The organism is Achromobacter ruhlandii, assembly GCF_902859695.1.
Classification (GTDB): Bacteria; Pseudomonadota; Gammaproteobacteria; order Burkholderiales; family Burkholderiaceae_B; genus Achromobacter; species Achromobacter ruhlandii.
In genome coordinates, this window is record NZ_CADIJL010000001.1 from 283,692 (window position 1) to 398,057 (window position 114,366).

Sequence of the window (114,366 nt, forward strand, 5' to 3'; positions counted from 1 at the left end):
CACGCGCAGTGCATCCCGAAAGCCGCCTTTCTTTTGTCTGTTTGAGGAGTCATCCGTGAAGCGACGAGTCGTCATCACTGGCCTTGGTATCGTGTCGCCTGTCGGCAACGACCTGACCACCGCTTGGGACAATATCGTCAACGGACGTTCTGGCATCAGCCGCATCACCCGTTTCGATCCCTCGGCCATCACCACGCACATCGCCGGCGAAGTCAAGGACTTCGACATCAGCGCCTATATCTCGGCCAAGGAAGCCCGCCAGATGGATACCTTCATCCATTACGGCCTGGCTGCCGGGATGCAGGCCTGGCGCGACAGCGGCCTGGAAGTCACCGAAGCCAACGCCGAACGCATCGGCGTGATCGTCGGCTCGGGCATCGGCGGCCTGCCGCGCATCGAGGAAACCCAGGTCGAATACATGGCCAAGGGTCCGCGACGCATCTCGCCGTTCTTCGTGCCGGGTTCGCTGATCAACCTGATCTCCGGTCACCTGTCCATCGCCTACGGCATGAAGGGTCCCAGCTACGCCGTCGTGTCGGCCTGCACCACGGGCCTGCACTGCATCGGCGACGCGGCCCGCCTGATCGAGTACGGCGATGCCGACGTCATGGTGGCCGGTGGCGCCGAATCGACCGTGTCGCCGCTGGGCATCGGCGGCTTCGCCGCGATGCGCGCGCTGTCGACCCGCAACGATGATCCTCAAACGGCTTCGCGTCCCTGGGACCGCGACCGCGACGGTTTCGTGCTGGGCGAGGGCGCCGGCGTGCTGGTGCTGGAAGAATACGAACACGCCAAGAAGCGCGGCGCGCGCATCTATGGCGAGTTCGCCGGCTACGGCATGAGCTCCGATGCGCATCACATCACCGCGCCGGACAAGGACGGCCCGCGTCGCGGCGTCCTGAACGCGCTGCGCAACGGCGGGCTGAACCTGGAAGACGTCCAGTACGTCAACGCGCACGGCACCTCGACGCCGCTGGGCGACAAGAACGAGACCGACGCGCTCAAGCTGGCTTTCGGCGACCACGCCAAGAAGCTGGTGGTGAACTCGACCAAGTCCATGACCGGCCACCTGCTGGGCGCCGCCGGCGGCATCGAGGCCGTGTTCACGACCCTGGCGGTCTACAACCAGGTCTCGCCTCCGACCATCAACATCTTCAACCAGGATCCGGAATGCGACCTGGACTACTGCGCCAACGAGGCGCGGCAGATGAAGATCGATGTCGGCCTGTCCAACTCGTTCGGTTTCGGCGGCACCAACGGCTCGATGGCCGTTCGCCGGATCTGATTTGGAAGGCCCGGGCAAGGGGCGCTGGACGTTTCGCGTGCCTGTCCTGCGGCCGCGCGGCGTCGCGGCGCTGTCCGCCCTTGGACTGGCCGCGGCCGCGGCCAGTGCCGTGATCGTGGCCGCCTGGCTCGGCTCGGCCTGGGCCGCGCTGGCCGCGGCGGTTGCGCTCCCCGTGGCTGCGGGGCTGTTACACTTGAGCCGCCACAGCCTGTCCCCGGTATCGGCATTGCGCACGGCGGCGGGCGCCGGCCACTGGCAGGTGCGCCTGCCGGGCGGCTGGCGGGACGCGGCGCTGCTTGACCAGCGACGCGGCCCGGCGTGGCTCACGCTTACCCTGCAGCCCTTGTCCTCCGGGAGTACGGCCTTTAACGACCACCATGTAACTTTCACCGTCTGGCAACGGACGTTGCGACCCGACTGCTGGCGGCGCCTGTGCCTGCTGGCTGGCGCGGCGCGGCGCGTGTCCAAGGCGGTCGGCCCGCGGGAGGCCACATGAGCGAGCGCGAAGTCGACGCCGAGCTTGTCGCGCGCGTCCAGCGGGGCGACAAGAAGGCGTTCGATCTGCTGGTGCTCAAGTATCAGCGCAAGATCCTGCGTCTGCTGGCGCGCATGATCCGCGACCCCGCCGAGATCGAGGACGTGGCCCAGGAAGCGTTCATCAAGGCCTACCGGGCCTTGCCCCAGTTCCGGGGAGAGAGCGCGTTCTATACCTGGTTGTATCGTATCGCCATCAATACGGCCCGAAATTGGCTCGCCTCCCAGGGCAGGCGGCCGAGCGCGCCCAATGCGATAGAAACGGAAGACGGTGAAACTTTTAACGAAACCGACAACCTAACCGATATAAGCACGCCGGAATCCATGGTCGCCAGCCGCGAAATCGCCGAGACGGTGAACGCGGCCATCGAGGAATTGCCCGAGGAATTGCGCACCGCAATCGTCCTGCGTGAAATCGAAGGTATGAGTTACGAAGACATCGCCCAGAGCATGGACTGCCCCATTGGTACGGTGCGCTCCCGCATTTTCCGTGCGCGGGAAGCCATTGCGACCAAGTTGCGCCCATTGCTTGGCACCGATGCCGAGCGTCGCTGGTAAGGAGTGGCAGTCATGCAGACTACAGCAGCCAAGTCCGTCGTTGCTTCCGAAGCCGCCTGGGAGGAATCCGTTTCCGCCTGGATGGACGGGGAAGAAACCGACGATATTCTCCCTGGCCTGTTGACCCGCGAAGGGCGACAGACCTGGGATACCTATCATCTGATCGGCGATGCCCTGCGCAACTCCGATCTGGCGCTGACGCCCAGCGCCAACTTCCATGCCCGCCTGTCGCGCGCGCTGGATGCCGAACTGCCGATCGTGGCCGCGCCCCGGCGTCGCTCCCCGCTGCGCCTGGGCCTGTCGGGCCTGGCGGTGGCGGCCGCGGTCGCCACGGTGGCCTGGGTGGCCCAGCCGTACCTGGCGGGCGGCTCGCCCGGCACCGAGACCCGCGTGCTGGCCGACGCCAGCGTCAGCGGCGGCGCCGACACGTCGGGCCTGAGCGACTACCTGGAGGCCCATCGCCAGATGGCGGGTCCCAGCGCGGTGCGTCAGGTGTCCTTCGACGTCGGGGCGGGGCGCTGATGGCCCTGGTGCTTCCGACCCGTTGGCCGGTACTGGGACGGGCTGCCGCATGGCAGGCCCACCGCGCCGGCTGGTTCGCCGCTACGCTCCTGACCGCATTCCTGGCCGCGCACGATCCCGCGCGCGCCGCAGATACCGCGCCCGCCCAGCAGGGCGATGACGTGGTCCAGTTGCTCTCGCGCATCCAACAAGCGGCGCGCAAGCAGGACTACGCCGGCGTCTTCATGTACCAGCAGGGCGAGATGATCCAGTCGTCGCGCCTGGTGCACGTCCTGGATGGCACCGGCGAGCGCGAGCGCCTCGAGATCCTCGACGGCCAGCCGCGCGAATACCTGCGCCACAATGAAGACGTGCAGTGCCTGATCCCCGAGCGCAAGACCGTGCTGCTCGAACGCCGGCGCGGCGATCGCTTCCCCGGTCTGTTGCTGGGCGATCCGGCCAACCTGACCGAACACTACAAGATTCGCACCGAGTCGGCCCTGCACCGCGTCGCCGGGCGCGAGTGCCGGCTGATCACTATCGAACCGCTGGACAAGTTGCGTTATGGCTATCGGCTCTGTGCTGATGTCGAGACCAATCTGCTGCTGAAGGCCCAGACCCTCAACGCCGCCCGCGGGGTGGTCGAACAGGTGTCGTTCACGTCGTTGCGCCTGGGGGCCGAGGTCGATCCGCAGTCGCTGACGTCGCGCTGGAACACGCGCGACTGGAAGGTGCTCGAACCCTCCATGAAGCCGGTCGACCTGGGGGCGCTCGGTTGGCGCATTCCGGCGCCCAAGGGCTTTTCCGTGGTGATGCAGGTGGCGCGCTCGATGGGGCGCGGCGCGACGGTCAACCAGATGGTGCTGTCCGACGGCCTGGCGGCCATCTCGGTCTTCATCGAGCCGTACGACAGCCAGCGCGGTCATCATCCGCCCCCTGGCGCGGCACAGCGCGGATCGATTACTGTCTATGGCACGCGCATCGCCGATTTCTGGCTGACTGCCGTGGGCGAAGTGCCCGTGGCGACGCTGGAACAATTGGCGCAATCGACTGAATACGTACCCGTGGCGAACGCTCCGGCGGCCGGCGCCAAGTGACGAGCGGCCTCTGCGGCAAGAAGTGATTTCGGAGCAATCTATGAAAGCAATGATGGTGTCGAACCCCAGCCTGCGCCGCTTCCTGGCGGCCGCGACGGCGGGGCTCATGATGTCGGCCGCGTTCGCGCCCGTCTCGCAGGCGCAGACCCCCGCGGCCGCTACGCCGACCCCGACGGTGGCGTTGCCTGACTTCACCAGCATCATCGAAAAGGCCGACCCGGCGGTCGTCAACATCCGCACCACCGCCACCGTGCCGATCCGCGGCGTGGGCCCGGGTGGCAACGATCCGGCGGAACTGTTCCGCTGGTTCTTCGGTCCGGACTTCCAGCCGCCGGGCCAGCAGTCGCCCAATCCGCGCCAGCGTCCGCAGCCGCAGCAGCCCGAGGAGCGCACCGTGCCGCGCGGCGTGGGCTCGGGCTTCTTCATTTCCGATGACGGCTACATCATGACCAACAACCATGTGGTCAGCGATGCAACCGACATCTACGTCACCCTGACCGACGGCCGCGAATTCAAGGCCAAGGTCATCGGCACCGACGAGCGCACGGACGTGGCGCTGATCAAGATCGAGGCCAAGGACATGACGCCGCTGGTGATCGGCGATCCCAAGAAGCTGAAGAAAGGCCAGTGGGTGCTGGCGATCGGTTCGCCGTTCGGCCTGGATTCCACCGTGACCTCGGGCATCGTCAGCGCCATCGGCCGCGATACCGGCGAATACCTGCCTTTCATCCAGACGGACGTGGCGGTCAACCCGGGCAACTCGGGCGGCCCGCTGATCAACCTGGCGGGCGAGGTGGTGGGCATCAACTCCCAGATCATCTCGCGCAGCGGCGGCTTCATGGGCATCTCGCTGGCCATCCCGATCGACGAAGCGATGCGGGTGGTTGACCAGCTGCGCGCCACCGGCAAGGTCACGCGCGGACGCGTCGGCGTGCAGATCGGCGAAGTCGGCAAGGACGTGGCCGAGGCCATCGGCCTGCCCAAGGCCGAGGGCGCGCTGGTCAGCAGCGTCGAGGCCGACGGTCCCGCCGAGCAGGCAGGCGTGCAGCCGGGCGACGTGATCCTGACCTTCAACAAGGAACCGATCAAGCGCTGGTCCGACCTGCCGCGCATCGTCGGCGAGACCAAGCCGGGCACGCGCGCCGACATGGAAGTGTGGCGCAAGGGCAAGAAGATGACCCTGTCGGTCAAGGTCGGCGAGATTCCGGTCGACAAGGCCGCTCCGGGCAAGAAGGGCGCGCCGCCGGCGCCGGAAGTCACCAACGCGCTGGGCCTGGGCGTGATCGACGTGCCCGCCGACGTGCAGAAGAAGCTGCGCATCAAGGGCGGCGTGCAGGTCAAGGTCGCCGAAGGCGCCGCGGCCAAGGCCGGCCTGCAGGAAGGCGACATTGTGTTGGCCCTGAACGACACCGACGTCACCGGCGCCAAGCAGTTCGCCGAGCTGGTCGGCAAGCTGGACAAGGGCCGCGCGGTCGGCCTGCTGGTGCGCCGCGGCGAGCAGACCCAGTGGGTGGCGGTGCCGGCAAGCAAATAAGGCGCAAGACCGGCTAAAATGGCTGGTTGCCGCAAGAGGGGGCGCCTGGCGCCCCCTCGTTTTTGCCCGGCCCTTCCGCCAGATACCGTCCGCAGCCCGCCGCAAGCGTGGCTCGGCGGCGGGCGTGCCGGCCGAGTGGCCCCAACCCGTCAGCCGTGCCTACCCTGGTGGCGGCGTCTTCCGGCAGTTTGCCGAATGTTCCGTCCCTTTTAAATTCAAGCATGCAGCATATTCGCAACTTCTCCATCATTGCCCACATCGATCACGGCAAATCGACCCTGGCCGATCGCCTGATCCAGCGCTGCGGCGGATTGGCGGATCGCGAAATGTCGGCGCAGGTGCTCGACTCCATGGAGATCGAGCGCGAGCGCGGCATTACCATCAAGGCCCAGACGGCGGCCCTGCACTACAAGGCGCAGGACGGCAAGATCTACAACCTGAACCTGATCGACACCCCGGGGCACGTCGACTTCTCGTATGAAGTCAGCCGCTCGCTGTCGGCCTGCGAAGGCGCGCTGCTGGTGGTCGACGCCTCGCAGGGCGTCGAAGCGCAGACCGTGGCCAACTGCTACACCGCCATCGAGCTGGGCGTGGAAGTGCTGCCGGTGCTGAACAAGATGGACCTGCCGCAGGCCGATCCGGACAGCGCGCGCCAGGAAGTCGAGGACGTGATCGGCATCGACGCCTCGCAGGCGGTGCTGGCCAGCGCCAAGACCGGCATGGGCATCGACGAGATCCTCGAATCCATCGTCGCGCGGGTGCCGCAGCCCAAGGGCGATCCCGATGCGCCGCTGCAGGCGCTGATCATCGACTCGTGGTTCGACAACTACGTTGGCGTGGTGATGCTGGTTCGCATCGTCAACGGCATGCTCAAGCCCAAGGACAAGATCCTGCTGATGGCTTCCGGCGCCACCCACCTGTGCGAGCAGACCGGCGTGTTCACGCCCAAGTCGCAGCAGCGTCCGCACCTGTCGGCGGGCGAGGTGGGCTTCATCATCGCCGGCATCAAGCAGCTCGAGGACGCCAAGGTCGGCGACACGGTCACGCTGGCGAGCAAGCCGGCCGCCGAGCCGCTGCCCGGCTTCAAGGAAGTCAAGCCGCAGGTGTTCGCCGGCCTGTACCCGGTCGAAAGCTCCGAGTACGACCAGTTGCGCGATTCGCTCGAGAAGCTCAAGCTGAACGACGCGGCGCTGATGTTCGAACCCGAAGTGTCGCAGGCGCTGGGCTTTGGCTTTCGCTGCGGCTTCCTCGGCCTGCTGCACATGGAAATCGTGCAGGAGCGCCTGGAGCGCGAGTTCGACATGGACATCATCACCACCGCGCCGTCGGTGGTGTACGAAGTCGAGCAGCGCGATGGCTCGGTGATCACCGTCGAAAGCCCGTCGCGCATGCCCGAGATCGGCAAGATCGCCGACATCCGCGAGCCGATCGTGAAGGTCACGCTGTTCATGCCGCAGGACTACGTCGGTCCGGTGATGACGCTGTGCAACAACAAGCGCGGCGTGCAGATCAACATGAGCTATCACGGCCGCCAGGTGCACCTGGTGTACGAGATCCCGCTGGCCGAGATCGTGCTGGACTTCTTCGACAAGCTCAAGTCGGTGTCGCGCGGCTACGCCTCGATGGACTACGAGTTCCTCGAATACCGCTCGGCCGACGTGGTGCGCGTGGACCTGCTGATCAACAACGATCGCGTCGACGCGCTGGCCGTGATCGTCCACCGCAGCAACGCCCGCCATCGCGCCCGCGACGTGGTGACGCGCATGCGCGGCCTGATTCCGCGCCAGATGTTCGACGTGGTGATCCAGGCGGCCATCGGCGCCGAAATCATCGCCCGCGAGAACGTCAAGGCGCTGCGCAAGAACGTGCTGGCCAAGTGCTATGGCGGCGACATCTCGCGCAAGAAGAAGCTGCTGGAAAAGCAGAAGGCCGGCAAGAAGCGCATGAAGCAGGTCGGCACGGTGGAAATTCCGCAAGAGGCCTTCCTGGCCATCCTGCAAGTGGAAGACAAATAGAACCCGAGAAGGCGGTTAGCTGATGAGTTGGAACTTTGCCCTGATCCTGTTTGTTCTGCTGGTGCTGACCGGCATTATCTGGGCGCTCGATCTGGCCGTATTGCGGCGCGGCCGCGAGCGCCGGGCGCAAGAGGCGATGGCGCAGTACGACGCGGCGCTGATCGGCGATTCGCAAGAGGCCGAGCGTTTGCGGCGCGAGGCCGGCGACAAGGCCCGCCGCGTGCCGTGGTGGATCGAATACGCGGTCAGTTTTTTTCCCGTGATCCTGTTCGTGTTCGTGCTGCGTTCGTTCGTGGTGGAGCCGTTCCGCATTCCCTCGGGTTCGATGCTGCCGACGCTGCAATCGGGCGACCTGATCCTGGTGAACAAGTTCAGCTACGGCCTGCGGCTGCCCGTGATCGACAAGAAGGTCATCGACATCGGCAAGCCGCAGCGCGGCGACGTGTTCGTGTTCCGCTACCCGGTCGATCCGGACGTCGATTACATCAAGCGGGTGGTCGGCCTGCCCGGCGACGAAATCGCCTACCTCGACAAAAAACTGTATGTGAACGGCCAATTGGTGCCGCATACGCGCGACGGTGACTATTTTGAGCCTGATCGTGTCTCCTATATCGCACAATATAAGGAGAAATTGGGCGAAGTTAGCCACAATATCCTGTTGGATGAAAGCAGGCCGCAGGAATATCGCCCGCAGTACCAATTTCCCAACCTCGGGAACTGCCAATATTCGCGCGATGGGGTACGCTGCAAAGTACCCGAGGGGCAATACTTCGCCATGGGCGATAATCGGGATAACAGCGCCGACAGCCGATACTGGGGTTTCGTGCCGGAATCCAATATCGTCGGGAAGGCGTTCTTCATCTGGATGAATTTCAGCGATCTCAGCCGCATCGGCCGGTTCAACTGATTATGTCGCTAGCCACGCTAGAAAACCGGCTGGATCATCACTTCGGTGATCCAGCACTGCTTGAACAGGCGCTGACCCACCGCAGCCATGGTGCGCGCCACAACGAGCGCCTGGAGTTCCTCGGGGATTCCGTGCTCAACTTCGTCGTCGCGGCGATGCTGTTCGAGCGTTACGCGAAAATCGACGAGGGCGATCTGTCACGCCTGCGCGCCAACCTGGTCAAGCAGGCTTCGCTGGCGGACATCGCCCAGCGCCTGGAGCTGTCCCAATACCTGCGCCTGGGCGAAGGCGAACTGAAGAGCGGCGGTTTCCGCCGGCCGTCGATCCTGGCCGATACGGTCGAAGCCCTGTTCGGCGCGGTGTTCCTGGACGCTGGTTTCGACGCTGCCCGCCGCGTGATCGTGCGCCAGTACCAGCCGGTGCTGGCCTCGGTCGACCCCAAGACCCTGGGCAAGGACGCCAAGACCTTGCTGCAGGAATTCCTGCAAGGCCGCAAGCTGGCCTTGCCCGTGTACACCGTGGTGGCCACGCACGGCGCCGCCCACAGCCAGCAGTTCGAGGTCGAATGCGCCATTCCGGCGCTCGAGATCAAGGTGAACGCGCCCGGCGCCAGCCGCCGCGCGGCCGAGCAGTCGGCCGCCAAGCTGGCGCTGGAGGCGGCGCAGGCCATCAGCCCGGCGTCCAAGGCCGCCCGCAAGTCGGGCAAGGCGCGCAAGACCGCGCAGTTGTCGCTGCCCGTGGCAGTGTCCCAAGAGACTAAATGAGCGATACCCCTTTCCGTACCGGTTTCGTGGCCATCGTCGGCCGCCCCAATGTGGGCAAGTCCACGCTGACGAACGCGCTGATCGGTTCCAAGATCTCCATCGTGTCGCGCAAGGCGCAGACCACGCGCCACCGCATCCACGGGGTGCTGACGCGCGACCACGAACAGTTTGTGTTCGTCGATACGCCGGGCTTCCAGACGCGCCACGGCGGCGCCATGAACCGCATGATGAACCGCGTCGTGACGCAGGCGCTGGCCGACGTCGACGTGGTGGTGCACGTGGTCGAGGCCGGCAAGTGGTCGGAAGGCGACGCCAAGCTGCTGCCGCTGCTGCCGGCGCCGGAACGCACCATCCTGGTCGTCAGCAAGATCGACGCGCTGAAGAACCGCGACGAGTTGTTCGCGTTCGTCTCAAAGATCATGGCGCTGCATCCGTTCGGCGCCGTGGTGCCGGTCAGCGCCACCAAGAACCAGCAGCTCGACCAGCTGCTGCAGGAAATCGCGGCGCGGCTGCCGGAAGGCGAGCCGATGTTCGAGGAAGACACCCTGACCGACCGGCCGATGCGCTTCATCGCCGCGGAACTGGTGCGCGAGAAGATCTTCCGCCTGGTCGGCGACGAACTGCCCTACGGCTGTACGGTCGTGATCGAGCAGTGGGAAGAGACCGACAAGGGCGCGCGCATCGCCGCCTGCGTCGTGGTGGAGCGCGACAGCCACAAGCCGATCCTGCTGGGCACCGGCGGCATGCACATGAAGCGCATCGCCTCCGAGGCGCGGCAGGACATCGCCAAGCTGCTGGACAAGCCGGTGCACCTGGAGATCTACATCAAGGTGCGCAAGGGCTGGTCCGACCGCGAGAGTGCGCTGCGCGACCTGGGCTATGAGTAGACGGGCGCCTCGCGTCCAGGATCGCCCGGGATACATGCTCCACGCCACCGCGTGGCGCGAGACGTCCCTCATCGTTCAGACTTTCTCGCGCGACCACGGCTGTGTGGCCATGGTCGCCAAGGGCGCCAAGCGCCCGTATTCCGTGCTGCGTCCGGTGTTGTCGGCGTTCCAGCCGCTGCTGCTGTCGTGGACCGGCAACGGCGAGGTCAAGACCCTGACCCGCGCCGAGATCATGGGCGTGCGCGCCCTGAGCGGCACCGCGCTGATGTCGGCGTGGTACATGAATGAACTGCTGCTGCGGCTGCTGCCGCGCGAGGATGCCCATCCGCTGCTGTTCGACGCCTACGACATGGCGCTGCAGCAGCTGTCGGGCGGCACGCGCGCGGCGGGCGCCTTGCGCCGCTTCGAATGGACGCTGCTGCGCGAGACCGGCTACGGCGTCGATGAGGCCGAACCCGATTTCGACGACCCTGTCATCGAGCCGGCGCTACGCCGCGACCTGCGCGAACGCCTGGCCGAGAACCTGGCCGGCCGGCCCCTGGCCACGCGCCGGGTGCTGATGGACCTGCAGCGTATCTGAACCCGCGGGGCGCCGGCCATGACCTTCACGCTCAAGCAGGTCGAGACGTTCCGCACCGTCTATGAAACGGAAAGCGTGACCGCCGCGGCCCGGCGGCTCGATGTGTCGCCGGCCACGGTCAGCGCCACGCTGGCCGCGCTCGAGGCCAGCATCGAATTGCGGCTGTTCGAGCGCGTGCGCCAGCGCATGCAGCGCACGCCCGAGGCCACGCTGCTGTACGAGGAAATCCGCCGTTTGAACGTCGGCCTGGAAAGCCTGGGCCGCAAGATCCGCGCGATCCGCGGCGCGGCCCAGCCGCGCCTGCGCATCGGCTGCATCCATGCCTACAGCGGGGCGATCGTCAACGCTACCATCGCGCGCTTTCGCGAGCGTTATCCGGACACGCCCCTGTATCTGCAGATCCGCGATTCGAACACGCTGCGCGACATGGTGGTGTCGGGCGAACTCGATCTGGCTGCCGTGGCCGATGAGTCGGAACTGGAGGGCCTGCGCGGCCACCGCCTGGCCAGCCTGCGGGCCGTGACGGTGTTCCCGGGCGGTCATCCGCTGGCGCGCCTGGAGCAGGTCAGCCTGGCGCAACTGGCCGAGGTGGACGTGATCGCCCTGAATGCCGAGGATGCCTCGCGCCAGCGGCTGGACGCGCTGGTGCTGCAGGCCGGCCTCGGCCTGCGCGTCGCGATCGAGACGCCGTACTCGAGCACGGTGTGCCAGCTGGCGCTGGCCGGCCATGGCGTCGGCATCGCCAACCCCGCCACCGCGGTGGGGCTGGAAGCCGCGGGCTTGTGCCACCGGCCGCTGGCGGCGCCGGTGCATTTCGAATGCCACATGATCCTGCATGGCAGCCGGCCGCTGTCGGAGGCTGGCAAGTACTGGGCGACCTGCCTGCGCGCGGCGTTGGCGCCGTTGGTGGAACGCTACGGCGTCAAGCGCGGCTGACGGGCGCGCGGCCCGCGCAGCCGTTGCCGCCGCCTAGCCGCGGCGGCCGTCCGCCGTCAGGATCAGCACCACCGACGATTCCGCATCCAGCTGGCCGGCGCGGCGCAACCGCGTGACCGCCGCCAGCGCGGCGGCCGACGACAGCTCCGTAGCCAGTCCAAGGCGCTCCAGCCGCTGCTGCGCCTGGGCGGCGGCGGCATCGGAGACCTCGACCGGCGAGCCGCCTGAGCGCGTCAGCGCCTCCAGCGATTGCAGCGTGACCGTGCCGCCGGCGATCGAGTACTGGTCGGTGGCCCCTTCCCACAGGCCGCGCGCATCGCCCGCGGCGCGCGCCCGCGACAGGCGGGCGTACGGCTCGACCGCATGCAGCCGTGGCAGCCGGGGGATGCGGCCGGCGCGCAGCAATTGCTGCCAGCCCAGCAGAATGCCCCACAGCAGGTCGCCGCGCGCGGTCGGCACGACGATGTCGGTGGGCAGGCCGCAGCGGTCGAACAATTCCTGTGCGATTGGCTTGTAGCCTTCGACGCCGTAGGGGTGTGTACCGACCGGCGGGTTGAGATAGTTGGTGCCAGCGAAAGCGCCCTGGTTGCGGCACAGGTCGGCGACATGGGGCCAGCGGCCCAGGCTGTCGTCGAACGCGGTCAGACGGGCGCCGAAGCGCTGCATGGCCTCGCGCTGCAGCGGCGGGCAGTTGCGGGTGATGGCGATGTCGGCCTGCAAACCGGCGGCGGCGCAATAGGCCGCCAGCGAGACGCCGGCGTTGCCGCTGGAAGCCGCGGCCACACGCGTGGCGCCGGCCAGCCGGGCGCGCGACACCAGTTGCGCGGCCATGCGGTCCTTGTGGCTGCCGGTGGGGTTGGCGCTCTCGCATTTGAGCCAGAGCCGGCCCACGCCCTCGGCCTGCGCCAGCGCGGGCGCGTCCAGGCAGGGCGTGGCGCCTTCACCCAGCGTGACGGGGTCCAGCACCGGCAGGTCGATTGCGTCGCCAGAGCCTGCGGCGTACTGGCATTCCAGCGACGCGGGATGGCCGGCCTCCAGGCAATGCGGGCAGCCTTCCGGGTAGTCGGCGGGCGGCAGGTGGCTGTCGCAGCGGATGCAGCGCAGGCCGGACAAGCGGGGGTTCATCAGCATGGGTCAGTACAACGAGGCAAGGGAGTCCAGGGGAAGGGCGGGTGCGACCTGCAGCAGGCAGTCGCCGTCGTCGCTGCGGGCGATGGCGCGCAGGCAGACGACGGTGCCGGCCTGCGGGCTGGCCAGGGCGCGCGCGGGCAGATCGGGGCGGGCGGGTTCTATGAGCTGGCCGATGGTCTGGCCGGCGGTCACGGTCTGGCCCAGATCGACGGCGGGGATGAACACGCCCGGTTCGCGGCTGAGCAGGGTGGCGGCCGGCGCGTCCAGGTCGTGCAGCAACGGGGCCGGCTGGCGTGGCGTGGCGGCGGCCAGCAGGCCCAGTTCGGCCAGGCAGCCGAGCAGGCCGTCGCGGCAGCGTTCCACCAGCGCGCGGGTGGTTTCGCCGCCGCCGCCGATTTCCGCGCTCAGGCGCAGCACGCCCAGGCGGCTGGCGGCGGCCGGCATCGAACCGGATTCGCCGCCGCGAAAGAAGACGCAATGCGGCATGCCGAAGGCGCGGGCCAGGGCCGGCAGGCGTTCATCATAGGGATCATCACCATAGCGCGTGACAACCGAAGACGGCAGATAGCGCAGCGACGCGCCGCCGCTGTGGACGTCCACCAGCGCCTGGATGCGCGGCAGCAGCCGCGCCTCCAGGGCGGCGGCCACGCTCTCGGTATAGCCGCGCGCCGGCGCGCCGAGGAAGGCGCGGTTCAGGTTGCCGCCGTCGGAGGGCGACAGGCGCGTGCCCGCCAGCGAGGCCTCGGCATTGGCGGCGGGCAGCAGGTAGACCGTGCCACGCTGCAGGACGCCCGGCAGCAGTTGCCAGAGCTGCAGGATGGCCGCCTGGCCTTCCCATTCGTCGCCATGCACGCCGGCCATCAGCGCCACGGCCGGCCCGGGGCCGGCCTCGATCTTCAGCACCGGGATGGTCACGCGCCGGTAGGCCGAGGCGTTGGTGGCGGCGGCGCAGCTGAAGTCTTCGCGGCTTACCTTGATCATGGCGTGGCTTCCGGTCGCGGGCGAGGGTGAATCAATCCAGCGTGGTGCCGGCGGCCTTGATGAGATTTTCCCATTTGGGCAGTTCCTTCTGGATCTGGGTCTGGACGTCGGCGGGCGCGCCGCCGAGCGGCTCCTGCGAGCGGCTGCGCAGTTCACGCGCGACGGGTTCCGCCCGCAACGCGGCGTTCATCGCCGCGTTCAGCCGCGCGATGACGGCGGGCGGCGTGCCGGCCGGCGCCACCAGCGCGCTCCAGGCCGATTGCTCGTAGTCGGGATAGCCTTGCTCGGCCACTGTCGGCACATCCGGGTTGGATGTCGCGCGGGCCTTGGTGGTGACTGCCAGCGCGCGCAGGCGGCCATCCTTCAGGTTGCCGATCAGGGGCGGCAGGTTCTCCATCATCGAATCGACGTGGCCGCCCAGCAGGTCGGCCAGTTGCGCGGCCGTGGCCTTGTAGGGAATCTGCCGCACCGCCGCGCCGGTCTGGGCGATGAACAGCTTGACGCCGACTTCGCTGGTGGTGCCGGGATCGGCCGACGTCATGGTCAGGCGGTCGGGCTGGGCGCGGCTGGCGTCGATGAAGCTCTTGAGATCGCGGTAGGGCGAGGCGGCGTTGACGACGATGACGTTGGGGGTTTCGGCCACCAGCCCGATCGGCGTGATGTCGCGGTCCAGGTCATAGAGCTGCTGCTTGAAGAGATAGCGATGCAGCACCAGCGTGCCGACGTGGGCGTAGCCGATGGTATAGCCGTCGGCCGCGGCGCGCACCAGCGCCTGGGTGCCGATGCGGCCGCCCGCGCCCACGCGGTTCTCGATGACTACCGGCTGGCCCAGCACGCGGCTCATTTCCTGGCCGACCAGGCGGGCGGTGATGTCGGCGTTGCCGCCGGCGGCGGCCGGCACGATCATCGTGATGGGCCGTTCCGGGTATTCGGCCAGCGCGGGCTGCGCGGTCAGGCAAAGCAACAGGGCGGCAAGGCTGGCGGAGCGTTTCATGACGGTTCCCGGGACGTTGAGGGCTGCGCTATTGTGCGGCGGCCGCGTCGGGATTCCGTTTGGTTTTATCAGATGGGTGTTTGGAAGAATCTAAGGTTGCGGCGGCTGGCGGTCGGCCTTGCGCCCCAGTCCGTAGCCGAGCGCCGCCGCAGCCAGCGCGCACAGCGCGCCCAGGAGGGCGATCAGCGCCACGCCGTGGCCCAGCGCGTCGACCCCGGCCTTGACCCAGCCGCTGGCCGCGTCGCCAGCGCGGTAGACCACGGTGTCGATGACGTTCTTGGTCTTGTATTTGTCCTCGGGCGAGACCGCGGTGAAAAGCATCTCGCGTCCCGGCTTGACCAGGGCGTATTCGCCGGCGCGTCGCAGGATCATGGCCACGGCCAGCACCGCGAACACCGGGTAGGCCGCCAGCGCCAGGAACGCCAGCGCCATGGCCAGCGGCACCGCCGCCATCAGGAATCGCACGCCCAGCCAGGCGGCGACGCGGCCGGTGAGGAATAGCTGCGACAGCAGCGCCAGGGCCTGCACGATGAAGTCCAGCGTGGCGAAGACGCGGATACGCTGCGCTCTGTCCGGGAAGGTCTCGGCCACCAGCCGCGCCTGCTCCATGTACAGGAAGGTGCTGAGCGTGGCCAGCAGCAGCACCAGCACGGCGATGCCCAGCAGGTAGGGCGACTGGAACACCCGCGACAGTCCGGCCAGCATGGCGCCCGGGATCGGGCGCGCCAGTTCGGCGGTCTCGGCCTCGGGGCGGGTCGCGGCGCGCCAGCGCAGCAGCCAGCGCTTGAGCGGCAGCGTCGCCGTCAGCAGCAGCGCCGACAACAGCAGCAGGCCCGCCGCGCCGAGCGTGCCCGCCAGCAGGCCGCCCAACAGGGGGCCACACAGTCCCCCGGCGCTGGCGCCGGCGGCGATGAAGGCGAACAGGCGCTTGGCCGACGCCATGCGGAAGACGTCGGCCATCAGGCTCCAGCCGAGCGAGACCACGAACAGGTTGAAGACCGACAACCACACGTAGAAGCTGCGCGCGGCCCAGACGCCATCGGGTTGCCAGTGGAACAGCGCCGCGTAGCCGGCCATGGTGGCGGCGAACACCGCGTAGGCCCAGGTCACCAGCGTGGCGCGCGGCACCCGGCCCGACAGCCAGCCGAACAGCGGCACCACCGCCAGCATGGCCAGGAAGGTGGCCGTGAACAGCCATTGCAACTGGTCGACGCCGGCCTGGATGCCCAGCGTCTCGCGGATCGGCCGCAGCATGAAATAGCCGCAGAACAGGAAAAAGAAGAAGGCGAAGCCGCAGGCGCCCGCCGCCACCTCGCCGGGTTGGATCCCCAGCGCTTGCGCCGCCCGCTGGCGCCAGGAGCCGGGGGCGCGCATGGCTTCAGCCCAGCAGGGCGGCGATGCGTTCGCGCAGCGCCGCGTCCGGTTGCGGACCGAAGCCGGCCCGCGCGTTGTCCACCATGTTGGCCGGCTTGGAGGTGGCGGGGATGACGGCGGTCACGGCGGGATGGCCGATGATGAATTTCAGGAACAACTGCGCCCATGAGGTGCACTCGATTTCACCGGCCAGGGCCGGCAGCGGCCTGTCCCGGACCTGGCGGAACAGCGCGCCGTCCTGGAATGGGCGGTTGATCAGCACCGCGACGCCGTTGGCCTGGCAGGCCGGCAGCAGGCGCTTTTCGGCATTGCGCGCGCCCACCGACAGATTGATCTGCAGGAAGTCGGGCTTTTCCTTCTCGACCAGCTCGGTCAGTTCGTCATGGGCGGCGTTGGTGTAGTGCGTGATGCCGAGGTAGCGCGTCACGCCCTGCTGCTTGAGGTCGCGCAGCAGCGCCAGCTGGTTGCGGGTGTCGATCAGGTTGTGGACCTGGATCAGATCGAGCTTCTGCGTGCGCAGCGCGCGCAGCGAGTTCTCGATCTGGCGCCGGGCCGCCTCGTGGCCCTGGGTGCTGATCTTGGTGGCCAGGAACACCAGCGCACGCCGGTCCGGCTCGCGCGCCAGCAGCGCGCCGGTGACGGCCTCGGCCTGTCCGTAGCTGGGGGCGGTGTCGATGAGCGAACCGCGCGCCTCCAGCAAGGCGTCCACGACCTGCGCCAGCGGCGCCATGGCGGCCGCGTCCGAGGGCGACACATTGAAGGTGTCGGCGGTGCCCAGGCCGATCACCGGCAGCATGTCGCCGGCGGCCCCGATCGGGCGGGTCAGCATCGGCCGCTGGAGGCTCAGGGCGCTTGCCGTCCAGGACTGGGCCAGCAGCGGCGCGCAGGCGGCGGCCTGCAGGAATCGACGGCGATCAGGCATGGCTCGCTCCAATGAAAAAGGGCCTGCATGGTTCATGCAGGCCCTTGCGACTGTGACAGCGGCGCGCTTACTCGCGGTTGCCGCCGAAGATGCCCAGCAGCATCAGCAGGTTCGAGAAGACGTTGTAGACGTCCAGGTAGATGGCCAGCGTGGCGGACACGTAGTTGGTTTCGCCGCCGTTCACGACGCGCTGCAGGTCGACCAGCATGAACGCCGAGAAGATCACGATGGCCAGCACCGAGATGGTCAGCATCAGCGCGGGCAGTTGCAGGAAGATGTTGGCCAGGGCCGCCACCAGGATCACGACGGCGCCGATGAACAGGAATTTCTGCAGGCCGGACAGGTCGCGCTTGATGGTGGTGGCCAGCGTGGCCATCGTGCCGAACACGATCGCCGTGCCGCCGAAGGCCGTCATCACCAGCTGCGAGCCGTTGCTGAAGCCCATCACGAAGCCGAGCAGGCGCGACAGCATTACGCCCATGAAGAACGTGAAGGCGAGCAGCAACACCACGCCCAGCGAGTTGTTCTTGTTCTTCTCGATGGCGAACATCATGCCGAAGGCGCCCACCAGGAACACGATGGCGGACAGGCCCGGGCTGGCGCCCATGACACGATTGATGCCGGTGTACAGGCCGACGGCCGCGCCCAATACGGTCGGGATCAGCGAGAGCGCCAGGAGCCAATAGGTGTTGCGCAGCACTTTGTTGCGCACGACCTCGCCCGGCGCGCCGGCGAGGGTGCCGGAACGGTTAAAGGGGGACGGACGGTATTCGTTCATGGAGGACTCCTGTGTACGGCAGAAATTGATTTGCCTAGAAGGCTTAGATGCCAAGGATACCTTACAGTTCCCTGAAGAATCCAGTTTTCGGAAGCATTAGCGCGCAGGGCGGGCAGGCATGACCCTGTTATGGGGATGGTCAAGCCGGTTTCAACCGGGCCTGACGTCCTGCATCACCCGCGCCACGATACGCGGCAGTTCCTCGTCCATGCGTGCCTGGATCTGTTCAATGGCGTCGGCCAGGGCCTGGCGCATGACCTGTTCGACTTCCGCCTGCAGGCGGGCGGCCAGCACCGAGGCCTGCGGCGATGCGGCGGCCGGGGCGGCTGGCGCGACCACCGCGGCGGGCGACGGCAGGGCGGGCGTATCGGTCGCTTCAGCCGGACGCGGCGCGTCGGCGCCGTGCCGGGCGACATCGGTCAGCAGCGGGAAGGCATCGTCATCCCGGGCGGCGTCGGTCAGCAACGGGAAGGCGTCGTCATCCCGGGCGGCGTCGGTCAGCAACGGGAAGGCATCGTCATCCCGGGCGACGTCGGTCAGCTGCGGGAAGGCGTCGTCATCCCGGGCGACGTCGGTCAGCAGCGGGAAGGCGTCGTCATCCCGGGCGACGTCCGTCAGCAACGGAAAGGCGTCGTCACGTCGAGCTATGTCGGTCAGCAGGGGGAAGGCGTCGCTGTCATGGGCGGATTCGCGCCCGCGCGCCACATCGGTCAGCGGCGCGATGTCCGGCGGCGTGGACGGCGACAGCGTCGGCTCGGCCCGCTGGGTCAAGGTGGGGATACCGGGGTCGGAAGGGCGGTGGGGCATGGGGGCTCCCGAGGGTCGAGATGGCGCCGCCGGGGGCGGCGCGGGAGGCGGAGAGGGCGGTCAGGCGCCCGGCTGCCGTTGGCTCAGGTCGTGGCTTTGCGGCGTGTGGCCGGCGCCCTGATAGACGCGCCAGCGCTGGCGCGCGGCCTGCTTGTCATCGGGATCGTCCGAGACGATCTCGAGCAGCCGCTCGAAGGTCTCGAAGCCCGGCGGGCAGTTGTCGTCGAGATTGAGCAGCCAGGGCGAAGGGCCGTCGCCGGCGGCCTGCGCCGCCTGCTGCGGATCGCCGGCGGTCAGGACGACGGGCGTCTCGGCCGCCAGCGGGTCATTGGCCAGCACATGCGGCACGAACGAGGTGTCGTCGAAGGCCCACAACATGCGATCGAAGGCCGCCAGGCGCGAGCCTTCTTTACAGTACACCACCAAGCGTTGCCCCGCCAGGTAGCGCTTGCGCACCACCTGGCAGGCCATGCGCAGGCGGTCGGGCGCGCCGAAGGCGAAGTCGATGCGCGTCATGCCGGTTTCCGTGCGTGCGGGGTCAAGCCTGGTCCAGCAGGAACTGCATCAGCAGCGGCACGGGACGGCCGGTGGCGCCCTTGTCCTTGCCGCTCTTCCAGGCGGTGCCGGCGATGTCCAGGTGGGCCCAGCGGTAGGCCTTGGTGAAACGCGACAGGAAGCAGGCGGCCGTGACGGCGCCGGCCGGGGGGCCGCCGATGTTGGCCAGGTCGGCGAAGTTGGACTTGAGCTGGTCCTGGTAGGCGTCATCCATCGGCATGCGCCAGGCGGTGTCCAGCGCCTGGCGACCGGCGGCCGACAGGGCCTCGGCCAGCGCGTCGTCCTTGGTGAACAGGCCTGTGTTGACGTGGCCCAGGGCCACCACGCAGGCGCCGGTCAGGGTGGCGATGTCGATCACGGTGGACGGCTTGAAGCGCTCGGCGTAGGTCAGCGCGTCGCACAGCACCAGGCGGCCTTCGGCGTCGGTGTTGAGGATCTCGATGGTCAGGCCGGCCATGCTGGTGACCACGTCGCCCGGCTTGTTGGCCTTGCCGCTCGGCAGGTTTTCGCAGGCCGGGATCAGGCCGATCACGTCCAGCGGCAGTTCCAGCTCGGCCAGGGCGCGGAACGAACCGAGCACGCTGGCGGCGCCGCACATGTCGTACTTCATTTCGTCCATGGTGGCGGCGGGCTTGAGCGAGATGCCGCCAGCGTCGAAGGTGATGCCCTTGCCGACCAGCACGATCGGGCCCTCGGATGCCTTGGCGCCCTTCTTGGCGGGCTTGCCGGCATGGCGCAGGACGATGAAGCGCAGCGCTTCCTCGGAGCCGCGCGCCACCGACAGGAACGAGCCCATGCCGAGCGCCTCGACCTGCTTGCGGTCCATGACCTCGACCTTGAGCGACTTGTATTCGCGCGCCAGGCGCTTGGCGGTGTCACCCAGGTAGGTGGGGGTGCAGATGTTGCCAGGCAGGTTGCCCAGTGTGCGGGTCAGTTCCATGCCGTTGGCGATGGCGGCGCCTTCGCGCAGGCCCTTCAGGACCTGGGCGGCGTCCGCGCGCTCGACGATCTGCACGATTTTCTTGAGCTTGGGACGGGCGTCGCGGTCGGGCTTGCCGAAGCTGGCGTCGTAGTGATAGGTGGCGCTGCCGGCGGCGATGGCGGCGCTGCGGGCGCGGGCAACCAGGGGCACGTCGGCGATCGGGTTGGCGACCAGCGTGGACACCCCTTCGGTCAGTTGGGCCGCGACGCAGGCGGCGGCGAAGGCCTGTTCGGCCGAGGCGTGGGCGCGGGCAGCGTATTCATCCTGCTTGCCCAGGCCCACCAGGACCACGCGCTGGGCCGCCACGCCCGGCAGGGAACGCAGCACCAGGGTGGAACCAGCGCGGCCGCGGAACTCGTTCTTGGCGACGGCGCGCACGGCGCCGTTGGAGGCGCGGTCGATCAGGTCGGCCGCGGGGCTCAACACGCCGTCGGCGTAGACCCCGACCGCCAGCGCGGCGGTTTTGATCTGGTGCAGGGAAGCGGTGGTCTGTGTGCTAAATTCCATGAGGGTTTCCCGTGTGCGTCTGTATGATGCGGTCGATTATCCCGCATATTCTCCCATGTCTCTATTCAAACGCTCTGTCGTCAGCGAGATCACCAGTCACGCTGGCGTTGTCTTTTCCACGTTGCTCATCGTATGGCTCAGCGTGCTGCTGGTGCGCCTGCTCGGTGAGGCGGCGGGCGGCAACATCGGGGCGGACGTCGTGCTCGTGCTGGCCGCGCTGTCCACCATCACGGCCCTGCCGACCATCCTGGCGGTGTCGGTCTTCATTGCGGTGCTGACCACGGTCACGCGCAATTACCGGGAATCCGAGATGGTGGTGTGGTTCGCCAGCGGCCTGTCGCTGGCGGACTGGCTCAAGCCGGTGCTGCGCGTCGCCATTCCCGTGGCCATCGCGGTGGCCGGGCTGACGCTGGTGGCCGCGCCCTGGGCCTATCGGCAGATCGGCGAATACCACGAACGCTTTGAACAGCGCTCCGATCTGTCCAAGGTCACGGCGGGCCAGTTCGCGGAATCGGCGGGCGGCAACCGCGTGTTCTTCGCCGAGGATCCGGCCAAGCCGACCGACGAACTGGGCAACGTGTTCGCGCGCGAGACCGGGCCGGAATGGCTCAGCGTCCTGACCGCCAGCAGCGCCCACAGCGAAACCCTGCCCAACGGCGACCGCTTCCTGGTGCTGGGCGAGGGCCATCGCTACGACCTGAAGCCAGGTACGCCCGAGATCCGCCTGGTGCACTTCGATAAATACGGGCTGCGTCTGGAAAGCAAGGGCGGCGACGACCCGGTCGCGTCCGCGCGCGCCGCCGCCGAACGCTCGGCCAAGGCGCGCACCACCCCGCAGCTGATGGCCGACAACACCACCAGCAGCTGGTCGCAGGTGATGTGGCGCATCTCGCTGCCGCTGGCTGCGCTGAACCTGGCGCTGCTGGCGATTCCGCTGGGCGCCGTCAACCCGCGCCTGGGACGTTCGGGCGACTTGCTGATCGCCGGTCTGGTGGGCCTGCTGTACATGAACCTGATCAACCTGTCGCGCGCCTGGATTTCCAACGGCAAGCTCAGTTTCGGCGTCGGCACCGTGGCGATCCACCTGGTGGTGGCCGCCTTCACGGCCTTCCTGTTGATGCGCCGCCTGCGCGTCAAGGCGCCCAAGAACAGCTAGCGGCTCGACCCGCGGCCCGCCCCAGGGACGCGGGGACATGCCGGACGGGCCGCCAGCCTCGGCGTCCCGCTGCCGGGCCTGGCCGTCGGCACGGCCTGACCCGCGCCGCCGCTGCCGGCTTCAGGGCAGGTATTTCATCGTGCCGCGCTTGCCGGCCAGCAGGTCGGCGTTCTTCAGCACCGACTTGCGGATGAACTCCCACAGCACCGTCACGCGCTTGAGCTTGCGCAGGTCTTCGTGGCAGTACATCCAGAACGAGCGGGTGATCTCCACTTCCTTTTCCAGCACCGGCTTGAGCCTGGGGTCCTGCGCCGCGATGAAGCAGGGCAGGATGGCCAGCGACTGGCCCTGCAGCGCCGCATGGTATTGCGCCACCACGCTGGTGCTGCGCAACACCACCCGGCTGGCCGGCAACAGGTCTTCCAGGTAGCGCAGGCGTTCGCTGAACAGCAATTCGTCGACATAGCCGATGAAGCTGTGGCCGGCCAGGTCGGCGCGGCCGCGGATCGGCGGATGGCGCGCCAGGTACTCGGGCGTGCCGTACAGGCGCAGCGTGTAGTCGCACAGCTTGCTGCACACGTAGGGCCCGCGCTGGGGCCGTTCGATTGTGATGGCCAGGTCGGCCTCGCGCTTGGACAGGCTGACGAAGCGCGGCACCGGCAGGATGTCCAGCGTGATGTGCGGATAGCGCCGCTGGAAATCGGCCGCCAGCGGCGTCAGCACGTAGCTGCCGAAACCTTCGGTGGCGCCGATGCGCAGGTGGCCGGACAGCGCCTGGCCGATCCCGGACAGCGTCTCGCGGGCGCTGTGCACCGTGCTCTCCATCTGCTCCGCGTGTACGAACAGGCGCTGGCCGTCCTCGGTCAGCACGAAGCCGGCGCTGCGCGATTTCTCGAACAGCAGCGTGTCCAGTTCGGCTTCCAGGGCGCGGATACGGCGCGAGACCGTGGTGTGTTCGACGCCCAGCTTGCGCGCCGCGGCGCTGACGCGCTGGGTTCGCGCGACCTCCAGGAAATACCGCAGGCTGTCCCAATCCAGCATGTTTTTCGTCCCCGCATTGATTGTGCATTGATGCACAAGGAATGTGCATTTCTGGTGTTGCTTGTTGATTTTCACACATCTACACTGGGTCGGCAGCCCTGGGGGTAATGCTCCGGGAGCCGCGGGTCGCGAAGACGGCCCCATAACGCATAAAACTCAGGAGACAAATCCATGGAATTGCACGCACGCGGGCTGGCCGCAGGCTTGTGTCTGGGCGCAGCGCTGTTGGGCCAGGCGTACGCGGCGGATAAACCGCCGGTGAAGATCGGCATCCTGACCGACATGTCGGGCACCTACGCCGGCATGGGCGGGCCCGGTTCGGTGGCGGCGGCGCAATTGGCTATCGACGATTGCCTGGCGGCCGAGTGCAAGGGCATGAAGATCGAGCTGGTATCGGCCGACAACCAGAACAAGGCCGATGTGGGCGCGGCCAAGGCGCGTGAATGGTTCGATCGCGACGGCGTCACCGCCATCGCCGACCTGACCAATTCGGCCGTGGCGCTGGCGGTGCAGGGCATCGCGCGCGAAAAGAACAAGGTCGTGATGTTCTCCGGCCCGGCCACCACGGCGCTGACCAACAAGGAATGCTCGCCGGTCGGATTCCACTGGATGTTCGACACCTATTCGCAGTCCGCCGGCGGCGCCAAGGCCACGGTCAGGGCGGGCGGCAAGTCCTGGTACTTCATCACCGTCGACTACGCCTTCGGCCATTCGCTCGAGGCCGACACGGCCAAGGCGGTCAAGGCGCTGGGCGGCACCGTCGCCGGCAGCGTGCGGCATCCGTTGAACGCGCCGGACTTCGCCTCCTATCTGCTGCAGGCGCAAAGCTCCAAGGCGCAGGTCGTGGCCTTGGCCAACGGCGGCCAGGATACCGTCAACGCGGTCAAGCAGGCGCGCGAGTTCGGCATCGTGGCCGGCGGCCAGCGCCTGGTGTCGCTGCTGATCTTCCTGTCGGACCTGCGCGCGCTGGGGCTGGAGAGCGCCCAGGGCCTGTCGTACGTGGACGGCTTCTACTGGGATTACGACGACGCCACGCGCCAGTGGTCGACCCGCTTCGAGAAGGCCTTCCGCGGCCTGAAGCCGACCATGACGCAGGCCGGCGTGTACTCCAGCGTGCTGCACTACCTGCGTTCGGTGGCGGCCTCGGGCAGCACCGACGGCAAGGTGGTGGCCGACAAGATGCGCGAACTGCCGATCAAGGACCCGATCATGCGCAACGCTTCGATCCGCCCCGACGGCCGCGTGATCCACGACATGTATCTGTACGAAGTGAAAAAGCCGTCCGAGTCCAAGGGCGGCTGGGACTATTCCAAGCTGGTGGCCACCATTCCGGCGGCCGAGGCCTTCCAGCCGCTGGCCGATTCGGCCTGCCCGCTGGTGCAGAAGTAAGGCGCGGCGCGCCGCCAGGGCTCGCCCGGCGGCGCGCGCGCGAGATCCAAGAACGCGGAATCCATCCGCATCGACTATGCAGTGTGAGGAGCATCAAATGAGTGAAGTCCCCCGCGTTCCGCTATTGATCGGCGGCAAGCTCGTGCAGTCCAAGACCACCGAATGGCGCGACGTGATCAACCCCGCCACCCAGGAAGTCGTGGCCAAGGTGCCGTTCGCCACGCGCGCGGAACTGGACGAGGCCATCGCCAATTCCAAGGAAGCCTTCAAGACCTGGCGCAACAGCGGCCAGGGCGCGCGCATGCGCGTCATGCTGAAGTTCCAGGAACTGCTGCGCGCCAACACCGCCAAGCTGGCCGAGATGATCACCCGCGAGCATGGCAAGACCCTGCCCGACGCCGAAGGCGAAGTCGGCCGCGGCCTGGAAGTGGTCGAGCACGCCTGCTCGATCGCCAATCTGCAACTGGGCGAGTACGCCGAGAACGCCGCTTCGGGCATCGACGTCTACACGCTGATCCAGCCGCTGGGCGTGTGCGCGGGCATCACCGCGTTCAACTTCCCGGTGATGCTGCCGTGCTTCATGTTCCCGATCGCGGTGGCCTGCGGCAATACCTTCGTGCTCAAGCCGTCCGAGCAGGACCCGAGCTCGTCGCTGTTCCTGGCGCAGCTGGCGCTGGAAGCCGGCCTGCCGCCGGGCGTGCTGAACGTGGTGCATGGTGGTCCGGAAACGGCCAACGGGCTGTGCGAGCATCCCGACATCAAGGCCGTGTCGTTCATTGGTTCGACCCGCGTCGGCACCGAGATCTACAACCGTGCTTCGGCGGCCGGCAAGCGTTGCCAGTCGATGATGGGCGCCAAGAACCACTGCGTGATCCTGCCGGACGCCGATCCGGAAGTGGCGCTGAACCAGTTGCTGGGCGCGGCATTCGGCGCGGCCGGCCAGCGCTGCATGGCCTCGTCGGTGGCCGTGCTGGTGGGCGAAGCCCGCAACTGGCTGCCCGATTTCGTTGAGCGCGCCAAGAAACTCAAGGTCAATTCGGGCATGGACCGCGCCGCCGACCTGGGCCCGCTGGTCTCGCCGAACGCCAAGAAGCGCGTCGAAAGCCTGATCCAGAAGGGCGTGGACGAAGGCGCCAAGCTGCTGCTGGACGGCCGCAACCTGAAGGTCTCCGGCTTCGAGCAGGGCAACTTCGTCGGCCCGACCGTGTTCGATGGCGTGACCGAGAACATGACCATCTACACCGAGGAAATCTTCGGTCCGGTGCTGTGCGTGGTCGGCGCGGAAACGCTGGAAGAGGCGGTGGAATTCATCAACCGCAACCCCAACGGCAACGGCGTTGCCCTGTTCACGCAGGACGGCGGCGCGGCGCGTTACTTCCAGAACAACATCGACGTCGGCCAGGTCGGCATCAACGTGCCGATCCCCGTGCCGGTGGCGTGGTTCAGTTTCACCGGTTCGCGCGGCTCCAAGCTGGGCGACCTGGGCCCCAACGGCAAGCAGGCGGTGCAGTTCTGGACCCAGACCAAGACCGTCACGGCGCGCTGGTCGGCCCATGCCAAGACCGTGAACACCACGATCTCGATGCGCTGAAAGAGGGACGCCTTGTCCTAAGCTTATATTAATAAGTTATATAACAAGGCGTCTTTATTACTTATAATTGGCCCGTCTATCAGGGGCCAATTCATGAACCTGCAGCAATTTCGTTTTGTGCGCGAAACCATCCGGCGCGACTTCAACCTGACCGAAGCCGCCCGGATGCTCTATACCTCACAGCCGGGCGTATCCAAGGCCATCATCGAATTCGAGGATGAGCTCGGGATCAAGATCTTCGAACGCCACGGCAAGCGCATCAAAGGGCTGACCAAGCCCGGCCTGGCCGTGTCGCAGGTGATCGACCGCATCATGCGCGAGGTCGACAATCTGAAGAAGGTCAGCGACGAATTCGCCCGCCGCGATGAAGGCGGCCTGGTGATCGCCTGCACCCACACCCAGGCGCGCTACCTGCTGCCGCGCGTGATCCCGGCGTTCCGCAAGCAGTTCCCCAAGGTACACCTGTCGCTGGCCGAAGGCAGCCCGGCGCAGTTGGCCGAGATGGTGCTGCACGAGCAGGCCGACCTGGCGCTGGCGACCGAGTCGCTGGCATTGACGCCCGGCCTGGCGACCCTGCCGGTCTATGCCTGGGAGCACACCGTGGTGGTGCGGCCGGACCATCCGTTGGCCGAATTGACTTCCAGCGCCGCCAAGCGCCTGTCGCTGGCGCAGCTGGCGGAATACCCCATCGTGACCTATGACCGCGCCTTTACCGGCCGCAGCACGATCGACGAGGTCTTCGCCAATCAGGGCATCCACCCGGACATCGTCCTCGAAGCCATCGACGCCGACGTGATCAAGACCTACGTGGACGTGGGCCTGGGCATCGGCATCATCGCCGGGGTGGCCTACGATCCGCGACGGGATTCGAGCCTGGTCGGGCTGCCCGTGGGGCATCTGTTCGGCACCCACACCACGCGCGTCGGCGTCAAGGCCGGCGTGTTCCTGCGCGACTACGTGTACACCTTCCTGGAAATGCTGGCCCCGTCCCTGACCCGCGCGGTCGTGACCGAGGCGGTGCAGGGCGTGCCGAAATAAGCGCGGCGGCGTGTCGAGCCAAGGCGGTTCTTCGTTCGGGAGACCGCCTTTTTTCTTGCCCGTTGTCCGCCCAGGGCGCGGGGAAGCGCGGAGAAAGGGGCCGCTCGCTATCCCTTTCCATGAGCTCATAAAAATAATTAAATAAGAACTGATCTCATTTGAGTTGACTAAAAAATAGGAATCATTATCATTACATCCAGTCTCAACGACCCAGTGAGGTTCAACATGACGGCAGGATTGAGTGCAGTGGTAGTGGGGGCCGACAGGCTCGGCAACATCCCGGATCTGCTCAAAGGACACAACATTTCGATCACGCACCACATCAGTGGCCGTGATCCCTCGCATCAGAAGAAGACGTTGCAGCTGCCCTCGGGCACCCAGCTGGTCATCCTGTTGACCGACTTCCTGGGGCATAACGTCATGAAGACCTTCCGCAACGCGGCGCAGCGCGGCGGTATCCGGGTCGTGGCTTGTCGCCGTTCGGTGTGCAGCATGCAGCAGGCCCTGCAGCAATGCGGCCTGTGCGCGGGCGCCGCCGGAGCCGCGGTCCACTGACATCGTGCCGAGCCGCCACCAACACTGAAAACTGGGGAGGCCGAACAGGCCTGCGGCCCCGCGCCGCGAAGAGGAATGAAAAACGCCGCCGGACTGGCAAGTCCGGCGGCGTTTTGCTGTCTGGATCAGGCCGCGCGGCGGCGTGCGCGGGTCGTGCCGTTCGGACGATGGCGCCGGCCAGGCCGGCCGGTCAGAATGGCAGGAATCAGTTGGCCGCGCGGGCCGTGGCCACCAGGCTGGTGTCGATGCGGCGGGCACCGTTGTAGCGCTTGGACCAGTACGCCATGGTCATGTTTTCGACGCGCACCACGCCGCCAGAGCTGGGAGAGTGCACGAAGCGGTCGTCGCCCAGATAGATGCCGACATGCGAATAGCGGCGGCCCATGGTGTTGAAGAAGACCAGATCGCCGGCCTTGAGCTCGTTCTTGTCGATGGACACGCCCTGTTGTGCGATTTCGGCGGCGTTGCGGGGCAGTTTCAGGCCCAGCGAGCGTTCGGCGGTGTAGGCCACCAGGCCGCTGCAATCGAAACCGGTATCGGGGGAGTTGCCGCCGAAGCGGTAGCGGATGCCCAGGTAGTTCAGGGCTTCGCTGACCATGGCGTTGTCGCTGTTGACACCGCTGTGGCTGCGCTGGCGTTCACGCTTGAATTTCTGCACCACCAGCATGCCGATGGGGTCATCGGCGGTGGCGACCCATTCCGTCTCGTACGGATCGATCTCGGACGTATAGGCGGTGGACTTTTGATTGGTGCTTGCACAACCCGCCAGACCCGCGACGCACGCCGCCAGCGCCAGCAAACGCAGACCGCGGTTTGCCTGGCCAGAGGATGAATTCAGTCGCGCGCTTTTGGAGTGTCGATGCATTCGCCTGGGGAAGGTTGCCGCCTGTTTCGCATTTTCCGGGTAATAAAGCGTCAAAAACGCTAAAAAACACCTGAATAGCGGGAATCAAGCAGCGAACCAACTGATATGTTGTCTACAACTTGCGGGGGATTCTACCAAACTTTTAAGACTGGTTCGTTACTGTAACCAGCCCGGCGCCCGTGCGGCGTAGACGCGTGGCAGAATTTTTTGACTTGCGGCAAGCCTGGTGCAAGGTTTGCCTACCAAAATGACCGAAGGATTCAAAAAGAAAGCAATCAGCCTTAAGGCGTATGCACAATAACAGGAGACAAAAATGCAAAAAACCCGGGATTTCCATTACCGCTCGGTACACGACCGGGAGGCCTTCTGGCGCGAGCAGGCCGACCGCGTGCATTGGGAGACGCCGTTCGAGTCGGTCCTGGATTTTTCCCGGCCGCCGTTCGCCAAGTGGTTCGTGGGCGGCAGGACCAACCTCTGTTACAACGCCGTCGACCGCTGGCTGCCGACCCAGGCGGACAAGCCGGCCCTGATCTGGGTCTCGACCGAGGTCGAGCGCGAACGTGTCTATACCCGCCAGGACGTCTATGAAGAGGTGAATGCGGCCGCGGCCATGCTGCAGGACCTGGGCGTGGGGCGCGGCGACCGCGTGCTGCTGTACATGCCGATGGTGCCCGAGGCGGTCTTCACCATGCTGGCCTGCGCGCGCATCGGCGCGGTGCACTCGGTGGTGTTCGGCGGCTTTGCCTCGGTCAACCTGGCGCAGCGCATCGATGATGCCGCGCCCAAGGTGGTGGTATGCACCGACGGCGGCTCGCGCGCGGGCAAGGTGGTGCCGTACAAACCCTTGTTGGACCGGGCGCTGGGGTTGTGCAAGACGCCGCCGGCTTCCGTGGTGGTGTTCGACCGCGGCCTGGCGCCGTTCGAGCCGGTGCCCGGGCGCGACCTGGACTACGCCACGCTGCGCGCCGCCCAGCGCGGCGCCCGCGTGCCGGTGGCCTGGCTGGAGTCGTCCGAACCCAGCTACATCCTGTACACGTCCGGCACCACCGGCAAACCCAAGGGCGTGCAGCGCGACACCGGCGGTTACGCGGTGGCGCTGGCTTCGTCGATGGAGTACCTGTTCGACGGCAAGGCCGGCGATACGTTCTTCTGCACCAGCGACATCGGCTGGGTGGTGGGGCACTCCTATATTGTGTATGGCCCGCTGATCGGCGGCCAGGCGACCGTGCTGTACGAAGGCACGCCGGTGCGGCCGGACGGGGCCATCCTGTGGAAGCTGGTGGAACAGTTCGGCGTCAACACATTGTTTTCGGCGCCGACGGCGGTGCGGGTGCTCAAGCGCCAGGATCCGGCCATGCTGCGCAAGCATGATCTGTCTTCGCTGCGGGCGGTGTACCTGGCCGGCGAACCGCTGGATGAACCCACCGCGCAGTGGATTTCCGAAGGGCTGGGCAAGCCCATCATCGACAACTATTGGCAGACCGAGTCCGGCTGGCCGATCCTGTCGGCACAGCCGGGCGTGGAAAAGGTGCCGACCCGTTTCGGCAGTCCGTCGTTCCCGGTCTATGGCTTCGATGCGCGCATCGTCAGCGAGTCCAGCGGCGAGGACCTGGGCCCCGACCAGAAGGGCGTGGTAGCCATCGTGCCGCCGCTGCCGCCGGGCGCCATGTCGACCATATGGGGCGACGACGCGCGCTTCGTGCAGACCTACTTCACGTCGATCCCGGGCCGCCAGGTGTATTCCACCTTCGATTGGGGCCTGGTCGACGCGGATGGGTACTGGTTCATCCTGGGCCGCACCGACGACGTGATCAACGTGGCCGGCCACCGCCTGGGCACGCGCGAGATCGAGGAGTCGGTCAACAGCCACAGCGGCATCGCCGAGTGCGCGGTGGTGGGCGTGGCCGATGCACTCAAGGGGCAGGTGGCGATGGCCTTCGCCGTGCTGAAGAATCCGGCCACGGCGGAGACGCCGGAGGGCGCAAAGCAGCTGGAAGCGGATATCATGCGGCTGGTGGAAGATCAGCTGGGCGCGGTGGCGCGACCGGCCCGGATCCGGTTCGTGGGCGCCTTGCCCAAGACCCGCTCGGGCAAGGTGTTGCGCCGCGCCATTGTCGCGGTATGCGAAGGCCGTGATCCCGGCGACCTGACCACCATCGAAGACCCCACCGCCCTGGAACAGATCAAGGAGTCGCTGCAATGAATACCAAACCCGTGCTGAGCGCCGAAGACGTCAAGAAAATCCTGGCCGCGGCCGAAGCACACGCCCTGCAGAACAAGTGGGCCGTCACCATCGCCGTGTCGGACGATGGCGGCCACCTGCTGGGCATGCTGCGGCTGGACGACGCCGCGCCCATTTCCTCGCACATCGCGCCGGCCAAGGCCAAGACCGCGGCCCTGGGGCGCCGCGAATCGCGCGTCTACGAAGAGATCATCAACAATGGCCGCTATTCCTTCCTGTCGGCGCCGCTGATCGAAGGCATGCTGGAAGGCGGCGTGCCGATCGTGGCCAACGGCCAGGTGGTGGGCGCGGTCGGCGTGTCGGGCGTGAAGTCCACCGAAGACGCCCAGATCGCCCAGGCTGGCATCGCCGCGCTGGGCCTGTGAGCCAGGAAACGCCGCGGCAGGCGCCCGATGGCGCCGCCGTCTCCGCCGGCGGGGCGGCGGACAGGAGTCCGCTGAACCCCGGCGTGGCCAAGCGCGAAGTCTGGGCCTGGGCCATGTACGACTTCGCCAATTCCGGCTACACCACCGTGATCCTCACGGCGGTGTTCAGCACCTATTTCGTCGGCGTGGTCGGCGGCCGCGCGCCGTGGGCCACGCTGGCCTGGACCGCGGCGCTGTCGCTGTCCTATCTGCTTATCATGCTGACGATGCCCACGCTGGGGGCGCGAGCCGACGCCCGCGCCGGCAAGCGGCGCCTGCTGTACAGCAGCACCATCGGCTGCGTGGCCGCCACGCTGGTGTTGACCCAGGCGGGGCCGGGCGACGTATGGCTGGCGCTGGCCGCCATCGTCATCTCTAATTACTGTTATTGCGTCGGCGAGTCCGTGGTGGCGGCGTTCCTGCCCGAGTTGGCCAAGCCCTCCGCGCTGGGCCGGGTATCGGGTTGGGGCTGGAGCTTCGGTTACTGCGGCGGCATGCTCACGCTGGGCCTGTCGCTGGTGGTGGTGAAGCTGGCCGAGGCCGACGGGCTCGACGCCGAGCATTTCGTGCCGCGTGTCATCCTGGTGACCTGTGCGGTGTTCGCGCTGGCGGCGCTGCCGTCGTTCTTCATATTGCGCGAGCGCGCGCGGCCTTCCGGCGAGCCGCAAGCGGCGCTGGCGATGCTCAAGCGCCTGGCCTATGCCTGGCGCGAGACCGGCCAGCATTTTCCCGAGTTCCGCCGCCTGCTGATGTGCATCGCCTGCTATCAGGCCGGCATTTCGGTGGTGATCACGCTTGCGGCGGTGTATGCCTCGGAGGTCATGGGTTTCACCACGCCGCAGATCATGCTGTTGGTGTTCACCGTCAACATCGGCGCCGCGGCCGGCGCGTTCTCGTTCGGCTATGTGCAGGACCGCATCGGCCACAAGCCGGCGCTGGCGATCACGCTGTGCGGCTGGATCCTGATGGTGCTGGTGGCCTACGCCGCGGTGACGGCGCCGGTGTTCTGGGTGGCCGCGACGCTGGCCGGCCTGTGCATGGGCACGACGCAGAGCGCGGGCCGCGCCATGACCGGCGCGCTGGCGCCGGCCGGACGCCTGGCCGAATTCTTTTCGCTGTGGACATTCGCGGTGCAACTGGCCGCGGTCATTGGCCCGCTGACCTACGGCCTGGTGACCTGGGCCACGCATGGCAACCACCGCCTGGCCATCCTGGTCACCGGGCTGTTCTTTGTCGGCGGCCTGATCCTGCTGTCGCGCGTGGACATGGCGCGCGGCCTGGCGCGCCGCGCCGCCTGACGGCGCGGGTGTTCGCCGCAACTGATATTCTTATGAAGTCCCGGACATCGCTGCGCTTGATGGCGGCGCGATGTCCGGCGGGTTGCGTATTGCGCTGTCAGTTGTCGATGCCGTTGCCGCCATGTTTGGCGCGCGTTCCCGCGGGATACGGGCTTATGGCCCGTATTTTGCGTAAGGTGCCCGTAAGAGCGCGGCGATACGGTTGCGAGTGGGCAGTCAGATAAAAGCGGCATCAACAACAGAATCACAGATTGGAGACAAGATCATGTCGAATGCTATTGAGTCCGTACTGGTGGAAACCCGCGTGTTCCCGCCGCCCGAGCGCGCGGCGCAGGGCGCCGCGATTCCCAGCATGGACGCGTACAACGCGCTGTGCGCGCAGGTCGAAAAGGATTTCGACGGCTTCTGGGCCGGCCAGGCCCGCGACAACCTGCAGTGGACCAAGCCGTTCACCGAGGTGCTGGACGAATCCAACGCGCCGTTCTATCGCTGGTTCGGCGACGGCGAACTGAACGTTTCGGCCAACTGCCTGGACGTGCACCTGACCAACGGCAACGCCGACAAGACCGCCATCATCTTCGAGACCGACGACGGCAAGGTCACCAAGGTCACCTACCGCGAACTGCTGGCGCGCGTGTGCCGCTTCGCCAACGGCATCGCCAAGCTGGGCTACAAGAAGGGCGACCGCGCCATCATCTACATGCCCATGTCGATCGAGGCCGTGGTGGCGATGCAGGCCTGCGCCCGCCTGGGTGTGACGCACTCGGTGGTGTTCGGCGGCTTCTCGGCCAAGAGCCTGCAGGAGCGCATCGTCGACGTGGGCGCCTCGCTGGTCATCACCGCCGACGAGCAGGTGCGCGGCGGCAAGACCATTCCGCTCAAGCCGGCGGTGGAAGACGCCATCGCCATGGGCGGCTGCGAAGCCGTCAAGCGCGTCATCGTCTATCGCCGCACCGGCGGCAAGGTGGCCTGGAACGAAGGCCGCGATCTCTGGATGCACGACGTCGAGGCCGGCCAGGCCGACACCTGCGAGCCGGTGCCGGTCAACGCCGAGCATCCGCTGTTCATCCTGTACACCTCCGGTTCGACCGGCAAGCCCAAGGGCGTGCAGCACTCGTCCGCCGGCTACCTGCTGTGGGCATTGCTGACCGTCAAGTGGACCTTCGACGCGCGCAAGGACGACGTCTACTGGTGCACGGCCGACGTGGGCTGGGTCACCGGCCATACCTATATCACCTACGGGCCGCTGGCCGCCGGCCTGACGCAGGTGGTGTTCGAGGGCGTGCCGACGTTCCCCAACGCCGGCCGCTTCTGGGACATGATCGCGCGCCACAAGGTCACGACCTTCTACACCGCGCCGACCGCGATCCGCTCGCTGATCAAGGCCGCCGAGGCCGCGCCCGAGACCCATCCGTCCAAATACGACCTGGACAGCCTGCGCATCATCGGCACGGTGGGCGAGCCCATCAACCCCGAAGCCTGGATGTGGTATCACAAGCACGTCGGCCGCGAGCGTTGCCCGATCGTGGACACCTGGTGGCAGACCGAGACCGGCGGCCACATGATCACGCCGCTGCCGGGCGCCACGCCGACCAAGCCGGGCTCGTGCACGCTGCCGCTGCCGGGCATCGCCGCCGCCATCGTCGATGAAACCGGCGGCGACGTCGACCAGGGCAACGGCGGCTTCCTGGTGATCAAGCGTCCGTGGCCGGCGATGATCCGCAACATCTGGGGCGACCCGGAGCGCTTCAAGAAGAGCTACTTCCCGTCGGAGCTGCGCGGTTATTACCTGGCCGGCGACGGCGCGCAGCGCGATGCGGACGGCTACTTCTGGATCATGGGCCGCATCGACGACGTGCTCAACGTGTCGGGCCACCGCCTGGGCACGATGGAAGTGGAATCGGCGCTGGTCGCGCACGAACTGGTGGCCGAGGCCGCCGTGGTCGGCCGTCCCGACGACACCACCGGCGAAGCCGTGGTGGCTTTCGTGGTGCTCAAGAGCGCCCGTCCCGAAGGCGCAGAGGCGCAGGCCATCGCCAAGACGCTGCGCGACTGGGTGGCCAAGGAAATCGGCCCGATCGCCAAGCCCAAGGACATCCGCTTCGGCGACAACCTGCCCAAGACCCGCTCCGGCAAGATCATGCGCCGCCTGTTGCGCGTGGTCGCCAAGGGCGAGGAAGTGACGCAGGACGTGTCCACGCTGGAAAACCCCGCCATCCTGGAACAACTGTCCAAGCCGCTGTGACGCGGCGCGCGCCGTCCGTCATGCGGACGGCGTGGACGGTTGCCCGCCCGACGGGAGCATAATGCGAGATGCCCATGCCGGTTTGCCGGCATGGGCATCGTCGTTTTTTCCTTCGCCACTTTCACTGGAGACGCCGCCGTGAGCCGCAGCAGTTTCGATCGCGCAGGGCTGGCCCTGATGTTCAGCACCATCCTCGTGTGGGCGGGCAGCTGGATCGCGATGAAGCTGATCGTGCCGTACATCGGTCCGTTCGATTTCGTGGCGCTGCGCTACGTGACCGGCGCGCTGGTGCTGTTCGCGCTGGCCGCCGCCACCCGGCGGCCGTTGGGCCTGCCGTCCTGGAAGCTGACCTTGCTGATCGGCCTGACCCAGACCGCCGGTTTCCAGGGCTTCGTGCAGACCGCGCTGGTATCCGGCGGCGTCGGCAAGGTGTCGTTGATGGCCTATACCATGCCGTTCTGGGTGGTGCTGTTCGCGTGGGGCCTGCTGGGCGAGCGGCCGACGGCCCGCCACGGCGTCGGCATCGGCCTGGCCGCGATCGGCCTGGTGCTGTTCATCGAACCCTGGCACGGCGTGGGCGAGATGCGGCCGGTGCTGCTGGGGTTGGGCAGCGGCCTGTGCTGGGGCGTGGGCACGGTGCTGTCCAAGCGCATGTTCGAGCGTCACGCGCCCGATGTGATGACCTTCACGGCCTGGCAGATGCTGTTCGGCGGACTGGTGATGACGCCGGTGGCGTGGCTGGTGCCGCAGATTCCGGCGCAGTGGGGCTGGCAGTTGTGGGCCGGCATGGTCTATATCGTCCTGATCGCCACGGCCGCCGGCTGGCTGTTGTGGCTGCAGGTGGTGCGGCGGGTGCCGGCTTCGATTGCCGGCCTGTCCAGCCTGGGCGTGCCGGTGGTGGCGATGCTGATGGCGTGGGCGGTGCTGTCCGAGCGTCCGTCGCCGGTCGAGCTGGGCGGCATGGCCTTGATTCTCGCCGGCATTTTTGTCGTGAGCCGCGCGGCGCCCGCCGCGCGCGCGGGCTGACCGGCCCGTGCATTAACGGATTCCATTTTCCTCCAAGGAAATTTCATGATCGATTTGCGCAGCGATACCGTCACCCGGCCGTCCCCGGCCATGTTGCAGGCCATGGTCAGCGCGCCGTTGGGCGATGATGTGATGGGGGATGACCCCACCGTCATCCAGCTGCAGCAAGCCGTCGCCGAACGTGCCGGCAAGGCCGCCGGGCTTTTCTTTCCGTCGGGCACACAGAGCAATCTGGCCGGCCTGATGGCGCACTGCGAGCGTGGCGATGAGTATCTTGTGGGCCAGCAGGCGCATACCTACAAGTACGAAGGCGGCGGCGCGGCGGTGCTGGGCAGCATCCAGCCTCAACCCATCGAACACGCCGAGGATGGCACGCTGCCGTTGGAAAAGCTGGCGGCGGCGCTGAAGCCCGAAGGGGATCCGCACTTCGCTCGCACCCGCCTGCTGGCGTTGGAAAACACGTTCCATGGCAAGCTGATCCCGGCCGACTACGTGCGCGCGGCGACCGACTGGGCCCGCGGCCATGGCCTGGCCACGCACCTGGATGGCGCGCGCGTGTTCAACGCCGCCGTGGCAAGTGGCAAGCCGCTGGCCGAACTGTGCGCGCCGTTCGATTCGGTGTCGATCTGCTTTTCCAAGGGCCTGGGCGCGCCGGTCGGTTCGGTGCTGGTGGGTAGCGAGGAACTGATCGCCCGCGCGCGCCGCTGGCGCAAGGTGCTGGGCGGCGGCCTGCGCCAATCCGGCGTGCTGGCGGCGGCCTGCCTGTATGCGCTGGAACATAACGTCGAGCGTCTGGCCGAAGACCACGCCAACGCGCGCCTGCTGGCCGACGGCCTGCGCGCCATCGCCGGCGTGCGGGTGTTGAGCCAGGACACCAACATGGTGTTCGCGGAGTTCGAGCCGGCACGGTGCGAGGCCCTGACCGCTGCGTTGGCGGCCGACGGCATCCTGATGCGCGCTGTCTATGGCGGCCCGACCCGCATGGTGACGCACCTGGACGTGTCGCGCGACGACGTGCGCCGGGTGGTCGAGGCCGTGGCGCGCCACCTGGCCTGATGGCGCGCGCGCGGCCGCGCCCGGGCGGCCACGATGTCCTGCGCGATCAGGCGCGCCAGGTCGACTTGCAGCGCAGTGGGGCGGGCGGGAGCGGCGGTGCTGCAATGGTAACGGGCAGACGCGGCGTCAGCCATGATGCGCGCGACTGTCGCCCGGCGCCTGGTCGCGGTCCCGCATGCCATAGTCGCGCAGCACTTGCGCGACGCGTAGGCGATAGTTGGCGAACACGCCGCCCCGTCCCGCCTCCTGGGCGCGGCGATGCGATTCCAGCGAGCGCCAGCGCCTGACCGCGTCCTCGTCGCGCCAGAACGACAGCGACAGCAGTTTGCCTGGGGTCGTCAGGCTCTGGAAACGTTCGACCGAAAGGAAGCCGTCAATGGTCTTCAGTTCATCGATCAGGCCCGCGGCGATCTGCAGATAGGGGGCCGGGTTGCCATCGGCGGGTTCGACTTCGAATATCACGGCGATCATGGCGTGGGCTCCTAGGTGAAATCAAATTGGGGAATGCGCGCGTTGGGCAGGGGGCGGTAGCGAAAGCGCGCCGCCAGTGCGGCGCCATCGATGCCGGCCTTCAGCAGGTGAACGAGCGCGCCCGCCGCATCGCGCCGTGCGGCGTCGCGGCCCGGGCAGGCATGGCCCTGTGCGCCGAAGGTCCAGTGCGCGTCGGGTTGCGCCATGGCGGCCGCGGCCAGCACCAGCAGCACGGTTTCGTCGGCCTCGATGCGCTGGCCGTCCAGTTCAATCGGGCCGGCCAGGAAGCGGCGGGTGTTGTGGATGGGCGGGTCGTGCCGCAGCGTCGCATCGACCATTTCCCAGGCCTGCGCCCGCGTCAGGTCCGCTCCGGCTCCCAGGCGCGCGGCGCGCAGCAGCGCATTGCCCAGCAGGCCGGCGCCGGCTTCGCAGGCCTGGAACAGCAGGCCCGCCAGGTTGGCGGCCAGCAGCACCGGATCCAGGCCGGCCTCTGTGCCCTGGATGCGCAATTCGCGCAAGGCCGGGCTGGCGGCGGGATCGTCCAAATGGGCGCGCAGGCGCGCCAGCAGGCGCTCGGCCGCCGCGTGTCCGGCCGCCGTCCGGTCCTCGGCGGCGGAGGGCGGCAGGGCTGCGAGGAACGCGCCGATATCGCGTGCGCATTCCGCGGCCACGGCGCCAGGCAGGCCGATGGCACAGGCTTGCGCAAAAACCGGGGCGGCGTGCAGGCAGCGGTCGATGCCCCTGGCCGAGCGTGCGTCCACGTCCAGCCTTTGCCAGTCGGGCGCGGGGGCCAGCGGCGCCTGTTGCGCCAGGAAGCCGCTGAACAATGTCTTGAGGCGGCGCTGCCGCGGACCATCGTTCATCCGCAGGAAGCGGCCGAACAGCAGGCCGGCGGGACCCGCGGCGATTCCCTTGGGCACTGGCTCGGCGAGGGGGCGCACACGGGCGGCGGGATGGCGCATGATGTCGCGGATCAGCCTTGGATCGCTGGCCACCCACAGGCCTAGCCGAGTGTCCCGGTAGAGGGGGCGGTCGCGGGCCAGCGCGGCGTAATAGGGGTAGGGATCGGCGTGCGTGACCGCCTGCAGCGGATCGGTAGGGAAGGGCGTGGACATGGGCGGCGCGGCTGGATCGGGGACAGCCAGTATCACCGCCTCGCGCCAGCGACGATTCGGCCCTGGTCGAACTATGCCTGCGCGGTGTCCGCCAGCAGCGCGGCATAGCCAGCGCGCGAGTCCGGCCATTGCAGCGCCAGGCCGCTGGCCCGCAGACGGGCGTTGCTGAGCTTCTTGCTGCCGACCCCCTTGGGCGCGGGGCCGTCGCCAGGCGCTGGCGCGCCGATCATCCGCGCCAGGTCGGCATAGAGTTCATGCAGCGGCAGGGGCGTGTCGTCGCAGCCGATGTAGACCGGCAACGCATCGGGCAGCAGCGCCACGTGCGCGATGGCGGCCGCGGCGTCGTCGATGTGGATGCGGTTGGCCCAGTGCGGCGGTTCAAGCGGCGCGCTGGCCTTGCCCGTCCGCAGCCGTTCGATCAGTTGCAAGCGGCCGGGGCCGTAGAGGCCGGCGAAGCGCAGGGTGGTGTGCGGGGTCGCGCGCGCGGCCAGCGCCGCTTCCGCCTCGAGCAGGATGCGGCCGTTGAAGCCTTGCGGCGCGGGCGGCGTGTCTTCATCGACCCAGTCGCCGCAATGTTCGCCATACACCGCGCTGGACGATACGAACACGATGCGCTCGACCTGGCGCGTGTCGAGCGCATCCAGCACGTGGTTCAGGCCGTCGACGAACACGGCGCGATAGGCGGCGGGATCGCGCGCGCCGGCGGTGGCGACGTGGATCACGCGGGTGATGCCAGCCGGCAGCGCCGGCAGGCTATCGGGTTGGCTGATGTCGCCCGCCAGCCAGCGGATGCCGCTGGCGTCGTCGGCCGGCGGGCGGCGGCGCAATGCGTAGACCGTGTCGCCGCGCGCCAGCAGGCGGCGCGCGGCGCGTTGGCCGAGATCGCCGCAGCCGATGAAAAGCACGCGTTCAGCCATGGCCGCCGATGCCTGCTACATGCCGCTGTAGACCGGGCCCTCGCCGCCTTGCGGCGCCACCCAGACGATGTTCTGGGTCGGGTCCTTGATGTCGCAGGTCTTGCAGTGCACGCAGTTCTGCGCGTTGATCTGCAGGCGGTCCTCGCCATGGTCGTCCTTGACGAACTCATAGACGCCGGCAGGGCAGTAGCGCGATTCCGGGCCGCCGTACTTGGCCAGGTTGACCTGCACCGGCACCGAGGGATCCTTCAGCGTCAGGTGGACGGGCTCGTTCTCGTCGTGGTTGGTGTTGGAGATGAACACCGAGCTGAGCTTGTCGAAGGTCAGCTTGCCGTCGGGCTTGGGGTAATCGATGCGGGCGCACTGCGAAGCGGGCTGCAGGCAGGCGTGGTCCGGCTTGCTGTGGCGCAGGGTCCAGGGCATCTTGCCCTTGAACACCAATTGCTCGATGCCGGTCATCAGCGTGGCCACGGTGCGGCCCTTCTTGAACCACTGCTTGAAGTTGCGGGCCTTGTTCAGCTCGGTGTGCAGCCACGAACTCTTGAAGGCCTCGGGATACGCGGCCAGTTCGTCGTGGCGGCGGTCGGCCACCAACGCGTCGAACGCGGCCTCGGCGGCCAGCTTGCCGGACTTGATGGCGGCATGGCTGCCCTTGATGCGCGAGGCGTTCAGGAAGCCGGCCTCACAGCCGACCAGCACGCCGCCGGGGAAGGTCAGCTTGGGCAGCGACAGCAGGCCGCCCGCCGTGATGGCGCGCGCGCCATAGGCGATGCGCTTGCCGCCTTCGAAGGTGCCGCGGATGGCCGGATGGGTTTTGTAGCGCTGGAATTCGTCGAACGGCGACAGCCAGGGGTTGGCGTAGTCCAGGCCGACGATCATGCCCACCGCCACCAGGTTGTTGTCCAGGTGGTAGAGGAACGAGCCGCCGTAGGTGTCGGAATCCAGCGGCCAGCCGGCGGTGTGGATGACCAGGCCGGGCTTGGACTGGGCCGGATCGACTTCCCACATTTCCTTGATGCCGATGCCGTAGGCCTGCGGGTCGCGGCCGTCGTCGAGCTTGTAGCGTTCGATCAACTGGCGGCCGAGCTGGCCGCGCGCGCCTTCGGCGAACACCGTGTAGCGCGCGTGCAGTTCCATGCCGGGCTGGTAGTGGGCGGTATGGCTGCCGTCGCGGGCCACGCCCATGTCGCCGGTGGCCACGCCGCGCACCGCGCCGTTCTCGTCGTACAGCACTTCGACCGCCGCGAAGCCGGGGAAAATCTCGACGCCCAGCGCCTCGGCCTGCTCGCCCAGCCACTTGACCACGTCGCCCAGGCGGACGATGTAGTTGCCTTCATTGTGGAAACAGGGCGGCAGCAGCCAATTGGGAGTGGCGCGCGCGCCGTTCTCGGACAGGAACAGGAATTTGTCCTGCGTCACGGGCACATTCAGCGGGGCGCCCTTGTCTTTCCAGTCGGGAATCAGTTCGGTCAGCGCCAGCGGATCCATCACCGCGCCGGAAAGGATGTGGGCGCCCAGTTCGGCGCCTTTTTCCAGGACGCAGACGCCGATTTCCTGATTCTTTTCAGCGGCCAGCTGCTTCAGACGGATAGCGGTGGCCAGGCCGGCGGGACCCCCGCCAACCACGACCACGTCATATTCCATCGACTCGCGTTCAGACATTGCAAAGCTCCCCGTATGTATTCCATATATGGCTGGAAGTATTATCGGCGATTGTATTGCAGGCGGAGACCTTGCACGTCTTCGCATTTCTTTCAGCCATCAGGAGTATTTGGTGAACCCGGACACACAGTCTGCGCGGATTCTGGCGGTGGGCGATACCCACCAGGTGGATTTGCCTTTGCGTTGGGGCGATTCCGACGCCTTGAACCATCTCAACAACACCCTGTATTTCCGCCTCATGGAAGAGGCGCGCATGCAGATCCTGTACGACGCGGGCTTTGAACTGCCGGCCGACGACGGCGCCATCCTGGCGCACGCATCCTGTGATTTCCTGCGCCCGTTGACCTATCCGGCGACGGTGCGGGTGACGCACAAGGTGACGCGCATTGGCCGTTCCAGCGCCGAATTCGAGCTGCTGCTCGAGAAAGTCGGCGATGACGGCGGCCCTTACGCCCGCGGGCGCAATGTGCTGGTGTGGATGGACTACGTGGCCAATACGTCCGCTCCGTGGCCGCCCGAAGTGCTGGCGAAAATGGCCACGCAGTTCAAGCCGGCCGCCTAGGCGCGGGGGTGGTGGCGGTCCGACTTCGATGCGGCGTTTGAAACGGCGCCCGCATTTGTCGGCCATGCCGTTAAAATCCCGCACAGAACACAATACGAATGACAGGGCGCGCCACCCTCGGCGCCGCGAACCAGCAGGCATCCGGCCAGGCCGCGATGCCGCCGGGCCGCGAGGCCGGCAGCCGCGTCCCAAGTACAAACAGGGTCCTCCCAGGATCGCCGGCCTCTCGCGAGGCATGCGCTCCGGCAGGCGGGCGGACTCTCTTCAGTTCGACCTTAACTAGGAGTTGGAGCGATGGACAAGGTTTTTGCAAGCGCCCAGGAGGCGCTGGCAGGCATCGTCAAGGACGGCCAGATGATCGCCGTGGGCGGTTTCGGCCTCTGCGGCATCCCGGAGGCCCTGATCGCCGCGCTGCGCGATTCGGGCGTCAAGGATCTCACGTGCATCAGCAATAACGCGGGTGTCGACGGCTTCGGCCTGGGCCAATTGCTGAACACCCGCCAGGTCCGCAAGATGATTGCCTCGTACGTGGGCGAGAACAAGGAATTCGAGCGCCAGTACCTGTCGGGCGAACTCGAGCTGGAGTTCACGCCCCAGGGCACGCTGGCCGAGAAGCTGCGCGCCGGCGGCGCGGGCATCCCGGCTTTCTTCACCCGCACCGGCGTGGGCACCATCGTCGCCGACGGCAAGGAAATCCGCGAATTCGACGGTCACCAATACGTGATGGAACGCTCGCTGGTGCCGGACGTGTCGCTGGTCAAGGCGCATATCGCCGACCGCAGCGGCAACCTGGTGTTCCGCAAGACCGCGCGCAACTTCAACCCGAACGTGGCCATGGCCGGCAAGTTCACGGTGGTCGAGGTCGAGCAGATCGTCGACACCGGCAGCCTGGACCCCGACCAGATCCACCTGCCCGGCATCTATGTGCACCGGATCGTGCTGAACGCCAATCCGGAAAAGCGCATCGAACAACGCACCACTCGCCCGGCCTAAGGAGAACACGACATGGCATGGTCCCGCGATGAAATGGCGGCGCGCGCCGCGCGCGAGCTGCAAGACGGTTTTTACGTGAACCTGGGTATCGGCCTGCCGACCCTGGTGGCCAACCACGTGCCCAAGGGCGTCGAAGTCTGGCTGCAATCCGAAAACGGCCTGCTGGGCATCGGCCCGTTCCCCACCGACGCCGAGGTCGACGCCGACCTGATCAACGCCGGCAAGCAGACCGTCACGACGCTGCCCGGCTCGTCGATCTTCTCGTCGGCCGACTCGTTCGCGATGATCCGCGGCGGCAAGATCAACCTGGCCATCCTGGGCGCGATGCAGGTCTCCGAGAAGGGCGACCTGGCCAACTGGATGATCCCGGGCAAGATGGTCAAGGGCATGGGCGGCGCGATGGACCTGGTGGCCGGTGTCGGCCGCGTGGTCGTGCTGATGGAACACGTGGCCAAGAAGAAGGACGGCACCGAGGACATCAAGCTGCTGCCCGAATGCAACCTGCCGCTGACCGGCGTGGGCGTGGTCGACCTGATCATCACCGACCTGGGCGTGATGGAAGTCACCGACAACGGCCTGAAGCTGCTGGAAACGGCCCCTGGCGTGACGGTGGACGAGATCCAGTCCAAGACGGCCGCCAAGATGGATGTGTCGGCGGTCAAGTAATCCGCCGCCAAGGCATCATGAATAACGCCCCGCAAGGGGCGTTTTTCATTGAGGGCCCGCCAGGCGTGGCGGGCAGGGCGCCCCGGGGCGCGGCGATCAGGCCGCTTCGCGCAGCAGCATGCCGACGTGCGGAATGCCGTCTTCGATGTATTCCTCGGTCACCGGCACGAAGCCGTGGCCGGCGTAATAGGCGCGTAGCCTGGCCTGCGCGCCCAGGTAGACCGGTTGGCCCGGCCACAGCCGCGCCACTTCGTCCTTGGCGCGGCGCATCAGCTCGTGCCCCAGGCCCGTGCCGCGCGCCGCCGGCGCCGTGATGACGCGGCCAATGACCGCCTGGCCGTCGTTCAGCGCGGGTTCGAGCAGGCGGCAATAGGCCAGCAGCGCGCCGTTTTCCCAGGCCATCAGGTGTTCCGTCTGTCCCTGCAGGTCCTTGCCGTCCATATCCAGGAAGACGCAGTCCTGTTCCACCACGAAGACTTCCGAGCGCAGGCGCAGGATGGCGTAGAGCTCGGCCAGGGTCAGCTCGGCGTGGGGCTTGCAGGTCCAGAGGGGCATGTGAAAAGTCCGAAATTCGAGGCAGAAAGGCGGGGATCAAGCGTACATCAAACCGGCCCCGTTTCTTTTGAAGCACTGTTACATAAATTCACGGGTATACCCTTAGTATGAAAATGAATTTTCTTATCTAAAATTTGTGTGTAAACAGATTTACACAAACCTCCGCTACGTTTTCCCCCCTGATTCTCGATGACCAAGGCCGCACTCACGATCGCTGATCGGATCGCCCGGGCCCAGCCCGCGCTGAGCCGCACGCAGCACAAGATGGCCGAGTACGTCCTGGCGCACCAGTTCCGCGTCGCCACGATGACCATCGACGAATTCGCGACGGCCGCGGGGGTGTCGGTCGCCACCGCCAACCGTTTCGCGCGCGCCCTGGACCTGCCGGGTTACCCGCAATTCCGCGCCGAACTGGCGCGCGGTTTCGAGGCGGCGCTGGAGCCGGTCGAAAAATTGCGCACCGAACTCGCGCATTCGGCCAGCGCGGTGCAGATATTCGCCGCGACGCTCGAAGAAGACATCCGCAACGCCCAGCGCAACCTGCAGAGCCTGGATGCCACCGCCTGTGAACAGGCGGTCGACGCCATCCTGGCCGCCGACCGCGTCTTCATCATCGGTTTCGGCGCCAGCGGTTTCCTGGCCGGCATGCTGCAGCGCGGCCTGTGCATGCACCTGCATTCGGTCGAATCGCTGGCGGGCCCCGGCGGCGTGTCGCACGCCGCCCGCCAGATGTCGCGCATGACCAGCAAGGATCTGGTCATCGCGATCGGCTTTCCGCGCTACCTGGCCGATACCGTCACCCTGGCCGGCGCCGCCAAGCAGGCCGGCGTGCCGGTGCTGGTGCTGACCGACAAGCCCACCTCGCCGCTGGCGCCGACCGCGTCGGTGGTGCTGTATGCCGTGTCCACGCGCCAGCTGATCCCCAATTCCGAAACCGCCGCGCTGGGCCTGATCGAAGCCCTTTCGGCGGCGGTGGCCTATCGGGCCAAGAATTCCGTCGCGGCCGCCGCTGGGGTGACCCAGTCCGTGATGCCGTGGCTCATCCATGGAGTAGGTAAACGATGATTCAACCCGTGATCGCGATTCACGGTGGCGCCGGCGCGATGTCCCGCGCGGCCATGTCGCCCGAGAAAGAGCAGGAATACCTGAGCGCCCTCGAGTCCATCCTGACCGCCGGGCAGGCCGTGCTGGCCCGTGGCGGTAGCGCGCTGGACGCCGTCACCGAAGCCGTGCGCCTCCTGGAAGATTGCCCGCTGTTCAACGCCGGCCATGGCGCCGTGTTCACCAGCGCCGGCACCCATGAACTGGACGCCGCCATCATGGACGGCGCCACGCTGCGTTCGGGCGCCATCGCCAATGTCAACTGCGTGCGCAACCCGGTGTTCGCCGCGCGCAAGGTCATGGAAACCAGCAAGCACGTGCTGTTCGTGGGCGAGGGCGCCGAAGCCTTCGCCAAGGAAGCCGGCCTGGAAATTGTCGACCCCTCGTATTTCTCCACCGAGGCGCGCCGCGAGCAATTGCTGCGCGTGCAGCGCGAAACGCCGGAAGCGGCGGTGCTGGACCACGACGGCCAGGCCATGGTCGCGCGCGGCCAGCCGGCGCCGGCCGATCCGCTGGATGCGGACAAGAAGTTCGGCACCGTGGGCGCCGTGGCCGTGGACGCGCAGGGCAACCTGGCCGCGGCCACCTCCACCGGCGGCATCACCAACAAGCAGGTCGGCCGCGTCGGCGACGCGCCGCTGATCGGCGCCGGCACCTATGCCAGCAACAAGACCTGCGCCGTGTCCACGACGGGCACGGGCGAGATGTTCATCCGCATGGTCGCCGCCTATGACGTGGCGGCCCAGATGGAATATTGCGGCGCCTCGCTGGAAACGGCGGCGGACCGCGTCGTGATGGAAAAACTGCCCACCATCGGCGGCAAGGGCGGCCTGGTGGCCGTTGACGCCCAGGGCAATGTGGCCTTGCCGTTCAACACGGAAGGCATGTACCGCGGTTACGCCCGCGTCGGCGAGAAGCCGGTCACCGCCATCTACCGCTGAGCGGCGGCGGGCTTCGTTTTTGTCAGTTTTGGGGATTACTAGAGATATGGTTGATCGCGCAAACAGCCTGGCGCTGCCGGATAACCGCGTGGTCCAGGTCGACGACCTGACGGTGCGCTTCGTGGGTTCGGAGCGCACGGTCGAAGCCGTGCGCAACCTGTCGTTCCATGTGGACCGGGGCGAGACCCTGGCCATCGTGGGCGAATCGGGGTCGGGCAAGTCGGTGACGTCGCTGGCGCTGATGCGCCTGGTGGAACATGGCGGCGGCCGCATCGCCCAGGGCAGCATGGCCCTGCGCCGGCGCAACGGTGCCGTGATCGACCTGGTCAACGCCAATCAACGCGCCATGCGCAATGTGCGCGGCGCCGACATGGCCATGATCTTCCAGGAGCCGATGACGTCCCTGAACCCGGTGTTCACGGCCGGCGACCAGATCGCCGAGTCGATCCGCGAGCACCAGGGCATGGACGCCGCGGCCGCGCGCGCCGAGGCCCTGCGCATGCTGGAACAGGTGCGCATTCCGGAAGCCAAGTCGGTGCTGGACCGCTACCCGCACCAGTTGTCGGGCGGCATGCGCCAGCGCGTCATGATCGCCATGGCGCTGGCCTGCAAGCCGGCGCTGCTGATCGCCGACGAGCCCACTACCGCGCTGGACGTCACGATCCAGGCGCAGATCCTGCAACTGATCCGCCAGTTGCAGGAAGAAATGCACATGGGCGTGGTGTTCATCACCCACGACATGGGCGTGGTGGCCGAAGTGGCCGACCGCGTGCTGGTCATGTATCGCGGCGACAAGGTCGAGGAAGGCCCGTCGGCGTCGGTATTCGCCACGCCCCAGCACGCCTACACCAAGGCGCTGCTGTCGGCCGTGCCGAAGCTGGGCGCGATGCAGGGCACCGACCTGCCGGCGCGTTTCCCGCTGCTGCAGGTGGACGGCAAGGCGCAGCCGGTGGCCGAACCCGGCGCGGCCAGCACCCAGGAAGTGCCGGCCGCGCGTCGCGAGCCGATCCTGAGCGTGCGCAACCTGGTGACGCGCTTCGACCTGCGCGGCGGCATCCTGAGCCGCGTGCAGCGCCGCGTGCACGCGGTCGAGAAGGTCAGCTTCGACCTGTATCCCGGCGAGACGCTGTCGCTGGTGGGCGAGTCCGGTTGCGGCAAGTCCACCACCGGCCGTTCGCTGCTGCGCCTGGTGGAAAGCCAGGGGGGCGAGATCCGCTTCGGCGGGCGCGACATCGTGCGCCTGAAGACGGGCGAACTGCAATCGCTGCGCCGCGACATCCAGTTCGTGTTCCAGGATCCCTTTGCTTCGCTCGATCCCCGCGTCACGGTCGGTTTCTCGATCATGGAGCCGCTGCTGGTGCACGGCGTGGCCAAGGGCAAAGAGGCCGAGCAGCGCGTGGCCGAACTGCTCGAGCGCGTCGGCCTGCCGCCCGAAATGGCGCAACGCTACCCGCACGAATTCTCCGGCGGCCAGCGCCAGCGCATCTGTATCGCGCGCGCCCTGGCCCTCAATCCCAAGGTCGTGATCGCGGACGAATCGGTGTCGGCGCTGGACGTGTCGATCCAGGCGCAGATCGTCAATCTGTTGATCGACCTGCAGCGCGACATGGGCATTTCTTTCCTGTTCATCTCGCACGACATGGCCGTGGTCGAGCGCGTCAGCCATCGCGTGGCCGTCATGTACCTGGGGCAGATTGTCGAGATCGGTCCGCGCCGGGCCATCTTCGAGAACCCGCAGCACCCCTATACCAAGAAGCTCATGGCCGCCGTGCCGATCGCCGATCCGGCGCGCCGTCACATGAAACGCACCTTGCTGTCCGATGAAATTCCCAGCCCGATCCGCAGGCTCGGCGACGAGCCGGTGGTGCAGCCGCTGGTGCAGGTAGGAACCGATCACTTCGTCGCCCGCCACGCGGTCGGCGGAGCGTATTGAGTCAGTTGTCGTACTTGTTTTTCTTCCACCAAACCCCCTAATTCCGCACAGGAACCAGGAGTTGCAATGATGAAAGTTCTGCGCCCCACCAAGCTGATGGCCGCCGCCGCGGTGGCCTTCGGCGTGCTCACCTCGCCGCTGGCGCATGCTGCCAAGGACGTGACGTTTGCCGTCTCCATCGCGCTGGAAACGCTCGACCCGTACAACACCAACAGCACGCTGAACCAGGCGGCCGGCAAGGCCTACTACGAAGGCCTGTTCGAGTTCGACAAGGACCTGAAGGTCCAGAAGGTCCTGGCCACCGACTACACCGTCAGCGAAGACGGCCTGGTGTATACCTTCAAGCTGCGCGATGGCGTCAAGTTCCATGACGGCACCCCGTTCAACGCCGAAGCCGTCAAGATCAACTTCGACCGTCCGGCCAACCCGGAAAACCGCCTGTCGCGCTACATCCAGTTCAGCGTCATCGACAAGACCGAAGTGGTCGATCCGCTGACCGTCAAGATCACCCTGAAGAAGCCGTTCTCGGCCTTCATCAACGCGCTGGCCCACCCGGCCGCCATGATGATCTCGCCCGCCGCCCTGGCCAAGTACGGCAAGGAAATCGGCTTCCACCCGGTCGGCACCGGCCCGTTCGAATTCGTCGAATGGAAGCCCGCTGAATACCTGAAGGTCAAGAAGTTCGACGGCTACTGGAAGAAGGGCTACCCGAAGGTCGACACCCTGACGTTCCGCACCGTCACCGACAACAACACCCGCGCCGCCGTGGTGCAGACGGGCGAAGCGCAGTTCGCTTTCCCGGTGCCGTTCGAGCAGGCCGCCGTGCTGGCCAAGAACGACAAGCTGGACGTGGTCGACCACAAGAACTCGATCATGGCCCGCTACCTGTCGATGAACACGCAGCAAAAGCCGTTCGACAACGTCAAGGTGCGTGAAGCCATCAACTACGCCATCAACAAGGACGCCCTGGCCAAGGTCGCTTTCTCGGGCTACGCCACCGTCGTCGACGGCGTCGTGCCGCAAGGCGTGGATTTTGCCCACAAGACCGGCCCGTGGCCGTACGACATCAAGAAGGCCAAGGCCCTGCTGGCCGAAGCCGGCTACCCCAACGGCTTCGAGAGCCAGCTCTGGTCCGCCTACAACGACGGCACCTCGGTGAAGGTGGTGCAGTTCCTGCAGCAGCAACTGGCGCAAGTCGGCATCAAGGTGTCGGTGGAAGTGCTGGAATCGGGCCAGCGCGTGCAGCGCGTGCAACAGGTGCAGAAGCCTGAAGACGCCAAGGTCCGCATGTACTACGCCGGCTGGTCGTCCTCGACCGGCGAAGCCGACTGGGGCCTGCGCCCGCTGCTGACCACCGCCGCGTTCCCGCCGGTGCTCAACAACGTGTCGTACTACTCGAACAAGTCGGTTGACGACGGCATCCAGCAAGCCCTGGCGACGACCGACCGCGCCAAGAAGACCGAGATCTACAAGACCGTTCAGGAAACCATCTGGAAGGACGCCCCGTGGGCCTTCCTGGTGACCCAGAACAACCTGTACGTCAAGTCGAAGAACCTGTCGGGCGTGTACGTGGAGCCGGACACCTCGTTCTGGTTCGGCGATATCGACCTGAAGCAGTAATCGCGCGGCGGTAACTCACGGGGCCGTTCGGCCCCTTGCAAGGCCACATACGGCGGGGACGCGGTGTCCCCGCCGATGTTGCAGGAATTTCAATGCTGACCTATATCGTCAAACGTCTTTTGGGCATGATCCCCACGCTGCTGCTGGTGGCCGTGGTCGTGTTCCTGTTTGTGCACATGCTTCCGGGCGACCCGGCGCGACTGGCCGCGGGCCAGGAGGCCGACCAGCAGACCGTCGAACTGGTGCGCAAGGAACTGGGCCTGGATCTGCCCCTGCCGCAGCAGTTCGTGCGCTACTTCAGCCACATGCTGCAAGGCGACCTGGGTACCTCGCTGCGTACCAAGCGTCCCGTCTCGACCGAAATCGCCGATCGCTTCATGCCCACCATGTGGCTGACGATCGCCAGTATGGCCTGGTCCGTCACCTTCGGCATGATCATCGGGATCGTGTCGGCCGTCTGGCGCAACCGCTGGCCCGATCGCCTGGGCATGACGCTGGCGGTGTCCGGTATCTCGTTCCCCGCGTTCGCGCTGGGCATGATGCTGATGCAGATCTTCTCCGTGAACCTGGGCTGGCTGCCGACCGTGGGCGCCTCCAGCTGGAAACACTACATACTTCCGTCCATCACGCTGGGCGCGGCGGTGGCCGCGGTGATGGCGCGCTTCACCCGCGCTTCCTTCGTCGAAGTGGTGCAGGAAGACTTCGTGCGCACCGCCCGCGCCAAGGGCCTGAGCGAGCGCCGCGTGGTCATCAAGCACGCGCTGCGCAACGCGCTGATTCCGGTCGTCACCATGATGGGCCTGCAGTTCGGCTTCCTCCTGGGCGGCTCGATCGTGGTCGAGACGGTGTTCAACTGGCCCGGCCTCGGCCGCCTGCTGGTCGATGCCGTGACCCAGCGCGACTACCCGGTGATCCAGGGCCTGGTGCTGCTGTTCTCGTTCGAATTCATCCTGATCAACCTGATTGTCGACGTGCTCTACGGCGTCATCAATCCCAGCATCCGTTACAAGTGAGGCGGCCATGAGCAATACGACACCCGCCGCAACCGTCGCCACCGCCGTGCCCAAGAACGACGTGCGCACGCCCGCCACCGAGTTCTGGCGCAAGTTCAAGAAGCAGAAGCTGGCCGTGGGCGCTGGCCTCTTTGTCCTGCTGCTGGTCGTGGTGGCGATCCTGGCCCCCTGGATCGTGCCGTTCGACCCGGAGAACTTCTTCGACTACGACGCGCTCAACGCCGGTCCGTCCTGGACGCACTGGCTGGGCGTGGATTCGCTGGGCCGCGACATCTTCAGCCGCATCATCATGGGCGCGCGCATCTCGCTGGCCGCCGGCTTCCTGTCCGTCGCCATGGGCGCCATCGTCGGCACCTTCATGGGCCTGATGGCGGGTTACTACGAAGGCTGGTGGGAGCGCATCACGATGCGCGTCTCCGACGTGCTGCTGGCGTTCCCCGGCATGCTGCTGGCCATCGGCGTGGTCGCGATCCTGGGCTCGAGCATGGTCAACGTGATCGTGGCCGTGGCCGTGTTCAGCGTGCCGGCGTTCGCCCGCCTGGTGCGCGGCAACACGCTGTCGATCAAGCAGATGACCTACGTCGAGGCCGTCAAGAGCGTGGGCGCATCCGACTGGACCATCATCATGCGCCACATCCTGCCCGGCACGATCTCGCCGATCGTGGTGTACGGCACGATGCGCATCGGCACCTCGATCATCACCGCGGCCAGCCTGTCGTTCCTGGGCATGGGCGCCTCGCCTCCCACGCCGGAGTGGGGCGCGATGCTGAACGAGGCGCGCGCCGACATGGTGATCGCCCCGCACGTGGCGATCTTCCCGGCGCTGGCGATCTTCCTGACCGTGCTGGCGTTCAACCTGCTGGGCGACGGCCTGCGCGACGCGCTCGATCCGAAGATCGATCGCAAGTAACCGCCAAGCGGACGATGGTTACCGCGTCGGTCGCCCCTCGGGGCTCGGCGCGTGTCATCGGTCCCCTTGCCGCCGCCCGCGTCCGGGCGCCCGCCTCGCGGCGTGCGCCACGGCTACGCAGGACGGCGGCATTTTGCATTCTGGAGCGTGGCGACACGCAGCGACAAGCATGGACAAACAAGCGTTGGACCAACCCCGCATCGGCAAGCTGGAGGCCGGCCCGCTCGATTCGATCTGCGACGTGGGCGACATCAGCGTCGGCCACTGCACGCTGGACGACGGCGCGCTGCAGACCGGCGTGACCGTGGTGCGGCCGCACGGCGGCAATCTGTTCCTGGACAAGGTGCCGGCCGCCGCCACGGTGCTGAACGGCTTCGGCAAGAGCACCGGGCTGGTCCAGGTGCAGGAACTGGGCGTGCTGGAAACGCCGATCGCGCTGACCAACACCTTCGGCGTGGGCACCGTGGCCAACGCCCAGATCCGCGCGGCGGTGGCGGCCACGCCCGAGATCGGCCGCGGCATGTCGACGGTCAATCCGCTGGTGTTCGAGTGCAATGACGGCTATCTGAATGACATCCAGGCCATGGCGGTGCAGGAATCGCACTACGCCCAGGCGCTGGCCGCCGCGGACAAGCGCATGGCGCAGGGCGCGGTCGGCGCGGGCCGTGGCATGTCGTGCTTTTCCTTCAAGGGCGGCATCGGCTCGGCCTCGCGCGTGGCCGCGATCCAGCCTGACCTGCGCTACACCGTCGGCGCGCTGGTGCTGGCCAATTTCGGTCGCCTGCCCAACCTGACCGTGGCCGGCCGGCCCTTCGGCCGGCGGCTGGCGTACCAATTGGACCGCGGCCTGGCGCAGGCGGGAGAGAACGCCGCCATCGTGCCGGAGAAGGGCTCCATCATCCTGCTGGTGGCCACCGACGCGCCGCTGGATGCGCGCCAGTTGCGCCGACTGTCGCTGCGCGCCGGCGCCGGCCTGGCCCGCACCGGCTCGGTGTTCGGCCATGGCAGCGGCGACATCGCGCTGGCGTTCTCCACCGCCTACACCGTGCCGCAACAGGCCGAGCGGCCGATGCCGGCGCTGGCCATGCTGCACGAAACCCGCATCGATCCGCTGTTCGAAGCGGCGGCCGAGGCCTGCGAGCAGGCCATCATCGCCGCGCTGTGGCGGGCCGAAGGCGTGCAGGGCCGCGACGGCCATCACCGCGCCGCCATCCGCGATGCCGCGCCCGACTGGCGCCAATGGCTGGCGGACACCGAATTCTGAATCCCACCAAGGCACTCCCCATGAAGATCCTGATTTCCACCGATATCGAAGGCGTTGCCGGCGTCTTCCACGCCGAACAAGTGCGCGCCGGCAACGGCGAATACGAACGCGCCCGCGCCTGGATGACCGCCGAGGCCAACGCGGCCGTGCAGGGCGCCATCGCTGGCGGCGCCGAAGAGATCCTGGTCAACGATTCGCACGGCGGTTTCCGCAACCTGCTGCCGGACGGCATCGACGAACGCGCCCGCCTGGTGCTGGGCAAGCCGCGCTACCTGGGCATGATGGGCGGCCTGGAAGAGGGCTGCGACGCCGTCTTCATGATCGGCTATCACTCGCGCTCGCAGGGCCGCGGCATCCTCGCGCACACCATCAACAGCTTCGCTTTCTCGCGCGTCTTCATCAATGGCATGGAGCTGGGCGAGGCCGGCCTGTACGGCGCGCTGGCCGGTGAAATGGGCGTGCCCGTCATCCTGGCCACCGGCGACGACGTGTTCATCGCCGAGACCACCGACCTGTTCCCCGGCGCGCAGTGGGTGCAGACCAAGGTGGCGCACGGCCAGGGCAGCGGCGTGACGCTGTCGCCGGCGGCCTCGCGTCGCGCGATCGCCACCGCCGCGGAGACCGCCGTGCGCAACTTGAAGGGAACGACCCCCACGCCGCGCCCGCAAGGCGGGCTTGCTGCCCCCCAGGGGGGCGCTTCCACCTCGGGGCGGCCCAGCGGTGGAAAGGCGGTTCCGTTCCGCATCCCCGCCCCTATAGAATGCCGGTTGCAGACCCAGAGCGCGGCGCTCGCCGACCTGTTCTGCATGTGGCCCACGCTGGAGCGCGTGGACGGCGTGACGCTGCGGTTCACCACCGACAGCATGCAGGCCGCCGTTCGCACCCTGAACAGCCTGGCCGCCATGTCCTTCATGTTGCGCTAAGGAAACCCATGTCCAGCACCGACACCCGTATCGCCCAACTGCGGCAGGCCATGCGCCGCCGCGGCCTGTCCGCCTATATCGTGCCGTCCTCGGATCCGCACCTGTCCGAATACCTGCCGGCGCGCTGGCAGGGCCGGCGCTGGCTGTCGGGCTTCACGGGGTCGGTGGGCACGCTGGTGGTGACCGCCGATTTCGCCGGCCTGTGGGTCGACAGCCGCTACTGGGTGCAGGCCGAGGCGCAACTGGCCGGCACCGGGGTGCAGCTGATGAAGATCGCCGTCGCCACCACGCCGGGCCATGTGGACTGGCTGGCCGCCAACACCCGCGCCGGTGATGTCATCGGCGTCGATGGGCAGGTGCTGGGCCTGGCCGCGTTCCGCGCGCTGTCGGTGGCCGCCGCCACGTCCGGCGCCACGCTGGAGATCCGCGCCGACCTGCTGGACGATATCTGGACCGACCGCGCCGGCCTGCCGCTGGCCGCGATCTACGAACACGTGGCGCCGCAGGCCTGCGTCACGCGCGCCGACAAGCTGGCCCAGGTGCGCGCCGCCATGCGCGCCCATGGCGCCGACGTGCATTTCATCAGCACGCTCGACGACATCGCCTGGCTCTTCAACCTGCGCGGCGCCGATGTCGACTACAACCCGGTGTTCGTCGGCCATGCGCTGCTCGGCCTGGACCACGCCACGCTGTTCGTGGCTGACGGCAAGATCGACGCCGCGCTGCGCGCCACCCTGGCCGCCGATGGCGTCGAAGTGGCCGATTACGCCCAGGCCGCCGACGCGCTGGCCTCGCTCGAACTGGACCAGAAGCTGCTGATCGACCCGGCCCGCGTCACCTGCGGCGTGTTCCACGCGATGGACCCGGCCGTGCCGCGCGTCGAGGCCATCAACCCGTCCACGCTGCTCAAGTCACGCAAGACCGACGCTGAACTGGCCAATGTGCGCCAGGCCATGGCGCAGGACGGGGCGGCGCTGTGCGAATTCTTCGCCTGGTTCGAGGGCGCGCTGGGCAACGAGCGCATCACCGAGCTGACTATCGACGAACAGATCACCGCCGCCCGCGCGCGCCGGCCGGACTACGTCTGCCCCAGCTTCGCCACCATCGCCGGCTTCAACGCCAACGGCGCCATGCCGCACTACCGCGCCACGGCCGAGTCGCACGCCACCATCGAAGGCGACGGCCTGCTGCTGATCGATTCCGGCGGCCAGTACCTGGGCGGCACCACCGACATCACCCGCGTGGTCGCGGTGGGCACGCCCAGCGCCGACCAGAAGGTCGACTTCACGCTGGTGCTCAAGGGCATGATCGCGCTGTCGCGCGCCTCGTTCCCGCGCGGCACGCCGTCGCCGATGCTGGACGCCATCGCGCGCGCCCCGATCTGGGAAGGCGGCGCCGAATACGGCCACGGCACCGGCCACGGCGTGGGCTACTTCCTGAACGTGCACGAAGGCCCGCAGGTCATCTCGTATCGCGCGGTTCCCGGTCCGCACACGGCCATGGAGCCGGGCATGATCACGTCCAACGAACCGGGCATCTATCGTCCCGGCCGCTGGGGCGTGCGCATCGAGAACCTGGTGGCCAACCGCGCCTGGCTGACGTCCGAGCTGGGCGAGTTCCTGTGTTTCGAGACGCTGACGCTGTGCCCGATCGACACGCGCTGCATCGAGCCGTCGCTGCTGCGCGCGGATGAAATCGCGTGGCTCAACGACTATCACAAGACCGTGTTCGAGCGCCTGTCGCCCTTGGTCGAGGGCGAAGCGCTGGCCTGGCTGGAACGCCGCACCGCGGCCATCTGACGGTCGCGTCCTGCAATGACAAAAGGCCCCAACGGGGCCTTTTGTCATTGCGCTTGCGGCGTCGCGCCTTCGCGCGGCGGCGCTTCAGGCCGGCGCGTTCGCCGGCGGCGTCTCGCGATGCCGGTAGAACAGCCGGGCGCCGGCATAGCATCCCAGCGCGATCAGCGCGCCATAGATCAGCAGCGACACCGCGGTCGTCATGTACGACTCGGCGGCGCGCATCAGCTGGTCCCAGGTCATGTTCCAGAGGATCAGGAAGGCCAGGCCGACGCCAAGCACCTGCGTCAGCCAGAACGCGAAGGTGCCGTGGGCGATGGCGCGGCCGAACCCGGCCGTGCCCAGCGTCCGTGGCAGGCTTTTGAGGCAGACCCACGCCGCCAGGCCCAGGATCAGGGCCGGCAGCACCCAGTAGCCAAGGGCGTACTCCAGCAGTTGCTCCGAACGCACATAGGTCATGAAGTAGCCGCCCAACACCAGTCCGACGTGCAATTGCCACAGCAGCAGCGTCAGCGCGGCGATCCATGCCGCGTGGCGGGGCGTGTGGGACGGCGCCGCCGGTCCGCCGGCCGGCCTGACGCTCCAGGCCGCGATGCGCACCGCCAGCCAGGCGCCCGCGATCACCAGCAGCAGGCCACACAGTTTGAGCGGCAGCGCCATCACCAGCACCCGGGCCGGGCCGTAGTAGCCGAAAACGTTGTCCACCCATTCCCGGTTCGCCAGGACGAACGAATAGAACGCATGCTGCAACAGCGCCTGGGCGGCGGAGATCAGCACGAACAACACCAGCGAGACCGTCAACAGCACGGCCGTCATCCGGCCCGGCCGGTCGACGCCGGCGGCGTCGTGCCGGCGTAGCCAGCGTTGCGTGGTGCACCAGGTGACCAGCGCCATGAGGACGGTGCCGGCGACGATTTGCACGACCGTGGTGGCCACCATCTCGGGGCGCGCGAACGTCTCGCGGATCCGCTCGGCCAACGGGGACGCCAGCAACAGATAGGCCTGCAGCAGCGCCGCGGCGAGCAATTGCAGGCAGACGACGGCGGTGACCAGGCGCCAGGCCAGGGCGTTCGGGCGTTCGGGCGGGGCGTTCATCGGCGGCGGGCTCCTCGGGATGTCGAAATCGGGGACGAACATAGCATGGTCCCCGCCCGCGAGGCATGTCGGGGCGCCGGCCGAGTGCAGCCAAATGTTACGCCTGGCCGCTAGGGGAAAACCCAGACAAGTTCCGCCTCCCGGCTATAATCCAAATTTCCCGCACGCGCCCGCTCGTCCCGGGCGCTTATTACGATGACCAAATACGTATTTGTCACCGGCGGAGTGGTGTCTTCCCTGGGCAAGGGCATCGCCGCTGCGTCGCTCGCCGCCATCCTCGAGTCGCGTGGTCTGCAGGTCACCATGCTCAAGCTCGACCCCTACATCAACGTCGATCCGGGCACCATGAGCCCGTTCCAGCACGGTGAAGTGTTCGTCACGGAAGACGGCGCCGAAACCGACCTGGACCTGGGCCACTACGAGCGTTTCGTCTCCGCCCGCATGCACAAGGTGAACAACTTCACCACCGGGCAGATCTACGAATCGGTGCTGCGCAAGGAGCGCCGGGGCGACTACCTGGGCAAGACCGTCCAGGTCATTCCGCACATCACCAACGAGATCCAGGACTTCATCGCCCGTGGCGCGGACGCCGCCTGGAACGGCAACACCGACGTCGCCATCGTCGAGATCGGCGGCACCGTGGGCGACATCGAATCGCTGCCCTTCCTGGAAGCCGCGCGCCAGATGAGCCTGCGCATGGGCCGCAACAATGCCGCCTTCGTGCACCTGACGCTGGTGCCGTTCATCGCGTCCGCCGGCGAACTCAAGACCAAGCCCACCCAGCACTCGGTGCAGAAGCTGCGCGAAATCGGCATCTACCCGAACGCGCTGCTGTGCCGCGCCGACCGTCCCATTCCGGACGACGAGCGCGCCAAGATCTCGATGTTCTCCAACGTCCCCCTGGATGCCGTCATCTCGGTGTGGGACGCCGACTCGATCTACAAGATCCCGGCCATGCTGCACAAGCAGGGCGTGGACAACATCGTCTGCGAAGCGCTGGGCCTGACCCCGCCGCCGGCCGACCTGTCCATGTGGGACAACCTGGTCGACGCGCTCGAACACCCCGAGCACCAGCTGACCATCGGCATGGTCGGCAAGTACGTCGACCTGACCGAGTCGTACAAGTCGCTGACCGAAGCCCTGGTGCACGCCGGCATCCATACGCGCTCCAAGATCAATATCGAGTACATCGATTCCGAAGACATCGAAACCCGCGGCACCGACCAGCTCAAGCACCTGGACGCCATCCTGGTGCCGGGCGGCTTCGGCAAGCGCGGCACCGAAGGCAAGATCGCCGCGATCCGCTACGCCCGTGAAAACGGCGTGCCGTACCTGGGCATCTGCCTGGGCATGCAGCTGGCCGTGATCGAATTCGCGCGCCACGTGGCCGGCCTGGGCGGCGCCAACAGCACCGAGTTCGATCCGTCGGCGCCGCATCCCGTGGTGGCCCTGATCACCGAATGGATGGACCGCGAAGGCAAGGTCGAAAAGCGCGACAACTCGTCCGACCTGGGCGGCACCATGCGCAAGGGCGCGCAGCGCGTGCCGATCAAGCCGGGCACCCGCGCCCAGTCGATCTACGGCGACGAAGTCAACGAACGCCATCGCCACCGCTACGAAGTCAACAACGTCTACGTGCCGCGCCTCGAAGAGGCCGGCATGGTGATCAGCGCGCGCACCCCGACCGAGAACCTGCCGGAAATCATGGAACTGCCCGACCACCCCTGGTTCGTCGGCGTCCAGTTCCACCCGGAGTTCACGTCCACCCCGCGTGACGGCCACCCGCTGTTCTCCAGCTACATCCGCGCCGCCATCGAGCAGAAGGCTCGCCGCGGCCAGGGGGCGTAATGGCGGTCGGCGGCCCCGAGCCGCGCATTTGCGCCGCCCGGGCCGCCGGCCTTATTCCCGCCGTCGCTCCTGGCGGACAACGCGCCGTGGCCTCGCGCCGCGGCGCTGCTTTCGGATACAACCACTTAGCATCGGACAGGCACGGCCCCGCCGTGTTGCGCGACACTGCCCGTGTCTCGCTGTCTGGCGCCGCGACCCCATCAATGCAACTGCCCTGAAGGAACCCCATGAGTGCCTATCTCATCGCCGACGTCACAGTGACCAAGCCCGCGCAGTACGAGGATTACAAGCGTCTGTCCACGCTCGCCATGCGCGCGTACGATGCCAAGATCCTGGTGCGCGGCGGCGAATCCCGGCACCTTGAGGGGCGTGAGCCCGGCCGCACCGTCGTCATGGAGTTTCCCTCCATGGCCGCGGCCCAGGCCTTCTACGACTCCTGGCAGTACCGACGCGCCCGCAATGCCCGTGAAGGCGCGGCCGTGATGAATATGTTTATCGTTCAGGGAATGTAAAGTCATGAGTGCAATCGTCGATATCATCGGCCGCGAGATTCTGGATTCGCGCGGCAACCCGACCGTCGAATGTGACGTGTTGCTGGAATCCGGCGCCATGGGCCGCGCGGCCGTGCCGTCGGGCGCGTCCACCGGCGCCCGCGAAGCCATCGAGCTGCGCGACGGCGACAAGGGCCGCTACCTCGGCAAGGGCGTGCTGCGCGCCGTCGAGAACCTCAATACCGAAATCTCGGAAGCGCTGATGGGCCTGGACGCCCAGGAGCAGACCTTCGTCGATCGCACCCTGATCGAGCTGGACGGCACCGAGTCCAAGGAACGCCTGGGCGCCAACGCCATCCTGGCCGCCTCGATGGCCGTGGCCCGCGCCGCCGCCGACGAGTCCGGCCTGTCGCTGTACCGCTACTTCGGCGGCAGCGGCCCCATGAGCATGCCGGTGCCGATGATGAACGTCATCAACGGCGGCGCGCACGCCAACAACACCCTCGACCTGCAGGAACTGATGATCCTGCCGGTGGGAGCGGGCAGCTTCCGCGAGGCCCTGCGCTGGGGCGCCGAAGTCTTCCACATGCTCAAGAAGCTGATCCACGGCCAGGGCATGTCCACGGCGGTGGGCGACGAGGGCGGTTTCGCCCCCAACGTGGCCAGCCACGAAGCCGCCATCCAGTTGATCCTGAAGGCCATCACCGAAGCCGGCTACGAGCCGGGCACGCAGATCGCCCTGGGCCTGGACTGCGCCAGCTCCGAGTTCTACCGCGACGGCAAGTACACGCTGGCCGGCGAAGGCGGCATCTCGCTGTCCTCGCAGGAATTCACCAACCTGCTGGCGACCTGGTGCGACAAGTACCCGATCATCTCGATCGAAGACGGCATGGCCGAAAACGACTGGGAAGGCTGGAAGCTGCTGACCGACCAGCTCGGCAAGAAGGTGCAGCTGGTGGGCGACGACCTGTTCGTCACCAACACCAAGATCCTGCGCGAAGGCATCCAGAAGGGCGTCGCCAACTCGATCCTCATCAAGATCAACCAGATCGGCACCCTGACCGAAACCTTCGCCGCCATCGAAATGGCCAAGCGTGCCGGCTACACCGCCGTCGTCTCGCACCGTTCGGGCGAAACCGAGGATTCGACCATCGCCGACATCGCCGTGGCCACCAACGCCATGCAGATCAAGACCGGCTCGCTGTCGCGTTCGGATCGCATGGCCAAGTACAACCAGCTGCTGCGCATCGAGGAAGAACTGGCCGAAGTCGCGTCGTACCCCGGCCTGGAAGCCTTCTACAACTTGCGTTAATGTAAGCGGGCCGCGGCACGCGCCGCGGCCTTGTTAGCGCCACGACTGCTGAGGGTTCCCGCGTATGCGCCTGTTGTTCCTGGTGCTGTTCGTGCTGGTAGGGCTGATCCAATACCCGCTCTGGCTGGGTAAGGGCGGCTGGTTCAAGGTCTGGGACCTGCAACGCCAGGTGGCGGCGCAGCGCGAGACCAACGAAGGCCTGCGCGCGCGCAACGCCGCCCTCGAAGCGGAAGTCCGTGACCTGGACAACGGCTCCGGCGCCATCGAGGAACGGGCGCGGGGCGAACTGGGCATGATGCGCGAAGGCGAAGTCTTCGTGCACATCCTGCCCCAGAACACCCAGCCGCCCGCGGGCGGCGCCTCGTTGGCCACCGATGCGGCCAGTCGGCCCGCCACGCCCACGCGCGCCAGCGCCCCGGCCACCCCGGCCGCCCGGCCGGCCAATGCCCGTCCCGCCAGCGGCAATGCCGCCGGCAACGCCAACACCCGTCACTGACTTGCCGCCGGCGCGTCCGTGCGCGGGCAGCGCAGGCGACGGCAAGCGCCTTGCACCATGCCGGCCGGCGGCGGCCGCCCCCGGGCTTCATCCCGCGGTTCCGAGTGCATTTCCATGACGAGTTCCATGCCGATCGGCGCCAGTCCGTGGCGCCACGCCTGCCCGCCATAGCTGTCGTCGGCCGGGGCCAGGGCCGCCAGCAGCGTCCGTAGCGGCGCCAGCAAGGGCCGGTACAGGTAGGTCAGCCGCAGCTTGAGCGTGCCGCCTTGGGGGCGACCATCCGGCGCGCGGGCATGGCCATCGGAAGGGAGGGGCCGCAGGATTTCGATGCGCCACGGCGGCATGCCCATCAGGGCCGCGCCGCGTTCGAGATCGCGCGCCTGCCGGCGGCGGGCGCCGGCCGCCCCTCCGGGGCCGGCATGCAGGGGCAGCAACGCCCGCAGGAAGGCTGCCCGCATGAGGGCGGGGTCGGCGTGTCCGGTGCTGCCCGCGCGGGCGGCTTCCATCAGGGCCAACTGGGCGACCTGGCGGGTGAGCTGCCAGCGCGCGGCCTCCAGCGCCAGGAGCGCTAGCAGCAGCGCCATGGCCGCGGCCAGGGTGAACTCGAGGGCGGCGGCACCCCGTTGCGGCGGGTGCCTGCCGCGCCGGGATGGGGCGCAAAAAAAGGCGGTCATGGCCGGCCAGTGTGGCGCGGGCATGACCGCCTGTCGATGCGTACAAGCCGAGGGGGCAGCCCTCGGCGCGGGTTCAATGCACGGTGGGCGGCGTGTCGCCGTTGGCCGGCTGGCCGCCGGTGAACAGCGCGGCGCAATCGACCGCGTCGAAGACGTAAGGCTTGCCGCAGAAGTCGCAGGCCACGTCGACCTGGCCGCGCTCGGCCAGGATGTCGTCGACCTCGGCCTGTCCCAGCGAGCGCAGCATGTTGGCCACGCGTTCGCGGGTGCAGGGACAGTGCCAGCGCACCGGCTGCGGATCGAAGGCCACCAGAGTCTCTTCCCAGTACAGCCGGTGGATCAGGGTGTCGATATCCGTGGCCAGCAGTTCGTCGCGCTTGAGCGTGGCGGCCAGCGCCGCGGCGCGGTCCCAGGTCTCGGCGGCGGCCTGTTCGGTCAGGACGGGATTGTCCGAGCCGCCGTGGTAAGGCAGGCGCTGGATCAGCAGGCCGGCGGCATGGTCGGCATCGGCGGCCAGCCACAGGCGCGTGTCGAGCTGTTCCGAGGCTTTCATATAGTGCTGCAGCGCTTCGGCGACGGTCTCGCCTTCCAGGGGCACGATGCCCTGGTACGCCTGCTGGCCGGGCACCTTGTTCTGGGGATCCAGCACCACGATGAAGCGGCCGTTGCCGCCGGGGTTCAGCAGGCTCTGCATGTCGCCATCGGCCGGCACCGCGTGGCCTTCGCGCACCTTGACGGTGGCGCGCAGGCTGAGGTCAGCGCGGCATTCCACCACCAGTAGGGCGATCGGGCCGTCGCCCTGGATCTGCAGCACCAGCGAGCCGTCGAACTTGATATTCGCGGCCAGCAGGGTGGAGGCCGCCACCAGTTCGCCCAGCAGGTGGGTGATGGCGGGCGGGTAGTCGTGGTTGGCCTGGACGGCCTTCCAGGTATCCGTGAGGCGCACCGCTTGGACGCGGACGCTGCGGTCTTCGAGGAGGTATTTCTTGAGCTGATCGGTCATGGGAGAATGTTAGCCGATCGCGCGGCCGATTCCCCCTGTCGGCGGCAGGGACGTAGGGGGTCTTGCGGGGTGTTCCCGGCGGCGCGGTCAGGCCAGCCGTTTCAGGGCCGTCTTGTAGTGTTGGCCGCGCGCCACGTAATGGGCGGTGTTCTTGTGCAGATTGGCGATTTCCTCGTCCGACAGCTCGCGCACGATCTTGCCGATGCCGATGACCAGGGAGTTGTCCGGAATCACCCGGTCTTCCGGGATGATGGCGCCGGCGCCGATCAGGCAGTTGCGGCCGATCACGGCATTGTTCAGCACGATCGCCTGCATGCCCACCAGCGCGCCTTCGTGGATGGTGCAGCCATGCAGCATGGCCTGGTGGCCCACGGTGACGTTCGGGCCGATGGTCATGGGACAGCCGGTGTCCACGTGCAGCACGCTGCCCTCCTGGATATTGGTGCCCTGGCGGATCAGGATGGCATCGTTGTCGCCACGGATGGAGACATGCGACCAGATGCTGACGCCGGCTTCCAGCGTGACGTTGCCGATGATGTCGGCGCTATCGGCCACGTAGGCGGCGGGATCGATGCGGGGAATGAGGTCGTCGAGCTGGTAAATGGGCATGCCCTGTCTCCGGGTGCGGCGGCGGGTCTCTGGCGGACCCGCCCGCGTCATTGGGGCCTGGACGCCTGGGCGCGTTCTTCTTCGCGCTGGCGCAGGATGCGACGCTGGATTTTACCGGTGGTGGTCATGGGCAATTCTTCGACGAATTCGATTTCCTTGGGATACTCGTAGGGCGCCAGGCGCTCGCGCACGTGCTCCTGCAGGTTTTCGATGATGTCGCCGCGGTCGCGCTGGGCGAACTCGGGCGTCAGCACCACATAGGCCTTGACCACCGCGCCGCGCTCGGCGTCCGGCTTGGGCACCACCGCGGCATTGGCCACGGCCGGGTGCCCGATCAGGCAGCTTTCGATTTCGCCCGGGCCGATGCGGTAGCCGGACGACTTGAATACGTCATCGGCGCGGCCCGCGTACCAGAGGTAGCCGTCGGCGTCGATCCGCGCCAGGTCGCCCGTCAGGCACCAGTCGCCCTTGAACTTTGCCTGAGTGGCGGCCTCGTTGCGCCAGTAGCCCAGGAACAGCACCGGGTCGGGATAACCGTGGATATCGTAGCGATTGACGGCGATCTCGCCGGTTTCTCCCGGCGCCACCGGCTGGCCGGCGTCATCCAGCACCGCGACCCGATGGCCAGGGTAGGGCCGGCCCATGCTGCCGGGCTTGGCCGGCCAGCGCTTCTGGCTGTTGCCGACCACGTAGTTCATTTCGGTCTGGCCGAACATCTCGTTGGGCGTGACGCCCAGGGCGGACTGGCACCACTCGAACACGGTTTCGCCCACGCTTTCGCCCGCGCTCATGATCGAGCGCAGAGCCAGCTGATAGCGATTGCGCGGCTCGGGCACCGCCTTCATCATCATCTTCAGCGCCGTCGGGAACAGGAAAGTATTGGTGACCTGGTAGCGTTCCAGCAGCTCGAACGCGCGCTCGACCGAAAAGCGGCCCCGGGTGCCGACGATGGGGTGGCCGAAATACAGCGTGGGCAGCAGCGCGTCCATCATGCCGCCGGTCCAGGCCCAGTCGGCCGGCGACCAGAAAACGTCGGCGGGTCGAGGGAACCAATCCTGCGAGGCGACAAAGCCCGGCAGATTGCCGATCAGCGCGCTGTGCGGCAGCAAGGCCCCCTTGGGCGCGCCGGTGGTGCCGGAGGTGTAGAGCAGGATGGCCGGATCCGACGAACGCGTCGGCACCGGCTTGAATTCGCTCGGCTGGCGCGCCAACAGGCTGCGCCAGGGCAGGACGCGCTCGTCGGCGAAGCCGATGCCGATGATCTGTTGCAGGTTGGGGCAGTTGTCGCTGACGGCCAGCAGGTTGGCGCTGGAGGCGTGGTCGACGATGGCGACGCGGGTTTCCGAATCGCACAGGCGGCTTTGCAGGGCTTCGGGGCCGAACAGGGCCGACAGCGGCAGCACCACCGCGCCCACGCTGTAGATCGCCATGTGCGCAACCACGGTTTCAGGGCGTTGTCCCAAAACCACACCGACGCGGTCGCCGCGGCCCACGCCCATCTTCACCAGTCCATTGGCCAGTTGATTGGCGGCCTCGGCCAGCCGCGCATAGGTCCAGACCTCGCGGTTGCCGGCTTCATCTTCGTAGTAGATGGCGATGCGCCGCGCATCCGGACTACTGGATGCCCAGCGGTGGCAGCACGCTTCCGCGATGTTGAACTGGGTGGGAACCAGCCAGCGGAATGTTTGGTAGAGCACCTGATATTGGTCGTTCATGGCCCTATGTTGTGAGCATGTTGCAGCGTGAACGGGTCAGTTTTTGCCCGTTGCCCCAATTGCAAGCATGACCTAGAGGGCCGTGAACTGCAATATCCCCGTTGCGTAACGGGGACGTATAAGGGTTATCACGGGTGCTTGCCCTGGCGGCGCAGCGCCGACGGCAGCGCCGGCAAGGACAGCGAGCGCGGCTTGCGCTGCGCCGGGTCGGCCTGGCGCTCGGCCTGGATCGCGGCCCAGTCCAGCAGCTGCAGCTGGCCGTCGTGGGTCTCGGCCAGCGCCGACAGGCTTTCCACCCAGTCGCCGTCGTTGCAGTACAGGATGCCGCCCACGTCGCGCAGTTCGGCCTTGTGGATGTGGCCGCACACCACCCCGTCCAGGCCGCGGCGGCGGGCCTCGCCGGCCAGCGCTTCCTCGAAGTCGGTGATGAACGACACCGCGTTCTTGACCTTGTGCTTGAGGTACTGTGACAGCGACCAGTAATGCAGCCCCAGGCGGTGGCGCAGGCGGTTGAAATGATGGTTGATCCACAGCGCCAGCTGGTAGAGGCCGTCGCCCAGGTGCGCCAGCCAGCGGCTGTGCTGGATCACGCCGTCGAACTGGTCGCCGTGCAGCACCAGCAGCCGCAGGCCCTTGGCGGTGACGTGCACGTCCTCGTCCAGGATCTCGATGTCGCCGAAGGCGTAGCCGGCGAACTCGCGCGCGAACTCGTCATGATTGCCCGGGATGAACACCACCCGGGTGCCGTTGCGCGCCTTGCGCAGGATGCGCTGGATCACGTCGTTGTGGGCCCGCGGCCAGTGCCAGTGCTTGCGCAGCTGCCAGCCGTCGACGATGTCGCCGACCAGGTACAGGGTGTCGGAATCGTTGTGCTCGAGGAAATCCAGCAGGAACTCCGCCTTGCACCCGGCGGTGCCCAGGTGAATGTCGGAAATCCAGAGAGCGCGCCAGTGCGTGGGGCGGATTTCGTTCACGGTGCTATCCATGGGGGCTGTCGTCATGCCTGGGAATGAAACCATCCCGCGATGACCGTGACATGAAAAAAAAGTGACGCTGTTGTGACGGCCGCGCTCGTTCCGGCGGTGGCGGCCGTCAAACAGGGGAGCTTCAGCCGCGCAGGTGCCCCAGCATGTCGTGCACGTCGTGGGCCATGATCGCCAGCACGCAGACCAGGCCCAGGTAGGCGCAGGTGTAGGTCAGCTTGCTTTCCAGCGAGGTGCCGTAATAGGCCTGGTTTTCGGGCAGCGAGGGATCGTACTTGAAGGCCCGCAGCACGTTGGGCAAGGCCAGTACGGCCACCAGGATCAGGATCGGGCTGGGGCGCCAGAAGAACAGTGCCACCAGCACCGGCACGCCCACCAGCCAGATGCGCGGCGACAGCACCGCGGTGATGCGGCCGCCGTCGAAGGGCGACAGCGGGATCAGGTTGAACAGGTTGATGAAAAAGCCCGCGTAGGACAGCGCCAGCAGCAGGTCGCTGCCGGTGCTGCGCGCCGCGAAGTAGCAAGCCAGCGACGCCGCCGTGCCGGCCAGCGGCCCGCCCAGGCCCACATAGGCCTCGGTGTCGGCATCGTGCGGCATTTCCTTGAGCTGGATCCAGGCGCCGACGAACGGGATGAAGACGGGCGCGCCCACGTCCAGCCCGCGCTGGCGCGCCGCGATGTAGTGGCCCAGTTCATGCACCAGCAGCAACAGCACGAAGCCGGCCGCGTAGCGCCAGCCGAAGACGAAGGCGTAGACCGCCACCGACAGCAGCATGGTGCCGCCGGTGGCGAACAGCTTGCCGAACTTCAGGTATTTCAGCCCTGAGAACAGCAGTAGCAGCAGCTTCATCGCTCAGGGTTGTTGCTGTTCGGCCTTCTTGCCGCGAAAGCGCTTCCACAGCCCGCCGCCCAGCGCCGCGGCGGCCAGGATGCCGACCTTGGCGAACTTGGCCAGGAACGCCGCGATCACGGCGAACAGGCCCAGCTTCTTGGCGGCGACGCCCGCGACCAGTGCGGCCAGCCCGTATTCGGCGACCTTGTCGGTGGACGAGTTGAAGTCGGCGTAGCGCTTGCCTTCGACGTACTTCAGGTTGTCCAGCAGGGTCAGCACCGCGGTCTTGTCCTTCGGCACCAGGTTCTTCTGCGTGATCAGGTCCAGCGTGATGTAGCCGTCGCGGCCCAGCGCGTAGGTGTTGTAGTTGACCGTGGGGTTGTCGTTGGCCGCTTCGCCCTTGTGCTTGACGGCGACCGACCAGACCAGGCGCTGGGTGTTGCTGTCGTACTTGGGCGCCTCGACCCAACCGTCCATGACCAGCTCGGGAAAGCCGCGTTTCTTGCGTTCGACGTTGGATTCCTCGGTGCCGTCGCGCAGGCTGTCCAGCAGCTCGTTGACGTTCCAGTTCTTGGCGTCGTCGTCCTTGATGTAGCCGGCCTTGTCGAAGTTGACGGTGATGACCCAGTCGTCATCGTCGCTCTTGGGCATGACCACGCCCAAGAGCGAGGGGTCCTTGCCATTGCCGTAGGCGGCCATCAGGCGATCGGCCTGGAGGCGCGGCACGAAGAACATCGATTCGGGCAGGTGCACCACGGCCTGGTCGCCCAGCTTCACGTCGGCCGGGCCTTCCTGGGCGGCCGCCTAGGCGGCCTTCATCGCGGCTTCGATCTCCTGTTGCGCGGCGGCATTCTGGGCCGAGACGCCGAAGGGCAGGAACAACAAGGCACTGGCGGCGGCCAGCGACAGGCGGGAAAGGAATGCGCGCATGATGAGTTATTGGAGCGTCTATGAAAGGGGCCCCATTGTCTTTGCACGCGACTTTCAACTTTCTGAAAGCCTGCGCCTAATTCGCCGCACGATTTTGCTAGTTGTAAGCAGGTATGTTCAGCGCCCGTTCAGGCGTCCGATTCCTGTCGCTCAGCGGGTTTTCCTGCGCTGCGGCGCATTGCGCAGGCGCGTGCCGAGCAGGCGGTCGTGCAGGAACTGGCCGTCCGGATCGAACCAGGACCAGATGAAGATCGTGAACGGCGCGGCCACGATGAACATGTCCATCGAGGGCCAGCCGGTGGCGCTGGCGGCGGCCCACACCACGGCGGCGCCCGCCAGCACCAGCGGCCACGCCAGCACGTAGCGCAGGATCAGGCGGGCGGTGGACGGCGGGTTGCCATCGCGATCGACCAGGCGGATGTTCCAGGTCTTCATCGGCAGCGTCTGGCCGCGGCGGCGCCAGCACAGCACGAAGTAGGCGCCAATGGCCACGAACAGCCAGGCCTGGCGGGCGGGCCGCAGTTCCAGCGCGTTCTTGCTCTGGGTCAGGGTATCCATGAGGTATCCCGCCAGGAAAACCACGCCGAACAGCAGCACGGCTTCGTACATCATGCAGGCGAACCGGCGCAGCCGGTTGGGGGTCTGGTCGAGGGAGGCGTCGGTCATGGGCCGGTATTATCCGACAAAGCCGCCACCTGGTGGGTTGACGGTTTCCCGGCTTCGGCCATAAAAAAAACCCGCCGGTAAGGGCGGGTCTATAAAAGGGGCTATGCAGCCCCCAAGGGGAAATCGTTCAGGCCCGAAGGCCTGGGTCCTGCTCAGGCGGCGGAGTGCGCGTTCTTGGCGCTCGTCTTGCCAGCCAGGGCACGGACGCCGTGAGCCAGCTTACGCAGGCCCGCGGCCAACGCACGCATCGGGTGCGGGCGGAACTGTTCTTCAATGGCCTGGAGCATCAGTTGACGCTCGAGTTCGTCGGTCAGGCGGATGGTGTTGTTCGGGTTGATCACAATAGCCTCCACGGGCTTGCACTGTTGTTTAGCTACTAGGGATAACCCGAATTATAGGGTTAACCCTGAAACTGTGCAAGCACCTGGTGCGTACCGGCAACACCCTGGTGCTGATGATGCCCCAAATCGGCGCTGCGGGGCACCATAAGCAAAGATACGGGCACGATGTTGCGGCGCTTTTACAACGCGCCGGCAGCTGAAAAGGGGGCGAGCCCGGGGGCGCCCCCCCCCCGGGGCGTACCGAGGTCAGGCGTCGCGGTAGCCGGCGGCGACCAGTTCGAAGCCGAACAGGCGGCAGTCCAGCGCGCCATTGTGCAGCGGCACGCGGCGCTTGGGCTTGAGACGCATCTGGTTGGGCAGGGTCAGGTCGCTGGTGATGACGTGCAGTTGCCAGCCGGCGAAATTGCGCTTCAGGCACGTGGCCCAGTCGCGCCACAGGTCGGCGTCCTGCTCGGTGGCCATGCGCTCGCCATAGGGCGGGTTGGTGACGATCCAGCCATGATCCGCCGGCGCCTGTATTTCACGGGCGTCGCCTACCTCGAACCGGATGGTGTCGGCGGTGAGCCAGGCGCGCTCGGCGTTGTTGCGGGCAAATTCGACCGCCTGCGGATCGAGGTCGTAGCCCACCAGTGGCGCGTCCAACTGCGGCAGGATGCGCGAGCGGGCGTCGTCCTTCAGGTCGCGCCAGCGGTAGGCGTCGTGGCCGCGCAGGCGCTCGAAGCCGAACGGGCGCGAAATCCCGGGAGGCACGCCCAGCGCGATCCAGGCGGCCTCGATCAGGATGGTGCCCGAGCCGCAGAACGGATCCAGCAGCGGCGCGGCAGGGTCCCAGCCCGCCAGCGCCAGCATGCCGGCGGCAAGATTCTCGCGCAGCGGCGCATCGCCCTTGTCCAGGCGCCAGCCGCGCTTGAACAGCGATTCGCCCGAGGTATCCAGGTACAGGGTGGCGGTGTGGCCGGTCAGGAACAGGTGTACGCGCGCGTCGGGGCGGACGGTGTCGATGCTGGGGCGTTCACCTTCCAGCTCGCGCAGGCGGTCGCAGATGCCGTCCTTGGCGCGCAGGTTGCAGTACTGCAGGCTCTGCACCGGGCTCTTGATCGCCGAGGTGTCCACGCGCAAAGTCTGTTCGGCGCCGAACCAGCGCTCCCAGGGCGTGTCGCGGGCCAGGTCGAGAATATCGTCCTCGTGCGAAATTTCGGCGTGCGCGACCTGCACCAGGATGCGGGTCGCCAGGCGCGAATACAGGTTGGCGCGCTGCACGCCCGCCCAATCGGCCGTGAAGGAACAGCCAGCGCGGCCGGCTTCGGCATCTTCGTAACCCAGGGCCTGCATCTCGGCCGTCAGTGCTTCCTCCAGGCCTTGAGGGCAGGGGGCGAACACCTTGAAGCGCTCGGCCTGGCGCGGTTCGCGCGGACGGCGTTCGCGCACCTCGACGGTCGGGGCGCGACGATGTGGTGCGTCGGCGCCGTGCGCCGGGCCGGCGTCGACCGGCGCCTCGTCGTCGTAATCGGGTTCGGGCGCGAATTCGGGCGCGGGGCCGTCGTCCTCGAACGGATCGTAGAAGCGGCCGGCGGGCGTGGCGGGGGCGACGTACTGGTCATCCAGGCGCGGGGCGCGCTGGGGCGTGCGGCCCGACCGCGGCGCCGGCTCCGCATCGCGGCGCGGGCGGTCGTCGCGCGCGTCATCGCCACGGTGGGGCCGGTCGCCGCGTGCGCTGTCGTTACGGCGCGGGCTGTCATTGCGAGAGCCGTCACCGCGTCGGGGGCTGTCGCCGCGGGGGCCGCCAGCGCGTCGCGGATGGTCGCCGCGCGGGCCATCGCCGCCGCGCGGGCCGTCGCCGCGTTCACGATCGTCCGGCCGGCGCGCGGCGCGGGCGGCGGCCTGGCGCTGCTGGTAGCCCTCGGGATCCTTCTGGCGCTCGATGTTGTCCTTGGCGCGCTCGTTCTGGGCGACCAGGCGGGCGCGGGCGCCGGTGCGCACCCGCTTGGGGGCGGCTTCGGCGTGCGCGTCGCGCGCGGTTTTCTTGATCGTCAGCGTCTTGCGCGGGCGGTCCTGGTCATCAGCGGACATACGAATCCTGGCGAATGTGCAAAGGGTAGGGGGAATCAGAAGGGTTTGACGACGACCAGCGCCACCACCACCAAGAGCAGCAAGACGGGAACTTCGTTGAACCAGCGATAGAACTTGTGCGAACGGGTGTTCTTGCCCTGTTCGAATTTACGCAGCATGACGCCACAGGCGTGATGGTAGCCGATGACGAGCAGGACGAAAAAGAGCTTGGCGTGCATCCAGCCGTTGCCGGGGCCGACGCCGATGCCGTAACCCAGATACAGCCACATGCCCAGCGCGACGGCGACGACCGCCAGGATGGTGGTGAAGCGGTAGAGGCGGCGCGCCATGCCGAGCAGGGTGACCTGCACGGCCGAATCCGATTGCTGGGCCAGGTTCACGAAGATGCGGGGCAGGTAGAACAGGCCGGCGAACCAGGAGGCGATGAAGACGATGTGGAAGGTTTTTACCCAGAGCATGGACATGGTGGGGGGCGGTCTCTGTTTTCTTGGGGAAGGGGGATTGTAATTGCTGGGGGCTGGGGGTTCTTCGTAGGTCGCCCGTCGCGGCGGCGGTTTGGGGGGCGGGCGCCCACGATTGCGGTCCGGAGCGTTCGCTCCGGACTGCCCCTGCCTCAACCTCGTGGCCGCCGTTCGGCGGCTGCCTTCGGTTTCCGTCGGGCGCATCGAGGTTGCCCGCCCCCCCAAACCGCCGCCGCGACGGGCTACGGGTTTCGAGAAATGATGCGCTGCCAGGCCGGTGGGGGGCTGGAGAGGTTTGCGGGGCCCGTCAGGACCGGCCGCGCGGGCGGCCGGTCCTGACTTACGCGGTGGTTTGCGTCGGGACGGGGGCGCTGCGCGGTGGTGGGCAGGTGCTTGCTTGGCGCGCAGCCGCGAGGAAGGGAGAAGAGCGGCCCCGGACGGTTTTGCCGTGATGGGGCCGTGGGGCGTGCAGGTTGTCGCTTCAGATCTGCGCTTGTCGCTTCGGATCAGATCCGTGCTTGTCGCCTCAAATCACATACAGATCGACGTACTCGTGGACCGGCATCGCTTCCAGCTTTTTCTGGTCCAGCGAGGCTTCCAGGATGCGGGCCTGTTGGCGGGCGGGGAAGATGCGGGCGAGGTTGGTGCGGAACTTGGCTTCGAGCAGGGGGATGCCGTCGGCGCGGCGGCGCTTGTGGCCGATGGGGTATTCGCAGACGACCTCGTCGAGCTGAGTGCCGTCGGTGAACCGGACGGTGAGGGCGTTGGCAATGGAGCGCTTGTCGGGGTCGTGGTAGTCGCGAGTGTAGGCCGGGTCCTCCACGCAGGTGATCTTGTCGCGCAGGGCGTCGATGCGCGGGTCGGCGGCGACGTCGTCCTCGTAGTCGGCGGCGGTGAGGCGGCCGAACAGGAGCGGCACGGCGACCATGTACTGGATGCAGTGGTCGCGGTCGGCGGGATTGTTCAGCGGGCCCTTCTTGTCGATGATGCGGATGCACGCCTCGTGCGTGCGGATGGTGATGCTGGCGATGTCGTCGGTGGACTTGCCCAGGGACTTGAGGCGGTCGTGGATCTGCATGGCGCACTCGACCGCGGTCTGCGAGTGGAACTCGGCCGGGAACGAGATCTTGAACAGCACGTTTTCCATGACGTAGCTGCCGTAGGGGCGCTGGAACCGGAACGGCTGGCCCTTGAACAGCACGTCGTAGAAGCCCCAGGTCTTGGCGGACAGCACCGAGGGGTAGCCCATCTCGCCGGTGCGGGCGATCAGCGCCAGGCGCACGGCGCGGCTGGTGGCGTCGCCGGCGGCCCAGCTCTTGCGGCTACCGGTGTTGGGGGCGTGGCGATAGGTGCGCAGGCTCTGGCCGTCGACCCAGGCCAGCGAGACGGCGTTGATGACTTCGTCGCGGGTCAGGCCCAGCATCTGCGCCACCACGGCGGTGGACGCCACCTTGACCAGCACCACGTGGTCCAGGCCGACCTTGTTGAAGGAGTTTTCCAGCGCGATGCAGCCCTGGATTTCGTGCGCCTTGATCATGCCGGTCAGCACGGCGCGCATGGTCAGCGGCGGCTTGCCGGTGGCGACGGCGGTGCGCGACAGCCAGTCGGCGGTGGCCAGGATGCCGCCGAGGTTGTCGGACGGGTGGCCCCATTCGGCGGCCAGCCAGGTGTCGTTGAAATCGAGCCAGCGGATCATCGCGCCGATGTTGAACGCGGCCTGCACGGGGTCCAGCTGGAATTGGGTGCCGGGCACCTTGGCGCCGTGCGGGACGACGGTGCCAGGAACGACGGGGCCCAGCAGCTTGCGGCACGCCGGATATTCCAGCGCTTCCAGGCCGCAGCCGAGGGTGTCGATCAGGCAGTTGCGAGCGGTCTCGTAGGCCAGGCCGCTCTGGATTTCATAGTTGAGGACGTAGTCGGCGATATCGACCAGGACCTGGTCGGGCTCGGGACGGACGTTGGAGATCGGGGCAGACATTGGGTACCTCTCCTGAGTGAATACAGGCGGCACTGGGCCCGCGCGGCGCGGGGGAAGGCGTCGGCAGGCCCATGTCGTCGTCCTACTTGCGCTTGTCGAGCGGCACGAACTTCTGGTCTTCCGGTCCGACGTAGTTGGCGGTCGGGCGGATGATCTTGTTGTCCACACGCTGCTCGATGATGTGGGCCGACCAGCCCGCGGTGCGCGCGATCACGAACAGCGGGGTGAACATGGCGGTGGGCACGCCCATCATGTGGTAGCTGACGGCCGAGAACCAGTCCAGGTTGGGGAACATCTTCTTGATGTCCCACATGACCGTCTCGAGGCGTTCGGCGATGTCGAACATCTTGGTGCTGCCGGCCTTCTTGGACAGCTTCTTGGCCACTTCCTTGATGACCTTGTTGCGCGGGTCGGACACGGTGTAGACCGGGTGGCCGAAGCCGATGATGACTTCCTTGGCCTCGACGCGGCGGCGGATGTCGGCCTCGGCTTCGTCCGGCGTCTCGTAGCGCTTCTGCACGTCGAAGGCGACCTCGTTGGCGCCGCCGTGCTTGGGGCCGCGCAGCGCGCCGATGGCGCCGGTGATGGCCGAGTACATGTCCGAGCCGGTGCCGGCGATGACGCGGGCGGTGAAGGTGGAGGCGTTGAACTCGTGCTCGGCGTACAGGTTCAGCGAGATGTGCATCGCCTTGACCCACTCGTCGCTCGGCTTCTCGCCGTGCAGCAGGTGCAGGAAGTGGCCGCCGATGCTGTCATCGTCGGTCTGCACGTCGATCACGCGGCCATTGTGGCTGTAGTGGTACCAGTACAGCAGGGCCGAGCCCAGGTTGGCCATCAGGCGGTCGGCGATGTCGCGCGCGCCGGGCAGGTTGTGGTCGTCCTTCTCGGGCAGCACGCAGCCCAGCACCGAGACGGCCGTGCGCATCACGTCCATCGGGTGACTCGCGGCCGGCAAGGCCTCCAGCGCGTCCTGCAGTTGCACCGGCAGGCCGCGCAGCGAGCGCAGCTTCTGCTTATAGGCGGCCAGTTCGGCCTTGTTGGGCAGCTTGCCATGCACCAGCAGGTGGGCGATTTCCTCGAACTCGCTGGTGTGGGCGATGTCCAGGATGTCGTAGCCGCGGTAGTGCAGGTCGTTGCCGCTGCGGCCGACCGTGCACAGCGCGGTGTTGCCTGCGACCACGCCGGACAGCGCGACCGATTTCTTGGGCTTGAAGCCAGCCTTTTCTTCCGGCTTGGCGGCCGGGGTGGCGTCCGCGGTGGTATCCGTTTTGGCAGCTTGCTTCTTGGGAGCCGTGCTCATGTCTCTACTCCTTTCCTTTCGCGGTGGTCGATGCAATGGGGGAAGCGGGGCGCCGCGGGATCGCCGCGGCGCCGGATACGGTGGCGCGCGTCAGGCCTTGCCCTTCTGGAACAGGGCGTCCAGGCGCGATTCGAATTCGTGGTAGCCGATGCGGTCGTACAGTTCCTCGCGCGTCTGCATCAGGTCGACCACGTTCTTCTGGTGACCGTCGCGGCGGATGGCGGTGTAGACGGCCTCGGCGGCCTTGTTCATGGCGCGGAAGGCCGACAGCGGGTAGAGCACCATGCCCACGCCCACGCTCTTGAGCTCTTCCACCGAGAACAGCGGCGTCTTGCCGAATTCGGTGATGTTGGCCAGCACCGGCACCTTGACGGCCTTGACGAAGCGGTCGTAGGTCGGCAGGTCGTAGGCGGCTTCGGCGAAGATGGCGTCGGCGCCGGCTTCGACGCAGGCCAGGGCGCGCTCGATGGCGGCGTCCACGCCGTGCGAGGCGATGGCGTCGGTGCGCGCGATCAGGTAGAAGTCGCTGTCGGTGCGGGCGTCGGCCGCGGCCTTGACGCGGTCGGCCATTTCCTCGGTGCTGACGATTTCCTTGCCCGGGCGATGGCCGCAGCGCTTGGCGCCGACCTGGTCCTCGATGTGGCAGGCAGCGGCGCCGAACTTGATCAGGCTCTTGACGGTGCGGGCGATGTTGAATGCCGACGGGCCGAAGCCGGTGTCGATGTCCACCAGCAGCGGCACGTCGCAAACGTCGGTGATGCGGCGCACGTCCGTCAGTACGTCGTCCATCGTGTTGATGCCCAGGTCGGGCAGGCCCAGCGAGCCCGCCGCCACGCCGCCGCCCGAGAGATAGATGGCGCGGTAGCCGGCGCGCTTGGCCAGCAGCGCGTGGTTGGCGTTGATGGCGCCGATGATCTGCAGCGGGTTTTCTTCGGCGAGCGCGCGACGGAACAGGGCGCCGGCGGATTCGGGTCTGGACATGGGGAGTCTCCGTTATAGGGGCCGGGTGTCGTGACGTTGCCCCGGCTGGGATGTCAGGTCTTGCGGGTCCGCGGCGGGCCGGATCGGGGCGCGGCCCCTGGCCATGACCTTACCGCGGCCGCGGCACGTAAATCTGTCCCCTTCGCGACAATTCCTTGCGCGCTCGCAAAGGGACAGGTTTGCGTACCGCGGACGGGGCGTCCGTCGATGCCCCGTCCGCTTGCGAATTGGGCCCGCGTCAACGGGCCCAATTCTGCTTGCCGGCTGCTTACTTCAGCAGGTCCTTGACGCCGTCGCGCTCTTCCAGGAGCTCCTTCAGCGTGAAGTCCAGGCGCTCACGCGAGAAGGCGTCGATTTCCAGGCCTTCGACACGCTTGTATTCGCCGTTTTCGGTGGTGACCGGCACGCCGTAGATGATGCCTTCGGGGATGCCGTAGGAGCCATCGGACGGGATGCCCATGGTGACCCACTTGCCGTTGCTGCCCAGGACCCAGTCACGCACGTGGTCGATGGCGGCGTTGGCGGCCGAGGCGGCCGACGACAGGCCACGGGCCTCGATGATGGCGGCGCCACGCTTGCCCACGGTGGGGATGAAGGTGTCGCGGTTCCAGGCGTCGTCGTTGATCAGCTTGGCCAGCGATTCGCCGCCGACGGTGGCGAAGCGGTAATCGGGGTACATGGTGGGCGAGTGGTTGCCCCACACGACCAGCTTCTCGATGTCGGCCACGGCCTTGCCGGACTTGGCGGCCAGTTGCGACAGGGCGCGGTTGTGGTCCAGGCGCAGCATGGCGGTGAAGTTCTTGGCGGGCAGGTCCGGCGCCGACTTCATGGCGATGTAGGCGTTGGTGTTGGCCGGGTTGCCGACCACCAGCACCTTGACGTTGCGGCTGGCGACGTCGTTCAGGGCCTTGCCCTGGGCCGTGAAGATCTGGGCGTTGACCGACAGCAGATCCTTGCGTTCCATGCCGGGGCCGCGCGGGCGGGCGCCGACCAGCAGGGCCACGTCCGCGTCCTTGAATGCCGTGCGCGGATCGCTGTGGGCGGTGACTTCCTGCAGCAGCGGGAAGGCGCAGTCATCCAGTTCCATGATGACGCCCTTCAGGGCCTTTTGCGCTTTTTCGTCGGGAATTTCAAGCAGTTGCAGAATGACGGGCTGATCTTTGCCCAGCATTTCGCCGGAGGCGATGCGGAACAGCAGTGCGTAACCGATTTGGCCGGCGGCGCCGGTGACGGCGACACGCAAGGCAGGCTTAGACATGGACGTTCTCCGTAATGGTGTGGCGAGAAAATAATCTCACCAATCAGTGTAATCCGTTGAACGGCGAAGACGGCCCGCGCGCGAGGGGGCGGATGTGTCGCCGGACAGCCAGGAATCCTAGAACTAATTTACGGGTGCGTCAATTGATCTTATATCTTATATAAGACATAAGACGTTGGACAGCGCCACCCCCGATATGCCACAATAGAGCGTTTGTTCGAATGCGCCGCAGCACCGCCGGCTGCGCGCCTGTATCAGGCCAGAACACCGGCACCGCAGCAGCGCATGCGAATGGAAACCGCATCGTTTGCGCTGCCTTCCATTCTCCGGATGAACATGACACTTCCAAGACGATCCATGGCAGACCCCCGGCCCGAAACTCCCCTACGCACTCGCGCCGCCCGTCCGACGGGCGAGGGGGCCGCTTTCAGCCCGTTGTACCGCCAGATCAAGGACCTGCTCGTCCAGAGCCTGGATCGCGGCGAATGGAAGCCCGGCGAACTCATCCCCAGCGAAATCGATCTGGCCGCCCGCTTCCAGGTCAGCCAGGGCACGGTGCGCAAGGCGGTCGATGAACTTGCCGCCGAACACCTGCTGCTGCGCCGCCAGGGCAAGGGCACCTTCGTCGCCACCCACCATGAAGCCCGCGTGCGCTACCGCTTCCTGCGCCTGGCCCCCGATGAAGAGGGCGAGGCCGGCCGCGCCGAAAGCCGCATCCTCGAATGCCGGCGCCTGCGGGCGCCCGCCGAGATCGCGCGCGCGCTCGACCTGCGGGCCGGCGAAACCGTCGTCATGATCCGCCGCCTGCTGTCCATGGGGCAGACGCCCACCGTGCTGGACGACATCTGGCTGCCCGGATCCATCTTCCGCGGCCTCACCTTCGAGCTGTTGAGCGCCAACAAGGCGCCGCTCTACGGTCTGTTCGAATCCGAGTTCGGCGTCAGCATGGTGCGCGCGGACGAAAAGCTGCGCGCCGTGGCGGCGCCGCCCGAAGCCTGTACGCTGCTTAATGTTGCCGCCGGCACGCCGTTGTTGCAGGTGGATCGCGTGTCGTACACGTATGGTGACCGCCCCATGGAAATCCGGCGGGGCTTGTACTTGACCGATCGATATCACTACCGCAATAGTCTGAATTGATGAGCTTTTTACCTACGATTTGATACCAACCCGATCTCTGGGCGAAAATACCGTGTTTGCCCGCAAGGGCCACGGCGTTGCCGCCGTCACGATTCCCTAGTTCCGAAACACCGAGGCCGTCATGTCCGACACCGCTGCCAAGCCACGTCCGCAGTTTCGCAATATTGGGCTTGCCCAAGTTGCGTTCTCCTATCGCCTGCCCCTGGCCGGCAAGCTGTCCATCCTGCACCGCATCAGCGGCATATTGCTGTTCCTCTGTCTGCCCTTGGTCATTCTGCCGCTGTTCGCGGCCAGCGTGGCCTCGCCGCAGACCTTCGCGGCCGTCGCCGCGTATGCCGGCAATCCGATCGTCAAGCTCGTCCTCCTGGTCCTGATCTGGGGCTACCTGCATCACTTCTGTGCGGGCATCCGCTACCTGCTGCTGGACCTGCACCTGGGCATCGACAAGCTGTCGGCCAAGAAAAGCGCCGGCGTGGTTTTCGGTGTCAGCCTGGCGCTGACCCTGGTGTTCGCCCTCAAACTGTTCGGAGTGCTGTAAATGGCCGCCGCTAAAAACTACGGACCCAAGCGCCTGGTCGTCGGCGCCCACTATGGCGTCATGGATTTCATCATCCAGCGCATCACCGCCGTCATCATGGCCGTGTATACGCTGGTGCTGCTCATCGGCATCCTGTTGATGCCTGCCTTCACGTATGAATCGTGGCACGCGCTGTTCACGTTCTACGTGGGCGTTCTTCCGGTCGGCCAGATCCTGGCGACCCTTGCATTCATTGCGTTGGCCTGGCATGCCTGGATTGGCGTGCGCGACATCTGGATGGACTACGTCAAGTCGGTGGGCGTGCGCCTGCTGCTGCAAGTGCTGACGATCCTCTGGCTGATCGGTTCGGTCGTTTACTTCGCGCAAATCCTCTGGAGCATCTAAGCCGTGGTCTCTGTCATGAAATCCTTGCCGCGCCGCCAGTTTGATGTGGTGGTCGTTGGCGCCGGCGGAGCCGGCATGCGTTGTTCGCTGCAACTGTCCCAAGCGGGCCTGTCCGTTGCGGTGCTGTCCAAAGTGTTCCCCACGCGCTCGCACACCGTTGCCGCGCAGGGCGGCGTGAGCGCCTCGCTGGGCAACATGAGCGAAGACAACTGGTACTGGCACATGTACGACACCGTCAAGGGCTCGGACTGGCTGGGCGACCAGGACGCCATCGAGTTCATGTGCCGCGAAGCCCCCAACGCCGTGTATGAGCTCGAACACTTCGGCATGCCGTTCGACCGCAATCCCGACGGCACCATCTACCAGCGTCCGTTCGGCGGCCACACCGCCAACTTCGGTGAAAAGCCGGTCCAGCGCGCCTGTGCCGCTGCCGACCGTACCGGCCACGCGCTGCTGCACACCCTGTACCAGCGCAACGTCGCCGCCCGCACCCAGTTCTTCGTCGAATGGATGGCGCTGGACCTGCTGCGCAACGAAGCCGGCGACGTCGTGGGCGTGACCGCCCTCGAAATGGAAACCGGCGAGATCTACATCCTGGAAGCCAAGACCACGGTGCTGGCCACCGGCGGCGCCGGCCGTATCTGGGCCGCCTCCACCAACGCCTTCATCAACACCGGCGACGGCCTGGGCATGGCCGCCCGCGCGGGCATCCCGCTGCAGGACATGGAATTCTGGCAATTCCACCCGACCGGCGTGGCCGGCGCCGGCGTGCTGATCACCGAAGGCGTGCGCGGCGAAGGCGGCATCCTGCTGAACAAGGATGGCGAGCGCTTCATGGAGCGCTACGCGCCCACGCTGAAGGATCTGGCCCCGCGTGACTTCGTGTCGCGCTCGATGGACCAGGAAATCAAGGAAGGCCGTGGCTGCGGTCCGGACGGCAGCTACGTCGTGCTCAAGCTCGACCACCTCGGCGCCGACGTCATCAACAAGCGCCTGCCCTCGATCCGCGAAATCGCCATCAAGTTCGGCAACGTCGACCCGATCAAGGAACCGATCCCCGTCGTCCCGACCATCCACTACCAGATGGGCGGCATCCCGGCCAACTACCACGGCCAGGTGCTGACGCGCGAAAACGGCGAGAACAAGATCGTCAACGGCCTGTACGCCATCGGCGAATGCGCCGCGGTGTCGGTGCACGGCGCCAACCGCCTGGGCACCAACTCGCTGCTGGACCTGATCGTGTTCGGCCGCGCCACCGGCAACCACATCGTCAATTCGCATCCGGAACGCCAGCACGCGCACCAGCCCGTGCCGCAGCAGGCCGTCGAATTCTCGATGGACCGCGTCAACAAGCTGGAATCGCGCACCTCGGGCGAGAAGACCCAGGATATCGGCAATGCCATCCGCTTCTCGATGCAGCGCCACTGCGGCGTGTTCCGCACGCTGGAACTGCTGAACGAAGGCGTGACCCAGATCGAAGACCTGGCCAAGCAAGCCGACAACATCTACTTCAAGGACAAGTCCAAGGTGTTCAACACCGCGCGCGTCGAGGCGCTGGAACTGGCCAACATGACCGAAGTGGCCCGCGCCACCATCAAGTCGGCCGCCAACCGCACCGAGAGCCGCGGCGCCCACGCGCTGGACGATCACCCGACTCGCGACGACGAGAACTGGCTCAAGCACACGCTGTGGTACTCCGAAGGCAGCCGCCTGGATTACAAGCCTGTGCAGATGAAGCCGCTGACGGTCGAGTCCTTCCCGCCCAAGGCGCGTACCTTCTAAGTCCGGATAGAGCCTACTATGAGCACCAAGAGAATCGTCAAGTTCGAAATCTACCGCTACGATCCGGACAAGGACGAGCGCCCCTACATGCAGAAGCTGGAAGTCGAACTCCAGCCGACCGACAAGATGCTGCTCGATGCGCTGGTGCGCATCAAGAACGACGTCGACGACAGCCTGGCCCTGCGCCGCTCGTGCCGTGAAGGCGTGTGCGGTTCGGACGCCATGAACATCAACGGCAAGAACGGCCTGGCCTGCACGACCAACCTGCGCGAGCTGAAGGAACCGATCGTGCTGCGCCCGCTGCCGGGCCTGCCCGTGATCCGCGACCTGATCGTGGACATGACGCACTTCTTCAACCAGTACCACTCGATCCGCCCGTACCTCATCAACGACACGCCGCCGCCCGAGAAAGAGCGCCTGCAGTCGCCCGAGGCGCGCGAAGAGCTGGACGGCCTGTACGAGTGCATCCTGTGCGCGTGCTGTTCCACTTCCTGCCCGTCGTTCTGGTGGAATCCGGACAAGTTCGTCGGCCCGGCCGGCCTGCTGCAAGCCTACCGCTTCATCGCCGACAGCCGCGACGAAGCCACCGGCAGCCGTCTGGACAACCTGGAAGATCCGTACCGCCTGTTCCGTTGCCACACCATCATGAACTGCGTCGACGTCTGTCCCAAGGGGCTGAACCCGACCAAGGCCATTGGCAAGATCAAGGAACTGATGGTCCGTCGCACGGTCTAGTAGTTTGGTGTATTTAAGGTGTAATGATGAGCAGGCTTACTGAACTGGAACGGGCGCGGCTGCGTTGGCGGGCGCGCCGGGGCCTGCTCGAAAACGACTTGATCATCACCCGGTATCTCGACGCCTACGAGGCCGAGCTTACCGACGATGACGTGACGGCATTGACGCAGCTCTTCGAGTTGGGAGACAACGATCTTCTCGACCTGCTGCTGGCCCGCAAGGAACTCGAGGGCGCACTGGACACGCCCCGACTCCGCGGCATCATCGGCCAGATGCGGTCGCTCTGATTAATTGAGAGGAAAAAACATGAACCTGTCTGACAAAAAAGCCACTCTGTCCTTCTCGGACGGCAGCGCACCCATTGAGTTCCCTGTCTACAAGGGCACGGTCGGTCCGGATGTGATCGACATTCGCAAGCTGTACGGCCAGACGGGCATGTTCACGTTCGACCCCGGTTTCATGTCGACCGCGGCTTGCGAATCGGGCATCACCTACATCGACGGCGACAAGGGCGAGCTGCTGTACCGCGGCTACCCGATCGAACAGCTGGCCGTCAATTGCGACTTCATGGACATCTGCTACCTGATCCTGAATGGCGAACTGCCGAACCAGGAACAGAAGGCCGATTTCGATTCGCAAGTGACCCATCACACGATGGTCAACGAACAGCTGCACTTCTTCCTGCGCGGCTTCCGTCGCGACGCCCACCCGATGGCCGTCCTGACGGGCCTGGTGGGCGCGCTGTCGGCGTTCTACCACGACTCGACCGACATCACGAACCCGCAGCATCGTCACATCTCGGCCATCCGCCTGATCGCCAAGATGCCGACGCTGGTCGCGATGGCGTACAAGTACTCGCAAGGCCAACCGTTCATCTACCCGCAAAACGACCTGTCCTACACGGGTAACTTCCTGCGCATGATGTTTGCCACGCCGTGCGAAGAGTACAAGGTCAACGAAGTCGTCGAGCGCGCGCTCGACCGCATCTTCATCCTGCACGCCGACCACGAGCAGAACGCCTCGACCTCCACGGTCCGCCTGTGCGGTTCGTCGGGCACCAACCCGTTCGCCGCCATCTCGGCCGGCGTGGCTTGCCTGTGGGGCCCGGCGCACGGCGGCGCCAACGAAGCTTGCCTGCAGATGCTGGAAGAACTGCAAGCCAACGGCGGCATCGCCAAGGTCGGCGAGTTCATGGAGAAGGTCAAGGACAAGAACTCGGGCGTGCGCCTGATGGGCTTTGGCCACCGCGTCTACAAGAACTACGACCCGCGCGCCAAGCTGATGCAGGAAACGTGCAAGGAAGTGCTCTCGGCCCTGGGCCTGGAAAACGACCCGCTGTTCAAGCTGGCCATGGAACTGGAACGCATCGCCCTGGAAGATCCGTACTTCGTGCAGCGCAAGCTGTACCCGAACGTGGACTTCTACTCGGGTATCGTCCAGCGCGCCATCGGCATCCCGACCTCGCTGTTCACGGCCATCTTCGCGCTGGCCCGTACGGTGGGCTGGATCGCCCAGTGGAACGAAATGCTGTCGGATCCCGATTACAAGATCGGCCGTCCGCGCCAGCTGTTCACCGGTTCGGTCACGCGCGACGTGCCCCCGATGGACAAGCGTTGATACGCTGCCACTCTTGACCAGGAAACCGCCTTCGGGCGGTTTTTTGTTGGCCGCCGGCTCCTCGGCCGGTTCCGCCGATGGCCGCCCCGCCGTCGCGGTTTGGCGTTTATCATCCTTGCCATGATTCCGATAGCGCTGCCCTCAGCGGGCTTCTACATTCTCGTTTCCCTGGGTTTTCTTGCCGGCCTGGCGCTGCTTGGCTGGGCGCTGGTGCTGGTCGCCAGCGGCGGCGCGCGCCGCACGGTCCGCAAATACTGGAAGACCTCCGGACTGCTGTTCGTGGTGCTGCTGGTTCCCTTTGCCTTCTATGCCTGGGTCCAGACGGTCATCTGGCAGATCGAGCGCGAAGGCGCGCGCCGCGAGGCCGCCCGCAACGTCACCCTGGAAGCGCCGACGACGGTAGGCGGCACCGCCATGCCCGCGGGCACGCGCCTCAAGCTGCAGGACGAGGGCGAGCTGGAAACCTATGTCGAAGCGGAGTTTCCGCAGCCGGTGATCATGTACGGCGTGCAGGCGTCGCGCGCGCAACGCTATCTGGACGCCGAGTACGACAGCGACACCTACGCTCTGCGCGGGCGCCATCCGCGCAGCGTCCTGCTGCGCGGCGCTGGCAGCCAGACGGTGCTGGGCTGGCAATGCGACGCCACCCAGGACATTGAATTCGACGTGGCGAAGGATGGCGCGATGATGGCGCTGAACAAATGCGTGCTGGGGCCGGGCAACCGGGTCGACACGCTGGATCTTGCGCCTGGTTCGATCGTGTATGGATCGAGCGGCACCGTCTACACGGATGGCTCGCGCGATCCGGATCAATGGCGTATCGAGGTCAAGGATCCGGTGGCGGTCAAGGTGTTCGGGCTGCCGTTGAGCGAGCCCCGGCTTTACCTGGATGGCGAGCGGCGCCTGTTGCGCGTCAGCGATGCCGAGCTGGCCTGCCCGACGACGTTCGGCGGCGTCCGTTATGCCGTCGGCACCCAGGTGCAGTCGATGCGGCGCGGTCGTGGCGATGCCCGCGAGCCGTTTCCGGGTGTGCTGGTGCTGAGTCCCTGGAACGGCGACGTCGCCCGGCGCGATGGCCTGCCCGATGTGCCAGAGGGCATGTCGGTGAGGCAGACGCTGTCCGGCGAAGTGATCGACGTGGTCCGGAACGACGCCGTCGGCGTGTTCCACTTCGCCACTATCACCGTCGGCGACGACGCGCCACAGCCGACCCGCGCGCGCTGTCCCTGAGTCGGGCGAGCCGCGCGGATCGCGGCGCGCCCTACGCGCCGATGCCGCGCGCCATCAGCACGGCGAACAGGGGCAGCAAGATGAACAGGTGCGATTCGATCATTACCCAGCGGCGCGCGCGCTTGATCTGGGCGGCGTCCGGCACGAAGGCGGGCTGCTGGCGCGCCTGTTTGGCCCAGCGCAGGAAGGCCAGCGTGGGCGGGATCGAACAGAGGCCGATGATGACGAACAGCGAGATCTTGGCGTGGAACCATGGGTTGCCCATGTAGAACGCGGCCCCCTTGACCCCCAGTGTCAGGCGCAGCACGCCGGTGGCCAGCACCAGGATCGCGCTCAGCAGATACAGGCGGTCATAGACCACCAGGCGCTTGAGCGTGGCCGGTGTCAGGTCGGGGCGCAGCAGCACCGCTTCGGCGGTCAGCACCACCACCAGGACGAAGATGGCCAGGAAGTGAAACCAGGCCAGGAAGGCGTCGAGCAACATAGGGTCGGGCTCCGGTAGGGAAGGGTAGAAGGGAGTCGCTGCCCCGTTTTTACCATTCGCCCGTCGCGGCGCACTATCGCGGCATCAAGTGGCCCAAAAAAAAGGACGCCCCGTGGGGCGTCCCTTGCGTGCCGATCAGCGCAGTGCGATCAACGGCGCTTCTTGGCGGCTTCGGCGGCTTCCTGCTGCGCATCGACCACGGCCAGGGCGGTCATGTTGACGATGCGGCGCACGGTGGCGCTGGTCGTCAGGATGTGCACCGGACGCGCGGCGCCCAGCAGGATCGGGCCCATCGCGACGCCATTGCTGCCCGTCATCTTCAGCATGTTGTACGTGATGTTGCCGGTGTCCAGCGTCGGCATGACCAGCAGGTTGGCGCGACCCTTCAGGGTGCTGTCCGGGTAGGCCAGCACGCGGATCTTTTCCGACAGGGCGGCGTCGGCGTGCATTTCGCCGTCCACTTCCAGGTCGGGCGCGCGGTCCTGCACCAGCTGGCGCGCGGCGGCCATCTTGCGCGACGATTCCGTGACGCGGCTGCCGAAGTTCGAGTGCGACAGCAGGGCGATCTTGGGCACCACGCCGAAACGCAGCATCTCGTCGGCGGCCTGGATGGTGATGTTGGCGACTTCCTCGGCCGACGGGTTTTCGTTGACGTGGGTGTCGGTGACGAACAGCGTCTGGTCGGGCAGCATCAGCACATTCAGGGCGGCGTAGGTCTGGCCTTCCTTCCTGCCGATGATTTCGTCGATGTACTTGAGCTGGTTGTCGTACTTGCTGGCCACGCCGCACAGCAGCGCGTCGGCATCGCCGCGGCGCAGCAGCATCGCGCCGATGAGCGTGTTGTGCTTGCGGATCATCGCCTTGGCGATGGCCGGGGTCACGCCTTCGCGGCCCTTGAGCTGGTAGTACGCGTTCCAGGTTTCGTTGAAGCGGCTGTCGTCTTCGGGATCGACGATCTCGAAATGCTGGCCGGCGACCAGGCGCAGGCCGAACTTCTTGATGCGCATCTCGATCACGGACGGGCGGCCGATCAGGATCGGGAACGCCAGCTTTTCATCGGCCACGGTCTGCACCGCGCGCAGCACGCGCTCGTCTTCGCCGTCGGCGTAGATGACGCGCTTGGGCGCTTTCTTGGCCTGGGCGAACAGCGGGCGCATCAACTGGCCCGAGTGGTAGACGAAGCCCATCAGCTTCTGGCGGTAGGCCTCGATGTCCTCGATCGGACGGGCGGCCACGCCGGAGTCGGCGGCGGCCTGGGCCACGGCCGGGGCGATCTGGACGATCAGGCGCGGGTCGAACGGCTTCGGGATGATGTAGTCGGGACCGAACGACAGTTCCTGGCCGGCGTAGGCGCGGGCCACTTCATCGTTCTGCTCGGCCTGGGCCAGCTCGGCGATGGCCTTGACGCACGCCAGCTTCATTTCCTCGGTGATGCGCGAGGCACCGGCATCCATGGCGCCGCGGAAGATGAAGGGGAAGCACAGCACGTTGTTGACCTGGTTCGGGTAGTCCGAACGGCCGGTGGCGATGATGCAGTCGGGGCGGGCGGCCTTGGCGACTTCCGGGCGGATTTCCGGTTCCGGGTTGGCCAGCGCCAGGATCAGCGGACGGTCGGCCATGGTCTTGACCATGTCGGCGGTCAGCACGCCGGCGGTCGAGCAGCCCAGGAACACGTCGGCGCCGTTGACCACGTCGGCCAGCGTGCGCGCGTCGGTCTTCTGCGCGTAGCGCTTCTTGTTGGCTTCCATGTTTTCATCGCGGCCGTCCCAGATCACGCCGCGCGAGTCCACCACGTAGATGTTCTCGCGCTTGACGCCCAGGTGCACCAGCAGGTCCAGGCAGGCGATGGCGGCGGCGCCAGCGCCCGAGCAGGCCAGCTTGACCGTGCCGATGTCCTTGCCCACGACCTTCAGGCCGTTCAGGATGGCGGCCGACGAGATGATGGCGGTGCCGTGCTGGTCGTCGTGGAAGACGGGGATCTTCATGCGCTCGCGCAGCTTCTTCTCGATGTAGAAGCACTCGGGCGCCTTGATGTCTTCAAGGTTGACGCCGCCGAGCGTGGGCTCGAGCGCGGCGATGATGTCGACCAGCTTGTCGGGGTCGTTCTCGGCCAGTTCGATGTCGAACACGTCGATGCCGGCGAACTTCTTGAACAGGCAGCCCTTGCCTTCCATGACCGGCTTGGCGGCCAGCGGACCGATGTTGCCCAGGCCCAGCACGGCGGTGCCGTTGGTGATCACGCCCACCAGGTTGCCGCGCGAGGTGTACTTGGACGCGGCGTCGTCGCCCTGGTCGAAGATGGCCATGCACGCGGCGGCCACGCCGGGCGAGTACGCCAGCGACAGGTCGTCCTGGTTGGCGAGGGTCTTGGTCGGGGTGACCGAGATCTTTCCGGGGGTGGGATAGGCGTGGTAATCCAACGCCAGTTTGGTGAGGGTTTCGTCCATGGGATACAGCCTTTTCGGCGCTAACTGGAGATAAAAGCGAGAAGGTAAAACGGAAAGCAAAAAGCGGGCTCGCGGCCCGCCGTATTCTTTGGGAAATGCTTAGGGAACACCCGTATTTCAACAGAAAGCGGCGCGGATTGGTTGTTGCAGCGCAGCGATCGTCCGATTTTGATCAAACCGGCGCGCCTTGTGATGGCACCGATGAAAAAGGAGAAAAGCCCCAGGCTGGGGCTTTTCTCCTTTGCTTTCAGGGCGTTATTGCGCCCAGGGAGGCGTGGCGCGATCGGCTGCGCCGAGTTTGCGGCGCAATGCGCTGGCCTGGTCCTGCCGGCCCAGGCTGTCCAGCGCGTGCAGCACGATCCAGTCGGCGCTGACCTCGAAGAAGTCGCGCAGGCGGGCGCGGGTGTCGCTGCGGCCGAAGCCGTCGGTGCCCAGCGTGCGGTAGGGCGCGGGCACCCAGGCACGGATCTGTTCGGGCACGGCGCGCACGTAGTCGGTGGCGGCCACCACCGGCGCATCGCTGCCGCCCAGGCAGGCACGCACCCAGTCCGCGTCCGGCGCGGTGGCCAGGCCGAGGGCGCGCGCGCGTTCGGCCTCGCGGCCATCGCGCGCCAGTTCGGAGAAACTGGTCACGCTCCAGACCTCGGCATCCACGCCGTATTCCGCGTGCAGGCGCTCGGCGGCGATTTCCGCTTCGCGCAGCATGGGGCCGGCGCCCAACAGGCGCACCGCCGCCTGCTGGCGCGCCGGGCGCAGGCGGTACATGCCGCGCAGGATGCCCTCGGTAGCCGCCTCGTCCCGTGGCAGATCGGGCTGCGCCAGGTTCTCGTTGGTGACGGTCAGGTAGAAGAACTCGTCGCGCTGCTCGTCCAGCATGCGGCGCATGCCGTACTCGACGATCACCGCGACTTCGTAGGCGTAGGCGGGATCGTAGGCGCGGCAGTTGGGCACGGCCGCGGCCATGATGTGGCTGGAGCCGTCCTGGTGCTGCAGGCCTTCGCCGCCCAGCGTGGTGCGGCCGGACGTGGCGCCGATGAGGAAGCCGCGGGTGCGCTGGTCGGCCGCGGCCCAGATCAGGTCGCCGATGCGCTGGAAGCCGAACATCGAGTAGTAGATATAGAAGGGCAGCATCGGCAGGCCGTTGACCGAATAGCTGGTGCCGGCCGCCGTCCACGAGGATATCGCGCCGGCCTCGGTGATGCCTTCTTCCAGGATCTGGCCGTCGCGCGCTTCGCGGTAGTACAGCACCGAGCCGATGTCCTCGGGTTCGTACAGCTGGCCTTGCGCCGAGTAAATGCCGATCTGGCGGAACAGGTTGGCCATGCCGAAGGTGCGGGCCTCGTCGGCCACGATGGGTACGATGCGCGGACCGACCTGCGGGTCTTTCAGCAGCGCCGTCAGCATGCGCACGATGGCCATGGTGGACGACATCTCCTTGCCGTCGGCGCTGAGCGCGAAGCGCGCCCATTGGTCCACCGCCGGCGGCGCCAGGCGCGGCGCCTGGGTCTGGCGGCGCGGGATGTGGCCGCCCAGGGCGGCGCGGCGCGCCTGCAGGTGGCGCAATTCGGCGCTGTCTTCGGCCGGGCGATAGAACTTGAGCGCCAGGCAATCGGCATCGGAGATCGGCAGGGCGAAGCGGTCGCGGAACGCCAGCAGCGCCTCGTCGTCCAGCTTCTTCTGCTGGTGGGTGGTCATCTTGCCCTGGCCGGCCGTGCCCATGCCAAAGCCCTTCTTGGTCTGCGCCAGGATCACGGTGGGCTGGCCGCGATGGTGCGCGGCGCGGTGGTACGCGGCGTGGATCTTGACCATGTCGTGGCCGCCGCGGTGCAGGCGGTCGATGGCCTCGTCGGTCCAGTCTGCCACCAGCGCCGCCAGTTCGGGATTCTGGTTGAAGAAGTGCGCACGGTTGAAGGCGCCGTCGTTGGCGGCGAAGGTCTGGAACTGGCCGTCCACCGTGTTGGCGAAGGCGCGCGCCAGGGCGCCGTTGGTGTCACGACGCAGCAGGGCGTCCCAGTCGCTGCCCCAGACCAGCTTGATGACGTTCCAGCCGGCGCCGGCGTACAGGGTTTCGAGTTCGTCGATGATGCGGCCGTTGCCGCGCACCGGGCCGTCCAGGCGCTGCAGGTTGCAGTTGACCACGAACACCAGGTTGTCGAGCTTTTCGCGCGCGGCCAGGGTCAGCGCGGCGATCGACTCCGGTTCGTCCATCTCGCCGTCGCCGAAGATGCCCCAGACCTTGCGGTCGCTCGCGGGCACCAGCGAGCGGTGCTCCAGGTAGCGCATGAAGCGCGCCTGGTAGATCGCGTTGATGGGGCCGATGCCCATCGAACCGGTGGGGAACTGCCAGAAGTCCGGCATCAGCCAGGGATGCGGATACGACGACAGCCCGCGCAGGCCGCGCGCGGTGGCGGTGATTTCCTGGCGGAAGTGGGCCAGGTCGTCGTCGCTGAGAAAGCCTTCGAGGTAGGCGCGGGCGTAGACGCCGGGCGCCGAATGCGGCTGCATGTAGACCAGATCGCCGGGACCGTCGGCCGTGGCCGCGCGGAAGAAGTGGTTGAAGCCGACCTCGAACAGGTCGGCGGCCGAGGCGTAGCTGGCGATGTGGCCACCCAGCTCGCCATGGGCCTGGTTGGCGCGCACCACCATGGCCAGGGCGTTCCAGCGGTTGATGCGGGCAATGCGTTCCTCGACCGCGAGGTTGCCGGGAAAGGGCGGCTCCTGGTCGGCGGGAATGGTGTTCAGGTAGGCGGTGCGCGTCTGGCTGTTGGCGCGCAGGCCCAGCGTGGCGGCGTGTCCCAGCAGGTTGTCCAGCACATAGCCGGCCCGTTCGGCGCCCGACGCTTCGACCAGGGATTGCAGGCCGTCGCGCCATTCGGCGGTTTCGGCGGGATCGGCATCCTGCCGGGGGACTGTCCCGGCGGGGGAATGGCTGGCATCGCACATGATGGTTTTGTCTCCTTGTAAGCGCCATGCTAGTCCTGTCGCTGGGGCATGGGTGATCAAAATGCCGGGAGGAAATCCAGGTTTTCAGCATAATCGTTTGCCGATTAGGGTGGCGGCGGCAGGATCTGCCGCCTTGGGCCGCTTACCGGTGGTGACCACCTGTTGGACGCCAAGGCGCTAGAATCGCGCTTCACAAAAAACAAACCGGCAACCAGACAGGGCGGCAACGCCCTGATAGCCGGGGCCGTCCCGCCCCAGCGGCGGGCTCGCGTCCCGGCCAGTAAAGGGAGACTTCAATGACTCAACCTACCAGCGTCCCGGCAGAGGTCACGCTACCGGAACTGACATTCCGCGGCGTGCTGCTGGGCGCGGTCATCACCATTATCTTCACCGCCTCCAACGTGTTCCTGGGGCTCAAGGTCGGCCTGACCTTCTCGTCGGCGATCCCGGCGGCGGTCATTTCGATGTCGGTGTTGCGCCTGTTCAAGGACGCCAACATCCTCGAGAACAACATGGTGCAGACGCAGGCCTCGGCGGCCGGCACGCTGTCGGCCATCATCTTCATCCTGCCCGCCCTGGTCATGATGGGCCACTGGCAGGGCTTTCCGTTCTGGCAGACCCTGGGCATCTGCGCGGCCGGCGGCATGCTGGGCGTGATGTTCACGATTCCGCTGCGCCACGTGATGGTGGTGCAGAGCGACCTGCCGTACCCGGAGGGCGTGGCGGCCGCCGAGATCCTGCGGGTGGGCAGCGCCGAGCGCGCCCAGGACGCGGCCGAGGATTCCGCTGGGGCGCCGGCCAGGCCAGCGGCCACCGGCATGGGCGACATCGTCAGCGGCGGCGTGGTGGCGGCGGCAGTCAGCTTCGCGGCCAGCGGCCTGCGGGTGTTGGGCGACGGCGTCAGCGGCTGGTTTTCGCTGGGCGGCGCGGTGTTCCGGCTGCCGATGGGTTTTTCGCTGGCGCTGCTGGGCGCGGGTTACCTGATCGGCATCGTGGCGGGCCTGGCCATGCTGACGGGGCTGGTGATCTCGTGGGGCATCGCGGTGCCGATCCTGACTTCGATGGCCCAGATTCCCGCGGACATGTCGCTGGCGAAATTCGCCACCGGGCTGTGGTCGTCGCAGGTGCGGTTCATTGGAGCAGGCGTCATCGGCGTGGGCGCCATCTGGACGCTGGCGACGCTTTTCATGCCGATGGCGCGTGGCGTCAAGGCCTCGTTCTCGGCGTTGACGCGCACCGGCGCGGCGCGCGCGGGCAAGGCGCCGCGCACCGAGCGCGACCTGTCGGCGGGCTGGATCTCGGTCGTCACGCTGGTGCTGGTGGCGGTGCTGGTGATCACGTTCCAGGTGTTCCTGGCGGACGCGCCGCTGACGGCCGCCGCGGTCTGGAAACTGGTGGCCTACGCTGTGCTGTTTGCTTTCGTCTTCGGTTTCCTGGTGGCGGCGGCCTGCGGTTACATGGCGGGTCTGGTGGGCACCTCGACCAGCCCGATCTCGGGCGTGGGCATCGTTGCCATCGTGCTGGTGTCGCTGTTGCTGCTGGCGCTGGGCGGCGACCTGCTGGCGGTGCAGAACGGCGTGCAGATGACCATCGCGCTGGCGATCTTCAGCACGTCGGCGGTGGTGGCGGTGGCCTCGATCTCCAATGACAATCTGCAGGATCTGAAGACCGGCTGGTTGGTCGGCGCGACCCCGTGGCGCCAGCAGGTGGCGCTATTGATCGGTTGCGTCCTTGGCGCGGCGGTGATCTCGCCGGTGCTGGACCTGCTGTACAACGCCTACGGCTTCGCCGATGCGATGCCGCGCGCAGGCATGGACCCGTCCCAGGCGTTGTCGGCGCCGCAGGCCACGCTGATGCTGGCGATCGCGCGCGGCATCTTCACGCATCAACTGAACTGGACCATGATCCTGATCGGCATGGCGGTGGGCGTGGGCCTGATCGTGGTGGACGAGATCCTCAAGCGCACCTGCAAGGTCGCCCGCATCCCGGTGCTGGCGGTGGGCATCGGCATCTACCTGCCGCCGACCGTGGCGGCGCCGATCGTGGTCGGCGCGCTGCTGGCCTGGCTGCTGGAGCGCGCGCTGCGTCGCCGCGCCGCGGCCGCCGGCAAGGACTATGAATCGTTCGCCGACGCCGCCAACCGGCGCGGCGTGCTGATCGCCTCGGGCCTGATCGTGGGCGAGAGCCTGGTGGGCGTGGTGATGGCCGCCATCATCGGCGCCGCCGGCACCGATGCGCCGCTGGCGATCGCGGGCGAGGAATTCGCGCGCACCGCCTCGTTCCTGGGGCTGGCGGTGTTCGCGCTGGTGGCGGTGCTGTTCTGGCGCCGCGTGACGCGGCTGGCGCAGCCATAGGCCAGGCGTTGCGCCACGCACGGATCGAAAGGGCATGACGCGCGTCATGCCCTTTTTTCATGCCGGCCGCAGCAGGTCGGCCAGGGTTCGGGCGATGACCTTGGTGGCCCGCCGCAGGTCTTCCAGCACCACGCGTTCGTCGTTGCGCTTGGCGTGCGACTCCAGCACGGTGCGCGGGCCGGCGCCGTAGATCACGCCGGGAATGCCGGCCTCGGCGTACAGGCGCACGTCGGTGTAGAGCGGCGTGCCCATGGCGGGGATCGGCTCGCCGAACAGGTCCTGGCCATGCTTGCGGATGGCGTCGACCAGCGGCTGGTTGCCGGGCAGCGGCCGCATGGCGTTGGCCAGCAGCAGGCGCTTGATCTCGACGCGCAGGCCGGGCGTGGCGGCCGCGCCTTCTTCGATGATGCGGCGGATGTCGGCCTCGACCTCGGCCGCGTTCTCTTCCGGGATCATGCGGCGATCCAGCTTGAACACCACCTTGCCGGGCACCACGTTGGTGTTGGTGCCGCCTTCGATGCGGCCGATGTTCAGGTAGGGATGGCTGATGCCCTCGACCCGCGAAGTGATCTCGCGATAGCGCGCGTTCTGCGCGTACAGCGCGTTCATGATCGCGACCGCGCCCTGCAGCGCATCCACGCCGGTGGCCGGAATGGCGGCGTGCGCCATCTTGCCGTGCACCGTGACCTCCATTTGCAGGCAGCCATTGTGGGCCGTCACGACTTCATAGCTGAAGCCGGCCGCGATCAGCAGGTCGGGTTTCGTCAGGCCCTGGCGCAGCAGCCAGCCGGGACCGAGCAGGCCGCCGAATTCCTCGTCGTAGGTGAAGTGCAGTTCGACCGCGCCATGGCTCGGACGCGCCACGGCTTCCAGCGCCCGCAATGCGAAGGTGAAGCTGGCGAAGTCGCTCTTGCTGACCGCGGCGGCGCGCCCGTAGAGGCAGCCGTCCACGATCTCGGCGCCATACGGATCGTGCTCCCAGCCGTCGCCCGGCGGCACCACGTCGCCGTGGGCGTTGAGGGCGATGCGCCGGCCGCCGGCGCCGTATTCGCGGCGCACGATCAGGTTGGTGATGGACTCCATGCCGTAGGCGCGCACTTCGTCGGCGGGCACGGGATGGGACTCGGCCGGCAGGCCGAAACCTTGCAGCAGTTCCGCGGTGCGGACGGCGTGCGGGGCGTTGTTGCCCGGCGGCGTGTCGGTCGGCACGCGCACCAGTTCCTGCAGGAAGCGCACTTCTTCATCGAAGTGGGCGTCCACCCAGGCGTCGAGTCGGGCGTAGTCGGTCATGGTTCAGCTCGTTGCTTCGTTGGCGAGATCGTCAAGCAGCCGCTGCATTGCCTGCGCGGCCAGCTGCATGTCGTGGTTGGTGGTGGATTCGAGCGGATTGTGGCTGATGCCGGCGTTCTGGCCGCGCACGAACAGCATGGCCTGCGGCATGATCTCGTGCAGCTTCATGGCATCGTGGCCGGCGCCGCTCGGCATGCAATGGACCGGCACGCCCAGGGCCTGCACGGCGCGTTCCCAGCGCTGCTGCCAGGCCGGCGCGCTGGGCGCGGCGGCGGCGCGCATGGTTTCCTCGAGCGTATAGCGCAGGCCGCGGCGCTGGCAGATCGCTTCCAATTCGGCCAGCACGTCGCTGGCCAGCGCATCGCGCTGCGGATCGCTGGGCGCGCGCAGGTCGAGGCTGAAGCGGCATTCGCCGGGCACCACGTTGATCGAGCCATTGGGCACTTCCAGCATGCCCACGGTGCCGACCGAGTCGCCGTCGCGCGCGGCGCGGCCTTCGACGAACACGATCAGCTCGGCCGTGGCCACGGCGGCGTCGCGGCGCCGGTCCATCGGCGTGGTGCCGGCATGGCAGGCCGTGCCGTGGATCCGCACGCGGTAGCGCACGCAGCCGTTGATTGACGTGACCACGCCGAGCGGCAGGCCCATTTCGTTCAGCACGGGGCCCTGTTCGATATGCACTTCGACAAAGCCCAGATAGCGGGCCGGGTCGCGCTTGAGCTTGGGAATGTCGTCCACGCACAGCCCCGCGTGCGCCATGGCGTCGCGCATGCTGATGCCGTCAGCGTCCCGCTGTTCGAGCCAGCGCGGCTGGAAGTCGCCGATCAGCGCGCCGGAACCGAGGAAGGTGGCCGGATAGCGCTGGCCTTCCTCTTCGGAAAAAGCGACGACTTCGATCGCGTAGGGCAGGCGCCGACCCTGGCGGTGCAGCGCGCGCACGCAGGCCATCGGCACGAAGATGCCGAGGCGACCATCGTACTTGCCGGCGTTGCGCACTGTGTCGTAATGGCTGCCGCTCATCAGGATAGGCGCGTCGGCGCGGTTGGCGTGATAGCGGCCGACCACGTTGCCGACCGCGTCAATGCCGACTTCGTCGAAGCCGCAATCGCGCATCCAGTGCGAGATGCGCTGGGCGCAGGCGCGGTGCGCGTCGGTCAGGTAGGTGACGGTGAGCTGGCCGTTCTCGGCGTAGCCCGGATCGCTGTGCGCGCTGAGTTTTTCCTGCCAGTCCCAGATGTCGTTGCCCAGGTCCGGTTCGACGCCGAAACGGTCGTAAAGCCGCACTTCGGCGTCACGGTGCAATTGGCGCAGGGCCTCGCGGCGTTCGTCGTCCGGCGCGTTGTGGCGGCGGCGTTCGAGCGCCTGGCGCCATTGCCCGTCTTGCGGGCCGGCGCCGCGCGGGCCGTATTGGGACAGGATGAAGGGAAAGCCGAAACGCGCGGCATAGTCGGCGGCCAGCGCGGCGGCGTCCGCCGCCGCGTCGAGCATGGCGACGGGCTGAGCGCGCAGCAGCGCCAATTGCGCGGCGGCGTCAGTGTCGTCCACCGCGCGCTGCAGGGCCAACTGCAACTGCGCCACGCTGTGCACCGGGCGCGCCCGCACCGCCTGTTCGGCGGCCCAGGGCGCGTGGGGATACAGGTCGGCCAGCATGGCGGCGGCGTCTTGCGGCGCGGCGTCGTTGAATCGGGCGAGGGTAGGGGCCATGGTTGCGCGGTTCAGGCAGCGGGTTGATAGGGATGGCGCGTCCGCCAGTGCCGGGCGATGTCCAGGCGGCGGCAGACCCACACGCGGTCATGGCGCGCGATGTGATCCAGGAAGCGTTGCAGGGCGACGATGCGGCCGGGCCGGCCCAGCAGGCGGCAATGCATGCCGATGCTGAGCATCTTGGGCGCCTCGTTGCCTTCCGCGTAGAGCGCGTCGAAGCTGTCTTTCAGGTACTGGAAGAACGGATCGGCGTGCGAATAGCCCTGCGGCAGCGCGAAGCGCATGTCGTTGCAGTCCAGCGTGTAGGGCACGATCAGTTGCGGCGCCACGCTGCCGTCGCTCTTTTGCACGCGCATCCAGAACGGCAGGTCGTCGCCGTAGTAGTCGCTGTCGTATTCGAAGCCGCCGTAGTCCGCCACCAGGCGGCGCGTGCGCGGGCTGTCGCGGCCGGTGTACCAGCCCAGCGGACGGGCGCCGGTCAGTTGCGTGATGGCCTCCATGCCCAGGCGCATGTGCTCGCGTTCGGTGGCTTCGTCCACGTTCTGGTAGTGCACCCAGCGCCAGCCGTGACAGGCGATCTCGTGGTCCAGCTCGACCAGCGCCGCGGCCAGCTCGGGGTGGCGCTGCAGCGCCATGCCGACGGCGAACACCGTCAGCGGCAGGCCGCGCTTTTCGAATTCACGCAGGATGCGCCAGACGCCCACGCGCGAGCCGTACTCGTAGATGCCTTCCATGCTCAGGTGGCGTTCCGGATAGCTGGCCGGATTGAACATCTCGGACAGGAACTGTTCGGACCCCGCGTCGCCATGCAGCACGCAGTTTTCGCCGCCTTCCTCGTAATTGAGCACGAACTGCACCGCGATGCGGGCGTTGCCGGGCCATTGCGCATGCGGCGGGTTGCGGCCGTAGCCGATCAGGTCACGCGGGTAGGGCTGGGTTGAGTCGTAGGTGCTCATGACAAGGCGGGCGTGGACATCGTGTTCGACACGATAAGGTAAACCGCATTGTCTGTATACAATTTATGTACATCATTAGTGATGACCCTAATACGCTAGGCAAGTCCGATCGCCATGAAGCGAACAACCCGCCGGCGTGCGCCGCCGGCGGGTTGTTCCTGGGTATCGGCAAGAGCGGTTCAGCGCAGGTCGCCGCAGGGCCACCCGCTGGCGCCATAGCCGCCGTCAGCCGTTGCGGTAGAGAAAGCTGTAGGCGTTGATCGCCGGCACCCCCCCAAGATGCGCATACAGCACCCGGGAACCGGCGGGGATTTCCCCGCGCCGCACGATGTCCATCATGCCCTGCATCGATTTGCCCTCGTAGACCGGGTCGGTCATCATCCCTTCGAGCCGCGCGCACAGGCGGATCGCCTCGTTGGTCTCGGCCGATGGCAGGCCATAGGCCGGGTAGGCATAGCGCGTATCCAGCACCACGTCGCCGTCCGTGATGGGGCGCTCCAGGCCCACCATGTCGGCGGTGCGGCGCGCGATGCGCAGGATCTGCGCGCGGGTCTGGTCCGGCGTGGCCGAGGCGTCGATGCCGATGACGCGGTCGGCGCGGCCGTCGGCGGCAAAGCCCACCACCATGCCGGCCTGCGTGCTGCCGGTGACGGCGCAGACCACGATGTAGTCGAACTTGAAGCCCAGCTCGGCCTCCTGCCGCCGCACTTCCTCGGCGAAGCCGACATAGCCCAGCCCGCCCAGCTCATGGTCGGAGGCGCCGGCCGGAATCGCGTACGGCTTGCCGCCGCGCTTGCGCACGTCCTCCAGCGCCTCTTCCCAACTACGGCGGAAGCCGATGTCGAAGCCCTGGTCCACCAGGCGCACGTCGGCGCCCATCAGCCGGCTCATCATGATGTTGCCGACCCGGTCATAGACCGCATCCGAGTAGTCCACCCAGTTTTCCTGCACCAGCACGCAGGCCAGGCCGAGCTTGGCGGCCACGGCCGCCACCATGCGGGTGTGGTTGGACTGGATGCCGCCGATGGTGACGAGCGTGTCGCAACCCTGTTCCAGCGCCTGGGGAATCAGGTATTCCAGCTTGCGCAGCTTGTTGCCGCCGAACGCCAGGCCGCTGTTGCAGTCCTCGCGCTTGGCGTAGATCTCGACCTTGCCGCCAAGGTGGGCGGACAGGCGCTCGAGCTTTTCGATGGGGGTGTCGCCGAAGGTCAGGCGGTGGCGGGGAAAGCGTTGCAGATCCATGCGGGCTCCTGGGGAAGGGATCCGGGCGGGCCGCCGCGGATGGAAAAATCATAGGAATCCGACGGATTGTTGGTCAATTGCGTATTTTTTTAATTTCTTCATTTTAAATTTTTAGGAAATACGATTTTTGGATCTAATATTTATGAATAAAAAATAAAAGCCAAATTAAATTTTATAGGGACGCATTAAATGGCCGCCATCGCCGGGCTGGACCGCATCGACCGCCAGATCCTGCGCCTGCTGCAGCAGGACGCCCAGATCACCAACCTCGATCTGAGCGCGCGCGTGCACCTCAGTCCCGCCGCCTGCCTGCGGCGGGTGGAAAAGCTCAAAGCCGAGGGCATCATCAGAAAGACGGTGGCGCTGCTCGAACCGGCCGAGGTCGAGATGGCCACGCTGGTGATCGTCGGCGTGGTGCTGGATCGCTCCACGCCGGAGTCCTTCACCGACTTCGAGCAGGCCGCGCGCGGCATCAGCGGCTGCCTCGAGTGCCACCTGGTGGCGGGCGAGTTCGACTACTTCCTGATGCTGCGCATCCGCGACCTGGAACGCTTCAACAAGCTGCACGCGGGCGAGATCATCAAGCTGCCCGGCGTGCGCCAGATCCGCACTTTTTTCGTGCTGAAAGAGATCCTGTCGACCACCGAACTGCCGCTCTGACGAGGCAATTGCGCAACACCTCGCGCACGGATCGAAAAAAATGCCGCAATGCGGCATTTTTCGTTCGCGGGATTTGCGGGCGCGTAGACGGCGTAATTGCAGGGGTTGCATGGACATTCCAACGCCGCATGAAACCATTCCTGGCGCGCTTTTGCGTCACGCAATCGCAAAAAGACGCCCGTAAACTCAAAGGGTTATACTTTCATGCATACGGCTTTCAAGGCTTGTACGCGCCTTCTGCCCCTGCTATCCGCTAAACGGGAAGCCCGTGTCGCGGAAGGTTTTCCTGCATCGTAATCGAGTGAAGCACTCGTAAAGGTGAAGCGATTATGTCTTCGGAAATAGAATCCCTATCCACGTCTTACTTGTTTGGGGGAAACGCCCCCTACGTTGAGGAGCTTTACGAAGCCTACCTCGACAACCCCGGTTCGGTACCTGACAACTGGCGCGAATACTTCGACCAGCTGCAGCACGCTCCCGCCACCGATGGCCAGGAATCCACCCGCGACCAGGCCCACGCTCCCATCGTCGAATCGTTCGCCCAGCGCGCCAAGGCCAATGCCTTCGTGCAACGCGCCGCCGAACCCGACCTGAGCGTCGCCTCCAAGCAAGTCTCGGTGCAATCGCTGATCGCCGCCTACCGCTCGCTCGGTTCGCGCTGGGCCGACCTGGATCCGCTCAAGCGCCAGGAACGTCCGCCGATCCCCGAACTCGATCCGGCCTTCTACGGCCTGACCGAAGCCGACCTGGACCAGACCTACTCGGCCACCAACACCTACTTCACGACCGCCAGCACCATGACGCTGCGCGACATCCTGAAGGCGCTGCGCGACACCTACTGCCGCAGCATCGGTGCCGAATTCACGCATATCTCCGACCCCGCCGCCAAGCGCTGGATCCAGGAACGCCTGGAAACCACGCTGGGCGCGCCGACCTACACGGCCGAAGAAAAGCGCCACATCCTGCAGCAGCTGACCGAGTCCGAAGGCCTCGAGCGTTTCCTGCACACCAAGTACGTCGGCCAAAAGCGCTTCTCGCTGGAAGGCGGCGAAAGCTTCATCGCCTCGATGGACGAAGTGGTGAACCACGCCGGTGAAAATGGCGTCCAGGAAATCGTGGTCGGCATGGCCCACCGCGGCCGCCTGAACCTGCTCGTGAACATCATGGGCAAGATGCCCGGCGACCTGTTCGCCGAGTTCGAAGGCAAGCACGCCGAAGGCCTGACCGACGGCGACGTGAAGTACCACAACGGCTTCTCGAGCGACCTGTCGACCCGTGGCGGTCCGGTGCACCTGTCGCTGGCGTTCAACCCGTCCCACCTGGAAATCGTCAACCCCGTGGTCGAAGGCAGCGCGCGCGCTCGCCAGGAACGCCGCGGCGACGCCGAAGGCAAGCAAGTGCTGCCGGTGCTGGTGCACGGCGACGCGGCCTTCGCCGGCCAGGGCGTGGTGATGGAAACCCTGAACCTGGCCCAGACCCGCGGCTATGGCACGGGCGGCACGCTGCACATCGTCATCAACAACCAGATCGGCTTCACCACGTCGGATCCGCGCGACTCGCGTTCCACGCTGTATTGCACCGACGTCGTCAAGATGATCGAAGCGCCGGTGTTCCACGTCAACGGCGACGATCCCGAAGCCGTCGTGTTCGTGACCAAGCTGGCCCTGGACTACCGCCTGCAATTCCGCCACGACGTCGTGGTCGACATCGTCTGCTTCCGCAAGCTGGGCCACAACGAGCAGGACACCCCGTCGCTGACGCAGCCGCTGATGTACAAGCGCATCGGCCATCACCCCGGCACGCGCAAGCTGTACGCCGACAAGCTGACCACGCAGGGCGTGCTGTCCGAAGGCGAAGCCGATCAACTGGTGAAGGACTACCGCCAGCTGATGGAAGACGGCCAGCGCACCATCGAACCGGTGCTGACCGACTACAAGAGCAAGTACGCGATCGACTGGTCGCCGTTCCTGGGCGCCAAGTGGACCGACCAGGCCGACACCGCCGTGCCGCTGGCCGAGCTCAAGCGCATCGGCGAGCGCATCACCACGGTGCCGGAAGGCTTCACGGTGCACCCGCTGGTCGCCAAACTGCTGAACGACCGCCGCACCATGGCCAAGGGCGAAATGAACCTGGACTGGGGCATGGGCGAACACCTGGCCTTTGCCACCCTGGTGTCGTCGGGCTACGCCATCCGCATCACCGGCCAGGACTCGGGCCGTGGCACGTTCACGCACCGCCATGCCGTGCTGCACGACCAGAACCGCGAGCGCTGGAACGACGGCACCTACATTCCGCTGCAGAACGTCTCGGAAGGCCAGGCCCCGTTCACCGTGATCGATTCGGTGCTGTCCGAAGAAGCCGTGCTGGGCTTCGAATACGGCTACTCGAGCGCCGAACCCAACACGCTGACCATCTGGGAAGGCCAGTTCGGTGACTTCGTCAACGGCGCCCAGGTCGTGATCGACCAGTTCATCAGCTCCGGCGAAGCCAAGTGGGGCCGCCAGTCGGGCCTGACCCTGATGCTGCCGCACGGCTACGAAGGCCAGGGCCCCGAGCACTCGTCGGGCCGCATCGAGCGCTTCCTGCAGCTGTGCGCCGACAACAACATGCAAGTGATCCAGCCGACCTCGGCCTCGCAGATCTTCCATGTGCTGCGCCGCCAGATGATCCGTCCGTTCCGCAAGCCGCTGGTGCTGTTCACGCCCAAGTCGCTGCTGCGCAACAAGGACGCCGGCTCGCCCCTGACCGAACTGGCCGGCGGCAGCTTCCGCCCGGTGATCGGCGAGGTCGACGAGGCCATCGACGCCGCCAAGGTCAAGCGCGTGCTGGCTTGCTCGGGCAAGGTCTACTACGATCTGGTCAATGCCCGCCGTGAACGTGGCGCCGACAACGTCGCCATCGTCCGCGTCGAGCAGTTGTACCCGTTCGCGCACAAGTCGTTCGAAGCCGAACTGCGCAAGTACCCGAAGGCCACCGAAGTGATCTGGGTCCAGGACGAGCCGCAGAACCAGGGCCCGTGGTTCTACGTTCAGCATCACGTGTACGAGAACATGGTCGAAGGCCAGAAGCTGGGCTACGCCGGTCGCGCCGCGTCGGCTTCGCCGGCCGTGGGCTACCTGGCCAAGCACCAGGAGCAGCAGAAGGCGCTGATCGAAGCGGCTTTCGCGCCCAAGTTCAAGGCCATGCTGACCAAGTAACCCAACCCGATGCACGCGCGGCGTGCGGCAAGTTGCAGAAATCCGATTTCGAACTTTGCCCGCGCCGCGCGGTCCAGAACACACACTCTACGGAATAAACAAAATGGCTATCACCGACGTCGTCGTCCCCCAACTCTCCGAATCCGTTTCCGAAGCGACCCTGCTGACCTGGAAGAAGCAGCCCGGCGCTGCCGTCGAAGCGGACGAAATCCTGATCGAAGTCGAGACCGACAAGGTCGTGCTGGAAGTGCCGGCCCCCGCCTCGGGCGTGCTGGCTGAAATCGTCAAGGGCGATGGCAGCACCGTGACCTCGGGCGAAGTCCTGGCCCGTATCGACACCGCCGGCAAGGCCGCCGCCACCCCGGCCACCGCCCCCGCCGCCGAAGCGCCCAAGGCCGCCGCGCAAGCCGCCGCCGCCCCGGCCGCTCCCGCCTCGACCGCCGCCGCCGGCGTGGCTTCGCCCGCCGCCGCCAAGATCCTCGCCGAAAAGGGCGTGGACGCCGCCAACGTGGCCGGCACCGGCCGTGACGGCCGCGTCACCAAGGGCGACGCCCTGAACGCCAGCGCCCCCGCCGCCAAGGCCGCCCCGGCCAAGGCCCCGGCCGCCCCCGCCCCGACCACGCTGTCGCTGGACGGCCGTCCGGAACAGCGCGTGCCGATGAGCCGCCTGCGCGCTCGCATCGCCGAGCGCCTGCTGCAATCGCAACAGGAAAACGCGATCCTGACCACGTTCAACGAAGTGAACATGCAAGCGGTCATCGATCTGCGCAACAAGTACAAGGACAAGTTCGAGAAAGAGCACGGCATCAAGCTGGGCTTCATGTCGTTCTTCGTCAAGGCCGCCGTTGCCGCGCTGAAGAAGTTCCCGCTGATCAACGCCTCGATCGACGGCAAGGACATCATCTACCACGGCTACTTCGACATCGGTATCGCTGTCGGCAGCCCGCGTGGCCTGGTGGTGCCGATCCTGCGCAACGCCGACCAGCTGTCCATCGCTGAAATCGAAAAGACCATCGCCGACTTCGGCCGCCGCGCCGCCGACGGCAAGCTGGGCATCGAAGAGATGACCGGCGGCACGTTCTCGATCTCCAACGGTGGCGTGTTCGGCTCGATGCTGTCGACCCCGATCATCAACCCGCCGCAATCGGCCATCCTGGGCGTGCACGCCACCAAGGATCGCGCCGTGGTGGAAAACGGCCAGATCGTCATCCGTCCGATGAACTACCTGGCCCTGTCCTACGACCACCGCATCATCGACGGCCGCGAAGCCGTGCTGGGCCTGGTCGCCATGAAGGACGCCCTGGAAGATCCGCAGCGCCTGTTGCTGGACCTGTAATCTCGGCGCCCTGAGCCCGGCGCCCGCGCGACCTGTGTGTCGGCGGCGCCCGGCCGGCCCCACGGGCCGGCTCGCGCGGGCCGGGGCGAGTTTCACTCCCTCCTCATTCGCGAGAACACTATGTCCAAACAATTCGACGTCGTCGTCATCGGCGCGGGCCCCGGCGGCTACATCGCCGCCATCCGCGCCGCGCAGCTCGGCATGTCGGTGGCTTGCATCGACGCCTGGCAGAATGGCCAAGGCGGCCCGGCTCCCGGCGGCACCTGCACCAACGTCGGCTGCATCCCGTCCAAGGCGCTGCTGCAATCGTCCGAACACTTCGAGCAGGCCAACCACCACTTCGCCGAGCACGGCATCGAAGTCAAGGGCGTCAGCCTGAAGCTCGACACGCTGATCGGCCGCAAGAACTCGGTGGTCAAGCAGAACAACGACGGCATCCTGTACCTGTTCAAGAAGAACAAGGTCACCTTCTTCCACGGCAAGGGCGCGTTCGCCGGCCAGGTCGAGGGCGGCTGGGCCATCAAGGTCACCGGCACCGCCGAGGAAGACCTGGTTGCCAAGCACGTGGTGGTCGCCACCGGTTCGTCGGCGCGCGAGCTGCCCGGCCTGCCGTTCGATGAAAAGGTCGTGCTGTCCAACGACGGCGCGCTGAACATCGGCGCCGTGCCGAAGACGCTGGGCGTGATCGGCGCCGGCGTGATCGGCCTGGAAATGGGTAGCGTGTGGCGCCGCCTGGGCGCCGAAGTCACCATCCTGGAAGCAATGCCGGAGTTCCTGGCCGCCGCCGACCAGCAAGTGGCCAAGGAAGCCCTGAAGGCCTTCACCAAGCAAGGCCTGAACATCCAGATGGGCGTCAAGATCGGCGAGATCAAGGCGACCGCCAAGTCGGTCACCGTGCCTTACGTCGACGCCAAGGGCGCCGAGCAGAAGCTGGTGGTGGACAAGCTGATCGTCTCGATCGGCCGCGTGCCCTACACCGGCGGCCTGAACGCCGATGCCGTGGGCCTGAAGCTCGACGAGCGCGGCTTCGTCGCCGTGGACGGCGACTGCAAGACCAACCTGCCCAACGTCTGGGCGGTGGGCGACGTGGTGCGCGGCCCGATGCTGGCGCACAAGGCCGAGGAAGAGGGCGTGGCGGTTGCCGAGCGCATCGCCGGCCAGCACGGCCACGTCAACTTCGACACCGTGCCGTGGGTGATCTACACCTCGCCGGAAATCGCGTGGGTCGGCAAGACCGAGCAGCAGCTCAAGGCCGAAGGCCGCGAGTACAAGGCCGGCAGCTTCCCGTTCCTGGCCAACGGCCGCGCCCGCGCGCTGGGCGACACCACCGGCTTTGCCAAGGTGATCGCCGACGCCAAGACCGACGAGGTCCTGGGCGTGCACATCGTCGGTCCGATGGCCTCGGAACTGATCTCGGAAGCCGTGACCATCATGGAATTCCGCGGCGCCGCCGAAGACATCGCCCGCATCTGCCACGCGCATCCGACGCTGTCGGAAGCCGTGAAGGAAGCCGCCCTGGCCGTTGACAAGCGCGCCTTGAACTTCTGATCCGCTACGCTGCGGCTCTGCCAAAGGGGGCGGGTTTTCGGACCCGCCCTTTTTCTTCTGCCTGTGTCATCTCCATGAACGTCCGCGAATACTACGAACACGCCCTGGCCGAACGCGGCTACAAGCCCGATGAAGCCCAGAAGAAGGCGATCGACCGGCTGCAGCGCTATTACGACGAGTGGGTCAAGTTCAAGGCGATGCGCTCGAACGCCCTGAAGAAGCTGCTGAACCGTCCCGATGTGCCGCGTGGCGTCTATCTGTGGGGCGGGGTGGGGCGCGGCAAGAGCTTCCTGATGGACGCCTTCTATGCCACCGTGCCGGTGGTGCGCAAGACGCGCCTGCACTTTCACGAATTCATGCGCGGCGTGCATCGCGAGCTGGAGGAAGTGAAGGGCATGCAGGATCCGCTGGACGAAGTGGCCAGGCGCGTGGCCAAGCGCTACCGCCTGATCTGTTTCGACGAGTTCCACGTGTCGGACGTGGCGGATGCGATGATCCTGCACCGCCTGTTGCTCAAGCTGTTCGAATACGGCACCTCGTTCGTGATGACCTCCAACTACGAGCCGTCGACGCTGTATCCCGACGGCCTGCACCGCGACCGCGTGCTGCCGGCGATCGAGTTGATCCAGGCGCGCATGGACGTGATGAACGTGGACGCCGGCGTCGATTACCGCCGCCGCTCGCTCGAGCAGGTGCAGTGCTATCACACGCCGCTGGACGAGCGCGCGCAACAGGCCTTGCAGCAGGCCTTCGACAGCCTGGCCGACACGCCGCCACAGGAGCCGCTGCTGCATATCGAGCATCGCGAGATCCGCGCGCTGGCGCTGGCCGGTTCGGTGGTGTGGTTCGACTTCGCCACGCTTTGCGGCGGCCCGCGTTCGCAGAACGATTACCTGGAGCTGGCCAACCGCTTCCATGCGGTGATCCTGTCCGGCGTGCCACGGATGGGGCCGCGCCAGGCTTCCGAGGCGCGCCGCTTCACCTGGCTGATCGACGTGTTCTACGACCATCGCGTCAAGCTGATCATGTCGGCCGAATGCGAGCCGGAAGAGATCTACACCGAAGGCGCGCTGGCCAATGAGTTCCATCGCACGGTGTCGCGCATCCTGGAAATGCAGTCGCGCGAATACCTCGAGTCGGAACGCCGCCTGACCGTAACGTTGTAGTTATGCCGCAAGCGTCCGCCCGCGGGGCGGACGTGGCGCAATTTGCGTCATTTGCATTGGTAATGCAAGTCATTATCAATTAACATCCGAAGACTTCTGGTCCCGCGCCGCAGTCTTCCCGTGTCTTCCCCCCTCCTTTCGTCTCCGGCCTCTTGCGCCGATGCGCCCGCCACGCAGGTCGATGGCCTGTACCGGGATCATCGGCCGTGGCTGTTCGGATGGCTGCGCCGCAAGCTCGGCTGTGCGCATCGCGCCGAAGACCTGGCGCAAGACGTGTTCGTGCGCGTGATCCAGGGCCGCAAGACGGTTCGCGCGACCGAGGCCCGGGCGTTGCTGACCACCATCGCCAAGGGGCTGGTGATCGACCACCAGCGCCACGCGGCGTTGGAGCATGCCTATCTGGCTTATCTGGCCGCCTTGCCCGAGGTCCATGCGCCGTCGCCCGAAACGCAGGCCGAGCAGATGCAGGCCCTGGTGCGGCTCGATCGCCTGCTCGACCGCCTGCCGGCCAAGGCGCGCTCGGCGTTCCTGCTGTCGCAGCTGGACGGCCTGACCTATCCCGAGATTGCCCAGCGGCTGGGCGTGTCGCTCAGTTCGGTGCAGCAGTACATGGTGCGCGCCATGTCGGCCTGCTATGCCGCGCTTTATGACTAGCGCCGCCACGCCGCCCGATGCCGTGGTGCGCCAGGCCATCGCCTGGTGGGCGCGCCTGCAGTCGGGCATAGCCGATGCCGGCGAGCGCGAGGCCTGTCAGGCCTGGCTGGCGCAGGATCCGGCGCATCGCAAGGCGTGGGAGCGGCTGGAAACGATCGGCCGCGATGCGCGCCGCGTGCCGGCGGCGCTGGCGCATACGGCGCTGGACGGCCCGGCGACGCCCGGCCGCCGCGTGGCCCTGCGCAATTTGCTGACGCTGGCTGGGGTGGGCGTGGCGGGTTGGGCTGGCTACCGGCATGCGCCGTGGCAGCGCCTGGCCGCCGATGTCAGCACCGGCATCGGCGAACGGCGCGCGGTGGCGGTGGCCGACGGCCTGCACGTCACCCTGAACAGCGACAGCGCGCTGCGGCTGCGGCGGGCAAGCGGCGCGCGCGGCGTCCTCCTGTTGCGCGGCGAGATCCTGGTCAGCGCGCAGGCGCGACCAGGCGCCGCCCCGGTGCGCGTGGACACCGGCCATGGTGTGCTGCTGGCGGACAACGCGCGTTTCGACGTGCGCCGCACGCCGGGTGGCGCACAGTTGGGTGTCTACGAGGGCAGTGTCGCCTTGCTGCGCGATGGCGCGTCGACGCAGGCCGCCGAAGCGGGCGAACGCCTGAGCTACGACGACCTGGGTGGGGTCGAGCGGCAGGCGGCCGATCCGGATCGCCTGGCCTGGGTCGACGGCCTGGTTGTGGCCAAGGACTGGCGCCTGGACCATTTCGCCGATTACCTGGCGCGCCAGCGAGTCGGCGTGATCCGGGTGGACCCGGCGGTGGCGGGCCTGCGGCTGTCGGGCGTGTTCCCGCTGGACGACGCCGAGCGCGCGCTCCGGGCGCTGGAGCCGGCGCTGCCCATCGTGGTGACGCGCCACACACAGTACTGGCTGCAGGTCGGGCCACGCGCGGCCTGAGCGTTACAAATTTCCTGATCAATGCATTGCAGGTTTTCCTTCCTGGTACGGAAAGGCAGACATAGAGACCTACGTACAAGGGAGTTTTTCGTGTCCGCTTCATCTTGCCCGCGCCTGGGCGCATCGTTGACCGCTGGCCGTCTGGCCGTGCTTGCCGCCACTTGCGCCGGCGCCTGGCTGGCCGCCGCGCCCGCCGCCTGGGCGCAAGCCTCGCCCGCCGCGGCCCAGGCGCCGCGCACTTATCAGATCGCCGCCGGTCCGTTGGGCGATGCGCTGACTCAATTCGCGCGCAGCGCGGGCGTGGTGCTGTCGTTCGATCCGGCGCAGGTGCGCGGCCTGCGGTCCGAAGGCCTGAACGGCGCCTATCCGGTGGGCGCCGGCTTCGCCCGCATCCTGGCTGGCAGTGGCCTGCAGGCGCGGGCCCAGGCGGGCAATTCCTGGACGCTGGTGGCGGCGCCCTCCGGCGACACGCTGACGCTGGCGCCGGTGACGGTGTCGGCCAATTCCCTGAGCGCCTTCGCGCCGACCGTGGGCTACGTGGCCGGCGCCAGCGTCAGCGCCACCAAGACCGACACCCCGCTGATCGAGACGCCGCAATCCGTGTCCGTGGTCACGCGCGAGCAGATCGCGGAGCAGGGCGCGCAGACGTTGAACCAGGTGTTGCGCTACACGCCCGGCGTGGCGACCGAAACGCGCGGCGCGACCGCCACGCGGCTGGACCAGTTCAGCGTGCGCGGCTTCTCCGCATCGACCTACCTGGACGGCCTGCGTGTGTTCGGCGGGCGCGATGCCTTGCCACAGGTGGACGCCTATCGTCTGGAGCGTGTCGATGTGCTGAAAGGGCCGGCCTCGGTGATGTACGGGCAGGGCGGCCCCGGCGGCGTGGTCAACCAGGTCAGCAAGCGGCCGCTGGAAGAAGCGCTGCATGAAGTCGAGCTTCAGGTTGGCAACTACGATTACCGGCGCGCCAACTTCGACTTCGGCGGCCCGCTGGACGCAGAGGGCAAGTACCTGTATCGCCTGGTGGGATCGGGCTACATGTCCGACGGCCAGATCGACCACACCAAGGAGCGCCGCTACTTCGTCTCGCCGGCCTTCACCTGGAAGCCCAACGGCGACACCTCGCTCACCGTGCTGACGAACTTCCAACGCGATCCCGACATGGGGTCGTATGGCGCCGCGCCGCCGATGCGCACGCTGCTGTCGGCGCCGGACGGCATCCGCCTGTCGCCACGCTACTACGACGGCGACGCCAATTTCGAGAAGAGCGACCGCAAGAGCTATTCGCTCGGCTACGTGCTGGACCACCGTTTCAGCGATGCCCTGAAGGCGACGCAGAGCCTGCGCTGGACCCATTCCGACGCCAAGTACCGCAGCATCTATGGCGCGTCCAGCCGCTTCTATGGCTACACCGACAGCCGTTACCTGTACCAGCAGCGTGCCGCGATCGCCACCGATGTCGAGGTCGGCGCCCTGACTATCGACAACAACCTGCAGGCGCGTTTCAACACCGGCGCCTTTGGCCACACCGTGCTGCTGGGCCTGGACTACCAGCATGTCAAGACCGACACGCTGTCCGGCTTCGGCAGCGCGCCCGCGCTGAATGTGATGAACCCCGACAACCACCAGGACATCCCGGTGCCGGCGTTTTCCACCGATGCCACCACCACGCAATATCAGACCGGTCTGTACTTACAGGACCAGATCAAGATCGACCGCCTGTCGGTATTGCTGGGAGGGCGCTACGACTGGTCGCGCAACGTCGGCGAAAGCACCGCCATCGCCACCGGCCGCACCACGCCCTCGTCGTTGCGCGCGCAGGCCTTCACCGGCCGTTTCGGCGTGATCTACAACTTCGACAACGGCGTGGCGCCGTACTTCAGCTACTCCGAATCGTTCGAGCCGCAGTCGGGCACGGGCTGGAACAACGCGCTGTTCAAGCCGATCGAGGGCAACCAGTACGAGGTCGGCATCAAGTACCAGCCACCGGGCAGCGCGACCCTGCTGTCGGTGGCCGCCTTCGACATCCGCCGCGAGAACATGCTGACCACCGACCCGGATCCGACGCACCTGTGCGGCACGTCGAACGCGCGCTGCCAGATCCAGTCGGGCGAATTGCGCACGCAGGGCATCGAGCTCGAAGCCAAGACCGAACCGCTGCGCGGGCTGACGCTGATGGCGGGCTATTCACTGCTGGACAACGCCTATTCCAAGTCCAACCCCGGCACCACGGGGCTGAACCTCAAGGGCAAGGCGCCGGTGGGCGTGCCATCGCAGCAGGCTTCGGCCTGGGCCCGCTACCAGTTGCAGGGCGGTCCGCTGGCCGGCCTGGGCGTGGGCGGCGGCGTGCGCTACATCGGTTCGTCGTACGGGGATGAAGCCAACACCATGAAGGTGCCGTCGGTGACGCTGTTCGACCTGATGCTGGACTACGACATGGGCCGCGTGTCGCCGTCGCTCAAGGGCATGCAGGTGGCGCTAAACGTGCAGAACCTGTTCGACAAGGAATATATCGCGTCGTGCTCGGGCGATTCGTGGTGCTGGTACGGCTACCAGCGCTCGATCAAGGCCAGCCTGCGTTATCGCTGGTAGACAGGACGGCCCGTCCGCGGCGCAACCGTGGACGGGCAGGCACGCAAAGCCTCACGTCGTAGTGAGAATGGTTATAATTCAGACCCTTGCCGAGAGAGAGCCGTCGCGGGGCGGTTCCAGAGCGGCATTCACAACAGGAAAATCGACAATGAAATTCGCAAGGACTTTGGCAGCCATGGCGCTGCTGGGCAGCGCCGGCGCGGCGCAGGCGCACTTCGTCTGGCTCGAGCGGGCCGACCAGGGCCCGGCAAAGGCGTACTTCGGCGAATGGGCGGACGACCTGCGTGAAAAGCGCGACGGCCTGCTGGGCAAGGTCCTGGTGGCGCCGGTGGTGACCGGCGCCGACGGCAAGGCGCTCAAGGCGTCGGCCGAGGGCGCGGATTTCGTCGAGTTCGCCGCCAGCGGCAAGGGCGACGTGCGTCTGTCGCAGCCGATCCAGTTCAAGGACACGCTGATGCAGTACGGCGCCAAGGCCGGCCGCGAAGACACCCAGGGCAAGCTCGACCTGGAACTGGTGCCGGCCGCCGCGGGCAGCAACACCTTCGTGCTGCAGTTCAAGGGCAAGCCGCTCGCCAAGACCGAAGTCACCGTGTTCGGCCCGCCCAAGTGGGAAAAGCGTTTCCGTAGCGACGAGAACGGCCGCATCGAGATCACCACGCCGTGGCCGGGCCAGTACGTGCTGGAAGCCGCCCACGTCGAGGACAAGGCCGGCGAGGCCGATGGCAAGGCCTACGCCAAGGTCCGCTACGTTTCCACCCTGACCTTCAACGTGACCAAGTGAAAGCTCCCGCAGCCGGCGCAGGCATGATGCGCTACCGTCTGGCCGTGGCCTCGCGGGCCCTGGCCGCCATCCTCGGCGGCTACGGCCTGGCCTCGGCGGCCGCGGCCTGCCTGGCCGTCTGGCTGCCCATGCAGCGCGCCGACGCCGTCGTCACGGCGCAGATGTCGGCCTTCGTGGTCTACACCTGTGGCGTCATCTGGGTGTTCGCCACCCGCAACGCCTGGCGCGCCTGGGCCGGCATCCTGTTGCCGGCGGCGCTATTCGGCGGCCTGTTCCTGATCGGCCGCATGGTGGGGGCGGCATGAAACCTGCCAAAGGAAAAGCGCAAGGCGAAGAAGGCCTGCGCCAATCCATGTCGTGGCTGCACACCTGGTCGGGCTTGATCTTCGGCTGGGTGCTGTTCGCGATGTTCCTGACCGGCACGCTGTCGTTCTTCCGTCCCGAGATCACCCGCTGGATGCAGCCCGAGATCCAGGCGCAGGCCGCGCCCACGCTCGAATCCGTGGCCATGGCCCAGCGCTACCTGACCGAGCACGCGCCCGACGCCAAGCGCTGGTTCATCACGCCGCCAACCGATCGCGAACCGCTGATCCAGCTGCTGTACCAGGCGCCCAAGCCCAAGCCGGGCGAGCGCGGCTTCGTGCGCGTCAAGCTCGACCCGCGGACCGGCCAGGCCGTCGCCGGGCGCGAGACGCGCGGCGGCGATTTCTTCTACCGCTTCCATTTCGAACTCGAAACGGCCTTTCCGTGGGGGCGCTGGCTCGCCAGCATCGCCGGCATGTTCATGCTGGTGGCCATCATCAGCGGCATCATCACGCACAAGAAGATCTTCGCCGACTTCTTCACCTTCCGCCCGAAGAAGGGCGGCCAGCGGGCCTGGATGGACGGCCACAACGCGCTGTCGGTGCTGGGATTGCCGTTTCACCTGATGATCACCTTCAGCGGGCTGGTGCTGTTCATGGCCATGCTGATGCCCGCCGGCATCATGGCGGTCTATGAAAACCCGCGACAGTATTCCGACGACGTGTTCGCGGCCTTCAAGGTCACGCCGCCGCGCAACGAGGCCGCGCCCCTCGTCGCGCTTGCGCCGCTGGTGGATCAGGTGCAGCAGCGCTGGCATGGCCGCGTGGGCCGCGTGACCGTCAACAACCCGGGCGATGCCGGCGCCACCGTCACCTTGACGCGCGATGCGGCGGACGGCGTGTCGTACGGCCGGCTCGCGCCCTATGCGCGCTTTGATGGCGTCACCGGCGCCTTCCTGGAAGGGCAGGACGAACTGAGCCCCACCGTGCGCACCGCCGGCGTGGTCGTCGGCCTGCACCTGGGCCTGTTCGCCGAGCCGCTGCTGCGCTGGTTCTATTTCCTGGTCAGCCTGGCGGGCACTGGCATGGTCGGTTCCGGCCTGGTGCTGTGGATCGCCAAGCGCCGCCAGAAGGCGCGTCCCGGCGCGCGCGAGGCTTTCTCGCTGCGCCTGGTGGACGGCCTGAACGCCGGCACCATCGCCGGCCTGTTCATCGCGGTGGCCGCGTTCTTCTGGGCCAACCGGTTGGTGCCGGCCGACCTGCCGGGCCGCCAGCTGTGGGAAGTGCGTGCGTTCTTCGCCGCCTGGGGCCTGTCGTTGGTGTATGCGTTCCTGTTCCACAGGCGCAAGTGGGTTGATCTGCTCACGATTGCCGCCGCCTCGCTGGCGCTGGTGCCGGTGGTCAATGCCCTGACCACCTCGCGTCACCTCGGCGTGTCGCTGCCGGCGGGCGATTGGGTCATGGCCGGGTTCGACCTGACCTGCCTGGCTGGCGCGCTGTTGCTGGGCTGGATGGCACGCCGGGCGGCCCGGGCGCGCAAGGCGCCGGCCAAGGGCGCCACCAAGACGCCGGCCCGGGCGCGGGCCGCGACGCCCGCCGCCGTGCCCGTACCGGCCCAGGCCCAGGCCCAGGCCCAGGCGCGCCGCCGCGCCGCCACCGCGCTGGAGCCGCCGCCTTCTCCTTCCGATGCCGCTTATGAACCAAGGTGATATGCCATGACGCTAGCCGCCTTCTGCCTGGCCTATGCGGGGTTTTCCGCCCTCTGCCTGGGCATGGATCGTCACTACGAAGACTTGTTCGACCGCGCGCTGCCACGCCGTCATCGCGTGCCGTTGCGGGCCTTCGGCTGGCTGGCGCTCGCCCTCTCTCTGTGCGCCTCGGCCGCGGTCTGGGGCTGGAGCTATGGCACCGTTGAATGGATCGGCATTCTCAGCATCGCCGGCCTGTTGCTGATCTGGTTCCTGACTTTCCGGCCCCGTGCCGCGCTGACGGCGGGCGGGCTGTGCGCGGTGGCCGCGCCGCTGCTGGCCGTGCTGTAGGCGCACCGTGGGCAGGGCGCCCGCGCCGCGGGCCGGCCGGGCGCGCTTGCGCCAGGTCCGGGCGCTGCCCGCGCCATCCGGGTGTCGCGCGCGGCACGTTACACTGGGCGTTTCTCCAAGCAAACGGCTTCATCGTCCATGAACACCCGCGTCCTCACTGGCATCACCACCTCCGGAACCCCTCACCTCGGCAACTACGCTGGCGCGATCCGCCCGGCGGTCCAAGCCAGCACGCAACCGGGTGTCGACGCGTTTTTCTTCCTGGCCGACTACCACGCCCTGATCAAGTGCGATGATCCGGCCCGCGTGGCCCGCTCGCGCCTCGAAATCGCCGCCACCTGGCTGGCGGTGGGGCTGGACCCCGAACGCGTGACCTTCTACCGTCAGTCGGATATCCCCGAGATCCCCGAATTGAGCTGGCTGCTGACCTGCGTCACGGCCAAGGGCCTGATGAACCGCGCGCACGCCTACAAGGCTTCGGTCGACCAGAATACGGCCAAGGGCGTGGACCCGGACGACGGCGTGACCATGGGCCTGTTCTCGTACCCCATCCTGATGGCCGCGGACATCGTCATGTTCAACGCCAACAAGGTGCCGGTGGGCCGCGACCAGATCCAGCATCTGGAGATGGCGCGCGACATCGCCCAGCGCTTCAATCACCTGTACGGCCGCGACTACTTCACGCTGCCCGAAGTCGCCATCGAAGAGGACGTGGCCACCTTGCCGGGCCTGGATGGCCGCAAGATGTCCAAGAGCTACAACAACACCATCCCGCTGTTCGAGGGCGGCGCCAAGGCGCTGCGCGCCTCGATCATGCGCATCGTCACCGATTCGCGCGAACCGGGCGAGCCCAAGGACGCCGAAGGCTCGCACCTGTACACCATCTACCGCGCCTTCGCCACGCATGAACAGGCCGCGGCGTTCCGCAAGCAGCTCGAGGACGGCCTGGGCTGGGGCGAGGCCAAGCAGGCGCTCTACGACCACCTGGAGAACCTGCTGGCGCCGATGCGTGAACGCTACTTCGACCTGATGGCCAACCCCGGCCGGATCGAAGACGTGCTGCAGGCTGGCGCCGCCAAGGCGCGCAAGCTGGCCGTGCCGATGATGCGCGAGCTGCGCGAGGCCGTCGGCCTGCGCAATCTGAATGCGCAGGCGCCGGGCAAGCAGGCGCAGGCCAAGAAGGAAAAGGGCAAGGGCGCGCGCTTTGTCAGCTTCCGCGACGAAGACGGCGGTTTCCGTTTCCGCCTGCTGGCGGCCGATGGCGAGGAACTGCTGCTGTCGCAGCGCTTTGCCGATCCCAAGGAAGCCGGGGCCCTGATGCGCCGCCTGCAATCGGAAGCGCCCGAGGCCCTGCTGCAGGCCACCGCGCAGGGCGTGGCGGCGGTGCTCGATGGGGTAGCCGTGGCGACGGCGCCCGCTGGCGCCCAGGGCGACGCGCAGGCGCAGTTGGCCAAGGCGAGCGAAGCGCTGGCCTCGATGTCGCAGGAGTAGCGCGACGCGGGCGGCGCGCGCGCCGCCTCTCTTGCGTGATGGAATCGCCCGGCCACTGTGCCGGGCATGCTTTTTTCAGCGACGCGCGCTCGATACGATGCGGCCGTCCTGCACCTGGAAGCGCTGGGCGCTGCCCTGGCCGGCGATCTCGAGCAGGTCGCCTTCCGAATAACCGGTGACGGTCGGACAATCCAGCCATTCGGGGTTGATGAACGGGAAGTACTTGAGCGCGCCGCTGCCCTGGCTGACGAAATCGAAGGTGGTGTTGGCGACCACTTCCGGATCCCACTGGCTGGCGTCGAAGGTCAGTGCGCAGCCGGCCCCGATACGGTAGACGATGCTGGCGCCCATGCTGGCAAAGCCAAGCGCGCCGACGTGCAATTGCGCGCCGTTGGTCAGTTCGATGACGCGGCTGCCCAGGCGTTCCAGAGTGATGTGCTTGAAGGTGACTTCGGCGCCATCCACGGTCAGGTGAGCGTATTGACCCAGGGTGACTTCGTTGTAGGCGCCGCTCAGGCTGGCTTCTTTTTCGGTAATGGTTGCCGTTTCGTTGGCGGCAAGCGTAATCGTATTGCGCATGGCGGACGGATCTCCGGTCTCTCAGGGGATGGCGCTGTTTTTCTAGTGCTTCTACCCGATAGACGCTTGCGCCGCAGCTCGCCTGATCATGGGTTTGCCTTCGCCGTGCGTGCCCGACTTCGCCGGCTTTTATTATTTGGACACAATTCGATATTTTCCCTTGTTTTTGTTGCGTCCGGCTTGCGGCATCGCAAGGAAAACGGGCAATT

Annotated in this window: 100 protein-coding genes and 1 pseudogene; 61 read left to right on the forward strand and 40 right to left on the reverse strand. The window is 67.0% G+C overall.

Features of this window, described 5'->3' with window-relative positions:
* Positions 1-55 precede the first annotated feature (55 nt).
* The 12 genes from fabF to HV742_RS01310 all read left to right on the forward strand — a co-directional run bounded on the left by fabF (position 56) and on the right by HV742_RS01310 (position 11,598).
* Positions 56-1,285, forward strand: a complete 1,230-nt coding sequence (gene fabF, locus HV742_RS01255) for a beta-ketoacyl-ACP synthase II (RefSeq protein ID WP_020924694.1) — start codon at positions 56-58, stop codon at positions 1,283-1,285.
* Position 1,286: 1 nt separating this feature from the next.
* Positions 1,287-1,781, forward strand: coding sequence for a hypothetical protein (locus tag HV742_RS01260; RefSeq protein ID WP_254600901.1), 495 nt, complete (start codon positions 1,287-1,289; stop codon positions 1,779-1,781).
* Positions 1,778-2,377 carry an RNA polymerase sigma factor RpoE gene (rpoE, locus tag HV742_RS01265; protein ID WP_006389292.1) on the forward strand — a complete coding sequence of 200 codons (600 nt, stop codon included), beginning with the start codon at positions 1,778-1,780 and terminating at the stop codon, positions 2,375-2,377. Before HV742_RS01260 ends, rpoE begins: the two co-directional genes overlap by 4 nt.
* A gap of 12 nt (positions 2,378-2,389) precedes the next feature.
* Positions 2,390-2,899: a sigma-E factor negative regulatory protein gene (locus HV742_RS01270; RefSeq protein WP_175144316.1), complete on the forward strand. Its 510-nt coding sequence runs from the start codon at positions 2,390-2,392 to the stop codon at positions 2,897-2,899.
* The gene (locus HV742_RS01275) at positions 2,899-3,975 is read left to right on the forward strand and encodes a MucB/RseB C-terminal domain-containing protein (protein ID WP_049072168.1); all 1,077 of its coding nucleotides are present in this window, start codon (positions 2,899-2,901) and stop codon (positions 3,973-3,975) included. Before HV742_RS01270 ends, HV742_RS01275 begins: the two co-directional genes overlap by 1 nt.
* A 40-nt stretch (positions 3,976-4,015) precedes the next feature.
* Positions 4,016-5,509: a DegQ family serine endoprotease gene (locus tag HV742_RS01280; protein ID WP_049072170.1), complete on the forward strand. Its 1,494-nt coding sequence runs from the start codon at positions 4,016-4,018 to the stop codon at positions 5,507-5,509.
* A gap of 221 nt (positions 5,510-5,730) precedes the next feature.
* On the forward strand, positions 5,731-7,524 hold the full coding sequence (lepA, locus tag HV742_RS01285) for a translation elongation factor 4 (RefSeq protein WP_049072171.1): 1,794 nt from the start codon (positions 5,731-5,733) through the stop codon (positions 7,522-7,524).
* Between the two features lie 22 nt (positions 7,525-7,546).
* Positions 7,547-8,431 (forward strand): signal peptidase I, encoded by an 885-nt coding sequence (gene lepB / locus HV742_RS01290; protein ID WP_059269534.1) that lies wholly within the window; start codon positions 7,547-7,549, stop codon positions 8,429-8,431.
* Positions 8,432-8,433: 2 nt separating this feature from the next.
* On the forward strand, positions 8,434-9,195 hold the full coding sequence (rnc, locus tag HV742_RS01295) for a ribonuclease III (protein WP_049072173.1): 762 nt from the start codon (positions 8,434-8,436) through the stop codon (positions 9,193-9,195).
* On the forward strand, positions 9,192-10,082 hold the full coding sequence (gene era / locus HV742_RS01300) for a GTPase Era (protein ID WP_006393488.1): 891 nt from the start codon (positions 9,192-9,194) through the stop codon (positions 10,080-10,082). The genes rnc and era overlap by 4 nt, the downstream gene beginning before the upstream one ends.
* Complete coding sequence (gene recO / locus HV742_RS01305; protein ID WP_006393489.1) at positions 10,075-10,662, forward strand: DNA repair protein RecO; 588 nt, start codon at positions 10,075-10,077, stop codon at positions 10,660-10,662. The genes era and recO overlap by 8 nt, the downstream gene beginning before the upstream one ends.
* A gap of 18 nt (positions 10,663-10,680) precedes the next feature.
* Complete coding sequence (locus tag HV742_RS01310; RefSeq protein ID WP_175144317.1) at positions 10,681-11,598, forward strand: LysR substrate-binding domain-containing protein; 918 nt, start codon at positions 10,681-10,683, stop codon at positions 11,596-11,598.
* 33 nt (positions 11,599-11,631) lie between these two features.
* Here the strand turns inward: HV742_RS01310 and HV742_RS01315 are convergent, their stop codons facing one another.
* The 9 genes from HV742_RS01315 to HV742_RS01355 form a co-directional block, all read right to left on the reverse strand.
* The gene (locus tag HV742_RS01315) at positions 11,632-12,729 is read right to left on the reverse strand and encodes a pyridoxal-phosphate dependent enzyme (RefSeq protein ID WP_175144318.1); all 1,098 of its coding nucleotides are present in this window, start codon (positions 12,727-12,729) and stop codon (positions 11,632-11,634) included.
* 3 nt (positions 12,730-12,732) lie between these two features.
* Positions 12,733-13,710, reverse strand: coding sequence for a M14 family metallopeptidase (locus HV742_RS01320; RefSeq protein ID WP_175144319.1), 978 nt, complete (start codon positions 13,708-13,710; stop codon positions 12,733-12,735).
* A gap of 31 nt (positions 13,711-13,741) precedes the next feature.
* Positions 13,742-14,704, reverse strand: a complete 963-nt coding sequence (locus HV742_RS01325; protein WP_175144320.1) for a Bug family tripartite tricarboxylate transporter substrate binding protein — start codon at positions 14,702-14,704, stop codon at positions 13,742-13,744.
* Positions 14,705-14,794: 90 nt separating this feature from the next.
* Positions 14,795-16,078, reverse strand: a complete 1,284-nt coding sequence (locus HV742_RS01330) for an NTP/NDP exchange transporter (RefSeq protein ID WP_068950195.1) — start codon at positions 16,076-16,078, stop codon at positions 14,795-14,797.
* A 4-nt stretch (positions 16,079-16,082) separates the two neighbouring features.
* Positions 16,083-17,000: an aldo/keto reductase gene (locus tag HV742_RS01335; RefSeq protein WP_175144321.1), complete on the reverse strand. Its 918-nt coding sequence runs from the start codon at positions 16,998-17,000 to the stop codon at positions 16,083-16,085.
* Between the two features lie 67 nt (positions 17,001-17,067).
* Positions 17,068-17,778 carry a Bax inhibitor-1/YccA family protein gene (locus tag HV742_RS01340; RefSeq protein WP_006393496.1) on the reverse strand — a complete coding sequence of 237 codons (711 nt, stop codon included), beginning with the start codon at positions 17,776-17,778 and terminating at the stop codon, positions 17,068-17,070.
* 150 nt (positions 17,779-17,928) lie between these two features.
* Positions 17,929-18,585 (reverse strand): hypothetical protein, encoded by a 657-nt coding sequence (locus HV742_RS32180; RefSeq protein ID WP_254600902.1) that lies wholly within the window; start codon positions 18,583-18,585, stop codon positions 17,929-17,931.
* A 60-nt stretch (positions 18,586-18,645) separates the two neighbouring features.
* Complete coding sequence (locus tag HV742_RS01350; protein WP_049072187.1) at positions 18,646-19,101, reverse strand: DNA polymerase III subunit chi; 456 nt, start codon at positions 19,099-19,101, stop codon at positions 18,646-18,648.
* Between the two features lie 22 nt (positions 19,102-19,123).
* Positions 19,124-20,629, reverse strand: a complete 1,506-nt coding sequence (locus HV742_RS01355) for a leucyl aminopeptidase (RefSeq protein ID WP_175144322.1) — start codon at positions 20,627-20,629, stop codon at positions 19,124-19,126.
* Between the two features lie 55 nt (positions 20,630-20,684).
* Here HV742_RS01355 and lptF point away from each other — a divergent pair, with 55 nt between their 5' ends.
* Complete coding sequence (gene lptF / locus HV742_RS01360) at positions 20,685-21,785, forward strand: LPS export ABC transporter permease LptF (RefSeq protein WP_054416769.1); 1,101 nt, start codon at positions 20,685-20,687, stop codon at positions 21,783-21,785.
* A 120-nt stretch (positions 21,786-21,905) separates the two neighbouring features.
* On the opposite strand, the gene HV742_RS01365 is transcribed toward lptF, so the two are convergent.
* Positions 21,906-22,826, reverse strand: coding sequence for a LysR family transcriptional regulator (locus tag HV742_RS01365; RefSeq protein ID WP_049072197.1), 921 nt, complete (start codon positions 22,824-22,826; stop codon positions 21,906-21,908).
* Positions 22,827-22,997: 171 nt separating this feature from the next.
* Between HV742_RS01365 and HV742_RS01370 the strand changes: the two genes are divergently transcribed.
* The 4 genes from HV742_RS01370 (at position 22,998) to HV742_RS01385 (ending at position 27,399) form a co-directional block, all read left to right on the forward strand.
* Positions 22,998-24,215, forward strand: a complete 1,218-nt coding sequence (locus tag HV742_RS01370; RefSeq protein WP_049072200.1) for an ABC transporter substrate-binding protein — start codon at positions 22,998-23,000, stop codon at positions 24,213-24,215.
* Between the two features lie 97 nt (positions 24,216-24,312).
* The gene (locus HV742_RS01375; protein WP_049072202.1) at positions 24,313-25,806 is read left to right on the forward strand and encodes a CoA-acylating methylmalonate-semialdehyde dehydrogenase; all 1,494 of its coding nucleotides are present in this window, start codon (positions 24,313-24,315) and stop codon (positions 25,804-25,806) included.
* Between the two features lie 93 nt (positions 25,807-25,899).
* A complete protein-coding gene (locus HV742_RS01380; protein WP_049072204.1) occupies positions 25,900-26,844 on the forward strand; it encodes a CysB family HTH-type transcriptional regulator in 945 nt (314 codons plus the stop codon).
* Between the two features lie 225 nt (positions 26,845-27,069).
* Positions 27,070-27,399 (forward strand): DUF2325 domain-containing protein, encoded by a 330-nt coding sequence (locus HV742_RS01385; RefSeq protein ID WP_006389316.1) that lies wholly within the window; start codon positions 27,070-27,072, stop codon positions 27,397-27,399.
* 205 nt (positions 27,400-27,604) lie between these two features.
* On the opposite strand, the gene HV742_RS01390 is transcribed toward HV742_RS01385, so the two are convergent.
* On the reverse strand, positions 27,605-28,264 hold the full coding sequence (locus HV742_RS01390) for a C40 family peptidase (protein WP_049072205.1): 660 nt from the start codon (positions 28,262-28,264) through the stop codon (positions 27,605-27,607).
* 313 nt (positions 28,265-28,577) lie between these two features.
* Here HV742_RS01390 and HV742_RS01395 point away from each other — a divergent pair, with 313 nt between their 5' ends.
* The 6 genes from HV742_RS01395 to ltaE all read left to right on the forward strand — a co-directional run bounded on the left by HV742_RS01395 (position 28,578) and on the right by ltaE (position 36,535).
* Entirely contained in the window at positions 28,578-30,467 is a 1,890-nt protein-coding gene (locus tag HV742_RS01395; protein WP_054416770.1) for a propionate--CoA ligase, read from the forward strand.
* The gene (locus HV742_RS01400; RefSeq protein ID WP_054416771.1) at positions 30,464-30,871 is read left to right on the forward strand and encodes a heme-binding protein; all 408 of its coding nucleotides are present in this window, start codon (positions 30,464-30,466) and stop codon (positions 30,869-30,871) included. The genes HV742_RS01395 and HV742_RS01400 overlap by 4 nt, the downstream gene beginning before the upstream one ends.
* The gene (locus tag HV742_RS01405) at positions 30,868-32,208 is read left to right on the forward strand and encodes an MFS transporter (RefSeq protein WP_054416774.1); all 1,341 of its coding nucleotides are present in this window, start codon (positions 30,868-30,870) and stop codon (positions 32,206-32,208) included. Before HV742_RS01400 ends, HV742_RS01405 begins: the two co-directional genes overlap by 4 nt.
* A gap of 265 nt (positions 32,209-32,473) precedes the next feature.
* Complete coding sequence (acs, locus tag HV742_RS01410; RefSeq protein WP_049072210.1) at positions 32,474-34,453, forward strand: acetate--CoA ligase; 1,980 nt, start codon at positions 32,474-32,476, stop codon at positions 34,451-34,453.
* A 138-nt stretch (positions 34,454-34,591) separates the two neighbouring features.
* Positions 34,592-35,479 carry a DMT family transporter gene (locus HV742_RS01415; protein WP_175144323.1) on the forward strand — a complete coding sequence of 296 codons (888 nt, stop codon included), beginning with the start codon at positions 34,592-34,594 and terminating at the stop codon, positions 35,477-35,479.
* A gap of 45 nt (positions 35,480-35,524) precedes the next feature.
* Positions 35,525-36,535 carry a low-specificity L-threonine aldolase gene (gene ltaE / locus HV742_RS01420; protein ID WP_059269543.1) on the forward strand — a complete coding sequence of 337 codons (1,011 nt, stop codon included), beginning with the start codon at positions 35,525-35,527 and terminating at the stop codon, positions 36,533-36,535.
* A 126-nt stretch (positions 36,536-36,661) separates the two neighbouring features.
* Here the strand turns inward: ltaE and HV742_RS01425 are convergent, their stop codons facing one another.
* The 4 genes from HV742_RS01425 to HV742_RS01440 all read right to left on the reverse strand — a co-directional run bounded on the left by HV742_RS01425 (position 36,662) and on the right by HV742_RS01440 (position 40,700).
* A complete protein-coding gene (locus HV742_RS01425) occupies positions 36,662-37,006 on the reverse strand; it encodes an antibiotic biosynthesis monooxygenase family protein (protein ID WP_068951548.1) in 345 nt (114 codons plus the stop codon).
* Between the two features lie 11 nt (positions 37,007-37,017).
* Positions 37,018-38,121: a cytochrome P450 family protein gene (locus tag HV742_RS01430; protein ID WP_175144324.1), complete on the reverse strand. Its 1,104-nt coding sequence runs from the start codon at positions 38,119-38,121 to the stop codon at positions 37,018-37,020.
* 71 nt (positions 38,122-38,192) lie between these two features.
* Complete coding sequence (locus HV742_RS01435; protein ID WP_175144325.1) at positions 38,193-39,038, reverse strand: NAD-dependent epimerase/dehydratase family protein; 846 nt, start codon at positions 39,036-39,038, stop codon at positions 38,193-38,195.
* Between the two features lie 15 nt (positions 39,039-39,053).
* Positions 39,054-40,700, reverse strand: coding sequence for an electron transfer flavoprotein-ubiquinone oxidoreductase (locus HV742_RS01440; RefSeq protein ID WP_175144326.1), 1,647 nt, complete (start codon positions 40,698-40,700; stop codon positions 39,054-39,056).
* Positions 40,701-40,812: 112 nt separating this feature from the next.
* Here HV742_RS01440 and HV742_RS01445 point away from each other — a divergent pair, with 112 nt between their 5' ends.
* The 3 genes from HV742_RS01445 to HV742_RS01455 all read left to right on the forward strand — a co-directional run bounded on the left by HV742_RS01445 (position 40,813) and on the right by HV742_RS01455 (position 42,921).
* The gene (locus HV742_RS01445; RefSeq protein ID WP_049072218.1) at positions 40,813-41,262 is read left to right on the forward strand and encodes an acyl-CoA thioesterase; all 450 of its coding nucleotides are present in this window, start codon (positions 40,813-40,815) and stop codon (positions 41,260-41,262) included.
* Positions 41,263-41,556: 294 nt separating this feature from the next.
* Entirely contained in the window at positions 41,557-42,255 is a 699-nt protein-coding gene (locus tag HV742_RS01450) for a CoA transferase subunit A (RefSeq protein WP_049072219.1), read from the forward strand.
* Positions 42,256-42,267: 12 nt separating this feature from the next.
* Positions 42,268-42,921, forward strand: coding sequence for a CoA transferase subunit B (locus HV742_RS01455; protein ID WP_049072221.1), 654 nt, complete (start codon positions 42,268-42,270; stop codon positions 42,919-42,921).
* Between the two features lie 96 nt (positions 42,922-43,017).
* Here HV742_RS01455 and HV742_RS01460 read toward each other — a convergent pair whose 3' ends face one another.
* Complete coding sequence (locus HV742_RS01460; RefSeq protein ID WP_054416789.1) at positions 43,018-43,476, reverse strand: GNAT family N-acetyltransferase; 459 nt, start codon at positions 43,474-43,476, stop codon at positions 43,018-43,020.
* Between the two features lie 189 nt (positions 43,477-43,665).
* Between HV742_RS01460 and HV742_RS01465 the strand changes: the two genes are divergently transcribed.
* From HV742_RS01465 to HV742_RS01505, 9 genes are all read left to right on the forward strand, one after another.
* Positions 43,666-44,541, forward strand: a complete 876-nt coding sequence (locus HV742_RS01465; protein WP_049072224.1) for a MurR/RpiR family transcriptional regulator — start codon at positions 43,666-43,668, stop codon at positions 44,539-44,541.
* Positions 44,538-45,518, forward strand: a complete 981-nt coding sequence (locus tag HV742_RS01470) for an isoaspartyl peptidase/L-asparaginase family protein (RefSeq protein ID WP_049072226.1) — start codon at positions 44,538-44,540, stop codon at positions 45,516-45,518. The genes HV742_RS01465 and HV742_RS01470 overlap by 4 nt, the downstream gene beginning before the upstream one ends.
* Positions 45,519-45,564: 46 nt before the next feature.
* Positions 45,565-47,451: a dipeptide ABC transporter ATP-binding protein gene (locus HV742_RS01475; protein WP_175144327.1), complete on the forward strand. Its 1,887-nt coding sequence runs from the start codon at positions 45,565-45,567 to the stop codon at positions 47,449-47,451.
* A 66-nt stretch (positions 47,452-47,517) separates the two neighbouring features.
* Complete coding sequence (gsiB, locus tag HV742_RS01480) at positions 47,518-49,071, forward strand: glutathione ABC transporter substrate-binding protein GsiB (protein WP_100503952.1); 1,554 nt, start codon at positions 47,518-47,520, stop codon at positions 49,069-49,071.
* A gap of 92 nt (positions 49,072-49,163) precedes the next feature.
* Positions 49,164-50,084, forward strand: coding sequence for a glutathione ABC transporter permease GsiC (gene gsiC, locus HV742_RS01485; protein WP_049072229.1), 921 nt, complete (start codon positions 49,164-49,166; stop codon positions 50,082-50,084).
* Between the two features lie 7 nt (positions 50,085-50,091).
* Entirely contained in the window at positions 50,092-50,994 is a 903-nt protein-coding gene (gene gsiD / locus HV742_RS01490) for a glutathione ABC transporter permease GsiD (protein WP_049072230.1), read from the forward strand.
* Positions 50,995-51,163: 169 nt separating this feature from the next.
* Positions 51,164-52,258, forward strand: a complete 1,095-nt coding sequence (locus HV742_RS01495; RefSeq protein WP_175144328.1) for a DmpA family aminopeptidase — start codon at positions 51,164-51,166, stop codon at positions 52,256-52,258.
* Positions 52,259-52,278: 20 nt separating this feature from the next.
* Positions 52,279-53,181 carry a M55 family metallopeptidase gene (locus tag HV742_RS01500; RefSeq protein ID WP_175144329.1) on the forward strand — a complete coding sequence of 301 codons (903 nt, stop codon included), beginning with the start codon at positions 52,279-52,281 and terminating at the stop codon, positions 53,179-53,181.
* Positions 53,182-53,189: 8 nt separating this feature from the next.
* Positions 53,190-54,980: an aminopeptidase P family protein gene (locus tag HV742_RS01505; protein WP_054416796.1), complete on the forward strand. Its 1,791-nt coding sequence runs from the start codon at positions 53,190-53,192 to the stop codon at positions 54,978-54,980.
* An 84-nt stretch (positions 54,981-55,064) separates the two neighbouring features.
* On the opposite strand, the gene HV742_RS01510 is transcribed toward HV742_RS01505, so the two are convergent.
* Positions 55,065-56,072 carry a hypothetical protein gene (locus HV742_RS01510; RefSeq protein ID WP_175144330.1) on the reverse strand — a complete coding sequence of 336 codons (1,008 nt, stop codon included), beginning with the start codon at positions 56,070-56,072 and terminating at the stop codon, positions 55,065-55,067.
* A gap of 195 nt (positions 56,073-56,267) precedes the next feature.
* Between HV742_RS01510 and pyrG the strand changes: the two genes are divergently transcribed.
* The 4 genes from pyrG (at position 56,268) to ftsB (ending at position 60,219) form a co-directional block, all read left to right on the forward strand.
* Positions 56,268-57,920, forward strand: a complete 1,653-nt coding sequence (pyrG, locus tag HV742_RS01515) for a CTP synthase (RefSeq protein WP_006389343.1) — start codon at positions 56,268-56,270, stop codon at positions 57,918-57,920.
* 227 nt (positions 57,921-58,147) lie between these two features.
* The gene (locus HV742_RS01520; RefSeq protein WP_006389344.1) at positions 58,148-58,432 is read left to right on the forward strand and encodes a DUF1330 domain-containing protein; all 285 of its coding nucleotides are present in this window, start codon (positions 58,148-58,150) and stop codon (positions 58,430-58,432) included.
* A 4-nt stretch (positions 58,433-58,436) separates the two neighbouring features.
* The gene (eno, locus tag HV742_RS01525) at positions 58,437-59,723 is read left to right on the forward strand and encodes a phosphopyruvate hydratase (RefSeq protein ID WP_006389345.1); all 1,287 of its coding nucleotides are present in this window, start codon (positions 58,437-58,439) and stop codon (positions 59,721-59,723) included.
* A gap of 64 nt (positions 59,724-59,787) precedes the next feature.
* Positions 59,788-60,219, forward strand: coding sequence for a cell division protein FtsB (gene ftsB / locus HV742_RS01530; protein WP_049072235.1), 432 nt, complete (start codon positions 59,788-59,790; stop codon positions 60,217-60,219).
* Here ftsB and HV742_RS01535 read toward each other — a convergent pair.
* From HV742_RS01535 to HV742_RS01605, 15 genes and pseudogenes are all read right to left on the reverse strand, one after another.
* On the reverse strand, positions 60,213-60,803 hold the full coding sequence (locus tag HV742_RS01535) for a pilus assembly protein (protein ID WP_231891656.1): 591 nt from the start codon (positions 60,801-60,803) through the stop codon (positions 60,213-60,215). The two genes, ftsB and HV742_RS01535, sit on opposite strands and share 7 nt — an antisense overlap.
* Before the next feature lie 163 nt (positions 60,804-60,966).
* Positions 60,967-61,896 carry an Hsp33 family molecular chaperone HslO gene (gene hslO, locus HV742_RS01540; RefSeq protein ID WP_054416799.1) on the reverse strand — a complete coding sequence of 310 codons (930 nt, stop codon included), beginning with the start codon at positions 61,894-61,896 and terminating at the stop codon, positions 60,967-60,969.
* A gap of 87 nt (positions 61,897-61,983) precedes the next feature.
* Positions 61,984-62,505 carry a gamma carbonic anhydrase family protein gene (locus HV742_RS01545; protein ID WP_006389349.1) on the reverse strand — a complete coding sequence of 174 codons (522 nt, stop codon included), beginning with the start codon at positions 62,503-62,505 and terminating at the stop codon, positions 61,984-61,986.
* Positions 62,506-62,552: 47 nt separating this feature from the next.
* Positions 62,553-64,220, reverse strand: coding sequence for an acetate--CoA ligase (locus tag HV742_RS01550; RefSeq protein ID WP_049072238.1), 1,668 nt, complete (start codon positions 64,218-64,220; stop codon positions 62,553-62,555).
* Between the two features lie 128 nt (positions 64,221-64,348).
* The gene (locus HV742_RS01555) at positions 64,349-65,221 is read right to left on the reverse strand and encodes a UDP-2,3-diacylglucosamine diphosphatase (RefSeq protein ID WP_100503962.1); all 873 of its coding nucleotides are present in this window, start codon (positions 65,219-65,221) and stop codon (positions 64,349-64,351) included.
* A gap of 106 nt (positions 65,222-65,327) precedes the next feature.
* Positions 65,328-66,053, reverse strand: a complete 726-nt coding sequence (locus HV742_RS01560; protein ID WP_175144332.1) for a site-2 protease family protein — start codon at positions 66,051-66,053, stop codon at positions 65,328-65,330.
* Between the two features lie 3 nt (positions 66,054-66,056).
* Positions 66,057-66,965 (reverse strand): annotated as a pseudogene (locus HV742_RS01565) (DUF2167 domain-containing protein).
* Between the two features lie 150 nt (positions 66,966-67,115).
* Complete coding sequence (locus HV742_RS01570) at positions 67,116-67,631, reverse strand: RDD family protein (RefSeq protein WP_175144333.1); 516 nt, start codon at positions 67,629-67,631, stop codon at positions 67,116-67,118.
* A gap of 152 nt (positions 67,632-67,783) precedes the next feature.
* Positions 67,784-67,972, reverse strand: a complete 189-nt coding sequence (locus HV742_RS01575; RefSeq protein WP_006393542.1) for a hypothetical protein — start codon at positions 67,970-67,972, stop codon at positions 67,784-67,786.
* A 246-nt stretch (positions 67,973-68,218) separates the two neighbouring features.
* Entirely contained in the window at positions 68,219-69,577 is a 1,359-nt protein-coding gene (locus HV742_RS01580; protein ID WP_169537195.1) for a THUMP domain-containing class I SAM-dependent RNA methyltransferase, read from the reverse strand.
* A 500-nt stretch (positions 69,578-70,077) separates the two neighbouring features.
* Positions 70,078-70,506, reverse strand: a complete 429-nt coding sequence (locus HV742_RS01585) for a CopD family protein (protein ID WP_006384749.1) — start codon at positions 70,504-70,506, stop codon at positions 70,078-70,080.
* Positions 70,507-71,029: 523 nt separating this feature from the next.
* A complete protein-coding gene (locus tag HV742_RS01590) occupies positions 71,030-72,481 on the reverse strand; it encodes a bifunctional 2-methylcitrate dehydratase/aconitate hydratase (protein ID WP_100503966.1) in 1,452 nt (483 codons plus the stop codon).
* Positions 72,482-72,563: 82 nt separating this feature from the next.
* A complete protein-coding gene (gene prpC, locus HV742_RS01595) occupies positions 72,564-73,781 on the reverse strand; it encodes a bifunctional 2-methylcitrate synthase/citrate synthase (RefSeq protein WP_049072246.1) in 1,218 nt (405 codons plus the stop codon).
* Positions 73,782-73,871: 90 nt separating this feature from the next.
* Positions 73,872-74,762 (reverse strand): methylisocitrate lyase, encoded by an 891-nt coding sequence (prpB, locus tag HV742_RS01600; RefSeq protein ID WP_006389359.1) that lies wholly within the window; start codon positions 74,760-74,762, stop codon positions 73,872-73,874.
* 268 nt (positions 74,763-75,030) lie between these two features.
* Positions 75,031-76,020, reverse strand: coding sequence for a malate dehydrogenase (locus HV742_RS01605; RefSeq protein WP_049072248.1), 990 nt, complete (start codon positions 76,018-76,020; stop codon positions 75,031-75,033).
* A 357-nt stretch (positions 76,021-76,377) separates the two neighbouring features.
* Between HV742_RS01605 and HV742_RS01610 the strand changes: the two genes are divergently transcribed.
* The 8 genes from HV742_RS01610 to HV742_RS01645 all read left to right on the forward strand — a co-directional run bounded on the left by HV742_RS01610 (position 76,378) and on the right by HV742_RS01645 (position 83,443).
* Entirely contained in the window at positions 76,378-77,157 is a 780-nt protein-coding gene (locus tag HV742_RS01610; RefSeq protein WP_059269562.1) for a GntR family transcriptional regulator, read from the forward strand.
* Positions 77,158-77,278: 121 nt separating this feature from the next.
* Positions 77,279-77,695 (forward strand): succinate dehydrogenase, cytochrome b556 subunit, encoded by a 417-nt coding sequence (gene sdhC / locus HV742_RS01615; protein ID WP_006389362.1) that lies wholly within the window; start codon positions 77,279-77,281, stop codon positions 77,693-77,695.
* The gene (sdhD, locus tag HV742_RS01620; protein WP_049072252.1) at positions 77,696-78,079 is read left to right on the forward strand and encodes a succinate dehydrogenase, hydrophobic membrane anchor protein; all 384 of its coding nucleotides are present in this window, start codon (positions 77,696-77,698) and stop codon (positions 78,077-78,079) included.
* 15 nt (positions 78,080-78,094) lie between these two features.
* A complete protein-coding gene (sdhA, locus tag HV742_RS01625; RefSeq protein WP_211485699.1) occupies positions 78,095-79,861 on the forward strand; it encodes a succinate dehydrogenase flavoprotein subunit in 1,767 nt (588 codons plus the stop codon).
* 18 nt (positions 79,862-79,879) lie between these two features.
* On the forward strand, positions 79,880-80,596 hold the full coding sequence (locus tag HV742_RS01630) for a succinate dehydrogenase iron-sulfur subunit (RefSeq protein ID WP_024068140.1): 717 nt from the start codon (positions 79,880-79,882) through the stop codon (positions 80,594-80,596).
* A gap of 26 nt (positions 80,597-80,622) precedes the next feature.
* Positions 80,623-80,883 (forward strand): succinate dehydrogenase assembly factor 2, encoded by a 261-nt coding sequence (locus HV742_RS01635; protein WP_049077540.1) that lies wholly within the window; start codon positions 80,623-80,625, stop codon positions 80,881-80,883.
* Between the two features lie 19 nt (positions 80,884-80,902).
* Positions 80,903-82,213, forward strand: a complete 1,311-nt coding sequence (locus HV742_RS01640; protein WP_047992235.1) for a citrate synthase — start codon at positions 80,903-80,905, stop codon at positions 82,211-82,213.
* 120 nt (positions 82,214-82,333) lie between these two features.
* On the forward strand, positions 82,334-83,443 hold the full coding sequence (locus HV742_RS01645; protein WP_175144335.1) for a hypothetical protein: 1,110 nt from the start codon (positions 82,334-82,336) through the stop codon (positions 83,441-83,443).
* A gap of 31 nt (positions 83,444-83,474) precedes the next feature.
* Here the strand turns inward: HV742_RS01645 and HV742_RS01650 are convergent, their stop codons facing one another.
* The 3 genes from HV742_RS01650 to mdeB all read right to left on the reverse strand — a co-directional run bounded on the left by HV742_RS01650 (position 83,475) and on the right by mdeB (position 89,317).
* On the reverse strand, positions 83,475-83,927 hold the full coding sequence (locus tag HV742_RS01650) for a DUF2214 family protein (RefSeq protein ID WP_175144336.1): 453 nt from the start codon (positions 83,925-83,927) through the stop codon (positions 83,475-83,477).
* 149 nt (positions 83,928-84,076) lie between these two features.
* On the reverse strand, positions 84,077-86,374 hold the full coding sequence (locus HV742_RS01655; protein WP_049072257.1) for an NADP-dependent malic enzyme: 2,298 nt from the start codon (positions 86,372-86,374) through the stop codon (positions 84,077-84,079).
* 255 nt (positions 86,375-86,629) lie between these two features.
* Complete coding sequence (gene mdeB / locus HV742_RS01660) at positions 86,630-89,317, reverse strand: alpha-ketoglutarate dehydrogenase (protein WP_063580054.1); 2,688 nt, start codon at positions 89,315-89,317, stop codon at positions 86,630-86,632.
* 296 nt (positions 89,318-89,613) lie between these two features.
* On the opposite strand from mdeB, the gene HV742_RS01665 reads away from it, so the two are divergent.
* Positions 89,614-91,671, forward strand: a complete 2,058-nt coding sequence (locus HV742_RS01665; RefSeq protein ID WP_175144337.1) for an OPT family oligopeptide transporter — start codon at positions 89,614-89,616, stop codon at positions 91,669-91,671.
* Between the two features lie 57 nt (positions 91,672-91,728).
* Here the strand turns inward: HV742_RS01665 and HV742_RS01670 are convergent, their stop codons facing one another.
* The 4 genes from HV742_RS01670 to HV742_RS01685 all read right to left on the reverse strand — a co-directional run bounded on the left by HV742_RS01670 (position 91,729) and on the right by HV742_RS01685 (position 96,863).
* Positions 91,729-92,961: a M20 family metallopeptidase gene (locus HV742_RS01670; RefSeq protein ID WP_049072261.1), complete on the reverse strand. Its 1,233-nt coding sequence runs from the start codon at positions 92,959-92,961 to the stop codon at positions 91,729-91,731.
* 3 nt (positions 92,962-92,964) lie between these two features.
* Positions 92,965-94,665 (reverse strand): hydantoinase/carbamoylase family amidase, encoded by a 1,701-nt coding sequence (locus HV742_RS01675; RefSeq protein ID WP_068952712.1) that lies wholly within the window; start codon positions 94,663-94,665, stop codon positions 92,965-92,967.
* Between the two features lie 11 nt (positions 94,666-94,676).
* Positions 94,677-95,621 (reverse strand): allantoinase PuuE, encoded by a 945-nt coding sequence (puuE, locus tag HV742_RS01680; RefSeq protein WP_175144338.1) that lies wholly within the window; start codon positions 95,619-95,621, stop codon positions 94,677-94,679.
* A gap of 225 nt (positions 95,622-95,846) precedes the next feature.
* Complete coding sequence (locus HV742_RS01685) at positions 95,847-96,863, reverse strand: 1-aminocyclopropane-1-carboxylate deaminase (protein WP_020924636.1); 1,017 nt, start codon at positions 96,861-96,863, stop codon at positions 95,847-95,849.
* A 189-nt stretch (positions 96,864-97,052) separates the two neighbouring features.
* Between HV742_RS01685 and HV742_RS01690 the strand changes: the two genes are divergently transcribed.
* The 13 genes from HV742_RS01690 (at position 97,053) to HV742_RS01750 (ending at position 113,578) form a co-directional block, all read left to right on the forward strand.
* Positions 97,053-97,523 carry an Lrp/AsnC family transcriptional regulator gene (locus tag HV742_RS01690; RefSeq protein ID WP_049072267.1) on the forward strand — a complete coding sequence of 157 codons (471 nt, stop codon included), beginning with the start codon at positions 97,053-97,055 and terminating at the stop codon, positions 97,521-97,523.
* Between the two features lie 329 nt (positions 97,524-97,852).
* Positions 97,853-100,720, forward strand: a complete 2,868-nt coding sequence (locus HV742_RS01695; RefSeq protein ID WP_049072268.1) for a 2-oxoglutarate dehydrogenase E1 component — start codon at positions 97,853-97,855, stop codon at positions 100,718-100,720.
* A 103-nt stretch (positions 100,721-100,823) separates the two neighbouring features.
* The gene (gene odhB, locus HV742_RS01700; RefSeq protein ID WP_059269571.1) at positions 100,824-102,056 is read left to right on the forward strand and encodes a 2-oxoglutarate dehydrogenase complex dihydrolipoyllysine-residue succinyltransferase; all 1,233 of its coding nucleotides are present in this window, start codon (positions 100,824-100,826) and stop codon (positions 102,054-102,056) included.
* Positions 102,057-102,176: 120 nt separating this feature from the next.
* Entirely contained in the window at positions 102,177-103,604 is a 1,428-nt protein-coding gene (gene lpdA, locus HV742_RS01705; RefSeq protein WP_049072272.1) for a dihydrolipoyl dehydrogenase, read from the forward strand.
* Between the two features lie 74 nt (positions 103,605-103,678).
* Entirely contained in the window at positions 103,679-104,770 is a 1,092-nt protein-coding gene (gene zapE / locus HV742_RS01710) for a cell division protein ZapE (protein WP_059269572.1), read from the forward strand.
* Positions 104,771-104,890: 120 nt separating this feature from the next.
* Positions 104,891-105,424 carry a sigma-70 family RNA polymerase sigma factor gene (locus tag HV742_RS01715; RefSeq protein WP_175144339.1) on the forward strand — a complete coding sequence of 178 codons (534 nt, stop codon included), beginning with the start codon at positions 104,891-104,893 and terminating at the stop codon, positions 105,422-105,424.
* The gene (locus tag HV742_RS01720) at positions 105,417-106,373 is read left to right on the forward strand and encodes a DUF4880 domain-containing protein (protein WP_175144340.1); all 957 of its coding nucleotides are present in this window, start codon (positions 105,417-105,419) and stop codon (positions 106,371-106,373) included. The genes HV742_RS01715 and HV742_RS01720 overlap by 8 nt, the downstream gene beginning before the upstream one ends.
* Before the next feature lie 90 nt (positions 106,374-106,463).
* On the forward strand, positions 106,464-108,965 hold the full coding sequence (locus tag HV742_RS01725; RefSeq protein ID WP_156525654.1) for a TonB-dependent siderophore receptor: 2,502 nt from the start codon (positions 106,464-106,466) through the stop codon (positions 108,963-108,965).
* A 148-nt stretch (positions 108,966-109,113) separates the two neighbouring features.
* Positions 109,114-109,746, forward strand: coding sequence for a DUF4198 domain-containing protein (locus tag HV742_RS01730; protein WP_059269575.1), 633 nt, complete (start codon positions 109,114-109,116; stop codon positions 109,744-109,746).
* Between the two features lie 23 nt (positions 109,747-109,769).
* A complete protein-coding gene (locus tag HV742_RS01735; RefSeq protein WP_049072278.1) occupies positions 109,770-110,051 on the forward strand; it encodes a DUF3649 domain-containing protein in 282 nt (93 codons plus the stop codon).
* Positions 110,048-111,757, forward strand: coding sequence for a PepSY-associated TM helix domain-containing protein (locus HV742_RS01740; protein ID WP_175144341.1), 1,710 nt, complete (start codon positions 110,048-110,050; stop codon positions 111,755-111,757). Before HV742_RS01735 ends, HV742_RS01740 begins: the two co-directional genes overlap by 4 nt.
* A 6-nt stretch (positions 111,758-111,763) precedes the next feature.
* The gene (locus HV742_RS01745; protein ID WP_054416820.1) at positions 111,764-112,087 is read left to right on the forward strand and encodes a DUF3325 domain-containing protein; all 324 of its coding nucleotides are present in this window, start codon (positions 111,764-111,766) and stop codon (positions 112,085-112,087) included.
* 138 nt (positions 112,088-112,225) lie between these two features.
* Positions 112,226-113,578, forward strand: a complete 1,353-nt coding sequence (locus tag HV742_RS01750) for a tryptophan--tRNA ligase (protein ID WP_175144342.1) — start codon at positions 112,226-112,228, stop codon at positions 113,576-113,578.
* A gap of 75 nt (positions 113,579-113,653) precedes the next feature.
* Here HV742_RS01750 and HV742_RS01755 read toward each other — a convergent pair whose 3' ends face one another.
* A complete protein-coding gene (locus HV742_RS01755) occupies positions 113,654-114,157 on the reverse strand; it encodes a hypothetical protein (protein ID WP_054416822.1) in 504 nt (167 codons plus the stop codon).
* Positions 114,158-114,366: the final 209 nt, after the last annotated feature.

Excerpts from the sequence above, each read along its gene's own strand:
- rpoE (WP_006389292.1), top strand. The coding sequence starts at position 1,778 with ATGAGCGAGCGCGAAGTCGACGCCGAGCTTGTCGCGCGCGTCCAGCGG.
- HV742_RS01270 (WP_175144316.1), top strand. The coding sequence starts at position 2,390 with ATGCAGACTACAGCAGCCAAGTCCGTCGTTGCTTCCGAAGCCGCCTGG.
- HV742_RS01275 (WP_049072168.1), top strand. The coding sequence starts at position 2,899 with ATGGCCCTGGTGCTTCCGACCCGTTGGCCGGTACTGGGACGGGCTGCC.
- HV742_RS01280 (WP_049072170.1), top strand. The coding sequence starts at position 4,016 with ATGAAAGCAATGATGGTGTCGAACCCCAGCCTGCGCCGCTTCCTGGCG.
- lepA (WP_049072171.1), top strand. The coding sequence starts at position 5,731 with ATGCAGCATATTCGCAACTTCTCCATCATTGCCCACATCGATCACGGC.
- lepB (WP_059269534.1), top strand. The coding sequence starts at position 7,547 with ATGAGTTGGAACTTTGCCCTGATCCTGTTTGTTCTGCTGGTGCTGACC.
- rnc (WP_049072173.1), top strand. The coding sequence starts at position 8,434 with ATGTCGCTAGCCACGCTAGAAAACCGGCTGGATCATCACTTCGGTGAT.
- era (WP_006393488.1), top strand. The coding sequence starts at position 9,192 with ATGAGCGATACCCCTTTCCGTACCGGTTTCGTGGCCATCGTCGGCCGC.
- recO (WP_006393489.1), top strand. The coding sequence starts at position 10,075 with ATGAGTAGACGGGCGCCTCGCGTCCAGGATCGCCCGGGATACATGCTC.
- HV742_RS01310 (WP_175144317.1), top strand. The coding sequence starts at position 10,681 with ATGACCTTCACGCTCAAGCAGGTCGAGACGTTCCGCACCGTCTATGAA.
- HV742_RS01315 (WP_175144318.1), bottom strand. The coding sequence starts at position 12,729 with ATGCTGATGAACCCCCGCTTGTCCGGCCTGCGCTGCATCCGCTGCGAC.
- HV742_RS01320 (WP_175144319.1), bottom strand. The coding sequence starts at position 13,710 with ATGATCAAGGTAAGCCGCGAAGACTTCAGCTGCGCCGCCGCCACCAAC.
- HV742_RS01325 (WP_175144320.1), bottom strand. The coding sequence starts at position 14,704 with ATGAAACGCTCCGCCAGCCTTGCCGCCCTGTTGCTTTGCCTGACCGCG.
- HV742_RS01330 (WP_068950195.1), bottom strand. The coding sequence starts at position 16,078 with ATGCGCGCCCCCGGCTCCTGGCGCCAGCGGGCGGCGCAAGCGCTGGGG.
- HV742_RS01335 (WP_175144321.1), bottom strand. The coding sequence starts at position 17,000 with ATGCCTGATCGCCGTCGATTCCTGCAGGCCGCCGCCTGCGCGCCGCTG.
- HV742_RS01340 (WP_006393496.1), bottom strand. The coding sequence starts at position 17,778 with ATGAACGAATACCGTCCGTCCCCCTTTAACCGTTCCGGCACCCTCGCC.
- HV742_RS32180 (WP_254600902.1), bottom strand. The coding sequence starts at position 18,585 with ATGCCCCACCGCCCTTCCGACCCCGGTATCCCCACCTTGACCCAGCGG.
- HV742_RS01350 (WP_049072187.1), bottom strand. The coding sequence starts at position 19,101 with ATGACGCGCATCGACTTCGCCTTCGGCGCGCCCGACCGCCTGCGCATG.
- HV742_RS01355 (WP_175144322.1), bottom strand. The coding sequence starts at position 20,629 with ATGGAATTTAGCACACAGACCACCGCTTCCCTGCACCAGATCAAAACC.
- lptF (WP_054416769.1), top strand. The coding sequence starts at position 20,685 with ATGTCTCTATTCAAACGCTCTGTCGTCAGCGAGATCACCAGTCACGCT.
- HV742_RS01365 (WP_049072197.1), bottom strand. The coding sequence starts at position 22,826 with ATGCTGGATTGGGACAGCCTGCGGTATTTCCTGGAGGTCGCGCGAACC.
- HV742_RS01370 (WP_049072200.1), top strand. The coding sequence starts at position 22,998 with ATGGAATTGCACGCACGCGGGCTGGCCGCAGGCTTGTGTCTGGGCGCA.
- HV742_RS01375 (WP_049072202.1), top strand. The coding sequence starts at position 24,313 with ATGAGTGAAGTCCCCCGCGTTCCGCTATTGATCGGCGGCAAGCTCGTG.
- HV742_RS01380 (WP_049072204.1), top strand. The coding sequence starts at position 25,900 with ATGAACCTGCAGCAATTTCGTTTTGTGCGCGAAACCATCCGGCGCGAC.
- HV742_RS01385 (WP_006389316.1), top strand. The coding sequence starts at position 27,070 with ATGACGGCAGGATTGAGTGCAGTGGTAGTGGGGGCCGACAGGCTCGGC.
- HV742_RS01390 (WP_049072205.1), bottom strand. The coding sequence starts at position 28,264 with ATGCATCGACACTCCAAAAGCGCGCGACTGAATTCATCCTCTGGCCAG.
- HV742_RS01395 (WP_054416770.1), top strand. The coding sequence starts at position 28,578 with ATGCAAAAAACCCGGGATTTCCATTACCGCTCGGTACACGACCGGGAG.
- HV742_RS01400 (WP_054416771.1), top strand. The coding sequence starts at position 30,464 with ATGAATACCAAACCCGTGCTGAGCGCCGAAGACGTCAAGAAAATCCTG.
- acs (WP_049072210.1), top strand. The coding sequence starts at position 32,474 with ATGTCGAATGCTATTGAGTCCGTACTGGTGGAAACCCGCGTGTTCCCG.
- ltaE (WP_059269543.1), top strand. The coding sequence starts at position 35,525 with ATGATCGATTTGCGCAGCGATACCGTCACCCGGCCGTCCCCGGCCATG.
- HV742_RS01425 (WP_068951548.1), bottom strand. The coding sequence starts at position 37,006 with ATGATCGCCGTGATATTCGAAGTCGAACCCGCCGATGGCAACCCGGCC.
- HV742_RS01430 (WP_175144324.1), bottom strand. The coding sequence starts at position 38,121 with ATGTCCACGCCCTTCCCTACCGATCCGCTGCAGGCGGTCACGCACGCC.
- HV742_RS01435 (WP_175144325.1), bottom strand. The coding sequence starts at position 39,038 with ATGGCTGAACGCGTGCTTTTCATCGGCTGCGGCGATCTCGGCCAACGC.
- HV742_RS01440 (WP_175144326.1), bottom strand. The coding sequence starts at position 40,700 with ATGTCTGAACGCGAGTCGATGGAATATGACGTGGTCGTGGTTGGCGGG.
- HV742_RS01450 (WP_049072219.1), top strand. The coding sequence starts at position 41,557 with ATGGACAAGGTTTTTGCAAGCGCCCAGGAGGCGCTGGCAGGCATCGTC.
- HV742_RS01455 (WP_049072221.1), top strand. The coding sequence starts at position 42,268 with ATGGCATGGTCCCGCGATGAAATGGCGGCGCGCGCCGCGCGCGAGCTG.
- HV742_RS01460 (WP_054416789.1), bottom strand. The coding sequence starts at position 43,476 with ATGCCCCTCTGGACCTGCAAGCCCCACGCCGAGCTGACCCTGGCCGAG.
- HV742_RS01465 (WP_049072224.1), top strand. The coding sequence starts at position 43,666 with ATGACCAAGGCCGCACTCACGATCGCTGATCGGATCGCCCGGGCCCAG.
- HV742_RS01470 (WP_049072226.1), top strand. The coding sequence starts at position 44,538 with ATGATTCAACCCGTGATCGCGATTCACGGTGGCGCCGGCGCGATGTCC.
- HV742_RS01475 (WP_175144327.1), top strand. The coding sequence starts at position 45,565 with ATGGTTGATCGCGCAAACAGCCTGGCGCTGCCGGATAACCGCGTGGTC.
- gsiB (WP_100503952.1), top strand. The coding sequence starts at position 47,518 with ATGATGAAAGTTCTGCGCCCCACCAAGCTGATGGCCGCCGCCGCGGTG.
- gsiC (WP_049072229.1), top strand. The coding sequence starts at position 49,164 with ATGCTGACCTATATCGTCAAACGTCTTTTGGGCATGATCCCCACGCTG.
- gsiD (WP_049072230.1), top strand. The coding sequence starts at position 50,092 with ATGAGCAATACGACACCCGCCGCAACCGTCGCCACCGCCGTGCCCAAG.
- HV742_RS01495 (WP_175144328.1), top strand. The coding sequence starts at position 51,164 with ATGGACAAACAAGCGTTGGACCAACCCCGCATCGGCAAGCTGGAGGCC.
- HV742_RS01500 (WP_175144329.1), top strand. The coding sequence starts at position 52,279 with ATGAAGATCCTGATTTCCACCGATATCGAAGGCGTTGCCGGCGTCTTC.
- HV742_RS01505 (WP_054416796.1), top strand. The coding sequence starts at position 53,190 with ATGTCCAGCACCGACACCCGTATCGCCCAACTGCGGCAGGCCATGCGC.
- HV742_RS01510 (WP_175144330.1), bottom strand. The coding sequence starts at position 56,072 with ATGAACGCCCCGCCCGAACGCCCGAACGCCCTGGCCTGGCGCCTGGTC.
- pyrG (WP_006389343.1), top strand. The coding sequence starts at position 56,268 with ATGACCAAATACGTATTTGTCACCGGCGGAGTGGTGTCTTCCCTGGGC.
- HV742_RS01520 (WP_006389344.1), top strand. The coding sequence starts at position 58,148 with ATGAGTGCCTATCTCATCGCCGACGTCACAGTGACCAAGCCCGCGCAG.
- eno (WP_006389345.1), top strand. The coding sequence starts at position 58,437 with ATGAGTGCAATCGTCGATATCATCGGCCGCGAGATTCTGGATTCGCGC.
- ftsB (WP_049072235.1), top strand. The coding sequence starts at position 59,788 with ATGCGCCTGTTGTTCCTGGTGCTGTTCGTGCTGGTAGGGCTGATCCAA.
- HV742_RS01535 (WP_231891656.1), bottom strand. The coding sequence starts at position 60,803 with ATGGCGCTGCTGCTAGCGCTCCTGGCGCTGGAGGCCGCGCGCTGGCAG.
- hslO (WP_054416799.1), bottom strand. The coding sequence starts at position 61,896 with ATGACCGATCAGCTCAAGAAATACCTCCTCGAAGACCGCAGCGTCCGC.
- HV742_RS01545 (WP_006389349.1), bottom strand. The coding sequence starts at position 62,505 with ATGCCCATTTACCAGCTCGACGACCTCATTCCCCGCATCGATCCCGCC.
- HV742_RS01550 (WP_049072238.1), bottom strand. The coding sequence starts at position 64,220 with ATGAACGACCAATATCAGGTGCTCTACCAAACATTCCGCTGGCTGGTT.
- HV742_RS01555 (WP_100503962.1), bottom strand. The coding sequence starts at position 65,221 with ATGACGACAGCCCCCATGGATAGCACCGTGAACGAAATCCGCCCCACG.
- HV742_RS01560 (WP_175144332.1), bottom strand. The coding sequence starts at position 66,053 with ATGAAGCTGCTGCTACTGCTGTTCTCAGGGCTGAAATACCTGAAGTTC.
- HV742_RS01570 (WP_175144333.1), bottom strand. The coding sequence starts at position 67,631 with ATGACCGACGCCTCCCTCGACCAGACCCCCAACCGGCTGCGCCGGTTC.
- HV742_RS01585 (WP_006384749.1), bottom strand. The coding sequence starts at position 70,506 with ATGTCCATGCTCTGGGTAAAAACCTTCCACATCGTCTTCATCGCCTCC.
- HV742_RS01590 (WP_100503966.1), bottom strand. The coding sequence starts at position 72,481 with ATGTCTGCCCCGATCTCCAACGTCCGTCCCGAGCCCGACCAGGTCCTG.
- prpC (WP_049072246.1), bottom strand. The coding sequence starts at position 73,781 with ATGAGCACGGCTCCCAAGAAGCAAGCTGCCAAAACGGATACCACCGCG.
- prpB (WP_006389359.1), bottom strand. The coding sequence starts at position 74,762 with ATGTCCAGACCCGAATCCGCCGGCGCCCTGTTCCGTCGCGCGCTCGCC.
- HV742_RS01605 (WP_049072248.1), bottom strand. The coding sequence starts at position 76,020 with ATGTCTAAGCCTGCCTTGCGTGTCGCCGTCACCGGCGCCGCCGGCCAA.
- HV742_RS01610 (WP_059269562.1), top strand. The coding sequence starts at position 76,378 with ATGGCAGACCCCCGGCCCGAAACTCCCCTACGCACTCGCGCCGCCCGT.
- sdhC (WP_006389362.1), top strand. The coding sequence starts at position 77,279 with ATGTCCGACACCGCTGCCAAGCCACGTCCGCAGTTTCGCAATATTGGG.
- sdhD (WP_049072252.1), top strand. The coding sequence starts at position 77,696 with ATGGCCGCCGCTAAAAACTACGGACCCAAGCGCCTGGTCGTCGGCGCC.
- sdhA (WP_211485699.1), top strand. The coding sequence starts at position 78,095 with ATGAAATCCTTGCCGCGCCGCCAGTTTGATGTGGTGGTCGTTGGCGCC.
- HV742_RS01630 (WP_024068140.1), top strand. The coding sequence starts at position 79,880 with ATGAGCACCAAGAGAATCGTCAAGTTCGAAATCTACCGCTACGATCCG.
- HV742_RS01635 (WP_049077540.1), top strand. The coding sequence starts at position 80,623 with ATGAGCAGGCTTACTGAACTGGAACGGGCGCGGCTGCGTTGGCGGGCG.
- HV742_RS01640 (WP_047992235.1), top strand. The coding sequence starts at position 80,903 with ATGAACCTGTCTGACAAAAAAGCCACTCTGTCCTTCTCGGACGGCAGC.
- HV742_RS01645 (WP_175144335.1), top strand. The coding sequence starts at position 82,334 with ATGATTCCGATAGCGCTGCCCTCAGCGGGCTTCTACATTCTCGTTTCC.
- HV742_RS01650 (WP_175144336.1), bottom strand. The coding sequence starts at position 83,927 with ATGTTGCTCGACGCCTTCCTGGCCTGGTTTCACTTCCTGGCCATCTTC.
- HV742_RS01655 (WP_049072257.1), bottom strand. The coding sequence starts at position 86,374 with ATGGACGAAACCCTCACCAAACTGGCGTTGGATTACCACGCCTATCCC.
- mdeB (WP_063580054.1), bottom strand. The coding sequence starts at position 89,317 with ATGTGCGATGCCAGCCATTCCCCCGCCGGGACAGTCCCCCGGCAGGAT.
- HV742_RS01665 (WP_175144337.1), top strand. The coding sequence starts at position 89,614 with ATGACTCAACCTACCAGCGTCCCGGCAGAGGTCACGCTACCGGAACTG.
- HV742_RS01670 (WP_049072261.1), bottom strand. The coding sequence starts at position 92,961 with ATGACCGACTACGCCCGACTCGACGCCTGGGTGGACGCCCACTTCGAT.
- HV742_RS01675 (WP_068952712.1), bottom strand. The coding sequence starts at position 94,665 with ATGGCCCCTACCCTCGCCCGATTCAACGACGCCGCGCCGCAAGACGCC.
- puuE (WP_175144338.1), bottom strand. The coding sequence starts at position 95,621 with ATGAGCACCTACGACTCAACCCAGCCCTACCCGCGTGACCTGATCGGC.
- HV742_RS01685 (WP_020924636.1), bottom strand. The coding sequence starts at position 96,863 with ATGGATCTGCAACGCTTTCCCCGCCACCGCCTGACCTTCGGCGACACC.
- HV742_RS01690 (WP_049072267.1), top strand. The coding sequence starts at position 97,053 with ATGGCCGCCATCGCCGGGCTGGACCGCATCGACCGCCAGATCCTGCGC.
- HV742_RS01695 (WP_049072268.1), top strand. The coding sequence starts at position 97,853 with ATGTCTTCGGAAATAGAATCCCTATCCACGTCTTACTTGTTTGGGGGA.
- odhB (WP_059269571.1), top strand. The coding sequence starts at position 100,824 with ATGGCTATCACCGACGTCGTCGTCCCCCAACTCTCCGAATCCGTTTCC.
- lpdA (WP_049072272.1), top strand. The coding sequence starts at position 102,177 with ATGTCCAAACAATTCGACGTCGTCGTCATCGGCGCGGGCCCCGGCGGC.
- zapE (WP_059269572.1), top strand. The coding sequence starts at position 103,679 with ATGAACGTCCGCGAATACTACGAACACGCCCTGGCCGAACGCGGCTAC.
- HV742_RS01720 (WP_175144340.1), top strand. The coding sequence starts at position 105,417 with ATGACTAGCGCCGCCACGCCGCCCGATGCCGTGGTGCGCCAGGCCATC.
- HV742_RS01730 (WP_059269575.1), top strand. The coding sequence starts at position 109,114 with ATGAAATTCGCAAGGACTTTGGCAGCCATGGCGCTGCTGGGCAGCGCC.
- HV742_RS01735 (WP_049072278.1), top strand. The coding sequence starts at position 109,770 with ATGATGCGCTACCGTCTGGCCGTGGCCTCGCGGGCCCTGGCCGCCATC.
- HV742_RS01740 (WP_175144341.1), top strand. The coding sequence starts at position 110,048 with ATGAAACCTGCCAAAGGAAAAGCGCAAGGCGAAGAAGGCCTGCGCCAA.
- HV742_RS01745 (WP_054416820.1), top strand. The coding sequence starts at position 111,764 with ATGACGCTAGCCGCCTTCTGCCTGGCCTATGCGGGGTTTTCCGCCCTC.
- HV742_RS01750 (WP_175144342.1), top strand. The coding sequence starts at position 112,226 with ATGAACACCCGCGTCCTCACTGGCATCACCACCTCCGGAACCCCTCAC.
- HV742_RS01755 (WP_054416822.1), bottom strand. The coding sequence starts at position 114,157 with ATGCGCAATACGATTACGCTTGCCGCCAACGAAACGGCAACCATTACC.